This window comes from Microtetraspora sp. NBRC 16547, from assembly GCF_030268965.1.
Lineage (GTDB): Bacteria > Actinomycetota > Actinomycetes > Streptosporangiales > Streptosporangiaceae > Microtetraspora.
In genome coordinates, this window is sequence record NZ_BSSE01000011.1 from 1 (window position 1) to 115343 (window position 115343).

General features: G+C 69.8%; 78 protein-coding genes and 4 pseudogenes (1 of these 82 running past the window's edge). 39 read left to right on the forward strand and 43 right to left on the reverse strand.

Features of this window, described 5'->3' with window-relative positions:
• The first annotated feature begins 22 nt into the window (after nt 1–22).
• The 10 genes from QSK17_RS16665 (at nt 23) to QSK17_RS16710 (ending at nt 38386) form a co-directional block, all read left to right on the forward strand.
• Complete coding sequence (locus QSK17_RS16665; RefSeq protein WP_285705703.1) at nt 23–7189, forward strand: type I polyketide synthase; 7167 nt, start codon at nt 23–25, stop codon at nt 7187–7189.
• A 25-nt stretch (nt 7190–7214) separates the two neighbouring features.
• Nucleotides 7215–12635 (forward strand): type I polyketide synthase, encoded by a 5421-nt coding sequence (locus tag QSK17_RS16670; protein WP_285705704.1) that lies wholly within the window; start codon nt 7215–7217, stop codon nt 12633–12635.
• 32 nt (nt 12636–12667) lie between these two features.
• Nucleotides 12668–21100: a type I polyketide synthase gene (locus tag QSK17_RS16675; protein ID WP_285705706.1), complete on the forward strand. Its 8433-nt coding sequence runs from the start codon at nt 12668–12670 to the stop codon at nt 21098–21100.
• Nucleotides 21101–21151: 51 nt separating this feature from the next.
• Entirely contained in the window at nt 21152–32365 is an 11214-nt protein-coding gene (locus QSK17_RS16680) for a type I polyketide synthase (protein ID WP_285705707.1), read from the forward strand.
• Between the two features lie 31 nt (nt 32366–32396).
• The gene (locus QSK17_RS16685) at nt 32397–33620 is read left to right on the forward strand and encodes a cytochrome P450 (RefSeq protein WP_285705708.1); all 1224 of its coding nucleotides are present in this window, start codon (nt 32397–32399) and stop codon (nt 33618–33620) included.
• The gene (locus tag QSK17_RS16690) at nt 33617–34852 is read left to right on the forward strand and encodes a cytochrome P450 (RefSeq protein WP_285705709.1); all 1236 of its coding nucleotides are present in this window, start codon (nt 33617–33619) and stop codon (nt 34850–34852) included. Before QSK17_RS16685 ends, QSK17_RS16690 begins: the two co-directional genes overlap by 4 nt.
• A gap of 5 nt (nt 34853–34857) precedes the next feature.
• A complete protein-coding gene (locus QSK17_RS16695; RefSeq protein WP_285705711.1) occupies nt 34858–36093 on the forward strand; it encodes a cytochrome P450 in 1236 nt (411 codons plus the stop codon).
• A gap of 68 nt (nt 36094–36161) precedes the next feature.
• Nucleotides 36162–36926 carry a thioesterase II family protein gene (locus tag QSK17_RS16700; RefSeq protein ID WP_285705712.1) on the forward strand — a complete coding sequence of 255 codons (765 nt, stop codon included), beginning with the start codon at nt 36162–36164 and terminating at the stop codon, nt 36924–36926.
• Nucleotides 36916–37752, forward strand: a complete 837-nt coding sequence (locus QSK17_RS16705) for a metallophosphoesterase family protein (RefSeq protein WP_285705714.1) — start codon at nt 36916–36918, stop codon at nt 37750–37752. The genes QSK17_RS16700 and QSK17_RS16705 overlap by 11 nt, the downstream gene beginning before the upstream one ends.
• Nucleotides 37745–38386: a 4'-phosphopantetheinyl transferase family protein gene (locus QSK17_RS16710; RefSeq protein ID WP_285705715.1), complete on the forward strand. Its 642-nt coding sequence runs from the start codon at nt 37745–37747 to the stop codon at nt 38384–38386. Before QSK17_RS16705 ends, QSK17_RS16710 begins: the two co-directional genes overlap by 8 nt.
• Here QSK17_RS16710 and QSK17_RS16715 read toward each other — a convergent pair.
• The gene (locus QSK17_RS16715; protein WP_285705716.1) at nt 38380–41547 is read right to left on the reverse strand and encodes an AfsR/SARP family transcriptional regulator; all 3168 of its coding nucleotides are present in this window, start codon (nt 41545–41547) and stop codon (nt 38380–38382) included. The two genes, QSK17_RS16710 and QSK17_RS16715, sit on opposite strands and share 7 nt — an antisense overlap.
• Nucleotides 41548–41922: 375 nt before the next feature.
• A pseudogene (tnpA, locus tag QSK17_RS16720) lies at nt 41923–42338 on the reverse strand (IS200/IS605 family transposase).
• A gap of 55 nt (nt 42339–42393) precedes the next feature.
• Between tnpA and QSK17_RS16725 the strand changes: the two are divergent.
• Nucleotides 42394–43545: an RNA-guided endonuclease InsQ/TnpB family protein gene (locus tag QSK17_RS16725; RefSeq protein WP_285705718.1), complete on the forward strand. Its 1152-nt coding sequence runs from the start codon at nt 42394–42396 to the stop codon at nt 43543–43545.
• A gap of 43 nt (nt 43546–43588) precedes the next feature.
• Here the strand turns inward: QSK17_RS16725 and QSK17_RS16730 are convergent, their stop codons facing one another.
• From QSK17_RS16730 to QSK17_RS16755, 6 genes are all read right to left on the reverse strand, one after another.
• A complete protein-coding gene (locus QSK17_RS16730; RefSeq protein WP_285705720.1) occupies nt 43589–44665 on the reverse strand; it encodes a LacI family DNA-binding transcriptional regulator in 1077 nt (358 codons plus the stop codon).
• Nucleotides 44666–44733: 68 nt separating this feature from the next.
• Nucleotides 44734–44976 carry a hypothetical protein gene (locus tag QSK17_RS16735; RefSeq protein ID WP_285705721.1) on the reverse strand — a complete coding sequence of 81 codons (243 nt, stop codon included), beginning with the start codon at nt 44974–44976 and terminating at the stop codon, nt 44734–44736.
• On the reverse strand, nt 44976–45857 hold the full coding sequence (locus QSK17_RS16740; protein WP_285705722.1) for a sugar phosphate isomerase/epimerase family protein: 882 nt from the start codon (nt 45855–45857) through the stop codon (nt 44976–44978). Before QSK17_RS16740 ends, QSK17_RS16735 begins: the two co-directional genes overlap by 1 nt.
• Complete coding sequence (locus QSK17_RS16745; RefSeq protein WP_285705723.1) at nt 45854–47017, reverse strand: dihydrodipicolinate synthase family protein; 1164 nt, start codon at nt 47015–47017, stop codon at nt 45854–45856. The genes QSK17_RS16740 and QSK17_RS16745 overlap by 4 nt, the downstream gene beginning before the upstream one ends.
• Nucleotides 47014–48117, reverse strand: a complete 1104-nt coding sequence (locus QSK17_RS16750; RefSeq protein WP_285705891.1) for a Gfo/Idh/MocA family protein — start codon at nt 48115–48117, stop codon at nt 47014–47016. Before QSK17_RS16750 ends, QSK17_RS16745 begins: the two co-directional genes overlap by 4 nt.
• 291 nt (nt 48118–48408) lie before the next feature.
• Nucleotides 48409–50148 carry a DUF2264 domain-containing protein gene (locus QSK17_RS16755; RefSeq protein WP_285705724.1) on the reverse strand — a complete coding sequence of 580 codons (1740 nt, stop codon included), beginning with the start codon at nt 50146–50148 and terminating at the stop codon, nt 48409–48411.
• A 154-nt stretch (nt 50149–50302) separates the two neighbouring features.
• Between QSK17_RS16755 and QSK17_RS16760 the strand changes: the two genes are divergently transcribed.
• The 6 genes from QSK17_RS16760 (at nt 50303) to QSK17_RS16785 (ending at nt 56468) form a co-directional block, all read left to right on the forward strand.
• A complete protein-coding gene (locus tag QSK17_RS16760) occupies nt 50303–51358 on the forward strand; it encodes a substrate-binding domain-containing protein (RefSeq protein ID WP_285705725.1) in 1056 nt (351 codons plus the stop codon).
• Between the two features lie 106 nt (nt 51359–51464).
• Entirely contained in the window at nt 51465–52766 is a 1302-nt protein-coding gene (locus QSK17_RS16765; protein WP_285705726.1) for an ABC transporter substrate-binding protein, read from the forward strand.
• A 55-nt stretch (nt 52767–52821) separates the two neighbouring features.
• Nucleotides 52822–53760 (forward strand): carbohydrate ABC transporter permease, encoded by a 939-nt coding sequence (locus QSK17_RS16770; RefSeq protein WP_285705727.1) that lies wholly within the window; start codon nt 52822–52824, stop codon nt 53758–53760.
• Nucleotides 53757–54596, forward strand: a complete 840-nt coding sequence (locus QSK17_RS16775; protein WP_285705728.1) for a carbohydrate ABC transporter permease — start codon at nt 53757–53759, stop codon at nt 54594–54596. The genes QSK17_RS16770 and QSK17_RS16775 overlap by 4 nt, the downstream gene beginning before the upstream one ends.
• A 23-nt stretch (nt 54597–54619) precedes the next feature.
• Complete coding sequence (locus QSK17_RS16780) at nt 54620–55621, forward strand: hydroxyacid dehydrogenase (RefSeq protein WP_285705729.1); 1002 nt, start codon at nt 54620–54622, stop codon at nt 55619–55621.
• Nucleotides 55622–55679: 58 nt separating this feature from the next.
• Nucleotides 55680–56468: a sugar phosphate isomerase/epimerase family protein gene (locus QSK17_RS16785; RefSeq protein ID WP_285705730.1), complete on the forward strand. Its 789-nt coding sequence runs from the start codon at nt 55680–55682 to the stop codon at nt 56466–56468.
• Here QSK17_RS16785 and QSK17_RS16790 read toward each other — a convergent pair.
• Entirely contained in the window at nt 56465–57367 is a 903-nt protein-coding gene (locus QSK17_RS16790) for an NmrA family NAD(P)-binding protein (RefSeq protein WP_285705731.1), read from the reverse strand. The two genes, QSK17_RS16785 and QSK17_RS16790, sit on opposite strands and share 4 nt — an antisense overlap.
• An 80-nt stretch (nt 57368–57447) precedes the next feature.
• On the opposite strand from QSK17_RS16790, the gene QSK17_RS16795 reads away from it, so the two are divergent.
• The gene (locus QSK17_RS16795; protein WP_352231808.1) at nt 57448–57855 is read left to right on the forward strand and encodes a winged helix-turn-helix transcriptional regulator; all 408 of its coding nucleotides are present in this window, start codon (nt 57448–57450) and stop codon (nt 57853–57855) included.
• Between the two features lie 893 nt (nt 57856–58748).
• On the opposite strand, the gene QSK17_RS16800 is transcribed toward QSK17_RS16795, so the two are convergent.
• The 11 genes from QSK17_RS16800 to QSK17_RS16850 all read right to left on the reverse strand — a co-directional run bounded on the left by QSK17_RS16800 (nt 58749) and on the right by QSK17_RS16850 (nt 73961).
• A complete protein-coding gene (locus QSK17_RS16800) occupies nt 58749–59588 on the reverse strand; it encodes a hypothetical protein (RefSeq protein ID WP_285705732.1) in 840 nt (279 codons plus the stop codon).
• 2 nt (nt 59589–59590) lie between these two features.
• Nucleotides 59591–60877 (reverse strand): VWA domain-containing protein, encoded by a 1287-nt coding sequence (locus tag QSK17_RS16805; RefSeq protein ID WP_285705733.1) that lies wholly within the window; start codon nt 60875–60877, stop codon nt 59591–59593.
• Between the two features lie 908 nt (nt 60878–61785).
• On the reverse strand, nt 61786–62505 hold the full coding sequence (locus QSK17_RS16810; RefSeq protein ID WP_285705735.1) for a YcnI family copper-binding membrane protein: 720 nt from the start codon (nt 62503–62505) through the stop codon (nt 61786–61788).
• 103 nt (nt 62506–62608) lie between these two features.
• The gene (locus tag QSK17_RS16815; protein ID WP_285705736.1) at nt 62609–63352 is read right to left on the reverse strand and encodes a hypothetical protein; all 744 of its coding nucleotides are present in this window, start codon (nt 63350–63352) and stop codon (nt 62609–62611) included.
• A gap of 45 nt (nt 63353–63397) precedes the next feature.
• On the reverse strand, nt 63398–64606 hold the full coding sequence (locus tag QSK17_RS16820; RefSeq protein ID WP_285705737.1) for a branched-chain amino acid ABC transporter substrate-binding protein: 1209 nt from the start codon (nt 64604–64606) through the stop codon (nt 63398–63400).
• Nucleotides 64607–64786: 180 nt separating this feature from the next.
• Complete coding sequence (locus QSK17_RS16825) at nt 64787–66601, reverse strand: LVIVD repeat-containing protein (RefSeq protein WP_285705739.1); 1815 nt, start codon at nt 66599–66601, stop codon at nt 64787–64789.
• Nucleotides 66602–66701: 100 nt separating this feature from the next.
• Nucleotides 66702–67466: a hypothetical protein gene (locus tag QSK17_RS16830; protein WP_285705740.1), complete on the reverse strand. Its 765-nt coding sequence runs from the start codon at nt 67464–67466 to the stop codon at nt 66702–66704.
• Between the two features lie 16 nt (nt 67467–67482).
• Nucleotides 67483–69318 carry a copper resistance CopC/CopD family protein gene (locus QSK17_RS16835; protein ID WP_285705741.1) on the reverse strand — a complete coding sequence of 612 codons (1836 nt, stop codon included), beginning with the start codon at nt 69316–69318 and terminating at the stop codon, nt 67483–67485.
• A gap of 8 nt (nt 69319–69326) precedes the next feature.
• A complete protein-coding gene (locus QSK17_RS16840; protein WP_285705742.1) occupies nt 69327–70502 on the reverse strand; it encodes a branched-chain amino acid ABC transporter substrate-binding protein in 1176 nt (391 codons plus the stop codon).
• Nucleotides 70503–70586: 84 nt separating this feature from the next.
• On the reverse strand, nt 70587–72065 hold the full coding sequence (locus QSK17_RS16845; RefSeq protein ID WP_285705743.1) for an LVIVD repeat-containing protein: 1479 nt from the start codon (nt 72063–72065) through the stop codon (nt 70587–70589).
• Nucleotides 72066–72728: 663 nt separating this feature from the next.
• A complete protein-coding gene (locus QSK17_RS16850) occupies nt 72729–73961 on the reverse strand; it encodes a cytochrome P450 (RefSeq protein ID WP_285705744.1) in 1233 nt (410 codons plus the stop codon).
• 227 nt (nt 73962–74188) lie between these two features.
• Between QSK17_RS16850 and QSK17_RS16855 the strand changes: the two genes are divergently transcribed.
• The 3 genes from QSK17_RS16855 to meaB all read left to right on the forward strand — a co-directional run bounded on the left by QSK17_RS16855 (nt 74189) and on the right by meaB (nt 77409).
• On the forward strand, nt 74189–75916 hold the full coding sequence (locus tag QSK17_RS16855; RefSeq protein ID WP_285705745.1) for an acyl-CoA mutase large subunit family protein: 1728 nt from the start codon (nt 74189–74191) through the stop codon (nt 75914–75916).
• A 55-nt stretch (nt 75917–75971) separates the two neighbouring features.
• Entirely contained in the window at nt 75972–76385 is a 414-nt protein-coding gene (locus tag QSK17_RS16860) for a cobalamin-dependent protein (protein WP_285705747.1), read from the forward strand.
• Nucleotides 76386–76455: 70 nt separating this feature from the next.
• On the forward strand, nt 76456–77409 hold the full coding sequence (meaB, locus tag QSK17_RS16865) for a methylmalonyl Co-A mutase-associated GTPase MeaB (RefSeq protein WP_285705748.1): 954 nt from the start codon (nt 76456–76458) through the stop codon (nt 77407–77409).
• Nucleotides 77410–77632: 223 nt separating this feature from the next.
• Here the strand turns inward: meaB and QSK17_RS16870 are convergent, their stop codons facing one another.
• The gene (locus tag QSK17_RS16870) at nt 77633–78115 is read right to left on the reverse strand and encodes a MerR family transcriptional regulator (protein WP_285705749.1); all 483 of its coding nucleotides are present in this window, start codon (nt 78113–78115) and stop codon (nt 77633–77635) included.
• 102 nt (nt 78116–78217) lie between these two features.
• Nucleotides 78218–79075, reverse strand: coding sequence for an alpha/beta hydrolase (locus QSK17_RS16875; protein WP_285705750.1), 858 nt, complete (start codon nt 79073–79075; stop codon nt 78218–78220).
• Nucleotides 79076–79242: 167 nt separating this feature from the next.
• On the opposite strand from QSK17_RS16875, the gene QSK17_RS16880 reads away from it, so the two are divergent.
• From QSK17_RS16880 to QSK17_RS16895, 4 genes are all read left to right on the forward strand, one after another.
• Nucleotides 79243–80778: a class I adenylate-forming enzyme family protein gene (locus tag QSK17_RS16880; protein WP_285705751.1), complete on the forward strand. Its 1536-nt coding sequence runs from the start codon at nt 79243–79245 to the stop codon at nt 80776–80778.
• A gap of 130 nt (nt 80779–80908) precedes the next feature.
• Nucleotides 80909–81715, forward strand: a complete 807-nt coding sequence (locus tag QSK17_RS16885; protein ID WP_285705752.1) for an enoyl-CoA hydratase-related protein — start codon at nt 80909–80911, stop codon at nt 81713–81715.
• Nucleotides 81716–81717: 2 nt separating this feature from the next.
• Nucleotides 81718–82380, forward strand: a complete 663-nt coding sequence (locus tag QSK17_RS16890; RefSeq protein WP_285705893.1) for an FAS1-like dehydratase domain-containing protein — start codon at nt 81718–81720, stop codon at nt 82378–82380.
• Complete coding sequence (locus QSK17_RS16895) at nt 82377–82814, forward strand: MaoC/PaaZ C-terminal domain-containing protein (protein ID WP_285705754.1); 438 nt, start codon at nt 82377–82379, stop codon at nt 82812–82814. The genes QSK17_RS16890 and QSK17_RS16895 overlap by 4 nt, the downstream gene beginning before the upstream one ends.
• Nucleotides 82815–82908: 94 nt before the next feature.
• Here QSK17_RS16895 and QSK17_RS16900 read toward each other — a convergent pair whose 3' ends face one another.
• A complete protein-coding gene (locus tag QSK17_RS16900; protein ID WP_285705755.1) occupies nt 82909–84057 on the reverse strand; it encodes an acyl-CoA dehydrogenase family protein in 1149 nt (382 codons plus the stop codon).
• Between the two features lie 42 nt (nt 84058–84099).
• Entirely contained in the window at nt 84100–84855 is a 756-nt protein-coding gene (locus QSK17_RS16905) for an SDR family NAD(P)-dependent oxidoreductase (RefSeq protein WP_285705756.1), read from the reverse strand.
• Nucleotides 84856–84962: 107 nt separating this feature from the next.
• On the opposite strand from QSK17_RS16905, the gene QSK17_RS16910 reads away from it, so the two are divergent.
• The 5 genes from QSK17_RS16910 (at nt 84963) to QSK17_RS16935 (ending at nt 89592) form a co-directional block, all read left to right on the forward strand.
• Entirely contained in the window at nt 84963–85727 is a 765-nt protein-coding gene (locus QSK17_RS16910; RefSeq protein WP_285705757.1) for an enoyl-CoA hydratase/isomerase family protein, read from the forward strand.
• Entirely contained in the window at nt 85724–86722 is a 999-nt protein-coding gene (locus QSK17_RS16915) for an SDR family NAD(P)-dependent oxidoreductase (protein ID WP_285705758.1), read from the forward strand. Before QSK17_RS16910 ends, QSK17_RS16915 begins: the two co-directional genes overlap by 4 nt.
• A gap of 34 nt (nt 86723–86756) precedes the next feature.
• Complete coding sequence (locus QSK17_RS16920; RefSeq protein ID WP_285705760.1) at nt 86757–87995, forward strand: lipid-transfer protein; 1239 nt, start codon at nt 86757–86759, stop codon at nt 87993–87995.
• Nucleotides 87995–89134 (forward strand): acyl-CoA dehydrogenase family protein, encoded by a 1140-nt coding sequence (locus QSK17_RS16925; protein WP_285705761.1) that lies wholly within the window; start codon nt 87995–87997, stop codon nt 89132–89134. The genes QSK17_RS16920 and QSK17_RS16925 overlap by 1 nt, the downstream gene beginning before the upstream one ends.
• 170 nt (nt 89135–89304) lie before the next feature.
• Nucleotides 89305–89592, forward strand: coding sequence for a P-loop NTPase family protein (locus QSK17_RS16935; RefSeq protein WP_285705898.1), 288 nt, complete (start codon nt 89305–89307; stop codon nt 89590–89592).
• Here the strand turns inward: QSK17_RS16935 and QSK17_RS16940 are convergent.
• Together QSK17_RS16940 and QSK17_RS16945 are read right to left on the reverse strand one after the other, a co-directional pair.
• Nucleotides 89532–90531 (reverse strand): annotated as a pseudogene (locus tag QSK17_RS16940) (IS701 family transposase); the annotation flags it as partial. The gene QSK17_RS16935 and the pseudogene QSK17_RS16940 sit on opposite strands and share 61 nt — an antisense overlap.
• A gap of 251 nt (nt 90532–90782) precedes the next feature.
• Nucleotides 90783–91460: a peroxiredoxin-like family protein gene (locus QSK17_RS16945; protein WP_285705762.1), complete on the reverse strand. Its 678-nt coding sequence runs from the start codon at nt 91458–91460 to the stop codon at nt 90783–90785.
• Nucleotides 91461–91806: 346 nt separating this feature from the next.
• Here QSK17_RS16945 and QSK17_RS16950 point away from each other — a divergent pair, with 346 nt between their 5' ends.
• From QSK17_RS16950 to QSK17_RS16955, 3 genes and pseudogenes are all read left to right on the forward strand, one after another.
• The gene (locus tag QSK17_RS16950) at nt 91807–93459 is read left to right on the forward strand and encodes an FAD-dependent monooxygenase (RefSeq protein ID WP_285705763.1); all 1653 of its coding nucleotides are present in this window, start codon (nt 91807–91809) and stop codon (nt 93457–93459) included.
• A 283-nt stretch (nt 93460–93742) separates the two neighbouring features.
• Nucleotides 93743–93949, forward strand: a pseudogene (locus tag QSK17_RS36165) (GntR family transcriptional regulator); the annotation flags it as partial.
• Nucleotides 93950–93961: 12 nt separating this feature from the next.
• A complete protein-coding gene (locus QSK17_RS16955; RefSeq protein ID WP_285705764.1) occupies nt 93962–94414 on the forward strand; it encodes a GntR family transcriptional regulator in 453 nt (150 codons plus the stop codon).
• Nucleotides 94415–94632: 218 nt separating this feature from the next.
• Here QSK17_RS16955 and QSK17_RS16960 read toward each other — a convergent pair whose 3' ends face one another.
• On the reverse strand, nt 94633–95154 hold the full coding sequence (locus QSK17_RS16960; RefSeq protein ID WP_285705766.1) for a VOC family protein: 522 nt from the start codon (nt 95152–95154) through the stop codon (nt 94633–94635).
• A 72-nt stretch (nt 95155–95226) separates the two neighbouring features.
• Between QSK17_RS16960 and QSK17_RS16965 the strand changes: the two genes are divergently transcribed.
• The gene (locus QSK17_RS16965) at nt 95227–95946 is read left to right on the forward strand and encodes a polysaccharide deacetylase family protein (protein WP_285705894.1); all 720 of its coding nucleotides are present in this window, start codon (nt 95227–95229) and stop codon (nt 95944–95946) included.
• Here QSK17_RS16965 and QSK17_RS16970 read toward each other — a convergent pair.
• Genes QSK17_RS16970 through QSK17_RS16995 form a run of 6 tightly spaced genes read right to left on the reverse strand, consistent with a single transcriptional unit; the run spans nt 95922 to nt 101353 of the window.
• Nucleotides 95922–96791 (reverse strand): fumarylacetoacetate hydrolase family protein, encoded by an 870-nt coding sequence (locus tag QSK17_RS16970; RefSeq protein WP_285705767.1) that lies wholly within the window; start codon nt 96789–96791, stop codon nt 95922–95924. The two genes, QSK17_RS16965 and QSK17_RS16970, sit on opposite strands and share 25 nt — an antisense overlap.
• Nucleotides 96791–97519, reverse strand: coding sequence for an ABC transporter ATP-binding protein (locus tag QSK17_RS16975; protein ID WP_285705768.1), 729 nt, complete (start codon nt 97517–97519; stop codon nt 96791–96793). Before QSK17_RS16975 ends, QSK17_RS16970 begins: the two co-directional genes overlap by 1 nt.
• A complete protein-coding gene (locus QSK17_RS16980) occupies nt 97516–98271 on the reverse strand; it encodes an ABC transporter ATP-binding protein (protein ID WP_285705769.1) in 756 nt (251 codons plus the stop codon). The genes QSK17_RS16975 and QSK17_RS16980 overlap by 4 nt, the downstream gene beginning before the upstream one ends.
• A complete protein-coding gene (locus tag QSK17_RS16985; RefSeq protein WP_285705771.1) occupies nt 98264–99241 on the reverse strand; it encodes a branched-chain amino acid ABC transporter permease in 978 nt (325 codons plus the stop codon). Before QSK17_RS16985 ends, QSK17_RS16980 begins: the two co-directional genes overlap by 8 nt.
• Nucleotides 99238–100101 (reverse strand): branched-chain amino acid ABC transporter permease, encoded by an 864-nt coding sequence (locus tag QSK17_RS16990; protein WP_285705772.1) that lies wholly within the window; start codon nt 100099–100101, stop codon nt 99238–99240. The genes QSK17_RS16985 and QSK17_RS16990 overlap by 4 nt, the downstream gene beginning before the upstream one ends.
• 22 nt (nt 100102–100123) lie before the next feature.
• Nucleotides 100124–101353 (reverse strand): ABC transporter substrate-binding protein, encoded by a 1230-nt coding sequence (locus tag QSK17_RS16995; protein ID WP_285705773.1) that lies wholly within the window; start codon nt 101351–101353, stop codon nt 100124–100126.
• Between the two features lie 41 nt (nt 101354–101394).
• Here QSK17_RS16995 and QSK17_RS17000 point away from each other — a divergent pair, with 41 nt between their 5' ends.
• The 3 genes from QSK17_RS17000 (at nt 101395) to QSK17_RS17010 (ending at nt 104853) form a co-directional block, all read left to right on the forward strand.
• The gene (locus QSK17_RS17000; RefSeq protein ID WP_285705775.1) at nt 101395–101991 is read left to right on the forward strand and encodes a carboxymuconolactone decarboxylase family protein; all 597 of its coding nucleotides are present in this window, start codon (nt 101395–101397) and stop codon (nt 101989–101991) included.
• Entirely contained in the window at nt 101988–103550 is a 1563-nt protein-coding gene (locus QSK17_RS17005; protein WP_285705776.1) for an AMP-binding protein, read from the forward strand. The genes QSK17_RS17000 and QSK17_RS17005 overlap by 4 nt, the downstream gene beginning before the upstream one ends.
• A gap of 154 nt (nt 103551–103704) precedes the next feature.
• Nucleotides 103705–104853 carry a thiolase family protein gene (locus QSK17_RS17010; RefSeq protein ID WP_285705777.1) on the forward strand — a complete coding sequence of 383 codons (1149 nt, stop codon included), beginning with the start codon at nt 103705–103707 and terminating at the stop codon, nt 104851–104853.
• Nucleotides 104854–104989: 136 nt separating this feature from the next.
• Here QSK17_RS17010 and QSK17_RS36170 read toward each other — a convergent pair.
• The 10 genes and pseudogenes from QSK17_RS36170 to QSK17_RS36175 form a co-directional block, all read right to left on the reverse strand.
• Nucleotides 104990–105103, reverse strand: a pseudogene (locus tag QSK17_RS36170) (hypothetical protein); the annotation flags it as partial.
• The gene (locus QSK17_RS17020; RefSeq protein WP_285705779.1) at nt 105100–105222 is read right to left on the reverse strand and encodes a hypothetical protein; all 123 of its coding nucleotides are present in this window, start codon (nt 105220–105222) and stop codon (nt 105100–105102) included. The pseudogene QSK17_RS36170 and the gene QSK17_RS17020, both read right to left, overlap by 4 nt.
• Nucleotides 105223–105776: 554 nt before the next feature.
• Nucleotides 105777–107333 (reverse strand): amidohydrolase, encoded by a 1557-nt coding sequence (locus tag QSK17_RS17025; protein WP_285705780.1) that lies wholly within the window; start codon nt 107331–107333, stop codon nt 105777–105779.
• Nucleotides 107330–108379 (reverse strand): ABC transporter ATP-binding protein, encoded by a 1050-nt coding sequence (locus QSK17_RS17030; RefSeq protein WP_285705781.1) that lies wholly within the window; start codon nt 108377–108379, stop codon nt 107330–107332. Before QSK17_RS17030 ends, QSK17_RS17025 begins: the two co-directional genes overlap by 4 nt.
• A 35-nt stretch (nt 108380–108414) precedes the next feature.
• Entirely contained in the window at nt 108415–109128 is a 714-nt protein-coding gene (locus QSK17_RS17035; protein ID WP_285705783.1) for an ABC transporter permease, read from the reverse strand.
• 79 nt (nt 109129–109207) lie between these two features.
• The gene (locus QSK17_RS17040) at nt 109208–110080 is read right to left on the reverse strand and encodes an ABC transporter permease (RefSeq protein WP_285705784.1); all 873 of its coding nucleotides are present in this window, start codon (nt 110078–110080) and stop codon (nt 109208–109210) included.
• Nucleotides 110056–111528: an amidohydrolase gene (locus QSK17_RS17045; protein ID WP_285705786.1), complete on the reverse strand. Its 1473-nt coding sequence runs from the start codon at nt 111526–111528 to the stop codon at nt 110056–110058. The genes QSK17_RS17040 and QSK17_RS17045 overlap by 25 nt, the downstream gene beginning before the upstream one ends.
• Before the next feature lie 196 nt (nt 111529–111724).
• On the reverse strand, nt 111725–112780 hold the full coding sequence (locus tag QSK17_RS17050) for a polyamine ABC transporter substrate-binding protein (protein ID WP_285705787.1): 1056 nt from the start codon (nt 112778–112780) through the stop codon (nt 111725–111727).
• Between the two features lie 75 nt (nt 112781–112855).
• On the reverse strand, nt 112856–114247 hold the full coding sequence (locus QSK17_RS17055; protein ID WP_285705788.1) for a histone deacetylase-like amidohydrolase: 1392 nt from the start codon (nt 114245–114247) through the stop codon (nt 112856–112858).
• Nucleotides 114248–114411: 164 nt separating this feature from the next.
• Nucleotides 114412–114594 (reverse strand): transposase, encoded by a 183-nt coding sequence (locus QSK17_RS36175; RefSeq protein WP_502889229.1) that lies wholly within the window; start codon nt 114592–114594, stop codon nt 114412–114414.
• Here QSK17_RS36175 and QSK17_RS36425 point away from each other — a divergent pair.
• Nucleotides 114506–114808, forward strand: a complete 303-nt coding sequence (locus QSK17_RS36425) for a hypothetical protein (RefSeq protein WP_285705789.1) — start codon at nt 114506–114508, stop codon at nt 114806–114808. The two genes, QSK17_RS36175 and QSK17_RS36425, sit on opposite strands and share 89 nt — an antisense overlap.
• Nucleotides 114809–114864: 56 nt before the next feature.
• Nucleotides 114865–115343, forward strand: partial view of a TetR/AcrR family transcriptional regulator gene (locus tag QSK17_RS17065; protein ID WP_285705790.1) — the 5' portion only. It continues 145 nt past the right edge of the window; the window shows 479 of its 624 coding nt (coding positions 1–479); its start codon is at nt 114865–114867; the stop codon falls past the right edge of the window.

The following is a 115343-nucleotide window of genomic DNA, read 5'->3' on the forward strand; positions in this document are numbered from 1 at the left end:
GGGGCGGGGGTCGGTTCCGTTCGTGTCGTCGGTCACCGGTGGGGTGGTGGATGGCGCGGGGTTGGATGCGGGGTATTGGTGGCGGAATCTGCGGGAGCCGGTGCGTTTTGATCGGGCGGTGGCGGGGTTGCTGGCCGAGGGTCATTCGGTGTTTGTGGAGTGTAGTGCGCATCCGGTGCTGGCTGTCGGGGTGGAGGAGGCGGTTGAGCAGGCGGCTGTGGTGGTGGGGACGTTGCGGCGGGGTGAGGGTGGCCGGGATCGGTTGACGCGGTCGCTGGCTGAGGTGTTCGTGGCGGGTGTGCCGGTGGATTGGCGGGTGGTGTTCGCGGGTGGTGGGGCGGCGCGGGTGGATCTGCCGACGTATCCCTTCCAACGCCGGCGATACTGGCCCAGCGACCGGGAGCCGGCACAGCCGCGCTCCGCCGAACCGGTGGACGACCGGTTTTGGACCGCCGTCGAACGCGACGATCTGACCGCTCTCGCCGAGGACCTGGACGCCGACGCCGAACAGCGGGCCGCGCTCGGCTCGGTGCTGCCGGTGCTGTCGTCGTGGCGCAGACGGCAGCGGGAGCGGTCCGCCGTGGACGGCTGGCGCTACCGCGTCACCTGGCGGCCCCTGCCGCCCGCGGCCGCCGCCCGGCCCACCGGCCGATGGCTCCTGCTGGAGCCCGCGGACGGCTCCGGCGACGCATGGGCCGCCGCCCTTGAGGCGTCGCTGACCGCTCAGGGCGCCGAGGTCGGACGGCTCCCCGTCGATCCGGCCACGGACCGGGACACGCTGGCGGCGTACCTCACCGGCCAGATCGCGACCGGCCAGGCTGTGGGTGGTCAGGCTGCGGACGGCCAGACCGCGACCGGCCAGGCCGCGGCGGTCGGAGTAGTGTCGCTGCTCGCGTTGGCCAAGGGACGCCATCCCCGTCACCCGGCCGTACCGCTTGCGCACGCCGGAACGCTCACGCTCGTTCAGGCGCTCGGCGACGCGGGGATCGAGGCGCCCCTGTGGGTCTGCACCAGCGGCGCGGTCACGACCGGGCCCGCCGATCCGCCGGACGACCCGGAGCAGGCCCTCGTCTGGGGCCTCGGGCCGGTCGTCGGCCAGGAGCACCCCAACCGCTGGGGCGGCCTGATCGACCTCCCGGCGACGGCGGACCGCCGCGCCGCCGACCGCGTGAGCGCGGTGCTCGCCGCCCCCGGCGCCGAGGACCAGCTCGCCGTCCGGTCGTCCGGGGTCATGGCCAGAAGGCTCGCCCACGTGGCGGACGGCGGGACCGTCCAGAAGCGTGACTGGCGACCGGCCGGAACGGTTCTGGTCACCGGCGGCACCGGCGCACTCGGCGGGCACGTGGCGCGGTGGCTCGCCCGCAACGGCGCCGAGCATCTGATCCTCACCGGCCGCCGCGGCCTCGACGCCCCAGGCGCGGCCGAACTCGTCGCGGAACTGACCGCTCTCGGCCCCGAGGTCACGGTGTCCACTGTGGACCTCGCCGACCGCGCCGCCCTCGCCGGGCTTCTCGACGGCATCCCGGCGGAGCGGCCGCTGACCGCCGTCGTGCACACCGCGGCCGCGCTCGACGACGCGCTGCTGGAGTCGCTGCGGCTTGACCAGGTCGAGCACGTCCTGAGAGTGAAGGCCGAGTCGGCGGTGAACCTGCACGAGCTCACCCGCGACCTGGACCTTTCCGCGTTCGTGCTGTTCTCCTCCTTCGGCGGCATGTTCGGCGCGGCAGGGCAGGGCAACTACGCCCCGGGCAACGCCTTCGTGGACGCGCTGGCCCGGCGGCGTCGGGCCGAGGGGATGCCCGCGACCGCCGTCGTCTGGGGGCACTGGGCCGCCGGCGGGATGGCGACGGGCGCGGTCGAGGACCGGATGTTGTCCCGCGGCGTCCCGGCGATGGACCCGGACCTGGCGATCGCCGCGCTGCAGCGGGTACTCGACCACGACGAGACCAGCGCGGTCGTGGTGGACATCGACTGGGCCCGCGTGGTCGCGGTGTCCGGCACCCCGAGCCCGCTGTTCCGCGAGATCCCCGAGGTCCGGCGGCTGGTCGCCGTCCCTGCTCCCGTCCCCGCCTCCGGTACGGAGACCGCGGTGACGGCGGAGGCGCTGCTGGGCGTCGTCAGAGCGCACGTGGCGGCCGTGCTCGGATACGACTCCGGCGACCAGGTCGATGCCGACCGGGCCTTCCAGGACCTCGGTTTCGACTCGGTCACGGCGATCGAGCTGCGTAACCGGCTCGGCGCGGCCACCGGTCTCCGGCTGCCCGCGACCCTCGTGTTCGACTACCCCAGCCCGGAGGCGCTGGCCCGGCACCTCGCCGCCGAGCTGGGCGGCGGACCGGCGGTCGCCCAACCGGCCCCCGCCATCCAAACGGTGACGGACGAGCCGATCGCGATCGTCGCGATGAGCTGCCGGCTTCCCGGAGGGATCACCTCTCCGGACGACCTGTGGCGGATGCTGGCCGAGGGTGGGGAAGGGATCACCGGATTCCCGGCCGACCGCGGCTGGGACACGGAGGGTCTCTTCGCCGCCGATCCGGACGCTCCGGGCAAGACCTACGTACGGGTGGGCGGCTTCGTCGAGGGGGCGGGCGACTTCGATCCCGGGTTCTTCGGGATCAGCCCTCGCGAGGCCCTGGCCATGGATCCGCAGCAGCGGCTCCTCCTGGAGACCTCGTGGGAGGCGTTCGAGGCCGCCGGGATCACCCCCGGCTCCATGCGAGGAAGCAGGACCGGCGTCTTCGTCGGCGCGGGGTCGTCGATGTACGGGGCGGGACTGGCCGAGCCGCCGGAGGGCACCGAGGGGCATCTGCTCACCGGCACCGCGATGAGCGTGATCGCCGGAAGACTGGCCTACACCTTCGGCACCGAGGGGCCGGCGGTCACGGTCGACACGGCGTGCTCGTCCTCGCTGGTGGCGCTGCACCTGGCGACCCAGTCACTGCGGACGGGGGAATGCTCGCTCGCCCTGGCGGGCGGGGTGACGGTGATGGCGTCCCCGGCGCCGTTCGTGCTCTTCAGCCGCCAGCGCGGCCTGGCCCAGGACGGCCGCTGCAAGGCTTTCTCGGCCCGCGCGGACGGTATGGGCATGGCCGAGGGCGTGGGCCTGGTCCTGCTGGAACGGCTGTCGGACGCGGTCCGCAACGGGCATCCGGTGCTCGCCGTGGTCCGCGGCTCCGCGGTCAACTCCGACGGCGCGTCCAACGGCCTGACCGCACCCAACGGCCCCTCGCAGCAGCGGGTGATTCGTCAGGCGCTGGCCACCGCAGGGCTCGCGACGTCCGACGTGGACGCGGTCGAGGCGCACGGCACAGGCACCGCCCTCGGCGACCCGATCGAGGCGCAGGCGCTGCTGGCCACCTACGGGCAGGACCGGGAGGAGCCGTTGTGGCTCGGCTCGGTGAAGTCGAACGTCGGCCACACGCAGGCCGCGTCCGGCGTGGCCGGGGTGATGAAGATGGTCCTGGCCCTGCGCCACGGCACGCTCCCGCGTACTCTGCACGTCAAGGAGCCGTCGCCGCACATCGACTGGACAGCGGGCGCGGTCGATCTGCTCACAGAAGCGCGACCCTGGCCGCGCGGGGACCGGCCGCGCAGAGCCGGAGTGTCCTCGTTCGGGATCAGCGGCACGAACGCACACCTGATCCTGGAAGAGGCGCCCGAGCCGGAACCCATGGCGACCGAGGCTGCCGGGCTCCCCGCCGTTCCGTGGGTGCTCTCCGCCAGGACCGCTGGCGCGCTGCGTGCCCAGGCCGGGAACCTGCGGACCTCCGCGGACGCCGCGAGCCCGGCCGATCTCGGCTTCTCGCTCGTCACGACCAGGACGGAGTTCGAGCACCGTGCCGTCGTCGTCGGCCGTGACGCCGCCGACCTGCGTGACCACCTCGCCGCGCTGGCGCAGGGCGGCGAAGACGCCAGGACGGTCCGGGGCGTCGCGGGAAACCCGGGAAAGGTGGTGTTCGTCTTCCCTGGTCAGGGGTCGCAGTGGACCGGTATGGCCGCGGACCTGCTGAACGACTCGCCGGTCTTCGCCGCACGGATGGCCGAGTGCGCGGCGGCGCTCGAACCGTACGTGGAGTTCTCGATGCTCGACGTCGTCCGCGAGCGCGCGGGGCTGGAGCGGGTCGACATGGTGCAGCCGGTGCTGTGGGCGATCCTGGTCTCCCTCGCCGCGGTGTGGGAGTCGCTCGGCGTCCGGCCGGACGCGGTGCTCGGGCACAGCCAGGGCGAGATCGCCGCGGCCTGCGTCGCGGGCGCGCTGTCCTTGGGCGACGGCGCCCGCGTCGTCGCGCTGCGGAGCCGGGCGATCCTCGACCTGGCGGGCGAGGGCGGGATGCTCTCGGTCGCACTCGGCGCCGAGGCGGCGCGCCGGCGGCTGGACGGCTACGCCGGCCTGTCCGTCGCCGCGGTCAACGGCCCGTCCTCGGTCGTCGTCGCCGGCGGCGCGGACGAGCTGGCCCGATTCGACAAGGACTGCCGCGCCCAGGGCGTCCGCACCAGGCTCGTCCCGGTCGACTACGCGTCACACTCCGCGCACGTCGCCCGGATCGAGGACCGCCTGCGCGATTTGCTCGCCCCGATCGCGCCGCGGCCGGGCAGCGTGCCGTTCTACTCCACCGTGACGGGTGGGCTCCTGGAGACCTCCGGGCTCGACGCCGGCTACTGGTACAGGAACCTGCGCCAGACCGTCGAGTTCGAGGACACCACGGCCGCGCTCCTGGAGACGGGGCATGGCGTGTTCGTGGAGTGCAGCCCGCACCCGGTGCTCACCATGGCGATCGGCGAGACAGCCGAACGGATGGAGCGTCCTGTCGTCACCGCCGGCACCCTGCGCCGCGACAACGGGGGCATGGACCGGGTCCTGCTCTCGGCGGCCGAGGTGTACGTCGCGGGCGTCGCCGTGGACTGGCCCGCCGTGTTCGCGGGCACCGGGGCCCGGGCCACGGCCCTGCCCTCCTACCCGTTCCAGCACCAGCGGTTCTGGCTCGACTTCCAGTCGCCGTCGCACGGCGACCGCCCGATGGACACCGAGTTCTGGACGGCGGTCGAGCACGCCGACGCGGACGCCCTCGCGGGCGTGCTCGACGCCGACAGCGAGGCGGTGGCGTCCGTGCTTCCCGCGCTCGCCCGCTGGCACGCGGACCGCCGGGACGAGTCCGCCGTCGATTCCCTGCGCTACCACGTCGAGTGGGCGCCCATCCCCGACCCCGTGCCCGCCGTCCAGTCGGGCCGGTGGCTGTTCGTCGTGCCGGAGTCCGCCGCCACGGACCCGGTCGTCGCCGGGCTGATCGCCGAGTTCTCGGGACCCGGCGGTGAGGCGCCGCAGGTGGTGGTGGCCGGCCCGGACGTGGACCGGGCCGCGTGGTCCTCCCTGCTGCGGGCGGAGGCGTCGCAGGCCGACGCGTTGCGGGCCGACGCGTTGCGCGCCGAGGCCGGGGAGGTCGAGGTGGAACTCGCAGGAGTGCTGTCCCTGCTCGCCCTCGACCGCGGCGAACTCGGGACCCTGCCGGGCGTCTCGCGCGGGCTCGTGTCGGGCCTGGTGCTGTCGCAGGCTCTCGCCGACGCGGACATCGGCGCGCCCCTGTGGTGCGTGACGCGAGGAGCGGTCAGCGCCGGCGCGGCGGACGCGCCGCCGGACCCGGTGCAGGCGCAGACCTGGGGCATGGGTCGGGTCATCGGGCTGGAGCAGCCGCGACGCTGGGGCGGCCTGGTCGATCTGCCGCCCGACCCCGGTCAGGACGTGCTGCGACGCTGTCACGCCGCGGTCACCGCGGGCGCCGAGGACCAGGTGGCGCTGCGTGAGCACGGCTCGTACGGCAGGCGCTTGGTGCGGGCTGCCCGGCCCGCGGTCCTCCCTGCGCGCCGGCGGCCGCGTGGCACCGTTCTGGTCACCGGGGCGACCGGCGCGCTCGGCGCGCCGATCGCCCGATGGCTCGCCGAGGGCGGCGCCGACCACCTCGTCCTGACCAGCCGCCGCGGCGCCGCCGCCCCGGGGATGGCCGAGCTGTCCGAGGAACTGACCATGGCCGGGGTCAAGGTGACCATGGCGGCCTGCGACGTCGCCGATCGCGACGCCCTCGCCGCGCTGGTCGAGAAGGTCGAGGCCGAGGGCGGGCCGATCCGGTCGGTGGTGCACGCGGCGGCGCTGATCAGGCTCACCGCGCTCGCGGAGTCGTCGGTCGAGGAGTTCTCCGACGTCCTCAGCGCGAAGGTCGCGGGAGCGGCCCACCTCGACGAGATCTTCGCCGACCGCGACCTCGACGCGTTCGTCCTGTTCTCCTCCATCGCGGGCGTCTGGGGGAGCGGCGACCACGGCGCCTACGCGGCGGGCTCGGCCTACCTCGACGCGCTCGCGCAGCGGCGCCGGGCGCGCGGACGCACGGCCACCTCGATCGCCTGGGGCGTCTGGGACGCCCGGCACGTGCTGGACGACGGCGTCGTGGTCGAGGACCTCATGGATCTCAACCCCGAATGGCACGGGCTGTCGCCGATGAGCCCGGCCGTCGGCCTGCGCGGCATGCAGCGGGCGCTGGACCTCGACGAGACCTGCGTCGCGGTGGCCGATGTCGACTGGGAACGCTTCACCGCCGCGTTCACCTCGGCGCGGCCGAGCCCGCTGCTCGCCGGGATCGACGAGGTACGGCGGATCCTCGCCGCTGAGGCCGAGGCCGCCGCGACCCCGGCTTCGCAGGAACTGCGGGAACGGTTGTCCGCGATGGGCGCCGCCGAGCGGCAGCGGACCGTGCTGGAGCTGGTTCGCGGGATCGCGGCCGCCGTGCTCGGGCACGCGACGCCCGCCGCGCTCGACCCGTCCCAGGCGTTCCAGGAGCTCGGGTTCGATTCGCTTCTCGCGGTCGACCTGCGCAACCGGCTCGCCACCGCGACCGGGCTGCGGCTGCCCGCCACGCTCGTCTTCGACCATCCGAGCGCGCAGGCCCTGGCCGCGCACGTACTCACCGAACTGTCCCCCGAGGACGGCGGGACAACCGGCCTGGCCGAACTGGGCCGGTTGGAGGCGGCGCTGGCCGGCGGCGTCGCGGACGGCGCGGCCCGCGCAGAACTCGCCATGCGGCTCAAGACCCTCCTGACCCACCTCACCGCCGGGCCCGGCGACGGCCCGGCCGAGCGCGATCTGAGCTCGGCGACCGACGACGAGCTGTTCGCCGCCCTCGACGAGCTGCGTTCTTCCTGACTCTCCCGCGTTTTGGAGCACCACTATGGACATCACCGAACCCGAGAACGCCGAAAAGATGCGGGAGTACCTCCGCTGGGCCACCGCCGAACTGCGCGACACCCGGCAGAGCCTCACCGAACTGCAGGAGCGGGCGTACGAGCCGATCGCCGTCGTCGGCACCGGCTGCCGCTACCCCGGCGACGTCCGCTCGGCCGAGGACCTGTGGCGGCTGGTACGGGCGGGCGGCGACGCGGTCGGCGAGTTCCCCGCCGAGCGCGGATGGGACGTCGAGGCGCTCTACGACCCCGACCCGGACAGCCAGGGCACCACCTACGCCACCGGCGGCGGCTTCTACCGTGACGCCGGCAGGTTCGATGCCGGCTTCTTCTCGATCAGCCCGCGCGAGGCCCTGGCGATGGATCCGCAGCAGCGGCTGCTGCTGGAGGTCGGCTGGGAGGCGATCGAGAGCGCCGGCATCGACCCCGCGTCGCTGCGCGGCACGCCCGCCGGCGTGTTCGTCGGCGGTGGGTTCTCCGACTACGGCGGGGCCCTGCAGAGCGCACCGGATGGTCTGGAAGGACACTTGGTCACCGGCAAGGCCGGCAGCGTGCTGTCCGGCCGGATCGCCTACACCCTCGGCCTTGAGGGGCCGGCGATCACCGTGGACACGGCGTGCTCGTCGTCGCTGGTGGCGCTGCATCTGGCATGCCGGTCGCTGCGGGCGGGGGAGTGCTCGCTCGCGCTGGCGGGCGGCGTGACGGTCATGTCGACCCCGGCCGTGCTGATCGAGTTCAGCCGCCAGCGCGGGGTCGCCCCGGACGGCCGCTGCAAGGCGTTCGCCGCTGCGGCGGACGGGATGGGCCTGGCCGAGGGCGCGGGAGTGGTCGTGCTCGAGCGCCTGACGGACGCGCTCGCCGCGGGACGCACCGTGCTCGCGGTGATCCGCGGCTCGGCGATCAACCAGGACGGCGCCTCCAACGGGCTGTCGGCGCCCAGCGGCCCCGCCCAGCGCCGGGTGATTCGCCAGGCGCTGGCCGACGCGCGGCTCACCCCGTCCGAGGTGGACGCCGTCGAGGCCCACGGCACCGGTACCGAGCTGGGCGACCCGATCGAGGCGCACGCGCTCCTGGCCACCTACGGTCAGGCGCGCGCGGCGGCCGAGCCGCTCTGGCTGGGCAGCGTCAAGTCGAACATCGGCCACGCCCAGGCCGCCTCCGGCGTGGCCGGGGTGATCAAGATGGTGCAGGCCCTGCGCCACGGCGAACTGCCGAAGACGCTGCACGTGGACGCGCCGTCACCGCACATCGACTGGGACTCGGGCGCCGTCGAGCTGGTGACCGAGACGCGGCCGTGGCCGGAGACCGGACGGCCGCGCCGGGCCGCGGTGTCCTCCTTCGGCGTCAGCGGCACCAACGCCCACATGATCCTGGAGCAGGCGCCGGAGACCCGGCTCCCCGAACGGGACGGCACCCCGCCGCCGGTGGTGCCGTGGGTGCTGTCCGCCAGGACCGCCACCGCGCTGCGGGCCCAGGCCGCCCGGTTACGCGACATCGACGCCGACCCGATCCACGCCCACCCGATCCACGCCGATCCGGTGGACGTCGGGTTCTCCCTCGCCCGTACCCGCTCCGTGCTGGAGCACCGGGCGGTGGTCATCGGCGCCGACCGCGATGAGCTGCTGCGTGGCCTCGCCGCGCTCGCCGTGGGCGAGCCGGACCGCACGCTCACCCAGGCCACGCGCGCCGACGGGGGCGGGGTGGTGTTCGTGTTCCCTGGCCAAGGGTCGCAGTGGGCGGGGATGGGGCTGGAGCTGCTGGAGTCCTCGCCGGTGTTCGCGGCGCGGATGCGGGAGTGCGCGGACGCGCTGGCCGCCTACGTGGACTGGGACCTGTTCGAGGCGCTGGCCGAGCCTGACCTGCTGGAGCGCGTGGACGTCGTGCAACCGGCGTTGTGGGCGGTGATGGTGTCGCTGGCCGCGGTGTGGCGATCGTATGGTGTGGAGCCGGCGGCGGTGGCCGGCCACAGCCAGGGCGAGATCGCGGCGGCCTGCGTCGCAGGAGTGCTTTCGCTGGACGACGCCGCCAAGGTGGTCGCCCTGCGCAGCCGGGAGCTGGCGAGCCTGGCCGGGACCGGCGGCATGGTCTCGGTCGCGCAGCCGGTCGCGGCGGTGACCGAGCGGATCGCGAACCTGGGCGGACCGGTCGAGGTGGCCGCCGTCAACGGCGCCGCGTCGGTGGTCGTCTCAGGGCCGCCCGGCCCGCTGGCGGAGTTCGTCGCGGCCTGCGAGGCGGACGGCGTGCGGGTCCGCAGGATCCCGGTCGACTACGCCTCCCACTCCCAGCAGATGGAGGCGATCGAGGAGCGCTTCATGAAAGCGCTCGGGCCGGTACGGACCAAGGCTGGCGAGGTGTCCTTCTACTCGACGGTCACCGGCCGCCCCGCCGAGGGCGCGAGTCTCGACGCCGGGTACTGGTACCGCAACCTGCGCCAGACCGTCGAGTTCGAGCGGGCGACGCGGGCGCTGCTCGCCGACGGTCACCGCGTCTTCGTCGAGTGCAGCCCGCACCCGGTGCTGGCCACCGCCGTGCAGGAGACCGCGGAGGACGCCGGGCAGGAGGTCGTCGCCACCGGATCGCTGCGCCGCGGCGAGGGCGGCCCCGCGCGGATGCTGCGGTCGGTGGCGGAGGCGTTCACGCGCGGGGTCCCGGCCGACTGGGCGAAGGCGTTCGACGGCAGTGGCGCCCGCGCCGTGCCGCTGCCGGTGTACCCGTTCGAGGGGGACCGCTACTGGCTCCCGTCCGCGCCTCCGGCCGCCGACCTCGGCGCGGCGGGCCTCACCGCCGCCGCGCACCCGCTGCTGAGCGCCGCGGTGGACCTGCCCGAGGACGGCGGGCTCGTGTTCACCGGGCGGCTCTCCTCACGTACGCACCCCTGGCTGGCCGACCACGCGGTCCACGGCACGGTGCTCCTGGCGGGCACCGCGTTCGTCGAGCTCGCGCTGCGCGCGGCGGCCGAGGCCGGCTGCGGGGAGCTGGAGGAACTGGCGCTGGAGGCGCCGCTGGCGCTGCCGGACGACGGCGCGGTGCGGATCCGGCTGACCGTGGGACCCGCCGACGAGACCGGCCGCCGCGCCCTCATGCTGCACTCCCGGCCGGACGACGAGCCGCCGCTGGACGACCAGTGGACCCGGCACGCCGCCGGGTTCGCCGTGCCAGGCGACGCGGCCCCGCCGTCAGGACTCGTGTTGTGGCCGCCGACCGGCGCCGAGCCGGTCCCGATCGACGGCGTGTACGAGCGCGCCGCGGAGCGCGGTTTCGCCTACGGGCCGGTGTTCCAGGGCCTGCGTGCGGTGTGGCGGCGCGGGGACGAGGTGTTCGCCGAGGTCGCGCTGCCGCGCGAGCACCAGGGCGAGGCGGCCCGCTTCGGGGTGCACCCGGCTCTGCTCGACGCGGCCCTGCACGCCGTCGCCCTCGGCGCGCTCAACGAGGAAGGCACCGGCCGGTTGCCCTTCTCGTGGTCCGGCGTCCGGCTGCATGCCGCCGGGGCGAGCGCGCTGCGGGTGCGGCTCGCGCCGTCAGGTCCTGAGACCCTCGCCGTCGAGGTCGCCGACGAGTCCGGGGCGCCGGTCGCCGCGATCGACGCGCTGACCTCCCGCCCTGTCGTGCCCGGCCAGGTGCGCGGCGCCGGGCGCCGGTCCGGGTCGTTGTTCCGGGTCGACTGGACGCCTCTGCCCGCGTTCCCGCCCGCCGGGCTTCAGGAAACGGTGTTCACACCGGTCGCCGGGGACGGCGACGTCGGCGAGGTGCTGCGTACCGTGCTCGGGACGGTTCAGTCGTGGCTGGCCGAGGAGCACCGGGACGGGGCCCGGCTCGCCATCGTGACCTCGGCCGCGGTGGCCACGGACGTGGCGGCGGACGTGCCGGACCTCGCGGCCGCCGCGGCCTGGGGGCTGATGCGCACGGTCCAGGCCGAGCACCCGGACCGGTTCGTCCTGCTCGACGTCGAGGACCCGGCCGACGAACAGGGCCGCGATCACGCCGTCGCCATGGCGCTGGCGGCGGGAGAGGACCAGATCGCCGTCCGCGCCGGCCGGCCGCTGGTGCCCCGGCTGGTTCCGCTGCCTACGGCGCCCCAGGTTGAGGCCGGGCCCTGGGACTTCGGGAACGGCACGGTGCTGATCACCGGTGGCACCGGGACGCTGGGCTCGCTCGTCGCCCGCCATCTTGCCGCGCATGGCGCCAGGCGGATCGTCCTGCTCAGCCGCCGCGGCGGCACCGCACCCGGCGCCGCCGAGCTCCTGGCGGACCTCGCCGCCCTGGGCACCGAGGCGACCGCGATCGCGTGCGACGCCACCGATCGTGATCGCCTCGCCGAAGTGATCGCCGGCGTGCCCGCCGAGCATCCGCTCACCGCCGTCGTGCACGCCGCGGGCGCGCTCGACGACGGCGTGGTGGAGGCGCTCACCCCGGACAGGATCGACACCGTCCTGCGGGCGAAGGCCGGCGTGGCCTGGCACCTGCACGAGCTGACCCGCGAGCTGGACCTATCGGCGTTCGTGCTCTTCTCCTCGGCGGCGGGCACGTTCGGCACGCCGGGACAGGCCAACTACGCCGCGGCCAACGCCTACCTCGACGCGCTGGCCCGGCACCGCCGCGCGGCCGGCCTTCCCGCGCAGTCGCTGGCCTGGGGCCTGTGGGCGGACACCAGCGAGCTGACGGGAACGCTCGGCGCCACGGGACGCGACCGCCTGCGCCGCACCGGATCCCAGGCGTTCACCGCCGAGGAGGGACTGGCCGCGCTCGACCTGGCTGTCGCCACCGGCGAGCCGGTGCTGGTCCCGGTGCGGCTGGCCCCGTCCGCCCTGCGCCCGCGCGCGGACGCCGCCGTACCCCCGCTCCTGCGCGGCCTGGTCCGGGCCCCGCTGCGCAGGAGCGCGGCAGGGACGCAGGACGCGGGCGAGGCGTTGCGGCGGCAGCTGGCCGAGCTGGAGCCGGCCCACCGGACCCAGGTGCTGCTCGGCCTCGTCAGGGCCCAGGCGGCAAGCGTTCTCGGCCACGCGGGACCGAACGCCGTCGAGCCCGGCCGCGGCTTCCTCGACCTGGGCCTGGACTCGCTCACCGCGGTCGAGCTGCGCAACCGCCTCCAGACGGCCACCGGCCTGCGGCTGCCGGCAACGCTGGTGTTCGACCACCCCACGGCGAACGCGGTGGCCGGGTTCCTCACCGAGCGGCTCGGCACCGGCGAGGGCGCGGCGCTCGCCCCCGCCCTCGCGGAGCTGAACCGCCTGGAGGCCGCGCTGGCGCCGTTCACCGGCGACGAGGAGGCCCGCGCCGCGATCGCGCTGAGGTTGAAGGACCTGCTGTCGCGATGGGGCGCCGGGCCCGGCGAGAGAAGGGACGACGACATCGACGCGGCGACCGACGACGAACTGTTCGGCGTGCTCGACGAGCTGCGGCCCCTGTGAACGCCCCCGACCGCGAGCCAAGGAGTGATCGAATGCCGAACGAGACCAAGCTGCGCGAGTACCTCAAGCAGGCCGCCAAGGACCTGCGCGACGCCCGGGGCCGGGTCGACGAGCTGGAGGCACGCGACCGGGAGCCGATCGCGATCGTCGGCATGAGCTGCCGCTACCCCGGCGGCGTTACCTCGCCCGACGAGCTGTGGCGGCTCGTGGCGGACGGCGGCGACGCCATCGCGGAGTTCCCGTCCGACCGGGGGTGGACCGCCGACGACGTCTACGACCCGGACCCGTCGGTGCCAGGCAAGTCGTACGTGCGCGAGGGCGGCTTCATCGGGGATGCTGCGGAGTTCGATCCGGGGTTCTTCGGCATCAGTCCGCGTGAGGCGCTCGCCATGGATCCCCAGCACCGGCTGCTGCTGGAGACGTCCTGGGAGGCGTTCGAACGCGCCGGCATCGACCCCGGCACCGTCCGCGGTGAGCGGATCGGCGTGTTCGCCGGGGTGATGTACCAGGACTACGCGGCGCGGCTGACGTCGGTGCCGGAGATCGTGGAGGGCTACCTCGGCAGCGGCAACGCGGGCAGCGTCGCCTCCGGTCGGGTGGCGTACACGTTCGGGTTCGAGGGGCCGGCGATCACCGTCGACACGGCGTGCTCGTCGTCGCTGGTCGCCCTGCACCTGGCGTGCCAGTCGCTGCGACGCGGCGAGACGACGATGGCGCTGGCCGGCGGCGTGACAGTGATCATGACGCCCACCGGGTTCATCGAGTTCAGCCGCCAGCGCGGGCTGGCGCCCGACGCGCGCTGCAAGTCCTTCGCGTCCGCGGCGGACGGCACGGCGTGGGCGGAGGGCGCCGGGATGCTGCTGGTGGAGCGGCTCTCCGACGCGCGGCGGCTCGGGCATCCCGTGCTCGCCGTCATCCGGGGCACGGCGGTGAACCAGGACGGCGCCAGCAGCGCCCTGTCCGCTCCGAACGGCCCGGCCCAGCAACGGGTGATCCGGCAGGCGCTGGCCGACGCGGGCCTGACCTCGGACCAGGTGGACGCCGTCGAGGCGCACGGCACCGGCACCGTGCTCGGCGACCCGATCGAGGCGCAGGCCCTGCTGGCCACCTACGGCGCGGAGCGGCCGGCGGACCGGCCGCTGCTGCTCGGCTCGTTCAAGTCGAACGTGGGCCACACGCAGGCCGCCGCCGGCGTCGGCGGCGTGATCAAGATGGTGGAGGCGATCCGCCACGCCATGCTGCCCAAGACGCTGCACGTGGACGCGCCGAGCCCGCACGTCGACTGGGCGTCGGGCGCGGTGGAGCTGCTGACCGAGGCCCGGCCGTGGCCGGAGGTCGGCCGCCCGCGCCGCGCCGGCGTCTCCTCGTTCGGCATCAGCGGCACCAACACGCACGTGATCCTGGAGCAGGCGCCGCCGCAGGAGGAGGAGAGCGGCGGGTCCGGCACCGTCCCCGCGGTGCTGCCGTGGGTGCTCTCGGCCCACACCGAGGCCGCGCTGCGCTCGCAGGCGGCCCGCCTGCTGCCCGTCGCCGAGGGCGACGCCGACCCGGTCTCGGTCGCCGTCGCACTGGCCACCACCCGCGCCGCCCTGACCGAGCGCGCCGTGGTGCTCGGGGAGAGCCGCGCGGACCTGCTGGCCGGGCTGAGGACGATCGCCGCGGGGGAGCAGGCGCCGTCGGTCGTGCGGGACGCGGCCGCCTCCGGGGAGGTCGCGTTCCTGCTCTCGGGACAGGGTTCGCAGCGCGCCGGGATGGGACGCGAACTGTACGAGGCGTTCCCTGCGTACGCGAGCGCGTTCGACGAGGTCTGTGCGGGCTTCGACCCGCGCGTACGCGAGCTGGTGCTCGGCGGCGGGCCGGACCTCGATCTCACCGGGTTCGCCCAGGCCGGGTTGTTCGCGGTCGAGGTCGCCCTGTTCCGCCTGGTCGAGTCGTGGGGCCTGCGCCCGGCGTACCTGCTCGGGCACTCCATCGGCGAGATCGCCGCCGCGCACGTCGCGGGGGTGTTCTCCCTGGCGGACGCCTGCTCGCTGGTGGCGGCGCGCGGACGCCTGATGCAGGCGCTGCCCGCCGGCGGCGCCATGGTCGCCGTCCGGGCAGGGGAGGACGAGGTCAGGGCGGTGCTGCGCGACGGCGTGTCGATCGCCGCGGTCAACGGCCCCGCCTCGGTGGTGCTGTCCGGCGACGCGGACGCCGTCGCCGAGGTCGCCTCCCACTGGGAGAAGGGGAAACGGCTCAACACCAGTCACGCGTTCCACTCGGCGCTGATGGAGCCGATGCTGGCCGAGTTCCGCGAGGCGATCTCCGGGCTGGCCTTCGCCGAGCCGCGCGTCCCGCTGGTGTCCAACGTGACCGGCGCCCTCGCGGGACCCGGCCTCGTGACCGATCCGGACTACTGGGTGCGGCACGTGCGGGAGACCGTCAGGTTCGCCGACGGTGTCACGGCGCTGCACGATCAAGGCGTCCGTACCTTCCTGGAACTGGGCCCCGACGGTGTGCTGAGCGCGCTGGCGCAGGACTTCCTGCCGCCGGGCACGGCCGCGATCGCGTCCCTGCGCGCCGACCGGCCGGAGGCCCCGTCGCTGATGGCCGCGCTGGCCAGGGTCCACGCGCGCGGCGGCACACCCGACTGGGCCGCCTACTTCGCCGGCGTGCGCGCCCAGCGGGTGGACCTGCCGACCTACGCCTTCCAGCGGCGCCGCTACTGGCTGGAGTCCACCGCGTCCGGCACGTTCGTCGAACCCGCGCGGGAGCCCGCGCAAGCGGCGGCACCCGCCGCGAGCGCTCTCGCGGCCCGCCTGGCGGGGGCGCCGCCCGCAGAACGCCTCCGTGTCCTGACCGACCTCGTACGTGCCAGTGCCGCGGCGGTGCTCGGCCACGGGTCGGCCGACGAGGTGCGCCCCGACCGCCCGTTCCAGGAACTCGGCTTCGACTCGCTGACCGCCGTCGAGCTGCGTACGCAACTGGCCGCGGCGGTCGGCCGCGAGCTGCCCGCGACGCTGGTCTTCGACCACCCGAGCCCGGCGGCGCTGGCGGCCCGCCTCGACGCGGAACTGACCGGCGAGTACGGCGTGACGGGCACGCAGCAGCTCGCGGTCGCGAGCCACGAGCCCATCGCCATCGTCGGCATGAGCTGCCGCTACCCGGGCGGGGCCGGCTCGCCCGATGCCCTGTGGCGGCTGGTCGCCACCGGTACGGACGCCATCTCCCCGTTCCCTGATGACCGCGGCTGGGACATCGACGCGCTGTACGACCCGGACGCGACGCGGCCCGGCACGACGTACTCGATCCAGGGGGGATTCGTCAGCGGCGCCACGGAGTTCGACGCCGGCTTCTTCGGCATCTCGCCCCGCGAGGCGCTGGCCATGGACCCGCAGCAGCGGCTGTTGCTGGAGGCGTCCTGGGAGGCGTTCGAGGGCGCGGGGATCGACCCGACCGCGCTGCGCAGAGCCAGGGTCGGCGTGTTCGCGGGGACGTCGGCGCACGACTACGGCTCGCTGCTCGCCACCGTGTCGGAGGAGGTCGAGGGGTACGTCGGCACGGGCACGGCCGCCAGCGTCGTCTCGGGCAGGATCGCCTACACCTACGGCTTCGAGGGTCCGGCGATCACCGTGGACACCGCGTGCTCGTCCTCACTGGTCGCCCTGCACCTGGCCGTGCAGGCGCTCCGCAACGGCGAGTGCGCGATGGCGCTGGCGGGCGGTGTCACGGTGATGTCCACTCCGGCGGGGTTCGTGGAGTTCAGCCGCCAGCGCGGGCTCGCCCCCGACGGCAGGTGCAAGTCGTTCGCCGCCGCGGCCGACGGCGTCGGCTGGGCGGAGGGCGTCGGCGTGCTGCTGGTCGAGCGCCTGTCGGACGCTCTGCGGAACGGCCACGAGGTCATGGCCGTCGTACGGGGTTCCGCGGTGAACCAGGACGGCGCGTCCAACGGGCTGACCGCGCCCAACGGCCCGTCCCAGCAGCGCGTCATCCGGCAGGCGCTGGCCGACGCGGGGCTGTCGGCGTCCGAGGTGGACGTCGTGGAGGCGCACGGCACGGGGACGACACTCGGCGACCCGATCGAGGCGCAGGCGGTGCTGGCCACCTATGGGCAGGACCGGGAGAGGCCCGTGTGGCTCGGCTCCCTCAAGTCGAACATCGGTCACACCCAGGCGGCCGCGGGCGTCGCGGGCGTGATCAAGATGGTGCTCGCCATGCGGCACAGGGAACTGCCGAAGACCCTCCACGTCGATGAGCCGTCGCCGCACGTGAACTGGACGGCCGGGGCGGTCGAGCTGCTGACCGAGGCACAGCCGTGGGAACCGGGGGAGCGGCCGCGCCGGGCCGGGGTGTCGTCGTTCGGCGTGAGCGGGACCAACGCGCACGTCATCCTCGAAGAGCCGCCCGCCGAGGTATCCGTCGAGGCGCCCGCCGTCGCGCCCGCCATCGGGGACGGGTCGCTGCCGGTGCTGCCCTTCGTGGTGTCGGCGCGCGACGCGGAGGGCCTGCGTGCCCAGGCAGCGGTGCTGCGTGCGGCGGTCGCCGCCGGGCCGGACCTGGAGCTGCCCGACGTCGCGTGGACTCTCGCGAGCGCCCGCGCCGCCCTGGACCACCGGGCCGCTGTGGTCGCCGCCGACCGGGACGAGCTGCTGGACGGGCTCGGCGCACTCGCCGACGGCCACCCGTCCCGCCTGGTGAGCCAGGGCCCCGCGCTGGGCGACGGGATCGCGTTCCTGTTCACCGGCCAGGGTTCGCAACGGCCAGGGATGGGGCGCGAGCTGTACGAGGCGTTCCCGGCCTTCGCGGAGGCGTTCGACGCGGCCGCGGGGCTTCTGGACCCGCGGTTGCGCGAGGTCGTGTTCGAGGGCGGTGCGGACCTCGACCGTACGGAGTTCGCCCAGCAGGGCATCTTCGCCCTCGAAGTGGCGTTGTTCCGGCTCCTGGAGTCGTGGGGCGTCCGGCCCGACGCGGTGGTGGGGCATTCGGTGGGGGAGATCGCCGCCGCCCACGCCGCAGGCATCCTGAGCCTGGAGGACGCCTGCGCGCTGGTGACGGCGCGGGCGCGGCTGATGCAGGCGTTGCCCGCGGGCGGCGCGATGATCGCGATCGAGGCGTCCGAGGCCGAACTCGGGGCGTCGCTGCCTCCCACCGTGTCGGTCGCCGCGGTGAACGGCCCGGCCTCGGTCGTGCTGTCCGGCGAGGCGGACGCGGTCGCCGAGGTGGCCACCGCGTGGGCCGCGAAGGGGCGCAAGACCACGCGGCTCAACACCAGCCACGCGTTCCACTCCGTGCTGATGGAGCCGATGCTGGATGACTTCCTGGCAGCGATCGACGGCCTCGCCCCCGGCGAGCCCGCCGTGCCGTTCCTGCCCACCGCGGACGGCGGAGCCCCCGGCTCGGTGGACTACTGGGTGCGCCAGGTCCGCGGGACCGTCCGGTTCGCCGACGCCGTGCGCGCGGCGCGTTCCCAGGGCGTGCGCACCTTCGTGGAGCTGGGTCCCGACGCGGTCCTCTCCGGGCTTGTCGATGACGCCGCACCGATGCTGCGCGGCGGCCACGACGAGGTGCGTACGGCGCTGGGCGCGCTGGCCCGCCTGCACGTTCGCGGAGCGGCACCGGACTGGGCCGCCCTGTTCGCCGGTACCGGGGCGCGCAGGGTCGCGCTGCCCACTCGGGCGTTCCGTCGCGAGCGGTTCTGGGTCGAACCCTCATGGAAGGCGGGAGACGTGGCGTCGGCCGGGCTGTGGACGGCGCAGCACCCGTTACTCGCCGCGACCGCCGAACTGCCGGGCACCGGCGGCCACCTCCTGACCGGCTCGCTCTCGCTCAGGACACATCCCTGGCTGGCCGACCACGCCGTGCAGGACACCGTACTGCTGCCAGGGACCGCGTTCGTCGAGCTGGCCCTGCACGCCGCCGAGGAGGTCGGATGTGCGGCGATCGAGGAGCTCACCCTCGCCGCCCCGCTCGTCATCCCCCCGCGAGGCGCCGTCCGGATCCAGGTGGCCGTAGGCGCGCCGGACGAGGACGGCAGGCGCACCCTCACCCTCCACTCCGCCCACAACGAAACCGAGGACGAGAGGTGGAGCCTGCACGCCACCGGCGTCCTCGTACCTGAGGCCGCGGCCCTTGCCGCTGACCTGGCGGTCTGGCCGCCGGAGGGTGCGACGGCCATCGACGTCACCGGCCTGTACGACGGCCTCCAGGACAACGGGTTCGGCTACGGCCCCGCGTTCCAGGGGATGCGCGCGGCCTGGACGCTCGACGGCGCGATCTTCGCCGAGGTCGCGCTGCCGGAGGACCAGCGGGCGGCGGCCGCGGCGTTCGGCCTGCACCCCGCGCTGCTGGACGCCGCGCTGCACGCCGTCGGGCTCGGCGACTTCGTCACCGCCAAAGGCCAGGGGCACCTGCCGTTCTCCTGGAGCGGCGTCTCGCTCCGGGCCTCGGGCGCGGAGAGCCTGCGCGTCCGGCTCGCCCCTGCGGGGCCGGACACGATCTCGCTGACCGCCGCCGACGCCGAGGGCCGCCCGGTCGTCTCGGCGCAGTCCCTGCTGCTGAGGGCGATCTCCGCCGCGGGCGTCGGAACGCGGCGCGCCGAATACCACCGGTCGCTGTTCCGCGTGGACTGGTCCCCAGCCGAGACCGGTGCCGCGCCCGCCGTCACCTGCGCCGTCCTCGGCGATCCCGAGCTGGCCGGGGCCCTGCGCGAGGCCGGCGCCGTGGCCGAGACCCACGCCGGCCTCGACGGGCTACGGGCCGCCCGGCGGATGCCTGACCTGGTGCTCCTGCCGGTGGCGGGTACGGACGACCTGCCCGCCGACGTCCACCGGATCACCGCGGAGGTGCTCGGAGTGGTGCGCGCGTGGCTGGACGAGGACGCCTTCGCCGGTTCCCGTCTGGTCATCGTGACCAGGAACGCGGCGATGGAGATCGGCGATCTCGCGGGCGCGTCGGTGTGGGGCCTCGTCCGCACGGCCCAGGCCGAGCACCCCGGCCGCTTCGTCCTGCTCGACCTCGACGGCCCCCCGGACGGTGCCGCGATTCTCGCCGCGCTCGCCGGGACCGAACCACAGCTGGCCCTGTACGGCGGCGAGATTCTCGCGCCCCGGCTGGTCCGAGTGCCCGCCCCGGCGGAACCCGGGCCCGTGCCCAGGTTCGATCCGGACGGCACCGTGCTCATCACCGGCGGCACCGGCACGCTGGGTGGGCTGCTCGCCCGGCACCTGGCCATGAGCGGCGTGCGCCATCTGGTCCTCGCCGGCAGGCGCGGCCGGGACACGCCGGGAGCCGCCGAGCTGGTGTCCGAGCTGGAAGCACTCGGCGCGCGGGCGGCCGTCGTGGCGTGCGACGCCGCCGACCGCGACGCGCTAGCCGCGGTCCTGGCGGGCATCCCGGCCGATCACCCGCTGACCGCGGTCGTGCACACCGCAGGCGTCCTCGACGACGGCGTCCTGGAGTCGATGACCCCGGACCGCTTCGCCACCGTGCTGCGCCCCAAGGCGGACGCCGCCTGGAACCTGCACGACCTGACCCAGGACCTCGACCTGGCCGCGTTCGTGCTGTACTCCTCGGCGGCGAGCACTCTCGGCAACGCCGGGCAGGCAAACTACGCCGCGGCCAACGCGTTCCTGGACGGACTGGCCCGTCACCGCCGCTCTCTCGGCCTGCCCGCCACTTCTCTGGCCTGGGGTCTGTGGGAGCAGTCCAGCGGCCTGCTCGGCGACCTCACCGACGTCGATCGGCGCAGGATGAGCCGCGGCGGCTTCGGCGCGCTGTCCACCACGGACGCCCTCACGCTGTTCGACACCGCCCGTACCCTGCCCGACCCGGTGCTCGTACCGATGGACGTGGACGTCCCTGCGCTGCGGGCCCAGCTCGGCACCGGTCCGGTGCCGCCGCTCTTCCGCGCACTGATCCGCCAGGCCAGGCGGCGCGCCGCGAATCCGGGGGAGGGCGGCGCGGCGGCGGCGCTGGCCGCGCGCCTCGCAGAAGCCGGTGCGGCCGATCAGGACGCGATCCTTCTCGGTCTGGTGCGGGCGCAGATCGCGGCCGTACTCGGGCACTCCTCGGCCGACGCCGTCGATAGCGAGCGACCGTTCAGCGAGGTCGGATTCGACTCGCTCAGCGCGGTCGAGTTGCGCAACGGCCTGGCCACCGCGACGGGTCTGCGGCTTCCCGCGACCCTGATCTTCGACTACCCGAGCCCGCTGGTTCTCGCCGGCTTCCTTCGAGCGGAACTGGTGGACACGGACGGAGTGGCGACGGACCCGATCCTGGACGCGTTGGCGCGGGTCGAAGCAGGTCTGGCGGCGGCTGATCCGGATGAGGCGGCCCGTACGGCGCTTAGAACCCGTTTGGAAGTGCTTCTTGCCAGCCTGTACCCGCAGCCCGGTGACCCGGGCGGCGTCATGACCGGTGAACGCCTCGCCTCGGCCACGGACGAGGAGTTGTTCGCGCTGATCGACCAGGACACCGAGGTTTCCTGAGCCGGCCATGACGCCCGCTCAGCGCCACCGATCGAGGAGGAGACGCCCACAATGGCGAACGAGAACGAGCTCCGCGACTACCTGAAGCGGGCCACCGCCGACCTTCAGCAGACGCGGCAGCGGCTCGGCGCGGCCCGGTCACAGCTGCGCGAACTCGAATCCCAGGCCAGGGAGCCGATCGCCATCATCGGGATGAGCTGCCGCTACCCCGGCGGCGTCGAGACCCCCGACGGGCTCTGGGACCTGGTGGACCGGGGCGCCGACGGCATCAGCGCCTTCCCCGACGACCGCGGCTGGGACCTCGGGAAGCTGTACGACCCCGACCCGGACCACGCCGGCACGTACTACGTCAAGGAGAGCGGCTTCCTGCACGGGGCCGCCGACTTCGACCCGTCCTTCTTCGGGATCTCGCCGCGGGACGCCCTGGCGATGGACCCGCAGCAGCGGCTGCTGCTGGAGGTCTCCTGGGAGGCGATCGAAGGGGCGGGCCTGTCGCCCTCGGCGCTGCGCGGCACCCGCACCGGGGTGTTCGCGGGAGTGATGTACAACGACTACGCCGCCCGGCTGCAGCCGGTGCCCGACGGCTTCGAGGGCTTCATCGGCAACGGCAGCGCGGGCAGCATCGCCTCGGGCCGGATCGCCTACACCTTTGGGCTGGAGGGCCCGGCGCTCACCATCGACACGGCGTGCTCGTCGTCCCTGGTGGCGCTGCACCTGGCCGTGCACGCACTGCGCCGCGGCGAGTGCGCGATGGCGCTGGCGGGCGGGGTGACCGTGATGTCCACCCCGACCGCGTTCATCGAGTTCAGCCGGGCCAGGGGGCTCGCCCCCGACGGCCGCTGCAAGTCCTTCGCCGCGTCCGCGGACGGGACGAGCTGGGGCGAGGGAGCCGGGATGCTGCTGGTGGAGCGGCTGTCGGACGCGCGGCGGCTCGGCCACCCGGTGCTGGCCGTGGTGCGCGGCACAGCGGTCAACCAGGACGGGGCGTCCAACGGCCTCACCGCGCCGAACGGCCCCGCCCAGCAGCGGGTCATCCTCGACGCGCTGGCGGCGGCCGGTCTGGCGCCGTCGGAGGTGGACGCCGTGGAGGCGCACGGCACCGGCACGGTGCTGGGTGACCCGATCGAGGCGCAGGCGGTGCTGGCCACCTACGGGCAGGACCGCGAGCGGCCCCTGTACCTGGGCTCGCTGAAGTCCAACATCGGGCACAGCCAGGCCGCCGCCGGGGTGGGCGGCGTGATCAAAATGGTCCAGGCCATGCGCCACGGCGTGCTGCCGCGCACGCTGCACGTCGATGAGCCGAACCCGCGGGTCGACTGGACCAGCGGGAACGTCGAGCTGCTGACCGAGGCGCGGCCGTGGCCCGAGACCGGCCGCCCGCGCCGCGCCGGCGTCTCCTCGTTCGGAGTCAGTGGCACGAACACCCACGTCGTGCTGGAACTGCAGGAGGAGAGCGTGGAGCCGGCGGACCACACACCGCCGCCGGTGCTCGCGCTGCTGGTCTCCGCGCGTGCTCGCGAGGCCGTCGCCGCGCAGGCGGAGGCCCTGCTGAACCGGCTCGACGCCGATCCCGGCCTGCCCCTCGTGGACGTCGCGTACACCACCACGACGCGAGCCAGGCACGCGCACCGGGCGGTCGTGCTGGGCAGGGACCGCGACGAGCTCCTCGCCGGGCTCGCCGACCTGGCGGCCGGCCGGCCCGGCGCCGTCGAGGACACCGCTCGCCCTGACCGCACCGCGTTCCTGTTCTCCGGGCAAGGCGCCCAGTACGCCGGGATGGCGACCCAGCTGTACGCCGCCTACCCGGCGTTCTCCGAGGCGCTCGACGCCGCTCTGGCCGAACTGGACCCAGGGGTGCGTCAGGCGATCTTCGACGGCGTGCGCCTGGACGAGACGGAGTTCACCCAGCCCGCGCTCTTCGCCGTCGAGGTCGCGCTGTTCCGCCTGCTGGAGTCGTGGGGGGTCCTGCCGGACCAGCTGCTCGGCCACTCGATCGGCGAGATCGCCGCCGCGCACGTCTCCGGGGTGCTGTCGCTGGCCGACGCCGCGACGATGGTCACCGCCCGCGGCCGGCTGATGCAGGCGCTGCCCCCCGGCGGCGTCATGGTCGCGGTCGAGGCGGCGGCCGAGGAGATCACCCCCGGTTTGCCGGACGGAGTGGCGATCGCGGCGGTGAACGGCCCGTCGGCGGTGGTGCTCTCCGGCCCGGCCGAGGCCGTCACGGCGATCGCCGAGCTGTGGGCGGGCAAGGGCCGCAGAACGCGGAGGCTCAGCACCGGCCACGCCTTCCACTCGCCCCTGATGGAGCCGATGACGGCCGAGTTCCGGGCCGCGATCGCCGGGCTCGCCTTCGGCACGCCGCGGATCCCGATCGTCTCCACGGTGACCGGCGAGGCCGTCGGTGAGGAGTTCTCCGACCCGGAGTACTGGGTCACCCACGTGCTCGGCACCGTCCGGTTCGCCGAGGGCGTCGCCGCCCTGCACGAGGCAGGCGTGACCACCTTTCTCGAGGTCGGTCCGGGTGGGCGGCTGGCGGCCCTCGTACCGGACTGTCTTCCCGGCGATGCCGCCGCCGTCGCGGTGGCCATGCTGCGGCAGGAACGGTCGGAGCCGCTCACCGTCGCCGCCGCCGTCGCGCGGCTGTACACCCGCGGCCGCGAACCCGACTGGGGTGCGATGTTCGCGGGTACCGGGGCGCGCCGGGTGCCGTTGCCGACGTACGCCTTCCAGCGCCGCCGGTACTGGCTGGAGGCCAAGGACTCCGGCGGCGACGCGGCCTCCCTCGGCCTGGGGCCCACCGAGCACCCGCTGCTCGGCGCCCTCGTCTCCCTCGCCGACGGCGACGGCTTCCTGCTCAGCGGCGTGCTCTCCCTGAGGTCACACCCGTGGCTGGCCGACCACACCGTGCTCGGCACCGTGCTGCTGCCCGGCACCGCGATGCTGGAACTGGCCCTGCGAGCGGGGGAGTGGGCCGGCTGCGAACGGGTCGAGGAGCTGACCCTGGAGGCGCCGCTGGTGCTGCCTCCCGACGACGGCGTCCAGGTCCAGCTGCTGGTCGGCCCGCCGGACGGCGCCGGCCGCCGCACCGTCGGCCTGTACTCGCGCTCCGGCGGGGCCGCGTTCGACGAGCCCTGGGTCCGGCACGCCACCGGCATCCTCGCCCCCGCTCCGGTGGAGGCCGGGCCCGACCTGGCCGCGTGGCCGCCACCGGGCGCCGAACCCGTTCCCGTGGAAGGGCTCTATGACGCCGCCACCGCGTCCGGCTTCCACTACGGGCCCGCGTTCCGCGGCCTGCGCGCGGCCTGGAGGCGTGGTGGGGAGGTCTTCGCCGAGGTGACACTCGACCCCGGCCACGCGGACGAGGCGGCGCGCTTCGGCGTACACCCGGCGCTACTGGACGCGGCCCTGCACGCCGCCGGCCTGACGGCCCCTGACGCGGTCGCGGACCCGGCCGCGGCCGTGTCGCGGGGGCGGCTGCCGTTCGTGTGGAACGACGTGTCGTTGTTCGCCGCGGGCGCGTCGAGCCTTCGGGTCCGGCTGGTCGCGGCTGGCACTGACGCCGTGTCGCTGGACATCGCCGACCCCACGGGCAGGCCACTCGCCTCGATCGGCTCGCTGGTGTCGCGGCCGGTGTCCGCGGAGGGCCTGAACGGAGCCCGCAGCCTGCGCGACGCCCTGTTCACCCTCGACTGGCAGCCGGTGCCCCAGGCGGACACCGCGGTCGAGTACGCCGAGCTGTCCGCGCTGACGCCCGGCGAGACACCCCCGGTGGTGGTGACCCGGCTTCCCCAGGCCGCCGCAGGACCGGAACCCGCGCGAGCCCGCGAGACGGCCGTGGCCACGCTGGCCGTGCTCCAGGAGTGGCTGGCCGATGACCGGTACGCCGACGTGCGGCTCATGCTCGTCACCTGGGGCGCGGTCGCGGTGGACGCGGGCGAGGACGTGTCCGACCTCGCCGCAGCTGCCGCGTGGGGCCTCGTGCGCGCCGCGCAGTCGGAGAACCCCGGCCGGTTCACCCTCCTCGACATCGACACGCCCGAGCCCTCCGAACAGGTGCTCGCGGCCGCAGCGGCCAGCGGCGAACCGCAGCTCGCCGCCCGCCGCGGAGAACTGAGGATGGCGCGCCTGGCGCGGTCCACGCCCTCCGACGAGGGTGCTCCGGTGCTCGACCCCGACGGCACCATCCTGATCACCGGCGGTCTGGGCGATCTCGGCGCCCGCATCGCGCGGCACCTGGCCAGGGGCGGCGCCCGGCGCCTCGTGCTCACCGGCCGGCGCGGCTCCGCGACGCCCGGCGCCGCCGAGCTCGTCGCGGAGCTGGCCGAGCTGGGCGCGGAGGCGTCGGTGGCGGCGTGCGACGCCGCGGACCGCGACGCGATGGCCGCCGTGCTCGACGGCATCCCGTCGCTCACGGCGGTGGTGCACGCGGCGGGCGTCCTGGACGACGGCGTCGTGGAGTCGCTGACGCCCGAGCGGTTCCACATGGTGTTCCTGCCCAAGGTGGACGCCGCCTGGACGCTGCACGAACTGACCCGCGACCGCGACCTCGCCGCGTTCGTGGTGTTCTCCTCCGCCGCTGGGGTGCTCGGCGGCGCCGGCCAGGGCAACTACGCGGCCGCCAACGCGTTCCTGGACGCGCTGATGACCCGGCGGCGCTCCTCGGGGCTGCCGGGCACCGCGATGGCGTGGGGCGTCTGGGCCCAGGGCGGCGGCATGGCCGGCACGCTTACTGACGCCGACCTGCGCCGGATGAGCCGCGGTGGCATGATCCCGCTGTCCACCGAGGACGGCCTGGCGCTGTTCGACGCCGCGCTGGCGGCCTCGGCCCCTGTCAACGTCCTCAGCCGGCTCGACCTGGCGGTCCTCACCGCCCAGGCCGCGGCCGGGATGCTGCCCTGGCTGCTGAGCGGCCTCGTCCGTACGCCGCTGCGCCGCGCGGGAACGGCGCCCGACGCCGGGCTCGCGGCCCGGCTGTCCGGCCTGACGGAGGCGGCCAGGCGTGAGGCACTCACCGAGCTGGTGAGCACGCACGTCGCGCTCGTGCTCGGCCACGGCTCGGCGGCCGGCGTGGACCTCGACAGCGCCTTCACCGACCTCGGCTTCGACTCGCTGACGGCGGTGGAGCTACGCAACCGTCTCGGCGCGGCGACCGGCCTCCGCCTGCCCGCGACGCTGATCTTCGACTACCCGAGCCCGGCGGCGCTGATCGTGCACCTGGTCGCCGAGCTGGGCGGCGCCGGGCAGCCGGCCGCGCTCCCGGCGGTGGTCCCGACCGGCGCGGTGACCGACGAGCCGATCGCGATCATCGGGATGAGCTGCCGCTACCCCGGCGGCGTCAGCACGCCGGAGGAGTTCTGGGAGCTGCTCGCCGCGCGCGGTGACGGCATCTCGGGCTTCCCGAGGGACCGGGGCTGGGACCTCGACCTCCTGGAGGGTGGCGGATTCGTCCCTGAGGGCGGTTTCCTCTACGACGCCGACCGCTTCGATCCGGAGTTCTTCGGCATCTCGCCGCGCGAGGCCATGGCCATCGACCCGCAGCACCGCCTGCTGCTGGAGACGGCCTGGGAGTCCTTCGAACGGGCCGGGATCGACCCCGCCACGCTGCGCGGCAGCCGCACCGGCGTGTTCGCCGGGCTCATGTACCACGATTACGTCTCCCGCCTGTCCGCCGTGCCCGACGACCTCGCGGGCTACCTCGGCAACGGCAGCGCGGGCAGTGTCGCCTCCGGGCGCGTGGCCTACACCTTCGGGCTGGAGGGCCCCGCGGTCACCATCGACACAGCCTGCTCGTCGTCCCTGGTGGCCCTGCACCTGGCCGCGCAGTCGCTGCGTTCGGGCGAGTGCACCATGGCGCTGGTCGGCGGCGTGACCCTGATGTTCACCCCGACCGCGTTCCTGGAGTTCAGCCGGCAGGGCGGGCTCGCGGGGAACGGGCGCTGCAAGTCGTTCGCCGCCGCCGCGGACGGCACCGGCTGGGCGGAGGGAGCCGGGATGCTGCTGGTGGAGCGGCTGTCGGACGCGCGGCGGCTCGGTCACCGCGTGCTGGCCGTGGTACGCGGCACCGCGGTCAACCAGGACGGGGCGTCCAACGGGCTCACCGCGCCGAACGGCCCCTCCCAGCAGCGGGTGATCCGCGCGGCGCTGGCCTCCGCCGGGCTGCGCCCGGTGGACGTGGACGCCGTCGAGGCGCACGGCACCGGCACGGCGCTCGGCGACCCGATCGAGGCGCAGGCCCTGCTGACGACCTACGGCCAGGATCGCGAGACGCCGCTCTGGCTCGGCTCGGTCAAGTCCAACATCGGGCACAGCCAGGCGGCGGCCGGCGTCGCGGGCGTCATCAAGATGGTCCTCGCGATGCGGCACGGCCGGCTGCCGGCCACGCTGCACGTGGACGAGCCGTCGCCGCACGTGGACTGGTCGGCGGGCGCGGTGGAGCTGCTGACCGAGGCGCGGCCGTGGCCCGAGACCGGCCGCCCGCGCCGCGCCGGAGTGTCCTCGTTCGGGGTGAGCGGCACCAACGCCCACGTCATCCTCGAACAGGCGCAGGACGAGGAGGTCCCCGAGGAGGAACGTCCCGGGGCGGTCGTCCCGTGGGTCCTTTCCGCCCGCACCGACGCCGCCCTGCGTGAGCAGGCCGCGCGGCTGGCGTCCGCGCCGGCCGCGGAGCCCGCCGACACCGGCTGGTCGCTGGCCGTGTCCCGGGCGACGTTCGACCACCGTGCCGTGGTGGTCGGCGGCGACCGCGCCGGCCTGGTCGCGGGCCTGGAAGCGCTTGCCGCGGGGGAGCCGGATGCCCGGGTGGTACGCGGCACGGCGGGACGGCGCGGCAAGATCGCGTTCGTCTTCCCCGGTCAGGGCTCGCAGTGGCCGGGGATGGCCGCGGAGCTGCTGGACTCCTCCCCGGTGTTCGCCGGGCGGATGGCCGAGTGCGCGGCGGCGCTGTCGCCCTATCTCGACGCCCCGCTGCTCGACGTGCTGCGGGAGGGCGGCGACCTGGACCGCGTCGACGTCGTCCAGCCGCTGCTGTTCGCCGTCCAGGTCTCGCTGGCCGAGGTCTGGCGATCCCACGGGGTCGAGCCCGCCGCGGTCGTCGGGCACAGCCAGGGTGAGATCGCCGCGGCCTGCGTCGCCGGAGCACTGTCCCTGGAGGACGCCGCCCGCGTCGTCGCCCTGCGCAGCAAGGAGATCCTGACGCTGGCCGGCGAGGGCGGGATGGCCTCGGTGGCGCTGCCCGCGAGCGCGGTCCGTGAGCGGCTGGCCGCCTGGGGCGACGCGCTGTCGCTGGCGGTGGTGAACGGGCCGTCCTCGGTCGTGGTCTCGGGAGACGCCGGCCCGCTCGGCGAGTTCGTCGCCGACTGCGCCGCCCAGGGCGTCCGCGTCAGGACGATGCCGGTCGACTACGCCTCGCACTCCCCGCACGTCGATCGGATCCACGAACGGCTCCTGGAGGTGCTGGCGCCGATCACGCCACGTGCGGCCGCCGTCCCGTACTGCTCGACGGTCACCGGGGACTTCCTCGACACCGCCGGGCTGGACGCCGCGTACTGGAGCACGAACCTGCGCCAGGCCGTCGAGTTCCAGGCCGCCACGGAGAGGCTCGTCGAGCAGGGCTACGACGTGTTCGTCGAATGCAGCCCGCACCCCGTGCTGACCATGGCCGTCGAGGAGACGGCGGGCCCCGGCGCCGTCGCCGTCGGAACGCTGCGCCGCGGGGACGGCGGCGCCGCCCGCCTGCTGACTTCGCTGGCCGAGGCACACGTGAACGGCGTGCGGATCGACTGGGCGGCGGCGTTCGACGGCCTCGGGGCGCGGACCGTGGATCTGCCCACCTACGCCTTCCAGCGGGAGCGATACTGGCTGCAGTCGCCCGCCTCCGCCGGAGACGTCGGCTCCGCCGGGCTGTCGGCCGCCGACCATCCGCTGCTCGGCGCGGTCGTGGTCCTGCCGGACTCCGAGGGGCTGGTGTGCACCGGCGCGCTGTCGCTGCGCACCCACCCGTGGCTGGCCGACCACGCCGTGCTGGACACCGTCCTGCTGCCCGGGACCGCGCTGGTCGAACTGGCGCTGCACGCCGGCGCCCGGCTCGGCTGCCCGGTCCTGGAGGAGCTGACCCTGGAGGCGCCCGCCGTGGTGCCCGAGAGCGGCGCGCTCCAGGTGCAGGTCGTCCTCGGCCCGGCGCGCGACGGCGACCGCCGCGCGGTGACCGTGCACTCGCGTCTCGCGGGCTCCGACGACCCGTGGACCCGCAACGCGGCCGGCGTCGTCTGCGGGGCCGCGGCTCCTGGCACCGCCGGCGTGGCACTGACCGAGTGGCCCCCTCCCGGTGCCACCGCCATCGACCTGGACGGCGCCTACGCCGCGCTCGCCGGGCGCGGGTTCGGCTACGGCCCCGCGTTCCAGGGGCTGCGCGCGGCCTGGCGCCGCGGCGAGGAGATCTTCGCCGAGATCGCCGTCGAGGCGGCCGACGCCGACCGGTTCGGGCTGCACCCGGCGCTGCTCGACGCGGCGTTCCACGCGGGAATGATCGCCGCGGAAGACGCGGAAGACGAGGGCGGCGGCCCCCGGCTGCCGTTCGCCTGGACCAGTGTCACCCTGCACGCGGTCGGCGCGTCGGTGGCCCGCGCCCGGATCACCCGGTCCGGGGATGCCCTGACGCTGGACGTCGCCGACCCCACCGGGGCGCCGGTCGCGACGGTCGGCTCCCTGGTGACCCGGCCGCTGTCGGCCGACCGGCTCGCCACGGGCCGCGATCCGCTGTTCTGTGTACGGTGGACGCCGGCGTCCCCCGAGTCCGAGGCGGCTCAGCGCTGCGTGCTGCTGGGCGAGGACGCCGGGCTCGTGGCGGCGCTGAAGGCTGACGGGATCGCGGTCGACGTCGTGGCCCGGCTCGCCGACCTGGCCGACCCGTCGCTCCCGGTCTTCGTCCCCCTGTCGTCCGGCGACCCGCACGCCACCACCGCGCGCGCTCTGACCCTGGTACGGGAGTTCCTGGCCGACGACAGGTTCGCCGCGACGCGCCTGGTGGTGGTGACCCGGGGCGCGGTCGCGGCGCTGCCGGGCGAGGGCGTTCCCGACCTCGGCGCGGCAGCGGTCTGGGGCCTGCTCCGGTCCGCCCAGACCGAGCATCCTGGACGGTTCTTCATCGTGGACGCCGAGCCAGGGGCGGCCGGAGCGGCGCTCGCGCGGTTCGCCGCCGGAGCCGAACCCCAGGCGGCCCTGCGCGACGGCCGGGTCCTGGTGCCGCGGCTGGCCCGCGCCGCCGCGCCGGACGGGGAGACCGACCTCGGGTTCGATCCGCGCGGGACCGTGCTGATCACCGGAGGCACCGGCCTGCTCGGCGGTCTCGTCGCCCGGCACGCGGCCCGGCGCGGCGCCGGGCACGTGCTGCTCGTCAGCCGCGGCGGCGACGCCGCCGACGGGGCGGCGGGTCTGGTCGAGGACCTGACCGTGGCCGGCGCCCGGGTCACCGTCGCCGCGTGCGACGTGTCCGACCGCGCCGCGCTGGCCGCCGTGCTGGCCGCGATCCCCGAGGAGTACCCGCTGCGCGCGGTCGTGCACGCCGCCGGCGCCCTGGACGACGGGATGCTCGACGGTCTGACCGCCGAGCGGCTCGCCACCGTTCTGCGGCCCAAGGCCGACGCCGCCCTGCACCTGCACGAGCTGACCCGAGACCTGCCGCTCACCGAGTTCGTGCTGTTCTCCTCCGCGGCCGGGATCCTCGGCAACGCCGGCCAAGGCGGCTACGCGGCCGCCAACGCCTACCTGGACGCTCTGGCCGCGCACCGCCGGGCCGCCGGCCTGCCCGCCCGGTCCCTCGCGTGGGGACTCTGGGAGGAGGCGAGCGCGCTCACCGGGAAAATGGGGGCGTCCGGCCGGGCCAAGGGCGACCGCGCCGGGCTGCGGGCGCTGTCGTCGGAGGAGGGCCTGCGGCTGTTCGACACCGCGCGGGCCGTGGACGAGCCGCTGCTGGTGCCGATGCGCCTCGACGTCGCCGCGTTGCGTGCGCAGTTCGCCACCGGCATCGCGCCGCCGCTGCTGCGGGGGCTCGTTCCCCCCGCCGCGCGCCGGGCCGCGGGGGAGCAGGACGCCGCGTCGCTGACGCAGCGCATCGCCGGGCTGTCACGGAGCGAGCGCGAGGCGGTGCTGCGGGAACTGGTGCTCACCCACGTCGCCGCGGTGCTCGGGTTCGCCGGGCCGGACGCGGTACCGGCCGGGACGGGATTCCCGGAGATGGGCTTCGACTCGCTGACCGCGGTCGAGCTCCGCAACCGGCTGATCGGGCTCACGGGGCAGCGGCTGCCCGCGACCCTGGTGTTCGACCACCCGACGCCCGACGCGCTCGTCGCCCACCTGCTCGAGGAACTGGCGCCGGCCGCCGCCGGCACGGAGACCCAGGTCAGTACGGCGGCCGAGCCGGTCACCGGCGTCGCCGACGGGTCGATCCAGGTGCTGTACCAGCGGGCGTGCGACGAAGGGAAGATCGCCGAGGCGGTGGAGTTCATCAAGGCAGCGTCCCGGCTGCGCCCGTCCTTCGACGGCGTCGCGGACCTGGACAGGCTGCCCGAGCCGGTGCGGCTCGGCCGCGGCGACGCCACCCTCGGGATCCTGTGCTTCGCCGCGCCCGTCGCCATCACCGGCGCGCAGCAGTACGCCCGCTTCGCCGCCGGATTCCGCGGTGAACGCGACGTGACCATGGTGCCCGCACCGGGCTTCCGCCCGGGTGAGCCCCTGCCCGCGTCGGTCGAGGCGACCGTCGAGACGCAGGCCGAGATGGTCTGGACCGCGCGGGGCGGCACGCCGTTCGTCCTGCTGGGGCACTCCTCCGGCGGGTGGCTGGCGCACGCCGTGGCCACCTATCTCGAACGGCTCGGCACGCCGCCGGAGGGAATCGTCCTGATGGACACGTACGTGCCGCGCAGCGGGCTCATCGACCGGTTCAAGAACACCTTCGTCGCCAGCGCCCGGGACCGCGAGCAGGCCGTCGGCGGCATCGACGACCTGCGGCTCACCGGAATGGGCTGCTACTTCAGGGTCTTCGCCGACTGGGAGCCGGAGGAGACGTCGGTGCCGACCCTCTTCGTACGCGCGACCGAGTCGCTCCAGTCGGTGCACGGCGGCACCGAGGGCGCGGCGGACGAGGCGTGGCGGCCCGCCTGGGACCTGGCCCATTCCGCGGTCGACGTCCCGGGAAACCACTGGTCAATGATGGAAGATCACGCGGCGACCACCGGTGACGCCGTGCGCCGCTGGCTGCAGGACCTCTGAACTCACGAGCATCATCAACCAAGGAGTGAACATGACAGAGTTCTCCATGCCGGGGATCGACCCGGCGTTGCTGCCCCCGTCCACCCGCACGGGACTGTCGGAGCTGCTGCCGTGGCTCGCCAGGATGCGGTCCGAGCACCCCGTGTTCCTCGACCCGTTCGGCATCCACCACGTCTTCGGCTACGCCGAGGTGCAGCAGGCGCTGTCCGAGCCCGGCGTGTTCTCCAGCGACCCGTCGTACGTGATGCCCATGGCAGCGGCGGAGCTGTCGTCCGGGATGCTCGCGGTGATGGACCCGCCGACGCACACCAAGGTGCGCCGGATCGCCAGCGCGGCCTTCACCCCGCGCCGCGTCAAGGACCTCACCGAGCGCATCGGCCAGATCGCCGAGGACCTGCTGGACGCGGCGCCGGGTGATGAGTTCGACTTCGTCACGACGTTCTCGCAGTACCTGCCGCTGGTCGTGGTCTCCGAGCTGCTCGGCGTCCCGAAGGCCGACCTGCCGCGGTTCCTGGAGTGGACGGAGCAGCTGCTGGCCCTGAGCGTGCCGAACCCGAACGACGCCGAGGAGATGGACAGCGCCATCGCGGCCGCCCAGTTCGGTCCCCTCGTCCAGATGCAGCAGTACATGGCGGGCCTGTGCGCGCAGGTGCGCGCGAACGCGGACAGCGACGGATTCATCGCCGACCTGCTGCGGGCCGAGGTGGACGGCGAACGGCTCGCCGACCACGAGGCAGTCAACCTCGCCATCCAGCTCCTGCAGGCCGGGCACATCACCTCGGCGTCGCTGCTGGCCAACTCCGTGCTGACGCTCGCGGGCGACCCGGAGCTGGAGGCGCGGCTGCGGGCCGACCCGCAGCTGATCCCGGCCGCGGTGGACGAGATGCTGCGTTACTACCCGGCGGTGCCGCGGCTGCAGCGGTTCACCACGGCCGAGACAGAGCTCGGCGGGGTGACCATCCCGCCCAAAAGCATGGTCTTCCTCTGGCTGCTCTCGGCGAACCACGACGAGAAGGCGTTCGCCGACCCCGACGTCTTCGACATCGACCGGGGTACGTTCCGCGGCCTAACTTTCGGCCACGGCATCCACTACTGCTTCGGCGCCGCGCTGGCGAAGACCGAGGCGAAGGTCGGGCTGGAGGCGCTGCTGCGGCGTTACAGCTCCATCGAGGTCGTCGCCGACGGGCCGATCGAGTTCTACGAGAGCGAGCTGTTCACGCCCAAGAGCGTTCCGGTGCGGGTGCGGCGGGCGTGACCGGACCGTCCCTCACCGAGGACGCAATCCCCTCGGCCCGGTACGGCCTCGGCGACCAGCTCGCCTGGCTGCGGCGGATGCGGCAGGCGGGCGGCGTGCACGTCGACGCGTCCGGCAACCACCACGTCTTCTCCTACGCCGATGTCGAGCGCGTCACCAAGGATCCGGCGACGTTCTCCAGCAATCCGTCACGGGTGCTGCCCCCTGACGTGCCCAACATGACCGAGGGCATGATGCTCGTCGCCGACCCGCCACGGCACGGCAAGCTGCGGCGGCTGGCGGCGCAGGCGTTCACGCCGAAGAAGATGCGCGACCTGGCCCCGCGGGTGGCCGAGATCGCCGGGGCTCTGCTGGACCGGGCCCCGGCGGGCCGGTTCGACCTGGTGGAGCACTTCTCGGTCGAGGTGCCCGCCACCATGATCGCCGAGCTGTTCGGCATCCCGGCCGACGAGGCTGGCGCGTTCCGGGCGCTGGTCGAGCAGATCATGGCGATCGACCCCCCGGACCTCACCGACGAGGCGGCCGTGCGGGAGGCGGCGGCGAGCGGGCTGGGCGGCCCCTTCCTGGAGCTGATCGGTTACCTGCTGCAGCTCTGCGCGAGGCGGCGGGCCGAGCCCGCCCCCGGGCTGATCTCCGACCTGCTGCACGCGGAGCTGGACGGGCAGAGCCTGACCGAGCCGGAGGTGGCGAGCCTGGCCGTGCAGATCCTGCAGGCCGGGCACCTCACCACCGCGGCGGTGCTCGGCCACGCCGTCCTGCTGCTGGCCGAGCACCCGGAGGTGGCCGCGGAAGTGCGGGCGGACCGCGCGCTCCTCCCCGGCGCGATCGAGGAGGTGCTGCGCTGCCGCCCGCCCTCCACCCGGCTCCAGCGCTACACCACGACCGACACCGAGATCGCCGGGCATCCGATCCCCGCGGGCAGCGTCGTCGTGCCGTGGATGCTCTCGGCGAATTACGACGAGAAGGTGTTCACCGAGCCGGACGTCTTCGACATCCGCCGCACCCCGAACCGCCACCTGACGTTCGGGCACGGCATCCACTTCTGCCTGGGCGCGATGCTCGCGCGCGTCGAACTCGCCGGCGCACTCACCGTCCTGCTCGACCGGCTGCCGGATTGGCGGATCGAGCCGGGCCAGGTCGTGGAGTACCAGGAATCCCATCTGCTCTTCACCCCCGAACGGGTCCCGCTGGTCGTCAGCGCCCCGGAGCACACCACCGAGAATCGGAGATAACCGGCATGACCGAAACTGTCGAGACCCCGACGGACAGTGAGCTGCCCGCATTCCCGCTGGCGCGCGGCGCCTGCCCGTACCAGCCGCCTGCCGGGTATGCCGAGTTGCACCGCCAGTCGCCGCTGTCACGGGTGAAGCTCGTGGACGGCAAGCGCGCCTGGGTCGTCACTGGGTACGCCGAGGCCCGCGCCCTGCTGGCGGATCCGCGGCTGTCGGCCGACCGGGCCCACCCGGACTTCCCGAACAGCGCCAAGATCATGCCGGGCACGGGGATGCCGCAGCCCGTGCCCGAGGGCGACGCGCTGACGTTCGCGCAGCTGGACGACCCGGAGCACAACGCGCAGCGGCGCCTGGTGATCCCGAGCTTCACCAGGGGCCGGGCGCAGGCCATGCGGCCGAAGTTCCAACGCATCGTCGATGAGCTGATCGACGGGATGCTGTCCGACGGGTCTGGCGCCGATCTGGTGTCGGCGTTCGCCGTGCCGTTCCCCTCCCTGATGATGGCGGAGCTGTTCGGTATCTCGGCCGAGGACCGCCCGGTCTACACCGAGCACGTCCAGTACCTGGCCACCCGCCCCGACATGATGATCCCGGCGATCTACACGCTGAGCGGCTTCTACACCGAGCTGTTCGAGCGCAAGCGGGCCGAGCCGGGGGACGACCTGGCCACCCACATGGTGACCAGCGCCGACGAGCGTCCGGACGAGATCAGCCTCCAGCAGATGCTCAACACGGCCATGCTCGTCACGGTCTCGGGCAACGAGTCGACCATGACGATGATCTCCCTCGGCATGTTCGCGGTCCTCTCAGAACCGGGGCAGGCCGACCTCCTGCGCGACGACCCGCAAGGCGCGGCGCCGCGCGCGGTGGAGGAGCTGCTGCGCTACATCTCGGCGGGCGACATCATCTCCCGGATCGCCGCCGAGGACATCGAGGTCGGCGGCGAGACGATCCGGGCGGGCGAGGGAGTCATCCTGGCTACCCCCGCGGTGAACCGCGACCCGGCCGCCTTCCCTGAGCCGCACGTGCTGGACCTGCGGCGCGAGCACAAGACGCACCTCACGTTCGGCCACGGCGCCCACCAGTGTGTCGCGATGAACCTCGCGACGACCGCCCTGGAAGTGGTGTTCTCCACGCTGTTCACACGCCTGCCCAAGCTGCGGCTGGCCGTTCCCGCGGAGGAGGTCCCGCCCGGCGGCCTGGGCGTCTACCGCGTCGCGGAGTTGCCGGTCACCTGGTGACGGCCGGCCTCCTGCAGGGGTCCCGGCGGCGCCGCCGGGACCCGGCGAACCGATCGAAAGGATGCGATGTGACTGCGAACACCGACGGCACGGGGCTGTGGGTCCGCAGATTCCAGCCGGCCGCCGACGCGGCCTACCGGCTCGTCTGCCTGCCCCACGCGGGCGGGTCCGCGAGCTTCTACCTCCCGGTCTCCCGGGCGCTCTCCCCTGAGTCGGACGTGCTCGCCGTGCAGTACCCCGGACGTCAGGATCGCCGCAAGGAAACGCCGATCGACAACATCCCCGGCCTGGCCGACGCGGTGTACGAGGCGTTGCTCCCCTGGCTGGACCGGCCGTTCGCGCTGTTCGGCCACAGCATGGGCGCCACGCTGGCCTACGAGGTCGCCCGCCGCGCAGAAGAGCGCGGGCAGGCGGTCACCGCGCTGTTCGTGTCCGGCAGGCGCGCCCCATCCCGGCACCGCGACGAATCCGTCCACCAACTGGGCAAGGCCGGGCTGCTCGCCGAACTGAAGAGACTGGCGGGAACCGACGCCCAGATACTCGGTGACGACGAGATGCTCCAGATGATCCTTCCCGCGATCCGCAGTGACTACAAGGCCATCGAGACCTACCGGTACCAGCCAGGACCCGCGCTGCGGGCGCCCATTCACGCGCACGTCGGCCTGGCGGACCCGAGGGTCACCCTGGAGGAGGCCGAAGCGTGGAGGGAGCACACCTCTGCCGCCTTCACCCTCTCCACCTACCCCGGCGGCCACTTCTACCTGAATGACCAGGCGCCCAAGCTCATCGACGCCATCCGGCAGGTGATGTCCGGAGCCTCCCTTGCCGGGTAGAGCTCTCCTCGCGATCAGTGACCTGCATGTGAGCCACAGCAGGAACAAAGAGGTCGTCGAGGGCCTGCGACCCTCCTCACCCGGCGACTGGCTACTCGTCGCGGGCGACGTCGCCGAGCTCCTCGACGATTTCGCCTGGGCGATGCGCCTGCTCAGCGGCCGCTTCTCCACGGTCGTGTGGGCGCCGGGGAACCACGAACTGTGGACGCATCCCACGGACAACGCGACGCACCGGGGCGTGGCACGCTATGAGGCGCTCGTGGAGATCTGCCGTTCGCTCGGAGTGCTGACGCCCGAAGACCCCTATCCGGTCTGGGACGGCCCGGGCGGTCCCGTCGCCGTCGCGCCGCTCTTCCTCCTGTACGACTACACCTTCCTTCCCGAGGGTGTGCCGAGCTCGGCGGAGGCACTCGCGCTGGCGTACGAGACCGGAGTGGTGTGCACCGACGAGATGCTCCTGCACCCGGACCCGTATCCGACCCGTGAGGCCTGGTGCCACGCCCGGTTGAAGGAGACCGAGAAGCGGCTGGAGGACCGGCCGGACGGCCTGCCGACCGTGCTGGTCAACCACTACCCGCTGGTACGCGAGCCGACGCGGATCCTGCGCTATCCCGGGTTCGCCCTGTGGTGCGGCACCGAGAGCACCGCCGACTGGCACCTGCGGTTCCAGGCCGCCGCGGTCGTCTACGGCCATCTCCACATTCCGCGCACCACCTGGCACGACGGTGTCCGCTTCGAAGAGGTCTCGCTGGGCTACCCGCGTGAGTGGGAGAGGCGTGGCACCACGCCCGGCCGACTACGAAGGATTCTGCCCAGCCATGATTGACACGATTCTGCCTGACCGGGTCGTCTTCAGGGAGGCCTTCGGCGACGAGCCCGAGGCCGTGCTCTTCGCCGAGGAGACGGCGCTCGTCACCCACGCCGTGGACAAGCGCCGCCGCGAGTTCACCACAGGCCGGCACTGCGCCCGCGCCGCCCTCGCCCTTCTCGGCTTCCCGCCCGCCCCCATCCTGAAGGGCGAGCGCGGTGCCCCGGTCTGGCCGCCCGGCGTCGTGGGATCCATCACCCACTGCGCGGGGTACCGGGCGGCGGCCGTATCGGTGGACGTGCTGAGCATCGGCATCGACGCGGAACCGGCCCTACCCTTGCCCGACGGCATCCTCGAGACGATCTCCCTGCCCGGGGAACGCGACATGCTGACGCGTCTCGGTGGCGGACAGCCGTGGGACCGCCTGCTGTTCAGCGCCAAGGAGAGCGTCTACAAGGCGTGGTTCCCGCTGGCCCGGCGCCGGCTCGACTTCGCCGACGCGCGCATCGGCATCGACCCCGACGGAGGGTTCACCGCGCGTCTGCTCGTGCCGGGGCCGCACGTTGGCGAGGCCGAGTTGCGCGGCTTCACCGGCCGCTGGCTCGTCGCCGACGGGCTGCTGATGACCGCCGTCACGGTCCCCGGTCACTGATTCACGATGTCGTCGAGCAACGCGCGAGCCCTTGTCTCGACGCCGCGGAATCCGTGCTCCTGGGCCAGGACGAGTGCGTGGCCGATCTGTTCCTTGGCTTGGCCGGCATCGCCCGTCGCGAGGTGGGCCAGTCCCAGTTCGAGCGACGAACGCGCTTCCAGCGGGCGCAGCCCGTTCGTCCGTGCCATGGACAGAGCCTCCGCTCCTGCGGCGATCGCCGCGTCGAAGGCGCCGGTGCTGCCGTGCAGGGCGCACAACCCGGCCATCGCCTCGGCCAGCCCCCAGGGCGACTTGACCCGGCGGGCGATGGCGACGGCCTCCTCCAGGTGATCCCGTGCCTGGTCGGCGAGACCGAGCCCGGTCTCCGCCCGGCCCAGGGCGTTGAGCGCGGCCATTTCGGTCTCGCTGTGCTGGGCGCGGCGGGCGAGTTCCAGAGAGGCCAGTGCGTCGTCCCGGCCCTGCCGATACTCGCCCAGATCACTGAGGACGAGGCTCATCCCGCTCAATGCGAACGACTCACCATAGAGCGCGTACTGCTCACGGGAGATGTCGCGTGCCCGGGAGAGGCATTCGAGTGCCGTGGACGTCCTGCCCTGCAGCTGCCGGGCGAACCCGAGGGTGACCAGGGCCGCCACCATGCCGGAGCGCGAGTCCTCCGCCGTCGCCAGCGCGAGGGAGCTCTCCAGCACCTCGATCGCCTCGCCCAGCCGCCCGACCTGGCGGTAGGCGTAGCCCAGGTTCCCCAGTGCCATCATCTCGCCGATCCGGTTGCCCAGCGTCCGGTGGAGAAGGACCGCCGACCGGTAGTGCTCGATCGCTTCGTTGACCCGTCCCGCCCCCTGCAACGCGACCCCCAGCGCGTTGACCGCGGCGGCCAGCGCGGCCGTCCAGCCGGAGCCGCTGTGGGCGTCGACCGCGGCCCGGAGGCTGCTGATCGCCTGATCGCTCGTCCCCACATAGACGTTCGCCACGCCGATGCTCTGCATGATCAGAGCGGCGAGTCTCGGCTCGGCGCTTCTCCGCGCCGCTTCGAGAATGTCGTCGGCGATGTTCAGCCATGGCGCCCACATCCCCGCGGCATGAGTGAGGATGCGGACGGCGTCCGCCAGGTACCAGGCTTCGGGGAAGGGACCCTGCGCGATGGCGAGGCGCAACGTCGCGACGAGGTTGCCGTACTCGCCGCCCAGCCACGCGACGGCCGAACGCACGTCCGTGAACCGCGTTCCCGGCCCCGCGACCTGTCTCTCCCGGGGCAGCCGCAGCGGCATGGGCCCGAACTGCTCCGCGGCCGCCTCGCAGGTGGCGATGAAGAACTCGACCACGCGGAGCCAGGCTTCGTCGCGTGCTGCCCCGGTCTCCTCCGCGAGCGCTCTCCCGTACGCGTACTCCCGGACGAGGTCATGGAAACGGAACCGGCCAGGAGCGTGCCGCTCCAGCAGGTTCACCGCGGTCAGCGCGGCGAGCGCCCGCGCCGCGGCCTCCCCGGCCAGACCGGTGGCCGCCGCCGCGGCGTCCGGCGTGAAGTCGGCACCGGGAAGGAGCGCCAGCAGCCGGAAGATCCGCCGCGACTGCGGCGGCAGCGCTCGGTAGGAGGCGTCGAACGCGCGAGTCACGGCGCCGAGCTCGGCACCGTCGATGGTCAGCTCCTCCAACCGGCTTCCCGTGCTCAGGGTCGCGACGAGGTCGGCGATCTTCGGCGCCGGCTGGGACAGGAGGTTCGCCGCCGCGATCCTGAGGGCGATCGGAAGATGGCCGCACAGCCGGGCGAGCTCATGAGCCGCGTCCCGCTCCGCGGACACCTGGTCGGAGCCCAGTGTCGCGGTCAGCAGCGCCAGGGAGTCCTCCGGGGCCAAGGGGGCGAGGGAGAGCGAGCGCGCGCCGACCCTGACGACGAGCTCGGTGAGCCGGTGCCGGCTGGTCACCAGCACCATCCCGGTCGGCGGCAGCAGGGGAAGCACCTGAGCGGAGTCGCGCACGTTGTCGAGCACCAGCAGGGCCCGCCGGTCGGCGAGCAGTGATCGAAAGAGTCCCGCCTGGGCGTTGACCGCCGTGGGGATGCGCTGCGGATCCGTGCCCAGCGAACGCAGTAACCGGCCGAGCGCCAGGCTCGGCGTCAGCGGTTCGTTGTCGTGGTCGAAGCCCCGCAGGTCCAGGTACAACTGGCCGTCGGGGAACCGGTGGCGGACCCGCCAGGCCCAGTGCACGACCATCGCCGTCTTGCCCACTCCGGCGGTGCCGTGGACGACCCAGATCTCCGGCGCCGTCCCGTTCGCCCGCTCGTCCGGCAGGCTCGCGTCGAGCAGCTTGAGCTCGCTGAGCCGGCCCGCGAACCTCGGCACGGCGTACGGGAGCTCGGCGGGCCGCGCGACCGCCGCGGTGTGCATCGGTTCGGCGGGGTCGGTGCCCTCCTCCTGGTCGGTGACGAGGTCGAGGTAGACCTGCTGCAGCTCAGGCCCCGGCTCGATGCCCAGCTCGGAGTCCAGACGGCGGCGGATCTCCTCGTAGACGGCGAGTGCTTCGGGGAGCCGGTTGGCTTGCCGGAGCGCGCGCATGTTGACGGCCTGCAGTCGTTCGCGGAACGGATATTCGCGGCACAGCTCACTCAGCTCATGGAGCACCTCGAAGTGGCGGTCCAGGCTCAGCTCCGCCGCGTACAACTCCTCCAGCGTCGTCATGCGCAGTTCGTCCAGCGCCAGGCGGGCACGGCCGAGCGCGTCGGTCACCCCGCCGAGCGGCGCCCCATGCCACAGCTCCAAGGCCGCCCGGAGACCGTCGACGCCTTCGGCGGCCCTGCCGGCAGTGAGCTCTCGCCTGGCTTCGGTGACCATGTTGTCGAAGACCTCTAGGTCGAGCTCGCCTGGCTGGACCTCGATGAGATATCCGGGCGACTTGCGGACGATGACCGCACGGCCCAGCAGCTTGCGTAATTCCCAGATGCGCACTTGCAGCTGCCCTCGTGCGCTGGAGGGAGGGACGTCACCCCATAGCACGTCGATCAAGTAGTCATCGGAGACCACGTGGTTGGCGTCGAGCAGGAGCGCGGCCAGCACTGTGCGCCGATGCTTGCCTTTGAGTCGACTCCCGTCGCACAGGGCGACCGAACCGAGCAGCCGATACCGAAGATTTCCGGTTTTCAAGGAGTTGGAGGAGCTCGTCCACATGATCCCCATGATGCCAATGGGGCTTCGCTGACGGCGGTGGCCGGTATGTACTAACGGCGTATGCCCGGCAAGGCTTGGGCGAGGCCCGTGACCGGGATCACTCAGCGGGACAGGACTCTGCGCCTGCCGATAATGTCATCCGCGCAGGTCATGCGGCTTGCGGCCAGCGTCCCGAGCAAGGCCGCGGCCGGGCGTCGTATGATGATCACTCGGCGATCCTAGTGATCATTAAGATCACACGGATCACCGTTCTTGCCCGGCCTTGTGGCCGCTCTCGATCTGAGTGAGCTGCTCCCATCGGGTTCAGCGTGATTTAGCGAGGAACCCCGGGCGTTCACGCCCGGGAGGAATCGCTTCCCTCTCCCCGCCAGGACGCTAGTCCGGGCGTTTCTGGTTCTCGATGTACTTCCTGATGATCGACAGCGGCAGCCGACTGAGTCTGCCGTCTCGGCGGGAACGCCGGCGAAGTAGGACGGAGACCAGAAGTGCTCGCCCCACAGATACTTGCGGACGTGGCTGGGGAACTCCTTGCTCAGCAGGCGTGCCGAGACGCCCTTGAGGGAGTTGACCAGGGCGGACAGAGCCACCTTGGGCGGATAGTGGACCAGCAGATGCACGTGGTCGCTGTCGCCGTTGAACTCGACCAGTTCCGCTCCGAAACTGTCGCACACCTCGATCATGATCTCCTCGCAGCGTGACAGGAGTTCGCCCGTGAACGCACCACGCCGGTACGTGGTGGGGAAGACCGAATGCGCGTGGAGGCTGTAGACCACACTGCGACGTCTGCGGATATCTGGATTCGGGTTTCCATCACGGCGACATGAGCCAGCCGATAATGTGTTCGATGTGAAGCTGGTGGTGCAGGTGAGGCTGCGGCCGACGCCTGAGCAGGCGGCGGCTCTGGAGGCGACCTTGCGCGCCTGCAACGATGCGGCGAACTTCGCCTCGGTGACGGCGTTCACGACCGGGGACCGGCGTGAGTACGCGTTGCGCAAGCACGCCTATCGCGAGGTGAAAGCACGGGGGTTGGGGGCGCAGGCCGCCCAGCATGTGATCAAGAAGGTCGCCGACGCCTACACCACGCTGAAGGCCAACATCCGGGCCGGGAACCTGGGATCGGAAGGCTCTGCGCGCCGTGCGCGGGCCGGGAGTAAACCGATCGTCTTCCGCGCTGATGCGGCGCAGCCGTTCGATGACCGCTGCCTGTCCTGGGATCACACCGCCCACACGGTGTCGATCTGGACCACGGCTGGCCGGGTGAAGAATGTCGCGTTCACGGGGTCGGCCGACCAGCTCAAGATGCTCGCCTTGTGCCGGAAGGGCGAGTCCGACCTGGTCTGCCGGGATGGCATGTGGTTTCTGTATGCGACCTGTGAGATCCCTGATGTTCCGGTCGCCGAACCGGACGGGTTTGTGGGGGTGGATCTGGGCATTGCCAACATTGCCACCACCAGTGACGGCGCCCGCCACTGCGGTAAGGGTCTGAACGCGGTGCGCCACCGCAATCGGGAGTTGCGCCGCCGTTTGCAGGCCAAGGCCACCAGGTCCGCCAAACGGCTGCTGAAGAAGCGCCGCCGCAAGGAGGCGCGGTTCGCCGCCGACACCAATCACCGCATCGCCAAACGCATCGTGACCGAGGCAGAACGCACCGGACGCGGCATCGCTCTGGAAGACCTGGGCGGGATCCGTGACCGGGTACGGCTCCGCAAGCCCCAGCGGGTCACGTTGCACTCCTGGAGTTTCCACCAGTTGGGGAGCTTCATCGTCTACAAGGCGGCCCGGCGCGGGGTCGCCGTGATCCACGTGGATCCGGCCTACACCTCCCAGACCTGCTCGGCCTGCGGGCATGTGGACAAGGCCAACCGGCCGGGCCAGGCAACCTTCTCCTGTACGTCGTGCGGCTTCGCTGAGCACGCCGACGTCAACGCGGCCCGCAACATCGCCTCGCGCGGTGTCACGGGCTGGGCAGTGAGTCACGCTGCCGACGACGCGGCCTGACCCGTACCTGCCAGGTACGGCGAGGAGCTGCAAGCTTGGCCCTTCAGGGCCGAGAAGCTGACAGTCGTGGAGCGGGGCCCGACGAGTCGCGCACTACCAGCGTGTGGCCCGTCGAACGACGCCGGGGACGCGTCGACGGGGGCCTGAGCGCGAGCGTGAGAGCCATACGGCCCATGTCGGTCATCGGCAGGCGGATGGTGGTGAGGCTGGGTGCGAGGTCGGCGGCCACGGACACATCGTCGAAGCCGACGACCGACATCCGCTCGGGCACCGGAATGCGGTGGGCTCGTAGCACCGACAGCACACCGATCGCCATCGCATCGTTCAGCGCGATGATCGCGGTCGTCTCCGGGTGGTCGCCAAGGATCTGTTCGGCCGTCACCCGACCGCCGTCACGGGTGAAGTCGGAGTGGACGACGGGGAGGTCGTCGAGCGAGAGCCCGTGCTGGCGTAGAGCAGACGACACGCCAGCGAGCCGGTCGGTCACCGTGGTGAGTCCCGGGGTGCCCGCGGCGACCGCGATCCGTCGATGTCCGAGTTCCAGCAGATGCGCGGTGACCGCGCGACCACCGGCCTCGTTGTCGGGCAGGACCGCGTCGACGCCGAGTGTGTGACGCCCGATGACGGCGACCCGGCCGCCGAGGCTCTGGAACGCCGAAAGCTCGGTCCGCGCCTCTGCCTCCACGCGCGGATCGTCGTAGCCGGACCCGGCGATCAAGATGATCCCCACCCGCTGCGCGATGAGGTGCCGAAGTTGACGGAGCTCGTAGTCGGGGTCGCGGCCGGAGTGGGAGATCTGCACGAGCAGCCCCTTCTCAGCGGCGACCTCGATGACGCCACCGGCGATCTCCGAGAAGTAGGGGTCGTCCACCTGGTGAACGATCAGCCCCACCGTGGGACTCGTCCCACCGGCGAGCGTGCGCGCGTACGGGTTCGCGACGTACCCGAGCTCATGCGACACCTGCCGCACCCGGCCGGCCAACTCTTCACTGACGCCACCGCGACCGGAAAGGACGCGAGAGGCGGTCGCAAGCGAGACGCCGGCGCGTTCGGCAACGTCGGCCAGGCGCAGCCGCGGGCCGGGCTTGGGCATCCGTAACTCCTCGGGGACATCGATCATTCGCGCACTATTGTCAGTGACGCAAGCCATGCATAGGGTATGGAAACGTTTTCCTGAGCGCTCCCATTTCACCGGCGGGCCAGTCGCTGCGCCATGACGCCGCCGGCCTCGATCAGCCACGTCGTCGGGTCGTTCAGCGCGCCCGTGACCGACCCGGCGAGGTCGACGAGGAAGACCGCCTCCGACACCGGCGGCGGGGGAAGCAGGTCGTCGGTGTCGATGTGGGCCAGATCGACCAGCGCCGCGCCGCGGGCGGCGTCACCGGCCGCCAGGCTGCCCTTGAACGAGTTGGGCGCGACGACGACCCGCATCAGCCCTCCAGTACCAACCGGATGTACCGCTCCTTCATGGTGGCCAGCACCTGGCCGGGGTCGGTCGCCCACACCTGCGCGTTGAAAATCTCGACCTCGGTATCGCCGGTGTACCCGGCCTGAGCGACCGCTCGCCGAAACGGCGGGAACTCGATGTGGCCATCGCCCATCATGCCGCGGCCGAGCAGCACGTCGGCCGGGAGCGGAGTGAGGAAGTCGCAGACCTGGAAGCTCGCGATACGGGCGCCAGCCCGCGCGATCTGCGTCCACACGTCGGGGTCCCACCAGACATGGAACGTGTCGACGACGACCCCGACCTGCTCGACCGGGAACTGCTCGGCGAGGTCGAGCGCCTGACCCAGGGTCGACAGGACGGCCCTGTCCGCGCAGTACATCGGGTGCAACGGCTCCAGGGCCAGGCGCACCCCGCGTTCGCCGGCGTACGGGGCCAGCTCGGCCACCGCCTCGGCCATGCGTCGCCGCGCGCCGCGCAGGTCACGGGAGCCGGGGGGCAGGCCACCTACGACCATGACCAGGCAGTCCGTGCCGAGGCCGGCCGCCTCGTCGATGGCACGCCGGTTGTCGTCCAGCGCGGCGCGGCCTTCGTCACCGGCGGTGGTGAGGAAGCCGCCGCGACACAGCGACGACACGCGCATTCCAGCGTCGGTGACGATCTTCGCGGCGGCCGCCACCCCGATCTCGGCCACCGGCTCGCGCCACAGCCCGATCGCCGAGATACCGGCACGTACGCAGCCCTCGACGGCCTCCCGCACCGACCACGATTTGGTGGTCCGCTGGTTGAGCGACAGCTTCGCCAGGCGTGGGTCGCCAGCCGGCACGCCGGCGCCGTTCACCGGCTGCGCCGGCTGCCGGGCCGTCACGCGATCACCCCGGCGACCGACAGGTACCCCGTCATGCGCGCGGCAGCCAGGTCGGGGTCGAGCAGCAGCCCGGCGGCGTCGGCGAGGCGGAACAGCTGCACCAGGTGGGGCACACCCCGCCCGCTGTGCAGGCCGCCGACCATCGTGAACCCGGGCTGGAGACCGTTGAGCCAGGACAGGAACGCGATGCCGGTCTTGTAGTACTGAGTCGGCGGGGCGAAGACGTGCCGCGACAGCGGGACTGTGGGATCCAGGATCTCCAGAAATCCCGCCTCGTCACCGGCGTCGAGGCGGTGCAGCGCCGCCGACGCCGCCGGGGCGATGGTCGCGAAGGCGCCGAGCAGCGCGTGGCTGTAGTGCCGCCCGTCGCCCTGGATGAGCTGCGGGTAGTTGTAGTCGTCGCCGGTGTAGACGCGTACCGTCGCCGGCAGCGACTCGCGCAGTCCGATTTCTCGGTCCGCGTCGAGCAGCGACACCTTCACGCCGTCGATGACGTCGGCGTGGGCATGCACCAACGACACGAATGTCTTCGTCGCCGTGTCGAGTTCCTGCGAGCCCCAGTAGCCGGCGAGCGCCGGGTCGAACATGTCGCCGAGCCAGTGCAACAGGACCGGCGCGCCGGTCTGCGAGAGGACCCGGTCGTAGACGTGCAGGTAGTCGTCGGGGCCGGTGGCCAGGGCCACGAGCTGCCGGCTGGCCATGACGACCGCGGTGGCTCCGCAGGACTGGACGTATGCGACCTGCTCGGTGTACGCGGCGATGACCTCGTCCAGGCTGTTCAGCACGGCGGGCGCCTGGTCGGTCGCCGCACCGGCGACGATGCGCCCGCCGCAGGCGGCTGCCTCGGCGGCGCTGCGCCGGATCAGCTCACGGGTGGCGGCCCAGTCGAGCCCCATCCCGCGCTGAGCGGTGTCCATCGCCTCGGCGACACCGAGTCCCCAGGACCAGAGGTTGCGCCGCACCGCCATGGTGGCGTCCCAGTCCAGGGTCGCGGGCCGGCCAGGGGCGTTGTCAGCGTACGGGTCGGCGACCACGTGCGCGGCTGCGTACGCGATCCGGCTGGTCGCCGGCGCGGCCGGGCGCTGCCAGCCCACCGGCTCCCGCAGCGTCAGCCGCTCGGTCGTGCCGTCCGCACCCGGCAGAAGGATCCTCGCGGTCACAGCACGATCTCCTCGATTTCGATCCGCCGTCCCTCACGCGCCGACTGCAGGCCGGCCTCGGCCAGCTGCACACCGCGCGCGCCGGCCAGGAAATCCCACGGGAACGGTTCGTCGTCGACGACGTGCCGCAGAAACGCCTCCCACTGGACCTTGAAGCCGTTGTCGAAGAGCTCGTTGTCCGGGACCGTCTGCCACTGCGACCGGAAGTCCTCGGTAACCGGCAGGTCGGGGTTCCACACCGGCATCGGCGTCGCGCCGCGGTGCTGGATGCGGCAGTTGCGCAAACCCGCGACGGCACTGCCGTGCGTGCCGTCGACCTGGAACTCGACCAGCTCGTCGCGGTACACCCGCACCGCCCAGGAGGAGTTGATCTGGGCGCTGATGCCGCCGGCGAGCTCGAAGATCCCGTACGCGGCGTCGTCGGCGGTCGCCCGGTAGGTCTGACCGTTCTCGTCGACGCGCTCAGGGATGTGGGTGGCGACGTGCGCGGTCACGGCCGTCACCGGAGCGAAGATCTGTTCCAGCACGTAGTGCCAGTGCGGGAACATGTCGATGACGATCCCGCCTCCGTCCTCGGCGCGGTAGTTCCAGCTCGGCCGTTGGGCGGGCTGCCAGTCGCCCTCGAACACCCAGTAGCCGAACTCGCCGCGCACCGACAGGATCCGGCCGAAGAACCCGCTGTCGACCAGCCGCTTGAGTTTGCGCAGGCCGGGGAGGAACAGCTTGTCCTGCACCACGCCGTTCTTCACCCCCTTGGCGGCGGCGAGCCGGGCGAGTTCCAGAGAACCGGCCAGACCCTCGGCGAGGGGCTTTTCGGTGTAAACGTGCTTGCCGGCCCCGATCGCCGCCCGGATGGCCTTCTCGCGCTCGGAGGTCACCTGGGCGTCGAAATAGATCTGGTTGGACTCGTCGGCGAGCGCGGCCTCCAGATCCGTCGTGTACGACGTCAGCCCGTGACGGGCGGCGATCTCGGCGAGCTTGGACTCGTTGCGGCCGACCAGGGTCAGCTCGGGCCAGATGCGGCTGCCGTCGCGGGCGGGCAGGCCGCCCTGCTCGCGGATGGCGAGCAGGGAACGGACGAGGTGCTGCCGGTACCCCATGCGTCCGGTCACGCCGTTGAGGACGATCCCGATTGACGTGCGCTGCACAGTATGTCCTTCCAGGTCTGCAGGTTAAAGATCGCCCGAGTACGGCCGCCGTGCGCCAGGCTTTCTGGACGAAGCTGACCGCGCCGCCGGACCCGGGCCGGGCGGCGTGCGCTCGCCGCGGGGGCCCTGATGGAACTCGTCGCTCACGTTGACGATCAGCTCTGAATGCGCTTTCAGTAAGCGCTTTCAGACTAACCACGCCGAAATGGCCGGGTCAAGCACTTGCGCGGGGAGAGGGGGCCTTCAGATGGCGGGGCCCTGAGCGGTCAGTGTGAGTTGAGTGCGATCGGGCCACCTGAGGGTTATCTGCTCGCCCACCTCCACTGAGGGAACAGTGCCGTCGCCTTCCCCCAGAACGGCCAGCGCCACCGCCCAGCCGTCCTCGGTGACCCCGTCCAGGACGGGCACGAGGGCGGGGTGGCCGAAGGCCGTGCCCGAAGTAGTCTCGGGCGCCGACGCGGTGCCGTAGCCATGCAGGCCGACCAGCCGCGAGGGGGGCGCGTCGGCCGAGGTCAGCGAGACCGACAGGCCGTCGATGGCAGCGGTGGCGCGGGGCAGCGCCCACCCGCTCTGGCGGACGCTAGAGCCCGGCGCGACCCGGTGCACGCGCACCTCGGCCCTGCCCCGCAGCACGGTCACGCTCTCCACTCCGCCGGCCGAGGAGGCGGTCCAGGCGATCTTACCCACTGACCCCGCCCCGCGCGGCTCCATGAGGCCACGCGCCGTAACCGTCCCGTCGCCGAGAACCAGGCCGAAGTGGTTGTCGGGTATCTCGCCCGGCGCGGTCGGCCCCGTGTGGGAGGAGTAGGCACAGCGGTCATACAGGGGGTCGCCGGGCTGGTCCTGGCTGCCGTGGTTGACCAAGCGAGCGACCCCGCCGGAGTTCAGCACCAGCAGCCCCGGCCCGGGCAGGACGGCCAGGCCCTCGGGGCCGGGCTCCTCCACGGCCGTCCACAGCGGGTGGTCGGCCGGCGCCAACAGTCCGGCGAACGCCTTGGCGGCCCAGTAGGGGGACGCGGAGCCGGAGTACGGCTGCAGGCTGGCCTCGTGCGGCCCGTACCAGCCGAGCGTCAGCAGGTTCTCGTCTGACAGCGCCCCATGCTCCAGGGCGTGGCGGAGCGATCCCGAGGCCAGCCGCCGGGTGGCGCCGGGCGACAGCGGCGTGCTGCCGGTCACCCCGCCCAGCATCAGCGATGCCGCCGCCGCGAACCGGTAGGTCATCGACCGCCCCTGGTAGAGAGGCCGCCCATCGCCCCCGAACGTCAGCGCGAAGCTGCCGAGGAACTCCCGCAGCCGCTCCTCATGCACGGGCATCGGCACGCCGGACAGCAGCCCGTACAGGATCGGGTAGAAGTGCAGCGCCCAGCCGTTGTAGTGGTCGAAGGCGCGGCCGGGACCGTCGGAATACCAGCCGGAGCCCGCGTGCCAGGGCTCGATCCGGGCCAGGCCGCGTGCGATCGCAGCGCGCGAGGCGTCCACGTGCAGGCCGGCTGAGGCGAGGAATCCGCCGACGGTGACCGGGAAGAGCCACCAGTTGTTGTCTGCGGGCTCGTGGTCGAACACCGTGGCCAGATATGCCGCGAGCCGCTCGCGCTCGCCCGCGCCGAGGCCGTCCCACAGATGCCGACGAGTCAGCCACAGCCCCAGCGCGAGCGAGGCGCATTCCACCATCGGCTGGAAGTGGTCGGCCACCGCGGGCCACACGCCGGGGCCGTTGACGAAGCCGCTGCGGTAGGGGGCGAGGAGCTCGACGGGCCCGCCGCCGGCCACGCGGAAAGCTGCGATCAGGAATGTGCGGGCGAAGCCCTCCATTCCCTCGCAGTTCGACCAGCTCGCCCGGCCGGGCAGCCGGATCGTCGCGCCGTCCGCCGAACGGTATGGCTCCACCGCGGCGAGCAGCCCGTCGGCCACCGTCTCCCAATGTCGGCGCGTCCAGCCGGTGTACGGGCTGAGCGAGCGATCCTCTTCGGGCAGGTCGAACACGACGGCTCCATGGGGGTGGCGAAACGTTCGCGCGGACTTTAGCGGCCTCCGCCGCGGACTCACAAGACGGGTTGATCGAATGAAAGCCAAGCGTTCATAACGAAAGTGGTGTCGGTTAGGATCTAGCCACCTATGTCCGGCCGAAGGAGCCCCCTTGTCTGTCGAACACCGCCACAGTCTGATTCTCCGCCAGGTCCGGGCGCGGGGGTCGGTGCGGCTCACCGACCTGGCCGAGGAACTCGGGGTCTCCGCCGTCACCCTACGCAGAGATGTCGAGCACCTTGCCGCGCAGGGCCTGCTGATGCGGGTGCACGGCGGCGTGACCCTGCCGCCCTCCTACGCCGCCGACCCGATCTCGGGCCCGGCGACCTCCACGGCAAAGCTGACCATCGGCATGCTGGTGCCCTCGGCCCACTACTACTATCCCGACGTGATCAAGGGCGCCCAGGAGCAGGCGGCCAGGGCCGGAGCCCGCCTGGTGCTGGGAATCTCCCGCTACGAGGATGACGAGGACCGCGCGCAAGTGCGTCAGCTGATCAAGGACGGCATCGACGGCCTGCTCCTCACCCCCAGCCGGCAGCCGGACGAATCACATGTCGAGTGGCTGGCCGGCCTGCACGTGCCGACGGTGCTCGTCGAGCGGCGCGCGGAGCTGGCCGGACCCGCCTCGATGTTCGACGCCGTCGCCTCCGACCACGCCCACGGGGCCTACCTGGGCGTGCGCCACCTGGCCGAGCTGGGCCATCGCAGGCTCGCGCTCGTCGCCTACGCCAGCCCGACCACGCCCAGGATCAGGGCCGGCGTGCTGGCCGGCGCCCAGGCCCTGGGCATGGACCGGCCCGCGGAGATCGTCATCGACCGCGAGCGTCCTCTGGACCTTTTCATCGCCGACGTGCTGCGACTGGTGCGCAAGGACGGTGTGACCGGCCTGATCGTGCACAACGACGAGGACGCCCTCTCGCTGGTCAGGAACCTGGGCGCGGCCGGAGTGGACATCCCGGCCGAGGTGTCCCTGGTCGCCTACGACGACGAGGTGGCCAGTTTCTGCTCGCCCTCGCTGACCGCCGTGGCGCCGCCCAAAGTGGAGGTCGGACGCTGCGCGGTAAATATGCTGGTCAGACGATTGACTCAGGGCTCTTCGACCTCGGGGCGACACCTGGCGCTGCTGCCAGAGCTCCGGGTGCGGGAGTCCTCGGCCGCGCCGCGCTGACCGAAGTTTCGGATCCATTTCGTTATGATCGAATCGATCGATGCCCCTAGACACTCCGCCACATTTGAGCGAATGATGCTCTAACGATCGAGGTGGAGGTTTCGTGATGAAACGAAAGCACATCGCGGGTCTGGCGAGCCTGCTTTCTGTCGGTGCCCTGCTGTCGGCCTGCGCAAGCAGCAGTCAGGGCGAGGCTTCCGGCGGCAATGGCGTCGAGCAGGTCGTCCTCTGGGGCTGGGCGAAGGGCACCAAGGACGTCGTCGACGCCTTCAACAAGAGCCACAAGGACATCCAGGTCAAGTTCGAGGAGATCCCGTCGGGGAACGCGGGCGGCTACGCCAAGTTCGCCAACGCCGTGAAGGCGGGCAACGCGCCCGATCTGATGTCCGTGGAGTACCCGCAGGTGCCCGACTTCGTCATCCAGGGCGCGCTGCGTGACATCACCGCCGAGACCGCCGATATCAAGGCGAAGTACCCGGCCAGCATCTTCGGCCTGGTCGAGTTGGGTGGCAAGACCTGGTCGATCCCACTCGACGCGGCGCCGCAGGTCTTCTTCTACCGCAAGGACCTGTTCGAGAAGAACAAGATCGAGGTGCCGAAGACCTGGGACGACTTCAGGAAGGCCGCCGAGAAGGTGAAGAAGGCCGACCCCCAGGCGCGCATCGGCAGCTTCCACCCCGACGACCCCAACCTGTTGGTCGCCTACGCCTGGCAGGCGGGCGGCAAGTGGTTCAACTCCGAGGGCGGCTCGTGGAAGGTCAACATCGACGACGAGCCCACCAAGAAGGTCGCGGTCTACTGGAACGACCTGATCAAGGAAGACCTGGTCAAGGTCCAGCCAACCTTGAGCCAGGAGTGGATCGCCTCGCTCGCCGAGGACCAGGTGTGGGGTTACCTCGGCGCCAACTGGGCGGGCGGAATGATCAAGGGTAACAACGCCCCGCAGAGCGGCAAGTGGGCCGTCGCCCCCGCCCCGAACTGGGGCACGCCGGCCAGCGGCATGTTCGGCGGCACCACCTATGCCGTCAGCAAGGACAGCAAGCACGTCAAGGCCGCCGTCGAGGTGGCCAAATGGTTCACCGGCACGCCCGAGGCGTGGACCGCTCGTCTCAACTCGGGAACCTCCAGCGCCTTCCCGGCCATCGCCGACCTGGTGCCGGTCGCCGCCAAGACGTTCGACACCGGCTTCTACGGCGGTCAGGACATCTACGGTGTGTTCTCGGAGTCGTACAACACCATTCAGCCCGGCTGGACCTGGGGGCCGAGCATGGTGCAGGTGCTGACCTCGTTCAAGGATCGGCTCGGCCAGGTCTCCGCGGGCTCGACAACCGTGCCGGACGTACTGACGGCCGTGCAAACCGACACCGTGAACGAGATCAAGCGTCGCGGACTCGCCGTCACCCACTAACGCCGGCCCCTGCCCGCCGCGCGCAGCGGCGGGCACGCGCACGGGAGGAAACACGATGACCGCCACCTACGTCGACGGTGCCGCCAGGCAACGCGTCCCGGCCCGAGGCGGGCCTCTGCGCGGCCACCGGGCAAGGCGCTGGGCGATCGTGCTGTTCACTGCCCCGTTCTTCGTGCTCTTCGCCGCCGTCGTCATCGCCCCGCTCGGGTACGCCCTGTGGCTCAGCCTGTTCAAAGAGCAGTCATCCGGGCTCGGCTTCGGCGGCGCGCAGAGCGTCTTCAACGGGCTGGAAAACTACCTGAACACAGTGGCCGACCAGGCGTTCCGAGACGGGTTTCTGGTCCTGGCCGGCTACTCCGCGCTGTACATCCCGCTGATGCTCGGCGGCGCGCTCGTGCTGGCCCTGCTGCTCGACTCCGGCGCGGCTCTGCTGCGCAGGTTCTTCCAGCTCGCCCTGTTCATGCCGCACGTCGTGCCCGGTGTGATCGCCGGGCTGATCTGGCTCTACCTGTACCTGCCCGGGATCAGCCCTATCGTGGCGGCGCTCCGCGACGGGGGGATCCACTGGGACTTCCTCGGCGACCGAGTGGTCAGCTCGGTGGTCAACGTCGCCGTGTGGGAGTGGACCGGCTACAACATGATCATCTACTTCGCCGCACTCCAGGCCATCCCGCGCGAGGTGCTGGAGGCCGCCACCATGGACGGCGCTCGAGGGATCGACGTCGCGCTCCGCATCAAGGTACCCATGATCAGGGGCGCGGTGATCACGACGCTGATCTTCACGATCATCGGCTCGCTGCAGCTGTTCAACGAGCCCGTGGTCATGGATGGCGTCAGCGACGGCATCATCAGCACCTGGACGCCCAACATGTACGCCTACTTCGAGGCCTTCGGCAAAAACAACTACGGCCAGGCCGCTGCCGCGTCGATCATGCTCGCCGCGCTCGCCAGCGTGCTGTCCTACTTCGTCACCAAGTGGGGGAACAAGAAGTGACGTCACGCCTGATGTCCAGGGGAGCCGTCAACACCTTCCTGCTCGTCGCCACCGCGTACATGCTGCTGCCGCTGACCTGGCTGCTCTTCGCGGCCACCAAGTCGCTGCCCGACCTGTACGCCACGCCCGGCTTCGCCTTCGCCGACCTCAATCTCGGCGCGAACCTGTCGGCCGTGGCCGCCGAGAACGACAGCGTCTTCTTCCGCTGGTACCTCAACAGCCTGCTGTACGCAGGGCTCGGCGCCGGCCTCGGTGGACTGATCAGCGTGGCTTGCGGGTACGCCTTCGACAAGTACGACTGGCCGGGCAAGGAGAAGCTGTTCGGTCTCGTGCTGCTCGGCGTGCTCGTGCCGACCACCGCCACTGCTCTGCCGCTCTACCTGCTGGCCTCCAAGATCGGCGTGGTCAACTCGTTCTGGGCGGTGTTCATCCCCTCGCTGGTGCACCCGTTCGGCGTCTATCTGGCCAGGGTCCTGTCGGCGGGGTACGTGCCCGGCGAGGTGCTGGAGGCCGCCCGGTCCGACGGTGCCGACGAAGTGCGCACGTTCAGGTCCGTGGCGCTGCCCATGCTGCTGCCCGCATACGTGACGATCTTCCTGTTCCAATTCACCGGGATCTGGAACAACTTCTTCCTGCCCCTGGTCATGCTGTCGGACCAGCGGCTGTTCCCCCTCAGCTTGGGCCTGTACTCCTGGAACACCCAGGTGACCGCGTTCCCCGAGTACAGCACGCTGGTGATCACCGGCTCGCTGCTGTCGGTGGTGCCGCTGCTGGTGGTGTTCGTGTTGCTGCAGCGGTTCTGGCGGGCCGGGATGACGGCGGGCAGCGTCAAGTGACTGTCAACTCGGGGAAGAACACAATGGTCGACGAACGGCCGACGACCTTGCTGGCCATGGGCCGCAGGGTCGCAGAAAGGCTGATTACCGGCTCGGTACGCGACCGGCTGGCCCACATCGCCGACACCGATCCCGGCTTGGTGGCCGATGATTTCGGCGACCCGCGTGTGGCCGAGGCGCTCGCGCACGCCGAGGTACTCCTCACAAGCTGGGAGTGCCCGCCGATCACAGCGGATGTCCTGGCCAGGGCGCCCAGGCTGAAGGCCGTGGTGCACGCGGCCGGGACGGTCAAGCATCACGTCACCGAGGCGTGCTGGCAGCGCGGCATCCTCGTGTCCTCGGCGGCGGCGGCCAACGCCGAGCCCGTCGCCGAATACACGCTCGCCGCGATCCTGTTCGCCAACAAGCGGGTGCTCGACATCGCGCGGCTCTACCGCGAACAGCGCGCGGCGCTCGACTGGGATCGCCTCTTCCCCGGCTTCGGCAACTACCGTCGCACGGTCGGCATCGTCGGCGCCTCCATGATCGGCCGCCGGGTGATCGAGCTGCTGCGCCCCTTCGACCTCGACGTGCTCATCGCCGACCCGTACCTGACCGAGGACCTCGGCGTGCCGCACGTGGAGTTGGACGAGCTACTCGAACGCTGCGACGTGGTCAGCCTGCACGCACCCTTGCTGCCCGAGACCAGACACCTCATAGATGCCGCCCGGCTGGCGCGGATGCGCGACGGCGCGACGCTCATCAACACCGCGCGCGGAGCGCTGGTCGACCAGGAGGCGCTCACCGCCGAACTGGTCAGCGGACGGCTGTTCGCGGTGATCGACGTGACCGAGCCCGAGGTACTGCCGGCTGATTCGCCCCTGTACGACTTGTCACAGGTCCTGCTCACCCCGCACATCGCCGGCTCGCTCGGCGGGGAACTGGCCAGAATGGCCGATCTCGCGCTAGACGAGCTGTCGCGCTACGCGCGCGGCCTGCCCTTCGCGTACGGCGTCGAGGCGGAAGCGCTGGCCCGCAGCGCCTAGATGAGCTCAGCCCTTCGTTCCAGTGCAGCATGTGGCTCCGCCGCACAAGGAGGATCTGATGACGACATGGCCGCTCGCAATGAGCACCCTCGGCCTGCCGGGAACTGGACTGGCCGAGGCCTGCCGTATCGCCGTGGCCGCCGGCTGCGCCGGGCTGGAGCTGCGGGCTCATCCCGACACCGGTGTACACGTGGCCATGGACGCTCGGGAACGCGCGCAGGCCGTCAACCTGCTCGCTGAGGCGGGCCTAGCCCCGCTCGCCGTCGCCGGATACACCCGGATCGCCGATGCGAAACCCGACGACGAAGTGCTGGAGAGGTTGCGAGCCGAGATCGTGCTGGCCGGCGATCTGGGCGCGCCGTACCTGCGGGTCTTCCCCGGCGGCGACCGCGACGAGGGCGACGACAAGCGTGCGGTGCGGCGGCTCCGTGCCGTCGCCGCGCAGGCGATGGCGGCAGGGGTTCGGCTGCTGATCGAGACGCACGACTCCCACCCGACCGGCCGGGACATACGACGCCTGCTGGCGGCGGTGGGCGCCCCCGAGGTGACCGGAGCCGTCTGGGACGCACTGCACCCGTGGCGGCACGGTGAGAAGCCGGCCGACACGCTGGCCGCGCTCGCCGACCACCTCGGCTACGTCCAAATCAAGGACGCCGTCTCCGCCGAGGACACCACGCCGGTGCCGCTCGGCGCCGGAGGGGTGCCGTTGCCGGAGATCCGGCGGCTGCTGCTGGACCAGGGTTACGACGGCTGGGTGTCCCTGGAATGGGAACGGACCTGGTACCCGCGGGTGGCGCCCGTCGAGACCGTGCTCCCCGCCGCCCTCGCCTGGACCCGGGGCACCTAGGAGCTCACCGACCGGGACTGGTATCCGCCTTCTTTTACAGCCTGGACGATCTGGTCTCGTACGGGGCGGGGCTCGGCCGGCAGGAGGGCGGTCAGATCGGTGTCGTGGGCCTGGAGGTATCCGGCGCTGATGTTGGAGAAGATTGAGAGCGTGTGCGTGATCTGGTACGGTTCCAGGCCGCTGTCGGCCAGCGCCTTCCGTGTGGTGGACAGAGAGATCGGCTGATAATGGACTGGACGGTCCAGCGCGTCGCTCAGCACCTCGGCGATGTCCTGACCTCCGATCGCCTCGACACCCTCCAGTTCGTAGGTCTTGCCCGCGTGATGACTACGGCGACTCGCGGAGAGGTCGCGCTGGATCTCCGCCGCGACCCGCACGGCGACGTCGGCCAGATCCTCCTTCGCCACGACTGACACCTGCCCCGCACCGAACGCGGCGGCGAAGACTCCGGTCTCGGCGGCCAACGCAGCGGAGGTCGTGGCCAGCCCGACCGGAACCTCGGCGTAGAGGCCGTTGCGCAGGATCGTCACATCGAATGAGGCCTCGGCGAGGCGCGCTTCGGTCCAACGGTGCGGCAGCGCGATCGTCAACATGTCGCCCGACCTCGCCAGGCTGGTGTACACAACGTGCCGGACGCCCGCGGCCTCGGCCGCGTCCACCACCGCGCCATGGCGGGCCAGCACCACGTCGTCCTCCGCGTATCCGGCCGAGACGAATACCAGGACGTCCACGCCTCGCAAGCCGTCGGCAAGTGAGGCTGGGTCGTCGAAGTCGATCCGGCGCGCGGTCACCCCGTCACCCGAGCGGGTGCCGCCGACCACATCAATGCCGTCCTGATCGGACAGACGACGGAAGATCAGGCCGCCGATCCCGCCGGAGATGCCGGTGACGAGAATCATTTGATGCTCCTCGATGTTGGTGCAGTTGGAACGAAACCGATCATCCGCGCCGGACTGCGGCACCGTAAGGAGGCACTTTCGTGTCAGTCACGAACACGGCGGTAATCCCACAGGTCAACGGCCCTATTCCCGCCGGACCGTGCGGTGACGACGACTGCGGGATACGCGATGTGCTCGACCGGCTCGGTGATCGATGGACCGTGCTGGTCCTGGTTGAGCTGTCCAAGGGAACGCGCCGCTTCCGGGAGCTGGAGCGGGCGATTCCCGGTATCTCGCAGCGGATGCTCACGCTGACGACCAAACGGCTGTGCCGTGACGGGCTGGTCGAACGGACCGTCTATCCGACTATTCCGCCGCAAACTGACTATCGGCTCACCCCGATGGGCAAGAGCCTGGCAGATATGGTGTTCGCCCTGGCCGACTGGTCCCGCGACCACAAGGAGGCCGTCGCCGCCGCCCGCAGCCGCTGGGACCAAGAGCACCTGTAAAGACCTGCCGCTTACGGCCTCTGAGTTGTTCAGAATCTCGTCTCCTGGCTCGGAGCCGCTTCTGAGGAATGGCTCTATGAGGGATCTCTGAGCCGCCTGCTTCCCTGGTCATGTGCCTCGGACCGCCCAGCGGGCCGACGGGGCACGCATCCGGAGAAACGTGTCCCGGCTACGCGATGGAAAGCAGGAATGCGAAGCAGACAGTCGCCAACGAGCGCGAGGGCCTGAACAGTCCGGAGCGTCTGGAGAATCGTCGGCTGGTGATTGCACCAGCGGCAATCCACACCGCGCGGGCATTGTCGTCTGGACCCGGAACGACCTTGCTCCGCCAGCCGGTGCCGCGTGCCCAACGGGTACTGCCGGCCGACTTCCCCGGCACGTGGTTGGAGTCGCCTACGGCCTTGTCACGATTGCGCAGGCGCCGCGCGCTGGTCCGGTGGTGACTGGCTGGTCGCCGCCTGGGTGACGGGCGTGGGTGCCGCCCCAGCCCACCCAGCCGCAGATGATCATCATCCCCGTGCCCCAGCAGCTCGACGCGGCGCAGAAGCCCGGCGGACGCCCAGAACACGCCTGCCGAGTTCAGGTTCACGATCCCTGAGTCCTGGGGTCGCTACATCGGCTGGGGAATCGCCGTCGCCGCCGTCGTGGCGCTGCTGCTGCTCGGGGTCGACCCCGGACCGCTCCTCAAGCACGTCGCGTCCTGGCGGGGAAGCACGGGGCGTCACAAGGCCGGGCGGCCGCGCATGTTTGCGGCCGCCCAGCTGGCGTCACCACGATCGGCAGCCCGCGGACACCGAGGAAGGCTCGACGAGGTGACACCGACGATATTTTCACGTAGGTACTGGACGACATCTTCGCGGAGGTGGCCTCCGCGCTGATGTGGCTGCGGGGGATCAGAGGCGGTTGAAGCCGTCGGGCTCCGGTCTGCGCCGACGCGGATGCCGGGTGAGGCTGTAGCCGCCGACGCCGGTGACGGCCGCGATGGCACCGCCGACGGCGGTCCAGGCCCAGCGGGCCGACAGGTCGGGGAGCCAGTCCCAGCTCCAGCCGGTGTCCTTCTCCTCCTCGGCCGCGACCGGCGGCGCCGAGGTCAGCACCGTTCCGGCGGCGACCGGCTGGGTCAGCGGGGTCTTGAGCTCGCCGCCCTCCGGCTGGATGTCGTCGCTGTCATGGGCGGTGATCCGCATCGCCACCTGCATCGGCAGGCCCAGATCCTGCTCGGGCAGTTCGGTGACGGCCAGTCGGACGTAGTAGGTGCCGGGCAGCGGGTCGCCGGACCACGGCTCGGCCCAGGCGCGGACCTGCCGCAGGGTGCAGCCCAGGGTGACCGATGCGGCGCGGGCCGCCGCGGTCGGGGTCTGGGCGCCCGCCGTACAGGCCTGGCGGCGGCGGAGCCCGTCGAAGACGTCCACCGCCCAGCTGGATCTGCCGTGCCGGGAGGCTGCGGGCGGCAGGGTGACGGTGATCGCGATCTTGTTGGTCTGTCCGGCTTCGGAGGTGAACGACCAGTAGAGGTAGTCGCCGGTGGAGCCGGCCAGCTGCACCGGCTGTCCGGGCTGGACGGCGGTCCCGGTGAGGAAGGAGGATCCGGCAGTGGTCACCGGCGCCAGGCTCTCCGACGGGGACGGCGACGGCAAGGCGGTGTCGGCGGCGGCCGGACCGGCAGAGAGCAGCAGGGCGGCCGCGGCGGCGGACAGCGCCCCAGCACAGCAGCGGAGGGAAGTCGTACGCATCGTCAGTTCTCCATCCAGATCGCGACGCGCCAGCGCGCCAGCCAGCCGAAGACCAGGCCACTCACCAGACCGGCGAGGGCCAGCAGGCCGAGCAGCCCCCAGCCGCGGCCCAGGTCCGGGCCGTTGGGGGCGGGGGAGGAGTCCACCACGTCGACGGTCAGCTCCAGCGGCATACCGGGCGTCGCGGCGGTGGTGGCGGTGGGCGAGGAGAAGGAGTTGCTGACCACCAGGCAGACGGTCTGGTCGGGAGCCTTCCTCTCGGCGGACCAGCGCAGGCCGGTGGAGAGCACATCGGTGCGGCCGCTGCCCGCGTCGGTGCCGCGAACCAGCTCCCGGCCGTCCTGGGAGACGGCCCGCAGCAGCACGCCGTAGTCGCGGTTGAGCGCGCGGTCCAGGGAGACGCTGACGGAGGCCCGCAGCTCCTGCCCGTCGCGGACCTGGACCCGGTACCAGCGGTGCTCCTGGAACTGCTCCCGGTCGGTGTAGGCGCCGGGGCTGAGCAGCGGGGCGCGGGTGCAGTTGTCGGTGCCGTCCACCTGAGCCGGGGTCTGGGTGTAGGTGGTCGCGGCGCGGTCCACCAGCTGGTTGATCCGGTTCGTCAGCTGGGTCTTGCTGGTGACGGCGGTGTAGGTGCCGCCGGTGGCGGAGGCGATGCAGGTGAGCTGCCTGCGCACCTTGTCATTGAGGGTCAGGCCGAGGGTGTCCACTACCAGGTGGGTGCCCTGCGCGGCGAGCTCCCGGGCGACCTCGCACGGGTCGGGCGGGGCGCAGGTGTCCTCGCCGTCGGTGATCAGGACGATCCTGCGGGTGGTCTCGCCGGTTCCGAGGTCCCGAGCGGCGGCGCGCAGCGCCAGGCCCACCGGGGTGAAGCCGGTGGGGCGCAGGGTGGCGACGGCGGTCTTGGCCTCCAGCTTGTCGATCGGGCCGATCGGCACCAGCAGCTGGGTGTCCCTGCAGCCCACGGCCTTGACGTTGCCGGGGTAGGTGGCGCCGAGGACGCGGATGCCGACCTGGGCCTCGGCGGGCAGCGCGTCCAGCACCTCGTTGAAGGCCTGCTGGAGCACCGAGATCCGGCTGTGGCCCTCGATGTCGCGCGCGCGCATCGAGCCGCTGATGTCGAGGACCAGCTCGACCTTGGGCGGTTCCTTCGGGGTGGTCTCATCGACCAGCTCGACGTTGGGCGGTTCCTGCGGGGTGGTCTCGTCGGCGTGAGCGGGGGGCGCACCGAATATGGAGAGGGCGGCCAGCGTCCCGAGCAAGGCCGCGGCCGGGCGTCGTCTAATGATCACTCGGCGATCCTAGTGATCATTAAGATTACACGGATCACCGTCCTTGCCCGGCTTTGTGGCCGCTCTCGATCTGAGTGACTATTTGAGTGACAACGGCGACGGACGCCCGCAGTTCAGAGGTCGGACCCCGAGATCGGGGATCCGGGCTTTCGCTTCCTGGACCGTGGTTGGACCGCGGGATCAGACGTCACGCCCCGTCTCGGACCGTCACGGAGCCGCCTTTCTTGGCACTGGTGACGGTGATCGGGTATGAGGAGGGCGGCACGACCCCGTCGGCCCAGCCCGCCACCGTGGGTGATCGAGTGTCCGCCGAGTCTCGCGGGATCCACGACGATCAACTCGTCGAGTTCGACGGCTACCCCTTCCGGGGCCGCGTGTGCGGCGGGGTATGTCGGGGGCTCCTCTCGTCTCCCGCGACGAACGGGTTCTCGGCATGGTCTTCGCCGCGGATACGGATCAGGAGGGCAAGGGGTACGCGTTGACCGCCCGGCAGCTCACGGTTGCCGCTGAATGCTTGACGCACTGGTCAGGTGTCCTCGCCGCCGCCCAGGCTGTCTTGGATCTCGCCCTGCTTCTGCTCCACCACGGTTTTGATCAGGGTGGCCAGGCCCAGCGCCACTCCGGCGATGATACCGTGATGATCACCCACTCGACGGCTGAGGCGCCACGTGTAGGGGCGGTACGGGCACGGTGAACCCGAACGGCCAAGCAGGCCTGTAGGTAACCGCCGGGTCCAACCCCGTCGTCTTCTCCTGGTTCTCGGTCAGGCCCACGATTGGCAGGTGGGACCTGCCTACACGCGAGGCGGCGGCGCCGGAAGACGGGGACGCTGGTCTCGCCTTCGGCCCCGTCCCGGGCAGGACGGGGCCGAAGGCGTGCGGTAGAGACGGTCCGCGTAACCGTTGCGGCTATCGCGTCCGGCGTGTCCGCACGACCATCGTCGCAGCGCACGCGAGGGAGATCACCAGCGAGGCCGCGGACAGCCCGACCGCCCACGAACTCCCCACACCCGACCCGGTCGCGGGCGCGCTGTCCGCGGCCAGAGACACCCGGTCGGTTCCCGTCGACGAGGACGACGCCGCGTCGCCCTTGGGCACGAGCCGGAGTACCGGCGCGGGCCGCTCCGGCTCGTCGCCGCCGGCGGACGGATCCTGGATCCAGCGCACGATCTCGCCGTTGCTGTAGTGCTGGAGCGCCTTGAACACCAACCGGTCGGTATTGGGCAGCGGTCCGGCGCTCACGGAGAACTCCTCGTACTCACCCGGCTGGATGCCTGACTTCGAATCCGTCGCAGTCCAGGTGATCTGGCCGACGACCTCGCTGATCTGCGCGCCGTGCGCCTCGATCGGCGCGGCCAGCTTGGTCTTGGTGATCTCGTACGACCAACCTGGGTGTGGCTTCACCGAGACCGAGGCGAGCGGGGTGTCGGTCGGGAGCTGAACCTCGATTTTGGTCGTGCTCGCGTTGTCGCGCTCGTTGGGGACGCGGAACGTCAAGGCGGCGTAGCCACCCTGGGTGGCCGTGTCCGAGGTCACTTTCACGTGTGCGAACGCCACCGCCGGCATGATGCCGATCAGGCAGGCCGCCATCCCCACGGTTACGAGGCCACGTATCGTGCGGCGCAGCATATGCATTCTCCTTGTTGTGCTGGCGATCAGGAATCGCGACTGTGCTATTCGGTTACATAGAGCTCGCGTGCGGCGGGCTGCGGTCCAGCCCGCGGGTCTCGGTTCAGCCCAGCCTTCGCAGCACCTTCTCCATGGCGTCCCTGGCCTTGTCCGCGGAGTCGGCGCGGTCTCCGACGATCTTCTTCTGGGTGAGGTCGAGATAGAGGATGAGATTCGCCCGACGGAGCACCACGATGGCGATGTCCTCGTAGTAGACGTCGTCCATCCCCGGAGGGAATGTGTGGGCGAGTTGCTGCACGTACCCCTTCCACCCGAACACCTCGAGCGGACGGCTCGTCACGCTGTAGGTGCCGAGGATGATCGGCGGTCCCCCGTTCACCGCATACGATCCGGGGCACTTGGCCAGCCCGGAGTCGACCTCGTCCATCGCGCCGTCGGCGATGGCGCTCGAGCCGAAGACAAGGGCGTTCTGGGTCACGTACGGGACGCGCGAGTCGGTCGCTCGAGCGGGCTCCACGGCGAACTGCCCCACGGGCTCGCCGCCGACCGGCTGCACCACGTTGGACGGCGCATTGGCCGCATCCGAACGCTGGACGTACGGGCAGGTCTGTATGGCGCTCGGCGGCACGTAGTTGGTATGCGAGTGGAAGTTCCGGTCGTACCAGTAGTCGCGCGCGCCTTCGCCGGCGTCCTTGGCGGTGTAGTACGCGGCCTTGACATCGTCGGCCGTGTAGTGCGGCTTGGTCGCTGTGGCGTCCGCGGAGGCGGAGCAGCCGGAGCAGCCGGTGAGGGCGGCGCAGATGGCGGCCAGCGCGAGGGCCGACGCGGCACGGGGGCGCAAGGTCACGGATGGCTCACTTCGTCGGGGGAGGCTGCGATCGACCACGGGCCGTCAGGTGTCGTTGTCCGGACGCAGCGTGCTGGCGAGGGTGAAGGCACCGCTTTTGACGGTCAGCACGAGATGGTTGTCGTACTTGACCGTGTGGTCGGGGGCGAACCGAAGCGCACCCATGAACGTGGTGAAGGTGTCCTCGAGCTTGGTCAGCTGCTCGCTGTTCAGTGCGCGCTCCACCTTTCCCGTCTGCGTCACGGCCTGCCCCAGGGCGCGCAGCGCGTCGTAGGCCTGCAGCGCGTCCCGCCCCGGCGCGCGGCCGAAGGCCTTGGTGAAACGCTTGGTCCACGCCTCAGCGGCGGGGAGGTTCTGCGGGCTGGCCGTGGCGATCACGTATGCGCCCTCGGCGCCGTCAGTGCCGGCGGCTGACAGGAACTCGGAGCTCTCCGACTGCGCGGAGGCGATGTACATGCCCTTGTACCCGGCCTTCCGTAGCGCTGCGGCGAGCCGGCCGGATTCCCGGGCCGAGCCGGCCCAGTACACGACGTCGGGGTCGGCGGCCAGCGCGGTGGCGGCGGCTGCGGCCATGTCCTGCCGTCCGGCCGTCAGGGTCTGCTTGCTGACCACCTTGGGAACGGGTGAGGCCACCGAGATCACCTGTTTGACCAGGTAAGCGGACTGCGGGGTGTCATCAGCGATCACCGCGAGCCGCTGGGCGGTGTTGTAGGCCATCCAGTGCACCGTCGCCAGCGCTTCCTGGTACGGCGTGGCGTTGGTGAGATAGGCCGTAGGAGTGTCCTCCGCGCTGACCAGTGTGGGTGAGTTGGCGGAGGTGATGAGGAACGGCAGTCCGTTGCCGCCGAGGACCCGCGCGGCGGCCCCGGCGGCGTCGTCGCAGACGCCTCCGATCGCGCCGGCGACGCTCTCGGTGAGATGGAGCCGCTTCGCGGCCTCCTTGCCGCTGTCGTCGAGGCACTCGTCGTCGACGGTGACCAGGGAGATGTGCAGCCCGATGACCCCGCCCCGGACGTTGAGGTCGTTCGCGGCCATCCGCGCTCCATCCACCAGGTCCTGCCCGCGCGTGCTTTCCGGCCCGGACAGCGGGGCGATCACACCGAAGGCGATCTCCTCCCTGGGTGCGGCCGGCGTGGCGCCGCCCGAGCTGCACCCGCCCGCGGCCGGGAGCGCGAGGACGGTGAGAGCCAACGGCACGAGCCAGTGGGTGTGGCGGGTCCGGCCACGGCGGTCGAGGTTCGTCGGAAGCTGCATGGGTGCTTCTCTCGGCTCCGGTACGTGTTGAAAGGGGGACGAGGCCCACGGCGTCGGGGCCCAGGGAATGGGAAGGGGACCCCCGGGTGCCCGCTCACGGGCTCGCGCCGTGGTGACGCGAGCCCGCGAGCGCTCCGGCGCCGCGGAGGCCTTCCGCGGGTGAGGTATCTGCCGGGAGGCCTACTTCTCGCAGGAGTTCCAGCAGACCTTCTTCTCCTGCTTGCCGGGGATGTCGCCGGTGAACTTCAGGATGTCGACGCCACGGCCGTAGTCGGGGACGTAGACGTACCCGTTATGCCAGTAGGCCGAGGAGGCGTTGCTCCCGATGATCGCCGGGCTGTCGGGGCCGCCGGCGCGGTCGGGCACCCGGAACCAGCCGACCTGCTGCGGGTTCCTCGGGTCAGAGATGTCCAGGAACCGGACGCCCTGCTCGTAGTAGCCGCCGACGACGATGTTGCCGTTCACCGTGAACCAGTGCGCGGAGCAGTCGCCGGTCTTGCCCGTTGGGTCGACGTAGTGGCCGGGCTTGTCCCCGGGGTTGTACGTGGCGAGCCGCGTCATCTTGACCGGGTTCTCCGGCGTGGAGGTGATCCCGTCGGCGTCGTGTGTCCCCTCCAGCGACGCCAGGATGAACACGCCGGCCTTCGAGCAGTTCTGGTTGTTGTTCTCGTTGGTGATGAGCATCACGTCGCCCTTGGGACGGTCTCCCAGGGCGTTCGGGAAGCGGTAGGCGTTGTGCAGGAAGGCGCCCTCCGAGCTGCTGACGCTGCCGCCCGCGTACGGGATCGGGTCATAGGCCGTCGCGTAGCGCTTGGTCTGCGTGGCCGGGTCGAAGTGCTTCCCGTCCGTCCAGTAGCCGCGGACACCGCCGCTGCCCGAGACCCAGACGACACCGTCGAAGTCGACGTCGATGCTGTGCGTGGAGCCGCTCGTCGCACCGGTGCGCCGGACGTCGGAGACGACGGCCTGGCTGTAGGTGAACGGGTGGTTGACGTCACGTACGTCGGTCACGTAGACGGGGGAGCTCACGCCGCGCACACCCGACCCCACCGACCAGATGAAACGGCAGTCGTTGATGCACGTCGCGGTGTGGCCGAGCGGAACCGGGTGGAAGCCCAGCAGCACCGGGTGCCACGGGTCCTTGATGTCGATGATGAACAGGCCCTTCTTGCCCGAGTCGCGGGTCAAGAAGACGAGCTTGCGCTTGCTGTCGACCGTGAGGTTCTCGCCCTCCCAGAACTGGGTCATGGTCTCGCCCGGCTGCCTCAGCTGGTCGACGGTGACCGCGGAGATGTACGTCGGGTGCTCAGGATCCTTCAGCGACCAGACGGCCAGGCCGCCGGTGCCGTTGGCGACCATGACGTCGTAGCCGAGCTTCTCGTAGTGCACGAAGTTCAGCGACGAGAACGCGGGGCACTTCGACGGCTTGAAGGCGGGGCAGCTCGAGTTGCCGGACAGCACCCCGCGCACGTGGCCGACGACCTCGACGTTGTCGCTGTGCGCGGCGTTGTCGGGGAACACCCCGGTGTCCGGGAGGGTCTGCGTCCCCTCGGTGCCGGTGCCGTCGGTGACACCGGCCAGCGACGCGGCCTCACGCTCGGCGTTGTTCGCCGCCTCTGCCGCGGCCGCTGCCGCTGCCGCCGACGCGGCGGCCTTCTCGTTGTACTCCAGCTGCGCCTGCGCCGCGTTGGCGGATGCTTCCGCAGCCTTCGCGGCGGCAGCCTCCGCCTTGTTCTTGTCGGAGATCTTGCCCGACTCCTCAGCCGTGGCGGCGGCGTCGGCGGCCTTCTGCGCCTCCTCCTCAGCCTTGGCCTTGGCCTCGTCCAGACGAGCGGCTGCCCTGGCGGCGTCCTTCGCGGCCGCGTCCGCCCGGTTCTGCAGGCTGGTCGCCTCGGCATTGGCGGACCCGACCGTGCCGGGGTTGACCGGACCGGACGGATCCGCGTATGCCGGGCCGAGGCTCGCCGTCTGCAGCACGACCGCCGTGACGAGCACGGCCGCGCCCGTCAGAAGGGCTCTGCCCTTCGACGCTCCTCCAACAGGTAAGAATCTCACCGTTCCTCAAACCTCCAATATGATCTTCGTGGATGCGGCCCTAGCCGAGGCGGGCCAGGGTTGTCTTCATCAACGCCTTGACCTTCTCGTCGGAGTCGGCGCGCTGGCCCACCGCCTTGATCTGCGCATAGCCGACGTAGATGATGGCGTTGGCCTTGTGCACGACGACGGTGACCAGATCGTCGTAGGTGTCCGGGTTCACCTCCGGGGGCGAGGTGTGCACGAGATGCTGGGCGAACCCCTTCCAGCCCTCCATCTCGATCTGCCGGCTGCCGACCTTGTAATCGCCCACGACGGACGGCGGTCCACCGAGTACGCCGAACGTCTCCGGACACTTGGCGGACTCGGCCACGACGGTGTCCATCGTGTTGTCGGCGAGCGAGGAGCTCTGGAAGACCGCCGCGCCCTGTGTGACGACCGGAAGCGACGACGTCCCCGCGAGCTGCGGGCCGATGATGAACCGCCCGGTCGGCTGCCCACCCACCGGCTCGACCGCCGGCTGCACATCGACCTCGACATCCTCGGAGCGCTGGACGTACGGACAGGTCGGGATGCTGTTCGGGGGCGTGTAGACGACGTGCGAGGCGTGGCCGTTGTCCTTGAACTCGGTCGCGCCTTCGCCCAGGTCGCCGGGGCTGACGAGGCCGGACCGGATGGAGTCCAGGGTGTAGGGCGGCTTGGTCAACGGCTGCGGAGCCCCGCTGGAGCAGCCCGCCAGGACGCCGAGGGCGAGCACGCCGGCGGCGGCCCTGCTCACCCGGCGGGTCACCCGGCGCCGGGACGCTTTCCGGTCAGCGCCTCGCATGTGTGTCACCAGCCTTTCAGCGTGCCGTGAACGGGACACGCACGGGTGTCTCATCGAAGTCGGAGACTCGAATGTCCAGTCGCAGCACCCACGCCCCCGGGTAGGGGATGGACATCAAGTTCGCCACGTAGTGGCCGGGTTCGGCCGCGGAGATCTTGACGGGCAGCGCTGGGACCGTGCGGTCGCTCGACTCGAGCTCACCGGAGACCTCGGGCACCGCGACCAGCGAGCCGTCCCGCCCGGTGAGGTAGATGTCGGCCACGTTGCTTCCCGACCTCGCCGGCTCGATCTTCACCTCGACGGAGCCGCCCCGCAGCCCGGTGGCCGGGTCGGCCCCGTCCGCGGCGCCGGGAACAGGGACCTTGGTGTGCACCGGCGGCGCGTAGCTGGTGCGGGCCGGGGCGGTGTCGACCAGGACGGCCGTGATCGACACGACGGCGACCCCGAGCACGACCTCACCCACGACCGAACGGCGCAGCCGACGCACCGCGGCGGAAGGTGCGGCGTCGAGGCCGAGGGGCTCGCGGCTGTGTTCGCGGCCGTGTTCGCGGCTGCGCCGCCGCACGAACCGCCGCGCTCCGGCGGCAAGACTCACCACGGCGAGGACGGCGGCGAGCTTGCCGAGAAGCAGCCGCCCGAAGTCGGTCCCGCCGAGCGCACCCCACGTCCCCACCTGCCGCCAGGACAGATAGACGCCGGTCACCGCGATCATCGCGAAGCAGATCTCCGCGAGCCGGGAGAACCTCGGGAGCGCGGGATCCAGAGAGACGGCGCGGGCGGGCTCCCGCCTCCCCGCCGGGATGAGCACGCGGGCCGCGAGCAGAATCAAGCCGCCCAGCCACAGGGACATGGTGAGCAGGTGCAGGCTCGTCACCGGCACGGCCAGCCAGGTCTGCACGCCGGTCTGTGCGTGATCCGCCAGCGTCCAGGTCAACGTCAAGGCGACGGCGCCGACCGCGGCGACCGCGGGTAGAACGATCCGGCGGGTGGCGCCGGCCGCACCGGCACCGCCCGTACCGGCACCGCCCGTACCGGCACCGGCAGGGAGCGGGGAGGGGCGCACGGCGACCCCGAAGGCCACGCCGAGGGCGAGCACGATCACCAGCCGCACCAGCAGCGCGTGGCCCAACCGCGTGGACAGCGTCGCGCTGAGCAGTTCAGGGTCGAACACCCCTGTCAGCGACATGCCGGCGGCGTACGGCCCCTGTACGAGCAGGACCACCACAGTGCCGGCGGTCAGCGCGGCGAAGCCGGACCACACGATGCGCCGGCCGCGGCGGTCGTCTCGGCCTGCGGGCCAGAGTACGGCTACGAACAGCGCACCACCGAGGGCGAGGGCCATACCGAGAAAGGCCAGGCCGCGGCCGACCGTGTCGACGACGGGGACGGCGGGGTCGGTGTCCTGCTCCACCGGGGTGGCCAGCGCGCTCGGGTGGCCGATGCTGAAGCTGAACGCACCCGACACGACGTGCGAGTCAGCGGACGTGACTCGCCAGGCCAGGACATAGGTTCCCTCGGCCAGATCCGTGGGCAGGCTCACCCGCGCCGTGTTGGCCTTCCCGTCCACGTGCCCCGGGGTACCGATCGCCAGCTTCTTCGCGGTCACGTCGAGCAGCTGAATCGACCGCTGGTTGAAGTTCACCGCCTCGTTGAAGCGGAGCCGTACCTCGGCCGGGGGCGAGGCCAGCACCTCGCCATCGACGGGCGAGGTCTCCAGCAGATAGGCGTGCGCGTACGCCGGATGCGTGGCCACGACGGAGACGAGGTCCGCGACCAGACCGCCCGCCACGAGGAGCGCGACCACCGCCAGCCGCGCGATCAGCCGGGCCCGACGATGTCCCGGGGGGCGCATACCGCGCGTCATTCGGCCGGGTCCGTACGCAGCTTGCTGGCCAGGGTGAACGTGCCGCCCCGGACCTGGGCGATGACGTAGTTGTCGTACGCCAGCGAGTGATCGGCGGCGAAGCGGAGCGTCCCGGTGAAGGTGGTGAAGTCCTCGAGCTGCGGGAGGTTGTCGACGACCTTCGAGCGAGCCGTGTCCCCCGCCTGGCGCACCGCCTGCGCCAGCGCGCGGAGCGCGTCGTAGGCCTGCATCGCGTCACGGCCCGGGTCCCGCCGGTAGCGGTCCTTGAAGCGCGCAGCCCAGTCTGCCGCCGTCGGGAGAAGCCGTGGGCCCGCAGACGTGGTGAGGAACGCGTCCTCGGCCGCCCCGCCCGCCGCCTGCAGGAACTCGGGGCTGTCCGACTCCGAGGAGGCCATGAAGTAGCCGGTGTAGCCGACCTGACGTAGTGCGCTCACGAGCCGTCCACCCGGTTCCGCCGCCCCGGTCCAGTAGACGAAGTCAGCCTTGAAACCGGTGACGGTGCGGGCGAGCTCCGCGAGATCAGGCCCCTTCGCTGCGGCGCTCCGTCTGCTCACCTTCAGGCCGTCGACCTTGACCCGGTCGGTCACCAAGCTGGACAGCCGCTGCGAGGCCGGCGAGCCGTCACCGAGCACCGCCACCCGCTGCGGGCTCCGGTAGCCCATCCAGTGCACCGCGGCCAGCGCCTCCTGGTAGACCGTGCCCTCCATCGGGAACACCGACGGCAACCCGGCCCCGACCAGCCGGTCGGGGCGGGCGGAGGAGACCAGGAACGGCGTGCCATCCGCGGCCACGGCCTTCGCCGCCGTCACCGCCGCGTCCTCGCACAGCCCGCCGACCACCCCCACGACGCTCGTGGCGGCCAGCCGCGTCGCCGCCTGCTCGCCGGTTGCCGACGCGCAGCCGCCGTCCTCGACGGCCAGCCTCACCTGCCGCCCCAGAACCCCGCCCTGGTCGTTGATCTCAGCGGCAGCCAGCTGTGCCCCGTCGACGAGGTCTTGCCCACGCTCGGCCATCTCGCCCGAGAGCGGGGCCAGTACCCCGAACGTCATCTCGCCCTGCGGCCTCGGGGCACCCCTGCCCTCATCGGAGGCAGAGCACGCACCGAGGAGACCGCTCACCACCAGCGCGGTCGCACCCAGCGCGACCGCTCGCACGGCACCTCTGCGTCGCACCGTCTACCTCCATGCCCGTCACCGTCGAAAGCCGGCTCGAGCGCAGCGGTCGCCACGCTCGAGCCGGTGCTTTCGCTCAAACGGTTACTTGTCGCACGAGTTCCAACAGATCTTCTTGTCCGGCTCGCCGGCCAGCTTGCCGTCGAACCGCAGGACGTCGACGCCCCGGTTGTAGTCAGCGACGTAGACCAGCCCGTCGTGCCAGTAGACGGCCGATGCCGAGCCGCCGGTCACGCCCTGCCCCGAGGGCACGCGGAAGTAGCCGACCTGGGTCGGGTTCCTCGGGTCCGACACGTCGATGAAGCGGGTGCCCTGCCCGTACCACGCCTGCGCCACGATGTTGCCGTTCACCGTGAACCAGTGCGCGGAGCAGCTACCGCTGGTGGCCGACCCCTCCTTGCCCCACGGCGACCAGTGGCTGATCAGTTCCAGCCGGAACGGGTTCTCCGGCGTGGAACGCCAGCCCTCACCGTCGTAACTGCCCTTCAGCGAGGCGATCTTGAACTCGCCCGCCTTTGAGCAGGTCGTGATGTTCTCGTTGGTGATGTAGAGCAGCTCGCCCTTGTCGAAGGAGCCGAGCTTCTCGGTGTTGCGGTAGGCGTTGTGGTCGAAGTAGTCGAAGAAGTCGGTGCCCGCCGGGTTGGTGGCGACGACGGTCCCGCCCGCGTACGGCACCGGGTCGTACGCCGTCGCGACGCGGTTGCGCTTCTGCACCGGGTCGTAGTGGTTGCCCTCGGTCCAGTAGCCTCGTACGCCACCCTCACCGGAGGCCCAGGCGATGCCGTTCTTGTCGACGTCGACGCTGTGCACGTAGTCCGTGACCCCGTCGTGCCGGCCGAGATCGACCGCCCGGTCGAAGGTGTACGGGTGCTTGATGTCGTGGATGTCGGTCACCCGCACCGGCACGCCGTTCCAGGAGGGGTCCTGGCCTGGCGTACCCGTGTTGGCCGGACCGACCGACCACAGGTACTTGCAGTCGTTGATGCAGGTGGCCGTGTGTCCGGCCGGGACCGGGTGGAAGATGACCGTCTCCGGCTTCCACGGATTCTTGACGTCGACGATGTAGACGCCGGACTGACCGGTTTTGACGGTGCCGCCGAAGCCGCGCGGGTCCCGGGTGAGGAAGACCAGTTTGCGCTTCGGGTCGACGGTCATGTTCTCGCCTTCCCAGAACCTGTCCTGGGTGTCCCCCGGCAGGCGCAGCTCGGCCGCCGTGATCTTCGAGATCAGGGCCGGGTGCTCGGGGTCCTTCAGCGACCAGACGGCGAGCCCGCCGGTGCCGTTGGCGAACATGAAGTCGTAGCCGTACTTGTCGTAGTGGATGAAGTTCAGCGCCGAGTAGCCGCTGACCCCCCTGACGTTGTCGATGAACGTGACGTTGCCCGCGACAGCGGTCGTCGGGGCGTTGTGGACGTCATCGAGGATCGGACCGCCATGGGCGGAGTTGTCCGACGGGCTCGAGTCGGACGGCGTGTCGGCGAATGCTGCGCCGGCTCCAGACAGCTGTAATAAGACAGCCGTAGCAAGAGCGGCCGCACCCGCCATGAGGGATTTCGTTTTCACCACACCCTCCCTTAAGGGGCCCTCAGTGCAGGTTGCTAACCGTGCGCCCGAAAAGCCGCACATGGCACATGACTCTAGAAGCGGCATTAGCGGTCGTCATGGTGCAAATGTCGAAAATGCTGCCCCCTCTGCTTCCGTCATTCGTCGTGATCGCGCCCTGACATGCCCTTGCGGCCCTGGTCGTCGCCAGTTGGCCGGCCTGCCGGACCGCTGGAGCCGGACGTCGAAGAAGTCGCGGAGGTCCTGTCCGAAACCCAGTGCGCGATGGCGATCAAGTCACCGGCGTCGGCGAGGCCCTGACGCGCGATCCCGCAGGACCTGCGCTGGCAGCTGATGCTGCTCACCACCTCGTGCCGGTGACATCACCCTGATCGGCGCGGAGGCGCACCCGCCGTACAACCGTCCGTCGCACTCGAAGAGCGTGTTGGGCGACGACGACGTGACCCTTCCTGGTGCCGAGGAGCTCGAAGGGGAGTGGCTTCGGAACAGGCGAGCCGTACGGCCGCGCGTCGCAGCATCCCCGCAGAGGCGCTGCGAACTCGTCATCGACGCCGATGAACTACTGGTGGGAGGTCGACGGAATCCGTGTCTCGGTCATCGGGGCGTGAGGACGGACGCGTCAGGGATTCGGGCGGTGCGGACATCGTGGCGTGGTCAGCTCGCTCAGCCGGCCGGGTCGGCTGCGCCTGCTGTCAGCATCAGCCGGCGGAGCGAGCGCCCGAGCACGACCGGGGCGTAGTCGAAGTCCTGTGGTGCAAGGCACAGATCGCCGAACCGCTCGAAGAGGCGTTCAATCGCGATCTTGGTCTCCAGTCGGGCGAGCGGAGCACCGAGACAGAAGTGGCGACCCTGGCCGAATCCCAGGTGAGGGTTCGGGTCGCGCAGCAGGTCGACGCGTTCGGGCCCGTCGAACATGGCCGGATCGTGGTTGGCGCTGGAGATCGCGAGGAAGACGTGGTCGCCGGGCGCCAGCTCGCGTCCGCCGAGCTCCATGGGTTCCGCCACCCGGCGTTCCATGATCTTCGCCGGACCGTCGTAGCGGAGGAACTCCTCGACGGCGGTCCGGGGGACCTCGCCCAGCGTGCGGATCAGATCGAGCTGGTCGGGGTTCCGCAGCAGCGTCAACGTACTGTTCACGATCAGGTTCGCCGTGGTCTCGTGCCCGCCAAAGAGCAGGAGCGTGCACGCGCCGACCATCTCGGTGTCGCTCAGCACGAACCCCTCGGCTCGGGCGGCGATCAGTGCGCTGATCAGGTTGTCGGCGGGCTCCTTCTCGTACCGACGGATCAGCTCGGTGAAGTACTCCGTGAACTCGTCGCCCGCGTCGCGGGACCGCTCGAACATATCGGGGCGGTCGAGCGTGCCCAGGACCAGGGTGGCGAGTTTGTTGCTCCACCACTTGAACTCGTTGCGGTCCTCGGGGGGTACGCCCAGTAGCTCGGCGATGACGATGGCCGGCAGCGGGAACGCCAAGTCGCGCACGAGATCGAACGGTTGGGAGGTGTCGATGTCGTCGATGAGCTCGCACACGATGCGGTCGATCCACTCGTGCATCGATGTGACCCGACGTGGGGTGAACGTGCGGCGAAGCGGTGCGCGCAGGCGAGCGTGCTCCGGTTCGTCGCGAAAGGCCATCCACCCCTCGAGGATGGTGAGCGTGGTCGAAAGGCCGGCCAGCTGGTCGGGTGTCAGAGACTTCTCCGACGGTCCCACGCGTTCCGAGGACAGACGGCTGTCACGGAATCCGGCGAGCACGTCGTCGTAGCGGGTCACGAGCCAGGCGGCGTCGGGCTCGCTCCAGTGGACGGGGTCGTGCTCTCGGAGACCGGCGAAGTACGTGTAGGGATCGGCGAGCGCGGCGGGGTCGAGCACCCCTTTGGTTTCCGGTGTCGGCATGGCTCCTCCTTCGAGACCACGAAAGCACTATTTGACGTTCAATGTCAAATTCTTAGATCTGGTTGGGCCCTTGACACCTCTGGGGGCCGCCCGTACCGTCGAATATGCCGTTGTACGTAAAGTACTAGCCAGAGGAAGGCTTGATAGGCACAGGTCGACCAGAACGACTGGGACACCGAGGTGACGGCCGCAGGTAGGTCATGCGACACGACGACAACAGGAGTGCAATGTTCTCTGAAGAGACCCTCGTGTCTTCGCGCCGGCTGGCAGCAGAGTGGGAACGCAACTACCAGAAGATGGTCGATCGCTTCGGTGAGAACGCCCCGACCCGAGCGAGGGCGCCGGAGACGCACTCCGGGTTGCCCATCAAGAACGCCTACTTCCCCCACGACATCGAGGACCTGGACCTCGGTGTGATGGGGGCACCCGGGTCCTATCCCTTCACGAGAGGCAACCTCGCCGCACAGCACCAGCTGATGTCGTGGGCGAACCAGCCGGTCATCGGTTACGGCCTACCCGAGCACACCCGTGCCCGCATGGACTTCCTCGAGTCGCAGGGCATGGCCGGCTACTTCGGGCAGACCTTCTACAACCTCGTCTACGACCTCGTCTCCCATGAGGGCCTGGACCCCGATCACCCGGGAGCTCGGGGCCGCTCCGGCCAGTGCGGCATGGCGGTCTACAACGTGCGTGACATGGATCGGCTCTTCAAAGGTCTCGATCTGCGGCGCATCAACGCTATCCACATCACGTACTACCAGGTGATCCCGGCGCTCGCGCAGTACATCGTGCTGGGCGAGCAGCGTGGGCTCCGCCCCGACGAGCTGCGCGGCAACTCGATGAACTGGTACCACCAGGCGGCCTACGTCGGCATGTCGGCATTCCCAGCCGACCAGGGGCTGAAGCTATCGGCCGAGCTCATCTCCTACTGCTCCAAGCACATGCCCCGGTGGAACACCACCAACATCGTTGGCTACTGCCTTGAGGAGGCGGGCGGCACGGCCGTGCAGGAGATCGGGGTGATGCTCGCGGTGGGGCGCGATCTCGCTCGGGCCTGCATCGCCGCCGGGGTGAAACCCGACGACTTCCTGCCGAGGATCGGATTCCAGTTCGCGCAGGCCAACGACTTCTTCGAGGAGATCGCCAAGATTCGGGCCATGCGCCGCATCTGGGCGACGACGATGCACGAGGAGTTCGGTGCCCGGGATCCGAAGTCGATGAACGTTCGGATCCACACCCACACCTCTGGTGCGGTCCTCACCGCCCAGCAGCCGCTCGTGAACCTGATTCGAACGTCGATCCACGCGCTCGGCGCCGCGCTGTCGGGAACCCAAGCGATGGAGGTGTCGGCCTACGACGAGGCGCTCGCCATCCCCTCCGAGGAGGCGGCCACCCTCTCGCTCCGGGTCCAGCAGGTGATCGAGGAGGAGACTAACGTCTGTGCCGTCTCCGACCCGCTCGCCGGCTCGTACTACGTCGAGTCGCTCACCGATCGTGTTGCGAAGGCCGCGATGAAGGTCGCGGACGAGATCGAGCAGATGGGCGGGTTCGTCGAGGCGCAGAAGGCGGGCTGGATTAGGGCCGAAGTCGAACGCTCGTCCGAGCGCTGGCGGGAGATGGTCAACAGCGGCGAGCGCCGCATCGTCGGCCTCAACTGCCACGTGGTCGAGGAGCCCGAGCAGCCCGAGATCTTCAAGGTCGACCCCGAGGTGCAGCGGATCGCGATCGAGCGGATCCAGGAGCTCCGCGAGACCCGTGACCAGACCCGTCACGCCGCCGCGATGGAGCGATTCGAAGAGGAGGTTGCTCGGTTCGCCAAGGCCGAGCTGCAGGATCTCGGGAACGACCGCTTGATGGAGGCGGCCATCGATGCTGCTCGGGCAGAGGCATCGACTGGCGAGATGATGGCCGTCATGAAGGCGCACCTCGGTTGGGGCGCCCCGCACGAGTTCTGAGCCACCGAGCAGCCACCGTCATCCGCTTCCGACCGCCCAACCCGAGAGCGAGACCATGGACGCACCGATCCGAATCCTTCTGACCAAGCCGACACACGACTGCCACGACCGAGGCGTGCGCTACCTGATGCGGGTGCTCCGCGATGCGGGCTTCGAGGTGGTGTTCACCAACTTCCTCGTCTCCGACGACGTGTTGAGCGCAGCGCTTCAAGAAGACGTCGACGTCATCGGCATCTCGAGTTCGGCCGGCGGCCACATGCCGGTCTTCGAGGAGCTCATGGACGGACTCCGGGAGCGTGAGATGACCGACGTGCTGGTGATCGGTGGTGGGATCATCGCCGACTCCGACGCCGTCCGCCTCCGGGAGATGGGAGTGGGGGAGATCTTCGGTCCGGGAGGTTCGCCCGCCGACATCGAGGCCTTCATCCGCCAGCATGTCAGGCGCCAGCCCGGTGTCGCGGTCCGATGAGGGTTCGGATGAGGCGTCCTCATGCCGGATCGGCGGCCGCGACGTGACCGAATCACTACACGAACGCGTGGTGCGGGGGGATCAGCGAGCCGTGGCCCGCCTCATCACCCTGCTTGAGTCGGGCCATCCCGACGCGCAGCGGGAGGGGGCCGAGCTCTTCCCCCACACTGGGCGTGCACTGGTCATCGGGATCACCGGCCCGCCCGGCGCGGGTAAGTCGACCCTGGTCGACCAACTGATCGCCGAGTACCGGCGCAGGGATCTGTCCGTGGGTGTGCTGGCCGTCGACCCGTCGAGCCCCTTCACTCGCGGTGCGCTCCTTGGTGACCGCGTCCGGCTCCGCTCCTTCGTCGATGACGACCACGTCTTCGTCCGATCAATGGCGAACCGCGGTCACATGGGCGGCATGTCGCTGGCCACGCCGGCGGCGATCCGGGTACTCGATGCAATGGGCATGGACCGCGTGATCGTCGAGACCGTGGGGGTCGGCCAGAGCGAGGTCGAGATCATGAATGCGGTCGACTGCACCGTGGTCGTCGAGGTGCCGGGCATGGGCGACTCCATCCAGACCATGAAGGCCGGCGTGATGGAGATCGCCGACCAGTTCGTCGTCAACAAGGCGGACCGGGACGGTGCATCACGGATCGCACAGGAGATCCGACGGCTGCTGCGGGAACGAGGCGTCGGCCGTCGGGACAACTTGGTCGTCTCGACGGTGGCCAGCACCGGAGTCGGCGTCGACGAACTCGTGACCGCGATCGAGACGTTCCTGGCGGCCCAGCGCGCCTCCGGTGAGCTCGAGCGCCGGCGGGTGCGCCAACTGCACACCGAGCTCGAGCGGCACGTCTCCCAGAAGGCGCAGCACCGGGTGATGGCGGGGCTCCATTCGAAGGTCACCGAAGACATCCTCAACGCGCTCCAGCACCGGACGCGGGACCCGGAGTCGATCGCCGCCGCGCTCATCGACGAGAGCCTGAACGTCGACGCCAACTCGCCGGTGGGTGCGCGACGAGCGGGCCGGTGAAGGTCTACATCAACCAACGCGGTGACGACGGAATAACGTCGCTGTTCCGGGGCGGGCGCGTCCACGAGGACGACCTCGGGACGAGAGCTACGGCACCGTCGATGAGCTGTGCAGCGCGCTCGGCCGCGCTGCCCGGCGCACTCGCCGAGCAGATCCTCGTGATCCAGCGTGAGCTGTTCGTTCTCGGGGCCCAGCTCGCGATAGCCGGCGACCGGTGGGACGATCACGCTCGCAACTGCAACGTGTCGCCCGGTTCCGGATCGAGCGGCCACGACCGGGTGCCGCCCGTCTCGACGGAACGGCCCTCGTCGGCCCCTTCGGGCAGTTCGAAGAGATGCTGGATCCGCTCGAGGACCCGGAGACGTCGCCGGAGGGTCTCGGACTTGCGTCGGATGGCAGCCCGGGTCTCCTCGCGCTCGGCCTCGGTCATCGGCTGCTCACCGGTGCCGAGGTAGAGCCGAGACATGAGCACGAGCTCGCTCAGGTCGAAGCCGACGTCTTTGAGCGCCACGATGCCTTCGAGGTAGAAGCGGTACTCGGGCGGGAACTGGCGGGTGTTGCCCGGCGATCGCGGAGGGGTCGGCAGGATCCCGAGCTCCTCGTAGTAACGGATCGTGCGGGTCGACACGCCGGCATGCTCGGCCAACTTCCCGATGCTGATCCAGTCGCGTCCGGATCGTCCTGGGTTGGCTGCAGCGTCTGTCATTGCGATCAACTCCTCTCCGGCCGGTCGACACCGTCCGAGCTCACGGGGCTGTTGGGGGCGGGTCGCTGACGAGCTGTCCGAGAGTGTGGCGCATTCTCGATGTCAATCCCACAGCCGATTGGTCTCCGCCCAGCCGAGCACCGTTCGTGTCAACGTGTCGCGGTTACGGCGATAGAAGTGGTTGTCCTCCACGACGAGCAACTGTCCCTGCGGTGCCAGGTCCGCAGTCCGTTGGGCGGCGTCCTGGAACGCCGAGGACTCCCTGCTACCCACCACCACGAGACACGGGACATCGATGGCCTCGATGTGCGGCTCGCAGTACGCCTCGGTGCCCGGCGCCCACACCGACACGATCGTACCGGCGCTCGCGAGCAACGGGACGGGGCCCTGCTGGTGCATCAGGATCAGCCGATGCGGATCGCCTTCGGACACCGCCGAGCGCGCCGCCTCGAAGTGCGGCTCGACATCGAAGCCCTCGATCGGGGCCCACGCCTCCTTGGCAGGAGGGGGTGGGCTCAAGAGCACCATGCCGACGCAGCGGCTGTCGGGCTCTCGACTCAGCCAGTAGGTCGTGCGGGCGCAGCCGTAGCTGTGCGCGACCACGATGTACCGGGACGTGCCGACGCCCACGAGCACGTCTCGAGCGGCGCCGAGGTCGATCGGTGCGAGATCGAGGCGCTCCCGCAGCAGTCCGATGGAGGGAGCGCCGTTGTCGAGACCTCCCATGTCGTGGCCGCGGCCGTTCATCGAGAGCACTGACAACCCGAGCTCGGGGGCGGACTCGAGGAGCGAGGCGGGTGGGTTCGCGTAGAAGTTCCCCCACGCGCCGTGGACCGCCAGGATCCCGCCGCGGACGGGCGTGCCGGCGAGGGCGCCGTGCAGCACGATCCCGTCGCTTGTTGTGGTGGTGACGAGTCGCACGTCGGTGCTCGTGAATCGGGCCTTGTCAAGGTTCAGCATCCGGCTCCCTCTTTCGTCCGGCACTTGGGCGATTCGTCGGAGTGACCGTTGACACCCCACTCAGCTCACACTAGCGTAACATTACGTTGAACGATAAATCTGCATGGTCGAGAACTCCGGGACGGAGTGGGGGCACGAGACCTCGACGAGTTGGAGGTATCCAACCGATGACCAGCGAAGGCACCACGATCATCGACGCGCTCGACGTGATCACCGCGCAACAACCCGATGCGGTGGCGCTCGATTACCACAGTGAGCGGTGGACGTACCGAGAGCTCAGCGAGGCCGCGGCACGAACCGCGACGGGGCTGGCCTCCCTCGGGGTCGGCCGCGGCGACCGCGTCACCTTGTTCTCCCAGAACGTGCCCGAGCATGTGCTGGTGTTCCTCGCGCTCGCCCGGCTCGGGGGGATCAACGTGTCGATCAACCCGCAGTGGACCGCCTCGGAAGCGCGCTATCTGATCGAGGACGCCGGCTCCAAGGTGGTGATCGCCTCGGCCGACACGCTGAAGGCCGCCCAGGAGAGCATCAAGGGACTCGGTGCCAAGTTGTTCCTCGTCCGCCGGTCGACGAGCGAGCCGGGCCTCCACGACGTCGAGGTCCCCGACGGCGTCGGTGACTTCGAGGAGGTCACCTCGGCGCCGCCCATGTCCGAGGTGTTCGGGTCGCCCAGCGATCCGGTCACGGTCTGGTACACGTCCGGGACGACCGGCCGACCGAAGGGTGCCATCTGGAGCCAGGAGGTGTTCCTGAACAACGCGCTGGTCACGGCCAAGGACACCTACGGCGTTTCCCCCGGCGACGTGGCGTTATGCCCGATCCCGATCGCCCACAACGGCCTCTCGGTGGCGGCTCTCGGGCCGATGCTGGCCGGCGGGACGTTCTATCTGCATCGCCGGGTCAACCCCGCGGACATGCTGCGCTGCATGCTCGACGCCGGAGTGACCTACATGGCCACCGCCCCTGCGGTGATGAACATCCTCATGATCCACGCGGCCGAGGCAGGGGTCGAGACGCTCCCCGCGATGAAGACGATCGCGATGGGCGGCGCCGTCATCACGACCGACATGCTCGCCCGCCTCCAGAAGTTCATGCCCAACTGCGAGTGCGGGGTGATCTACGCCGGTTCGGAGGGCTACTACGGGACCTGGCTCCCCTCGGAGGCACCGGAGAAGCTGGGTTCGATCGGGCGGCCCTACCTGGGGATGGAGTGGAAGGTCGTCGACGACCTGTGGAATGACGTGGGTGTTGGCGAGGTCGGCAACATCGCGTCACGCGGCTCCGGTTGCATGCTCGGCTACTGGAACCGTCCCGATGTCGACAAGCAGGTCTTCCACGACGGTTGGATGGCCATCGGTGACCTCGGCCGGATGGACGAGGATGGCTACCTGTGGTTCGTCGGCCGGGACCGGGACGTGATCGACAGCGGCGGCTTCAACGTCTACGCCAGCGAGGTCGAGAGCGTGCTCGCCACGGTCGGATCGGTTGGCACGGTTGGGGTCGTCGGCATCCCGGACGCTGTCCTCGGCGAACGGGTCGTTGCCTACGTCTCACCGAACCCGGGTGCCGAGATCGACGTCGCCGAGCTCGAGGAGCGCGCGAAGGATCACCTCGCGAGGTACAAGCAACCCAGCGAGTACCGGGTGCGTGAGGCGCTCCCTATCAACTCGCTCGGCAAGGTGATGAAGCACCTCCTCGACTGAGGACACCCCACCCGACCCGCGTCCCGCGCACGGCGAGCTCGCCCGCGAGGCCCCTACCGCAGCGGCTCGTCGCGCGCGACTGCGCCGTCGAACACACCTGAACGGAAGTGACCCAGGAGATGAAGAACTGATGAGCGAACAACGGTTCGAGGGGTACCGCGGACTTCGGGTCGAACGCGACGGATACGTCCTGCGGGTGACTATCTCGAATCCGAGATCAGAGCTCAACGCGATCGACGAGCACCTCCACGAGGAGCTCGGCCGCCTGTTCGCCGAGCTCAAGACCGAGCGAGATGCCCGGGTGGTGCTGCTGCGGTCCGAGGGGCGCGTCTTCTCCGCCGGCGGCGACTTCTCGTGGTTCGAGAAGCTGCGGGCGGACGGAACCGCGCTGGAAACGCTGCGCCACGACGCCAAGCAGCTGATCTGGGACCTGCTCGACATCGAGGTGCCGATCGTGGTCGCGCTGCACGGCCACACGATGGGCCTAGCGGCGACGATCGCCCTCATGTGCGACTGGGTGGTCATGGCGGAGGACGCGCTGATCGGAGATCCTCACGTCCGGATCGGCGTGGCGGCAGGCGACGGCGGCGCGGCCATCTGGCCGCTCATCCTCGGGCCGCTGCGGGCCAAGCAGTACCTGCTCACAGGGAACACGATCGGTGCCGCCGAGGCCGAGCGAATCGGGCTCGTCAACGAGATGGTCACCCTGGACCGGTTCGAAGCACGCGTTGAGGAGGTCGTCAGCCAGCTCGGCGAACAGGCTCCCCTCGCGGTCCGCTACACCAAGATCAGTGTCAACAAGCTCATCAAGGAGTCGTTGAACATCGCCTTCGACACGTCGCTGGCGCTCGAACTGGTGACGATCCGGAGCGATGACCAGGGCGAGGCGATGGCCGCGAAGGCCGAACGTCGGGCCCCGAAGTTCGCGGGTCGTTGACGATGACCGACCAGTATGGGCGTCCGCAGCGCCTTGTCGTCGATCGTGAGCTCTGCGAAAGCTACGGGGTATGCGCGAGCGCCGCTCCGGCCGTCTTCGCGATCGGCGACGACGACGTGATGCGAACCCTGCAGGACCCGATCGAAACGTCGGAGCAGGGTCGGGTCGCCCAGGCCGTGCAGCTCTGTCCGCGCCAAGCGCTCCGGCTGGAGCCCGTGGACCAGCCGCTCGAAGCCGACGTGGAGAACAACGTGTACGACATCCCGATCGAACGCGGCAAGATCCGCGAGTTCGCCCGAGCGACGGGCTCGAGCAACCCGGCCTACCTGACGGAGCAGCCGGTTGTCCCGCCCACGTTCCTGACCACCGCACGGCTGGCGTGGGAACCACCCGACCAGGACACCATGGCGTTGGTCGGCTTCGACCTGCAACGGCTTCTCCACGGTGCCGAGGACTACGAGTTCCTCCGGCTACCGCGTGCAGGTGAAACGCTTCAGGTCACGAGCGAGGTGACCGAGCGCTTCGAGAAGACGGGCAAGCGGGGCGGAGCGATGAAGTTCGCCATCGTCGTCACCGAGTTCCGCAGCGAATCGGGCCAACTCGTGGCCCGTCAGCGTTCGACGTTGATCGAGACCGGCGCCGCGCCGAGCGGGGAGGGGTCATGACGGTGCTCACCATTCGTCCCGGGGAGCCGCTGCCGACCCGAACCTTCGGTCCGGTCACCCGTACCGACATCGTGCGCTACGCGGGGGCATCGGGAGACTTCAACCCCATCCACCACGACGAGGGCTTCGCCACGGCCGCGGGCTTTCCGACCGTGTTCTCGATCGGGATGTACCAAGCAGGCCTACTCGCCACCTACGTGACAGATCTGCTCGGACCCGAGAACGTGCGACGGTTCTCGGTGCAGTTCCGGGAGCAGGTCTGGCCCGGTGACGAGCTGAGCTGCTCGGGGACGATCACGGAGGCCGATGACGGCGGTGCGGGTCGGTGGCGGGTCGCGCTCGACATCGAGTGCCGGCGCTCGGGCGGCGGCGTGGCGATCCGGGGATCGGCGGAGTTCGTGATCCCGAGCGCTGGCGAGGGCGCCGGTCGCTGAGCCGGCTGCGATGCGCCGGGGCGTCACCCCCGGCGCGGTCGCGCGAGCGGCCCCGGTGAGGTGATCCCTTCCCGGGTCCGCCACCCCGGCAGCGCTACAGGCCCATCGATTTCGAGATGATGGTCTTCATGATCTCGGTCGTCCCGCCGTAGATCGTCGTCACCCTCGCGTCGAGGTAGGCCCGGGCGATCGGGTACTCCATCATGTAGCCGTAACCGCCGAACAGCTGCAGGCATCGGTCCGTGGCGCGTCTCTGCAACTCGGTGCACCACCACTTGGCCGCCGCTGCCTCGTCGCCGGTGAGCTCGCCGCTGTTGAGCGCCACCACGCACTGGTCGAGGTAGGCCTGGGCGACATCGATCTCAGTCTTGACCTCGGCGAGGACGAACTTGGTGTTCTGGAAGTCGGCGATCCGCTTGCCGAAAGCCCGCCGCGTGGTGACGTACTCGACGGTCAGGCGAAGGGCAGCACGGGCCGAGGCCACGCCGGCGACGGCGATCGAGAGCCGCTCCTGGGCAAGGCTCGAGGTGAGGTAGCCGAACGCTGCGCCCTCCTCGCCGAGCCGGTTGCTCGCCGGGACTCGGACGTCGTTGAAGAACAGCTCGGCCGTGTCCTGGGCGTGCAGGCCGATCTTGTCGAGCTTGCGGCCACGATCGAAGCCCTGCATCCCACGCTCGACCACGAGCAGGGTCATCCCGGACCGCCCGGCATCCGGGTCGGTCACGGTGGCGACGATGACGAGATCGGCGTTGATTCCGTTCGTGATGAAGGTCTTGGAACCGTTCACGATGTACTCAGAAACGTCACGCCTCGCGGTGGTCGACATCCCCGCCAGGTCGGACCCTGCCCCGGGCTCGGTCATCGCGATGGCCGTGATCAGCTTGCCCGATGCGATGCCCGGCAACCAGCGCGCCTTCTGCTCGTCGGAGCTGTACTTGATGAAGTACGGCATCGTGACGTCGTTGTGAAGCGTCAACCCGAGGCCGCTGCCGCCCAGCCCCGCGTCGAAGAGCTCCTCGGACAGGATTTGGTTGAAGCGGAAGTCACGCACGCCGCCACCGCCGTACTCGAGCGGCACCGCGGTTCCGATGAACCCGCCGCGGCCGGCGTCGGTGAAGACGGATCGGGGAACGATCCGCTGCTCTTCCCACTCGAGGTGATGCGGGGCGAGCCGCTCGCGGGCGAACGCCCGCACCGAACGGCGGAATTCCTCGTGCTCTGGCTCGAAATGGGGACGCTTCATCACTGGTCCTCAGACAGTTGATCCGATCGGTCGGCGGCGGGGTCAGCCACCGGGGTACATCCCGCCGTTGACGTGGATCGTCTGGCCCGTCGTGTGACCGCCACCCTCCGAGAGCAGGTACCGCACGGTTGCGGCGACGTGGCGCGGATCCCCGAACTCACCTTGGGGGATCCGCTCACGCAGCTGCTGCCAGTGTTCGTCGGGCAGCGCGCCGCTGAGCCGTTCGTGCCACACCACCGCGGGCGCCACGGCGTTGATCGTGACGCCGTCGACGGCGGCGTCGAGAGCGACGGATCGGGTGAAGCCGATGACCCCGGCCTTGGCGGCGGCATAGGCCGCCTGCCCGAAGGTCGGCTGGTACGCGTACACCGAGGCGAAGGTGACGATGCGACCCCACTTCGCCTCCCGCATGGGTGTGATGAACGCCCGGGTGAGGAAGAACGTGCTGTCGAGGTTCACGCTCAGCACCCGCCGCCAGTACTTGGTCTTGAGCTCCGCGACGTCGGAGATGTGCTGCATGCCGACGGTGTTCACCACGGCGTCGACGTGGACGCCCTCGGCCCGCAGCTCGTCGGCGAAGGCGGTCACGGCGTCCTCGTCGGTGGCGTCGACCTGGTGGAACCGGAGTCGGTCAGCGGCTGACCCAGCCACCGAACGTGTCCAGTCGCCGGAGGGAGCGTCGAGTCGATCACAGGCGACGACGGAGTGGCCTTCCTCGATCACCTCGGTGACCACCTGGCTGGCGAGCCCTCCGAGGGCTCCTGCCACGAGCACGGTTCTTCTCGGATCACTGGTCATTCGTGTGGTCTCCTTGGCACGCGGTCGGGTTGAGGTTATCTTACGTTCAACGTCCACAATAGAACAGGGCGTCTTGGCGCCGGAAGCACCGGAAGCAGGGGATGGCGATGTCGTGTCGTGTTGAGAGGCAGGGGGATCAGGCGGTCGTCGTCCTGGATCGCCCAGAGCGGAAGAACGCGATGAGAGATGACGACTGGCGTGAGGTGGCGGGACTGCTGCGCGGGCTCGCCGACGACGGCGATGTGCGGGTGGTTGTCGTCACGGGGGCGGGCGGCGACTTCTGCGCCGGCGCCGACCTCGTGGTCGGCTCCGACGAGATCAGCCCGCTGCGCCGGGTCCGGCTGGCCACCGAGGTGGCCGAGGCCCTGCACACGCTCCCCCAGCCGACCATTGCGAAGGTCCAGGGCGTGGCCGTGGGAGCCGGCTGCAACCTGGCCCTCGGCTGCGACTTCGTCGTGGCCTCGGAGGAGGCGCGCTTCGCCCAGATCTTCGTTCGCCGCGGGCTCGGGCTCGACGCGGGAGGATCGTGGCTGCTGCCCCGACTCGTCGGGTTGCGCCGGGCCAAGGAGCTTGCACTGCTGGGCGAGATGATCTCGGCGACGGAGGCACAGGAGTACGGGCTCATCAACCGGGTCGTCGGCGCCGACGACCTCGACGCCGCCGTCGACGACCTGGCCGCGCGGCTCGCAGCTGGACCGCCGATCGCCATGGCGGCGATCAAGAGAACCCTCAATGAGAGCGTCGGACCGCCGATCGGCACGTCGCTTGCGCTGGAGGAGTACTCCCAGAGCGTCAACCTGGTGACCGAGGACTTCAGCGAAGCCGTGGCGGCCTTCGTCGACCGTCGGCAGCCGACTTTTCGGGGGCGATGATGGTCGGTGCACACAGCAACCGCCGCGCCCCCGGCTCGATCGACCTGACTGGACGCGTCGCGATCGTCACCGGGGCCGGCAACGGCCTCGGGAAGGCCCACGCCAAGCTCCTCGCCCACCACGGGGCACGGGTGCTCGTCAACGACGTCGGTGGAGGTACCGACGGAGCAGGACACGACGGCGGGCCCGCCGCACGAACCGTGACCGAGATCATCGAGGCCGGTGGCGAGGCCATGGCCAACACGTCGTCGGTGGCGAGCGAGGAGGGAGCCCAGCAACTCGTCGACGACGCCCTCGCAGCGTTCGGCCGAATCGACATTGTCGTCAACAACGCCGGCATCCTGCGCGACGCCACGCTGCACAAGCTCGCGTCCGACGACCTACGAGCGGTGATCGGGGTCCACCTGCTCGGCACCATGTTCGTGAGCCGGGCCGCGCTCCCGCACATGCGGACTGCGTACTACGGCCGGTTCGTGCACACGACCAGCGTTGCCGGCATCTTCGGCAACTTCGGACAGAGCAACTACGCCGCCGCCAAGGCCGGCATCGTGGGGTTCTCCCGGGTCCTCGCCGAGGAGGGCGCCCGCTACGGCATCACCTCGAACGTGATCGCGCCCCTGGCGCGCACCCGGCTCACCGAGTCGATCCTGGGCGCGCAGGGACAACTGCTCGACCCCGAGTGGGTCTCGCCGCTCGTGGTCTACCTGGCCAGTGAACCGTGCACCCTGACCCGGGAGACGTTCTCGGTCGGGGGAGGCCGGGTCGCTCGCGTCGTCACCAGCGAGGCGCTCGGCTGGGTTGCCCCGGAGGGTGCCGGCCTGACCGCTGAGTTGGTCGCCCAACACCTCGACGAGATCATGGACATGTCGGGTGCCATCGTCCCCGATCGGGCCGACGACGAGATCGCGTTCGCGCTCCGGGCGCTCGGCGCATCCGATGTTGAGACATCCCTCGGAGCGAAGGCCGAACGATCGCCGACGCAGGCGAGCTCATGAACGAACGGCGACACGAGGACAAGGAGGTTGTGCGGTGAGCGAGAAGGTGTTCGTAGTCGGCGTCGGGATGACGAAGTTCGAACGCCCAGGCCGGCCCGTTGCCCACGACGTCGGCTGGGACTATCCGGACATGGTGCGGGAGGCCGGCACGGCCGCGCTCGCCGACGCGGGGATCTCGATCGATCAGGTCGAGGCCGGGGTCGCCAGCTACGTGTACGGCGACTCGTGTTCGGGCCAACGGGCGATCTACGAGCTGGGCGAGACCGGCATGCCCATCTACAACGTGAACAACAACTGCTCGTCGGGCTCGACGGCGCTGATGCTCGGGCGTCAGCTCATCGAGGGCGGACTGGCCGAGATCGTCCTCGCCGTGGGCTTCGAGCGGATGCAGCCGGGCTCGATCAAGGAGCACTGGGCCGATCGCGCCCAACCCCTGGCGCGGCACTCGGCGGCCATCCACCAGCGCTATCCGTCGCAAGGCGCCCCGGTTGCGCTCGAGCAGTTCGGCAACGCCGGTCGTGAGCACATGGAGCGCTATGGCACGACGCCGGAGCACTTCGCCATGGTCGCGGTGAAGAACCACCGCCACAGCGTCAACAACGAGCGGGCCCAGTTCCGTGACGAGTACTCCCTCGAAGAGGTCCTCGCCGCGACCCCGGTGTTCCCCCCGCTGACGAAGCTGCAGTGCTCACCTACCTCCGACGGCGGGGCCGCGGTGGTCCTGATGGGGGAGCGGGCGGCCCGTCGGCTCGGCCTGGAGCGGCGCGCGGTGCGCATCGCCGCGCAAGCGATGGTCACCGACTTGCCGTCGTCGTTCGACGGCAGGTCGGCGATCGCGTCGGTGGGCGCCGACATGACCGCGCGTGCCGCGGCGCAGGTGTACGAGCAGTCGGGCTTCGGGCCCGAAGACGTCGATGTGATCGAGCTGCACGACTGCTTCGCTACCAACGAGATCATCTCCTACGAGGGACTGGGACTCTGCGAGGTCGGTAAGGGCGGCCAGCTGATCGCGGCCGGGGCTACCACCTACGGTGGCCAATGGGTCGTCAACCCATCAGGCGGGCTGATCAGCAAGGGACATCCGCTCGGTGCGACGGGTCTTGCCCAGTGCGCCGAGCTGACCTGGCAGCTGCGCGACGAGGCCGGTCCCCGTCAGGTGGTCGGGGCCCGCCGTGGACTCCAGCACAACATCGGCATCGGTGGGGCCGCCGTGGTGACGATGTACGAGTCGCCGTCGTTGAGCAACGATCGCGACAGCGAAGGAGCGTCCTGATGGCGCTGTACGACGACGAACACGATCAGTTCCGCTCGATGGTCAAGGCGTTCATCGAACGCTCCGTCGAACCGAAGATGGAACGCTGGAACGAGGCGGGCATCGTTGATCGATCGTTCTTCACCGAGGCCGGATCCGTCGGCCTGCTGGGCCACCGCGTGCCAACCAGGTGGGGTGGGCCCGGCATCGACGACTACCGCTTCTCGGCCGTGCTGCTCGAGGAGCTGTGCCGGCCGGGTCATGCGTCGCTCGGCTGTTCGCTCACCCTCCAGAACGACGTGGTGCTGGGCTACCTGCTAAGTCTGGCCGATGACGCCCAGTGCGAACGGTGGCTCCCGGGCGTCGTGACAGGGGACAAGGTGCTGGCCGTCGCCATGACCGAACCCAATACCGGAAGTGATCTGGGCGGGATCGCGACCAAGGCCCGCCGGGAAGGCGACACCTACGTCGTCAATGGAGCCAAGACGTTCATCTCGAACGGTCACAACGCCGACATCTTCGTGGTTGTCGTGCGCACCTCCGAGGACCGCCACCGAGGCCTGTCGCTCCTGGTCGTCGAGCGCGACACTCCCGGCTTCACCGTCGGCCGCAACCTGTCCAAGCTCGGGCTGCACGCCCAGGACACGAGCGAGCTGGCCTTCGACGACGCGGTGGTTCCGGCCGAGAACCTGCTCGGCGAGGAGGGCGGTGGGTTCGCCGCCTTGATGTCGAACCTGCCGGAGGAACGACTCGACGTCGCCGTGATGGCGGTCGCAGCGGCCGAGGGCGCGTTCGAACGCACCCTCAACTACGTGAAGAACCGCAAGGCATTCGGGCAGCCGATCGGGAGCTTCCAGAACTCCCGGTTCGTCATGGCGGAGATCGCCACCGAGCTGACCGTCGCCCGGACCTACATTGACCACTGCGTCCAGCTTCACGTGGACGGGAAGCTGACTCCCGAGGAGGCGGCGAAGGCGAAGTGGTGGACGACTGAGCTGCAGTTCAGCGTCGCCCACCGGTGTCTCCAGCTGCACGGGGGCTACGGGTTCATGACCGAATACTCCATCTCCCGGGACTTCGCCGATGCCCGAGTGCAGACGATCTACGGCGGCACCACCGAGATCATGAAGGAGGTCATCGGGCGATCGCTCGGTCTGTGATCCCCGCGCTGGCTGCGCCGCCGCCGGCCCGTCACCGACTGCGTCACCCACGACCAGGTCGAGGCCATGACGACGGGTGACCACGTCGCAGTGATGAACAAGGGTGAGACCCAGCAGGTCGACACGCCGCTGAACCTCTACACCAAGCCGGCCAACCTCTTCGTGGCGGGATGAACCTCATCGAGGCCAAGCCCGACGACGGCAACGCTAACGTCGGCGGGTACATCATTCCGGTAACACCTGCGAGCGCATTGCCTGAGCGGCTGACGATCGGCGTCCGACCTGAGGCTTGGCGGATCGTCTCGGCCCACGAGGGCGGGCTGCCGATCGACATCAACGTCATCGAAGCGCTCGGGTCTGACTCCTTCGTCTACGGATCGTGCGCGGCCGAGGGCGTCTCGTCAACCGTCATCCGTCGTCCTGCCCGGAGATGTACTGGGGTCCGGCACGGTCGGTAACGGGGCCTGCGCCTGGAGGCACCGGTCATTGACTGACGACGCCGGGCCAAGCACGCGGTCGAGGTGGCGGGGGTGACCAACAACCAGCGACGGCCCGGTCGGTCTGAGTCGATCTCGACGAACGCCCAGTCGTAGAAGCGGTGCCCCTTGGCACCCGAGCCGGCCGATAACCGCTGCCAGGGGGGTTTGCGCCACCGACCAGATCACCTGATCGGCCCGGCAGAGCCCGCACCAGTGGTGATCTGGTGGCTGGAGGCGACCGCGAGCACGTAACCGACCTGGCGCCTCTCCAGCTTCGCACGCAGGTGCGGGCTCTGCCCGTACACCTCATCGCCGGTCACCCACCCCTGCGCCGACCCCGGCGTCCAACACACGAATGATCATTCGTGTCGCCAGCTCGCTCTTGGTGGCGAACGCCCGTCCCTGCGGTACCCCCGCGGCCCGGCACCGCTCGACATCGGCCGTCCACACCTCGGGCAGGTACAACTCCCGATCGATGAACGCGTGCCCGGCGCCGCTGGAGTAAGCGAGGAAGACCGCGACCTGGCTGTTTTCGATCCGCCCGGCCGTACCGGTGTACTGGCGCTGCACTGCGACGGTGCTCGTGCCCTTCTTCAGGGCGCCGGTCTCATCCACCACCAGCGCTGCCCCGGACTGCCCCACGTGCTCCACCACGTAGTCACGCAGGTCATCCCGTACGGCGTCCGCATCCCAGACCGCCCGCGACAGCAGGTGCTGCATCTCGCCGGGAGTACGGTCTCCGGCATGTTCGGCAAGGGTCCAGCAGTCCTTTCGCGGCAACTCCGCCAGCAGCCCGAGCAGCATGGCCCGGGCCCGCCGCCGCGGCTCTACGCGAGAGAATCGCCCGGCGATCCGGCCCGTGAGCTCATCGAACGTCGACTGCCATCGCGAGGCCGCTACGCTGTCGCCTACGGCCACCGCACGATCTTACGGAGCCGTTGTCCATGGAGCGCGCGTCGTCATCCCGATGGCATCGACCCCGCGCACTGCCCGTGCGTGCAGCGCGTAGTGGCCCAGAAGGTCAGGGGAGCGGTGCACGACGACGGCTGCGTCCGCCAACCTTCCTGCGGTCGCATGTACACGCGTGCTCCACCGCCATGCGCGCCACACCGGAGTACACCTATTCTGCCGCTGCTGCGCTGCGCATCGGGATCGTGAGCAGCTCACGATCACTGATCGCTGTGGTGCTCCTCCTCGGCTGAGATGATCTGTTCCACAGCCCGCAAGGCGTCAGCCGGTTCCATTCGAGTCCGGTAGTTCATCGAGACGTGGCGTGCCCGGACGACCCGTTCGCGGTCAAGGACGTAGGTGGCCGGCACCGGAAGGCTCCACCGTCCATCCGGTTGCTGTTTGGCCAGCGCGACGACGGTCCCGTCGAGCAGGTGCGGTTTGACGGATTCTGGAAGCTCGAACCTGATGCGGTAGGCAGCGATGACCTCCTGCGCCAGGTCGCTGAGCACGTCGAACTCCAGGCCATGCTTCTGCTTGATCGACAGGGAATCGTCCGGCCTCTCGGGGCTGACCGCGATCAGCCGGGCACCCCGAGCACTGAGTTCCGGCAGTATCTGCTGATATGCCCGGAGCTCAAGGTTGCAGTAAGGGCACCACGCACCGCGGTAGAAGGTCAGCACCACTGGACCGTCAGCCACCCGGGAGTCGAGCGAGACGTCCTGGCCGGTCCCATCGGGGAGCGTAAACGGAGGTGCGACGTCGCCGACCTCGAGGCCCGGGACTAAACCCGCCTCCGCGATGCCGTTGAATGCCGCATTGATAGCGTCGATGACGTGCTGCGGGCGCGTGGCGGTGCGGGCAGTGGCCGCGAACTGTTCCTTGAGTGAGGCAGTCATGTCTTCCTATCAATGGGATGAGTCAGGCTGATTCCGCGGCAACGCCGCGGATGTCGCAGGCTCCGTTGCGCTATTTCATCGCCATCCTCGCCGAGCGCCAGGATCGACCCAAGACCGATCAAGGCGGGGGCTGAAATCCTCCTTCGAGGCATATCGATGTGCCCCCTCCTGATGTGCCGGTGTGGTCGCGGATCACCACGGCCAGGCTGGGGTACCCCGCCGCGGTGGGTCGCGAGATCGAGTCTTGAGTTTCCTCTGGAACATATTATAACTTATAACCAACCCGTCCGGGGGGTATACCCAATAGACGATCGGCAAGACCGACAATCGGTTGAAAGGGGGCATCGTGGGCTCACGCGCTTGTGTTAACCACCATCCGGTGCTCATTGCAGGTGCAGGACCCGTGGGCATGGCCAGCGCGCTGTTGCTGGCCCAACAGGGAATCCCCTCAACCGTCCTGGAGCGGCGGACAACCCCTAGCTGCGGCCAGTCCCGAGCCCTGGCGATTCAGCGGGACATCCTGGCGATGTTCGATCGCCTCGGTGTCGCAGACGAGATGCTCCGTGACGGTGCCAGCTGGTCAGTGGGGCGGACATACCTAGAAGACCGCGAGATCTTGCATCTGGAGTGGCCCGCCTGCGGCGACGAGATCTATCCGGCCTTCGTGAACTTTCCGCAGTTCCGCACCGAGGAGTTACTGTACGCCGCTGCGCGTGAGACCGGACTTGTCGACTTCCGTCATGGCCGACAGGTTCGTCGAGTGGACCAGGACCGGACAGCTGTCGTCGTTGAGGCGGAAGGGCCCGACGGTTCCGAGCGCTACTCGGGAGAACACCTGATCGCTGCCGACGGCATCGGCAGCACCGTCCGGAAGGCGCTGGGAATCTCCTTCGACGGGTGGCAGACCGAGGGCCGCTTCCTGGTCGCGGACTTCGAGGTCGACCTTCCACTTACCGTCGAACGCCGCTTGTGGTTCAACCCGCCGTTCTATCCCGACGGGATCGTACTCATGCACTGCATGGGCGGCGGGAAGTGGCGGATCGACTGGCAGATCGATAGCAACTTCGACGAGGAGAGCGAGCTACGGCTAGAGCGCATGACGGGGCGGGTCCGAAAGGTCATCGGTGACCTGCCGTTCACCGTGCTCCGCGCCAACACGTACATCTTTCAGCAGCGCCGTGCCCGCAAGTTCAGGGACGGGTCGATATTCCTGGTCGGGGACGCAGCCCACGTCGTATCTCCGTTCGGAGGCCGTGGCATGAACAGCGGGCTCGAAGACGCGGAAAACCTCGCATGGAAACTCGGCATGGTGATCAAGGGACAGGCCAGCCCGGCGCTGCTCGACACCTACGAGCAGGAGCGGATGGCCACTTCCGCACACCACGACGAGGTTACCGGCAACTCGGTGAAGTTCATGATCCCGTTCACCGCCGAGGGGCTCGTGGCGCGAGACGAGGTGCTGCATGCCGCTGCCGCAGACCCTTCCCAGGCAGCGCGCATCGACAGCGGGCAACTGTACAGTCCCTGCCCCTACACGGACTCGCCACTTTCGGTAGAGCTGGACGACGGGGGCGTTGCGTCGGCGGTGGACGCCACCGCTGATGATCCGGTTTCCCCCGGTCGGCTCGCGCCGGACGGATGGTGCCGACGCGGCGAAGCAGAGGAGCGGACGACCCTGCGCAAGGTGCTGGGCGGTCAGGTCAGCCTGCTGGTAGTGCCGGGCGCCGGCACCGACGCGCAAACGCTCGCCAAACGACTGACTGAAGCGTTGCCGGCGAACACGCGCGCCTATCTCCTCACCTCTGCCGAGAACCCCGTGCTGAGCCACGACGCAGAGTGTCTCTTTGACGAATCGGGAGCGCTGACCGGGCTCTACTCCGGCGAACCCGACCGCGCCTACCTCGTGCGGCCTGACTGCTACCTCGCGGTTCGGATGCACTTGCCACCCGCCGGCGACCTCGCTCCCATTCTGGCCCGGGCCCGTGCAGTCGTAGTATGAACGGCCAGAGTGAACCGGCCGGCGATCCCCTCGAACCGGCTGACGGACAGGGTTAGCGATCTTCCGATTCTATGATCTTGAGGGTGCCCCGAAGCTTCTGGAACGCCCCGGGATCGGCCCCAACACGGTAGTGGCCCTCCTCATCACCTGCGGTGATGAGGAGGGCCACTACCCAGTGAGGTCACCTTCGCGGCGAGGGCCGGGTTGCGGCGGCAGACCAGCCACTCGCGAGCCTACGAGCGCACCCCCCGGGGGCCCGCACGCCGGGAGTTATAATGTTTGCGTGGTTAATCGGGTCCCAGTCCCTTTGCCGAACAGTTTGGCCGAGGGCCTAACGGATAACATTAGGATGATGATCGTTCGGGGTGAGTTGCCCCCGGGGAGTCCGGTCAGGGCTCGCGACCTCAAGGAGATTTTCGGGGTTTCTCACATTCCCATTCGGGAGGCGCTCCGGACCCTCGAGGGTGAAGGTCTCATCAAGTATCAGTCCCACCGGGGCGCCGTGCCCACCGAGATCTCGCTCTCGGAGCTCGAGGAAGTTTACGCACTTCGACGCATGATCGAATGTGACGCTGCCCGTCGGTCCGCACCGAACTACACCGACGAGCACCTCTCCCAACTCGAGGCCAGCCTTGTCGCGCTTGAGACCACCCATGCGCAGGATCGGCACGGAGAAGAATTCTTCGCGGCCCACGGAGAATTCCACTGGCTGTTGCTCCAGCCTTACGCCGGCGTCTATACCGAACGCCTGCTTCGCCAACTGTGGGCGGCTTCGCGGCGCTACATCCACATGTCCATCGCGACCCGCCCCTTTCCCACCGTGGGGCACCACCGGGAGATTTTCGAGGCGGCACTGGCTCGAGACGCGGACCTGGTCACCACACGACTTGACGACCACCTGCGCATCACCGAAGACTCCTTGAAGGACGCCTGGGTGACGCGCTCCCCAGCCTGAAGGCTGGGGATTCGGCCCGTACCGCGTCATGCGGCACCTCTGAGGCTTCCTGTTTCTTCGGGCCGTGCCAAGCGGCTTTTCCTGCCCCGCTACGCGGGAGAATCCGCTTCGCTCCGGCCTGAACTGAAGGCCGGAGCTCTGCGGACGATCCCGTAGCGGCGTCATGACCAGGCGAGCCCGCGGGCGGCCATCCCGGCTTGACCGCTCGACAAGCTGCGTCACACCGCGTCGGCGGCGTGCTCCTCGAGCCACCGCTGGAGCGCGTGCTCAGCTTCGGCAGCGTCCTGTTCACCGAGATCCCTGACCTGATGGGTGAGCTCGACCCTGACCCCGTTTGGGTCCCAGACGTAGATCGACTCCCAGATCCCGTCATGGTCGATGGTCGGCGAGACCTCGATGCCCTCGGCCGACAGCCGGTCCCGCCACTGCTCCAGCTCGGCCGTGCTGCGCACGCCCAGTGCGATGTGGCGGGTGAAAGCCGGCAGGCCATCGTCCTTCTTCTCGTACTCTCCCTCCAACGCGAAGAACGCCAGGCAGTCGCCCCTGTCCGTGGCGTAGAAGACGTGGAGGAAGGGCGGAGAGGTTTCACCACTGGTCGAGGTGATGCCATCGCTGCGAATCGCGCCGGCAAAGCGGCACTTGAGCACGCGGGTATAGAAGTCGTGTGTGGCAGGAAGGTCCAGCGTCTGGTAGGCGACGTGGTTGACCCCAATGAGAGACGGGGGGTGGGTCTCAGACATTGTAATCCTCACTAGGTTATAATTTATAATGTTGCCATGAGTAGGCGAATGGTAGCCATCACGTTCGACAACATGGGCAACGCTGCGGATGTCGGACGTGGTACCGCCACGGGGCCAGACGAGTCCGAGCCCGGACTGCGCGTCGGATATCCACGTATCCTCCGGATGCTGGCGGACCTTGACTTGACTGCCACATTCTTCGTCGAGGGCTGGAACGCCGTCCATCACCCGGAGCGAGTCCGGGAACTGGCCGCAGCCGGCCACGAGGTCGGTCTGCATGGGTGGGTCCACGAGCCTTGGAGCACGTTGGACCCACTTTCTGAGCGGGCCATCCTGGCCGCGGGCAAGGCCGCCCTCGCGAGCATCGACGTCGAAATCAACGGGTTCCGGTCCCCTGGTGGCGGGCGGACCTCTCACACCCTCGCGATCTTGTCCGACCTCGGCTTCTCCTACGACGCCAGCCTCGGGTCGGGCTTCCAGCTGGATCAGACTGGAATCGCGCTGCTTCCGTTCATCTGGCCGGGAGTCGACTGGTGGTGGTACAACCAGCGGTCCCCGGTCGCGGACACCGCAACCTGGCGGCACGGATGGGAGCAGCTGCTCGACGACGCCGACGGCGGACACCCTCTGGTCCTCATCGCCCATGCGCGCGTGTCGGCCGTCGACGACGAACGCGCCGCGGCGCTGGCCGGCATCCTCCGCCGAATCGCCGAGGATGCCACCTTCGACGCGGTCCCGATGAGCGAGCTCGCCCAGCGCGTACGCGATCAAGGGCGGGGCCCGGTCGGATAGGTGGAATCAGCGACACAGGTGTTGACCAGTCGACCCAGGCCCGCGATCTCGGTCTCTATGACGTCGCCGGGGCGAAGGAACCGGGGAGGGTTACGGGTCGACCCGATCCCTTCGGGCGTTCCGGTGAACACCAGGTCCCCAGGACCCAGCGGAAGACGGGCGCTCAGCATGGACAACAGTTCGCAGACGTCAACCATCATCTGTGCGGTGCTCCCATCCTGCATGACCTCGCCATTGATCCGGCATCGGATCTCGAGGTCATGCGGGTCCGCCAACTCCTCGAGGGTCACCAGTGCCGGGCCGGTCGGTCCGAAGGTCCTGTAGGACTTCCCGATCGTGTGCTGGCCACCCGGAGCCTGGTGTTGCACCCGGCGATCGCTGAGGTCCTGGCCCACCATGAAGCCTGCGATGGCGGCCGCCGCCTCTTGGCGGGAACCGCGGTCGAGCGGCCCCCCGAGCGCGACGACGAGCTCGGCCTCCCAGTCGACGGACTCAGAGGGGAGAAGGACATCGTCGTTCGGCCCACAGAGGCTTCCGGGAAGCTTGGCGAAGACCAGCGGGAAGTCCGGCAGGTCCAGTCCGCTCTCCTGCACGTGGCCCGCATAGTTGAGCCCGATCCCGATCGACTGTCGTGGGTCAGGCACTGGCGCACCCAGGCGTGCTCCGGCCAGAGGCTGCCAGTCCTGTTCCGAGCCGAGGTCGGTCACGGCCTGCTGGGTCTGACGCCAAGACTGAAGGAACGCGCCGGGGGTGGCTGGCACCACGCCGGAGGTGGCGCGGGCGAGGTCGAGGTAACGATCGCCATCAAGCAGGGCAGCGCGTCCGTTGACGGTAGCGATGCGCATCAGGTCTTCTCCAGGTTGTTCAGGCCGCCGTGCGGCATCTCGTCACCCAAGTACGCCGCGGAGAGCGCTTCCTCGTCGGCGAAGTCGTCGGGTATTCCTCGGGCGATGACTCGGCCGCCTCTCATGACCAGCACGTAGTCGGCCAGGGCCAGCGCCCGGCTGGTGTGCTGCTGAACCAGCACCAGGGTCGAGCCCATGGCGCTGACGTCCCGGATCCGATCGAAGATCTCGTCGCACAGCACCGGGGCGAGTCCGAGCGTGGGTTCGTCCAGCAAGAGCAGATCGGGCTCGCCCATGAGCGCTCGCCCGATGGCCAGCATCTGCTGCTCACCACCGGAAAGAGTCCCGGCGAGCTGTCGTCGTCGCTCGGCCAGCCGAGGGAACAGCTGGTATATCTCCGATGACCGGTCCCGGCGCTTCCCCCAGCCGCCGAGCCGCAGGTTGTCGGCGACGGTGAGGCCACCGAAGACGTGCCGTCCCTCCGGCACATGGCCGACACCCGCCGCCCGAACCCGAGCCGCGTTCTGGGGCAGGCTCCGACCGCGGAAACGGATGCTGCCGCGGTAGGGCGCCGCTCCACAGATCGCCTTGATCGTGGAGGTCTTGCCGGCACCGTTGGCGCCGAGCAGGGACACCACCGCCCCCTCCTCGACCGTGAAATCAACCTCGTGCACGGCCTGTACGGCGCCGTAGTGCACGGAGAGGCCACGAACTTCAAGCAGTGTCATGCCGCGCCACCCAGGTAGGCCTGGACGACGCGAGGGTCCCGGCGTACATCAGCGGGTGACCCGGAGCTGATCACCGAGCCGAAGTCCAGCACGACCAGGTGCGAGCACAGGGACATGACCATGTCGATGTCGTGCTCGATCAGCAGGACCGTGGCCCCGTCGTCGGCCATCTGCCGAATGACGTGGGCCAGGGCACGGCGCTCACGGTCGTCGAGACCGGCTGCTGGTTCGTCCAGAAGCAGGAGCTGCGGCATGGCCGCCCAGGCGCGCGCCATCTCCACCTGCTTACGCTGCCCGTAGGACAGCTCTCCAGCGGGCACGTCCAGGAGAGTCGTGATGCCCAGACGTTCGGCGGCGCCGGTCACTGTGTCACGCTGGCGGCGTTCCTGAGCACGTACGGCAGAGCCCCGCACGATCGCGGCCAGCAACCCGGCCGAAGCGGTTCGCCGTGTGCCCAGCGCGATGTTCTCTGCCACGGAGGACTCCTCCAGCAGCTCTAGGTTCTGGAAGGTGCGGATCACGCCGCGGGCGGCCAGGTCCGTCGGCGCTTGGCCGAGCAGTTGATCGCCGTTGAACGTGGCCGCGCCAAGGTCTGGCTTGACCCACCCGCTCAGGCAGGACAAGAGGGTCGACTTCCCAGCGCCGTTCGGTCCTATGACGCCGGTCACCTCCCCGGGCTGCGCCCGGAAGGAGACTTCTTGGAGGGCGCGCACTCCGCCGAAGGAGTGCGCCAGCCCGGATACCTCAAGCATGTTCGGCCTCATCCCGGTGCCGCAGGCGCCGGAGTCGGGCCTGGACCATCCCGACTACACCGCCCCGCAAGAACATGACCGCCAACAGGAGCGCCACGCCGTACCAGAGCTGGAGGTTGGACGTCTGGCCGGTCAACCACTCCTGCAAGGCGACGACGGCCACCGCCCCGACGACTGCGCCGGCGACCGACTCCACGCCACCGATCACGACCATCATCAAGAAGGTGATGGACAGTGTCAGGGAGAAGCTGCTGGTGCCGACCGCCCCCAAGTGGTGCGCCAGCAGGGCTCCGCACAGGCCGGCATACCCTCCGGCCACGGCGAAGCTCCATACGCGGACGCGACGTGTGCGGACGCCGTACGCGCTGGCGGCAGGCGGCGACTGCCGGTAGGCGCGCAGGTCTTGGCCCCACCGCGAGGACAGGATCCGGCGGGCCAGCAGCACCGCGACGACCAAGACCGCCAGGCAGACGTACCAGAAGCGCAGCGAGGTGTTGATGATGAGGCTGCCGATGGCTGGTGATGGTGGGTTCAGACCGAGCGCACCCCCGAACAGCGCCGGGTCGCCGACGCCGAAGGCGGACCATCGGTTGATCACCTCGGGTAGGGCCACGGCGAATCCGAAAGTGGCGATCGCCAGGTACGGTCCGTCCAGCTTCAGGAACGGGTATCCCAGGGCCAGCCCGACGAGCATCCCGATAGCCGTCGCCAGCGGGAGTGCCAGCCAGAAGGAGACGTCCGCGCGAATCATCAACAGGGATGCCCCATAGGCGCCGACGCACACCAGCCCCGCGTGACCCAGCGAGATCATCCCGCCATGGCCGACCAGGACGGTGAGCCCGATCGACCCGATGGCATAGATCGCCATCAGGCACAGCACGTAGGTCCGGTACTCGCCCAGCGCCGGAGGCACCAGGACTGCGAGGGCCAGGACGACCAGGCCCGCCGCGTTCCGCCGCGTCGCGGTCATAGCTTGACCTTCGGCGCGCTACCGAAGAGCCCCTGCGGGCGGACCACCAGCGCCAGAACCAGGACAAGGAAGACGAACGGCGTGGCGAGCTGGGTAGAGACGTACCCCGCGACCAGGCTCTCTCCCACTCCGAGCAGCAGACCAGCGGTGATGGCGCCGCTCACCGAGGTGAGCCCCCCGACCACGGCGCCGGCAAGGGCCTTGGTGAGTACGTCGATCATCATGTTCACGTTGAGGTAGACGATCGGGGCGATCAGCACTCCGGCCAACACGCCTGCCATCCCGGCGACCGCCCACACGCTCCACACGATTCTGCGGACCGGAAGACCGGCGAGCTCCGCGGACTCCCGGCTCTCCGACACGGCCCGCATGGCGGCCCCCAGTCGGGTGAACCGGAACATCGCGGCCATGATCAGCGTGAGGCCGGCGACGACCACCAGGACGAGGATCGACTGCCGGCTCATGACAAGCCCGAACGCCTCGATCGGCGGTCCGGTGACCAACGCCGGGAACTCGTGGGTTTCCTCACCGAAGACCGCCAGGGTCAGTCCGTTGAGGGCCAGGAACAGCGCCACGGTCGCCATCACTTCGGTGAGATGCGTCCGGCGCCTCAGCCCCGAGAGAACGAAGGCTTCGATGCAGGGGCTGGCCACCGCTCCCACCAGCAGCCCGATCAGGAGCGCCAGCGGCAGCGGCAACCCTGCGGACCAGCAGGCGAAGACAACGAACGTCCCGAACGTCGCCAACTCCCCATGGGCGAAGTTGATGACTCCTGAGGCCCGGTAGATCAGCACGATACCGATGGCCATGGTGGCGTAGATACCGCCGGAGACGAGCCCCGACGCGACGTACTGCATCATGTGCCGCTCCCAGCCCTCGAACTCATTTGCCGACCGGCTTTCCCTGCGGGTCGAGGAAGTCGGAGATCGACTTGAAGGACCCGCTCTGGACTTCGACGATCTCCTGAGCGTTGACGGCTTGGTGGTCGGTCGCCGACATTGTGATCGGAGGCGTCAGCCCGGTGTCGAAGCCGCTCAGGGACTCCATCGCCTTGAGGAACGACTCGCAGGTCAACGACTGCCCTGCCTTGTTCAGGCTCTCCACGATGGTGGTGGCCGAGGCCCATCCGAGCATGGTGTAGGCGTCGATCTTGACCCCCGGCTGGTACTTCTCCATGGCGGCCTGGTGCTGCTGCAGAGCCGGACCCTCGGAGTCGGCCGACGGGTAGTAGTTCGCGAAGAGCGTTCCCTCGGCGAGTTTGGGGTCCACCAGATCGAAGAGCTGGACACTGAAACCGATGTTCGAGACCAGCAGGGTCGGGTCGTAGCCGATCTTGCTGCCTTCCTGCAACACCTTGGCCACCACGTCCGTGCGACCGAACATCACGACCGTGTCAGCGCCCGAACGCCGCAGGTTCAGTACCTGGCTGCCCACACTCTGTGCGGCGACGTCGAAACGCTCCACGGCCACCGGCTCGATCCCGATGGACTTCGCCTCCGCGAGGAAGGGGTCCACCCACTCGGTGCCGGCGTCGTCCGCCTGGGCGAGCACCGCGACCGATTTGCCCTTGCCCTTGTCGGCGAGGTAATGGGCGAACATGCGAGCCTCGTCCGGGTAGACGGGCTGGAATCCGAAGACCAGCGGCTTGAGCGGTTCGGCCCACGTTCCAGACCCGGACACCGGGAACAGGAACGGCACCTTGGCACTCTTGACATAGTCGACGACGCCGTGGCCCGCAACGGTCCCGACGACGCCGGTGAGGGCGAAGACCTTGTCCTGCTCGACCAGCCGACGAGCGTTCGCGGCCGTCCGGTCCGGCGCTCCCTGGTCGTCGTAGCTCTTGTAGTCGATCTTGCGACCGTTGACGCCGCCGTTGTCATTGATCGACTGGAAGTAGGCTGACCGGCCCGCGTCGATCGGCTTGGTGACCGCCAGCGGACCCGAGAACGGAAGCGAAGCCCCGATCGAGATCGACTTATCTGTGATCCCTTGTGTCACGCAGGCGGCGGTGGCGCCGTTTCCGGGAGATGCCGCGTCACCGTCGCCCGCGTTTCCGCAGGCCGTAACGGTGAGCAGGGTGACTACTGCTGCGGCCCCAAGTTTCATGTTCATCTGAGCTTCCTTCCAACTGTTATAACTTATAACATGGCCCTGTGGTCAAAGGAAGAGCGCTGTTTCCGCGCATGGCACCGCCGGATCCAGAGGGGTTGCCGACCGAAACGAGGGAGTTGCTCGAGGCCTGCCGAGCACGTTCTGGGTTACCGCAGACACCGTTCATCTACGGTGTGCTCGCGGTTCACCCAGCACTGCTTTCCCGGCTGGTCGGAGCGGGACTCGGTCGGATGCCAGACGCCTTGCTGGCGCCGGCTGATCGTGAACTGCTGGTGCTGCGTACTCTTCGCAACTGCGGCGGCGAGTACGAGTGGACTCATCACGTACGTCAGGCGCCCGGTCGCGGGTTGGATACGGATGGCGTACGTCTGGCCCGGGACGGCGCGCACGACGACGGCAGCCGCGAGGCTTTGTTGGTGCTCGCCGCGGACGACCTCCACAGCGAACACACCTTGTCCGCGCAGACTTGGCAGCGGCTCGAGAAGCACCTGAGCCACGCCGAGATTCTCGAACTAGTGGTCCTGGTGGGCTTCATTCGCGTCTTCGCCCTGGTGGGGAACGCGTTGTGCCTGCCGCTGGAGCCGTGCATGCAGGAACGTGTCGACCGGCCCTGGCCGGTGGAGGTGAAGCCCGAATGAGTACAGAAACGACGTACCAGGGACTCGTGGTCCGCGGGCTCGCCACGTTTTCTGACCGGCCGGCTCTCGTCGACGGGGACGTCAGGTTGAGCGGTCGGCAGCTTGACGCCCGGGTCGCCCAGATGGTGCAGGCTTACCGGGATAACGGCCTGCGGACGGGTGACCGCGTGGCACTGCTGGGCGCGAACTGTGCGGACTATGTGGTGGCGCAACTGGCCGCGGTGGCGCTGGGGGTGACGTACACGGGTCTGCACCCGTTGGCCTCCGTCCCTGAGCTCGCCTCGGTGTTGCGCACCCTCGCACCCGAAGCGCTGGTCTTCGTTCCCGACAGCTCTGCCACAGTCGCAAAGGTGCGCGACCATCTGGGCCGGCATGAATGCCGGTTCTTGTCCCTGGGCCCCGGTGAGATCGGCGTCGACCTCTGCGAGCGTCGCGACGAACAGGACACGACGTCCTCGACGTCATCCCTGTGGGTTCCGGTTTCTGCCGATCATGTGCCATCGATCTCTTTCACGGGCGGCACGACTGGGCGCTCGAAAGGGGTACTGCGTTCACAGCGGTCGTTGGCGTGCTCGGTGACCACCATGATGGCCGAATGGGACTGGCCCGCGGAGCTGCGGTTCCTGGCGGCCGCGCCGCTCAGCCATGCCACGGGGTCGATGGTTCCCGCGGTCCTTCTACGTGGCGGGTGCGTGCACATTCGCGCCGGCTTCGACCCGATGGCTGTGGTGAAGCAGATTCGCCGCGAGAAGATTACCTCGACCTTCCTGGTCCCCACCATGCTGTACCGCCTGATCGATCTCCCATCGTCCGTCGACGCCGACCTGGCCAGCCTCCGCCACGTCATGTACGGTGCGGCCCCGATGTCTCCCGGCCGTCTGGCCGAGGCGATTCGAAGATGGGGGACGATCTTCAATCAGCTCTACGGGCAGGTCGAGGCTCCGAACACCATCGCCACCCTGCATGTCGCCGACCACCGTCTCGATGTCCCAGGGCGACTGGCCAGTTGCGGCCGGCCCACATTGGCCAACGAGGTCCGACTGATGGACGAGAACGGCTACCCGGTTCCTTCGGGCATGCCGGGGGAGATCTGCGTGCGTGGCCCATTGGTGATGGACGGGTACCTCGACGACCCAGACGCCACCCGCGACGCGTTCCGTGACGGGTGGCTGCGCACCGGGGACATGGCCACCAGCGACGCTGACGGATTTCTCACGATCGTTGACCGCCGCAAGGACGTGATCGTCTCGGGGGGATTCAACATCTTCGCCGGGGATGTCGAACGCTCACTCGCGATGCATCCCGCGGTGTCGGAGGCCGCGGTCATCGGCACCCCCGACGACCTGTGGGGAGAAGCCGTGACCGCCTACGTCGTGCTCCGCGAACCCGCGCTGGACCCGCGCGAGCTCGTCGCACACGTGCGTGCCGACCGCGGCTCGGCATGGGCTCCCAAGCACATTCACATCGTGGACGCGCTGCCCCTGACCCCGCTCGGGAAGCCCGACAAGCCCGCCCTCCGTCGCCGCCACTGGCCGGTCGACGGCAGGGCGGTCAACTGAGGACCGGCTCGGAGGTGTTGGAGATGAAACTTTTGGACATCGGTTCCGGCTTCCTTTCCATCGCGGGGGCAACAGTGCTCGCGGTGCTCGTAATAGCCAGGGCGCAGGCTGCCGGTCGCGGCATGGCCACTCCGAGCGGACAGGGGACACAACAATGAAGAGGGACGCCGTAATCGCGGCAGCTGTGCGCACACCGATCGGACGTCGAAACGGCAGCCTGAGTGCCATTCATCCGGCCGACCTGACCGCGCACGTCCTCAATGCGGTGCTTCATGAGACCGGCCTAGAGCCAGACGTCGTGGAAGACGTGATGTGGGGATGTGTCACCCAGATCGGCGACCAGTCCAGCAACGTCGGGCGCATGGGGCTACTCGCCGCCGGTTGGCCTGTGCGGATCCCCGCCATGACCGTCGACCGTGCCTGCGGCTCCAGCCAGCAGGCGCTACACCTCGCGGTCGCGACCGTCCTGTCGGGTATGCAAGACCTAGTCGTCGCCGGCGGTGTCGAGTCGATGAGCCGGGTTCCCCTGGGTTCTGCCCGGGCTGTCGGGGAGCCCTATGGCAAGACCGCCCTGGACCGCTTCGGGGTCCCTGAGTTCAGCCAAGGGACAGGAGCCGAACTCATGGCCGAGCGCTGGCAGCTCTCGCGCTCTGAGCTCGACGAGTTCGCGGCTCGGTCCCACGAGCTGTCGACCCGTGCCTGGGATGCCGGCGCATTCACGGCCCAAACCGTGCCCGTGCCGACCCCAGGGGGGTCCGTCACCCGCGACGAAGGGATCCGCCCTGGCACGACGGTCGAGACCCTGGCCGGTCTACGCCCGGTCTTCCGTCCCGATGGCGTCATCCACGCCGGGAACGCCTCCCAGATATCCGACGGCGCGGCGGCGTTGATCGTGACCACCTCGGAGCGAGCGCATCAACTGGGGCTCACCCCGCTGGCGCGTTTCCATACGGGAGTGGTGGTCGGGGATGACCCAGTCATGATGTTGGGCGCGCCCATACCGGCCACCGAATTGGCCCTGCGACGTTCTGGACTCAGCATCGACGACCTGGGCGCGTACGAGGTCAACGAGGCCTTCGCCCCGGTGCCGTTGGCTTGGCTGCGCGAAACCGGCGCGGATATGTCACGACTGAACCCTCTCGGTGGGGCGATCGCGGTGGGGCACCCGCTTGGCGCTTCGGGCGCCATCCTTGTGACTCGCCTTGTTCACCATCTCCGCGATCAAGGGCTCCGTTTCGGGTTGGTGACAATGTGCGAAGCCGGCGGTATGGCCAATGCGACGGTGCTGGAGTGCCTTCGCTGAGGCAAAGAACCCGCTGACCCCAGCCGTGGCCACGATGTCCTTGCGCCGTACACCGATCGGCAGACGCCGCGGTCAGGGTGTCCTTGATGAGCCGGTTCGTTCCTTCGGCACGGGCGTTGGTGATGCCCGTGGTGATGAACGCGAGCGTCTCGGGCCACCACTCGGAGATGGTCTCAGCGATCCTGGCCAGCTTGGGGATGTCGGCGTTCCCGCACCAGGAGTAGAAGCGGAACAGCCGGCGAGAGATCACCGAGCGTGGGCCTGGTCGCGGGCGCAGGCCAGCAGCGAGCGGAGTTCCTCCTTGGTGATCCAGGCGGTGAGGATCTGTCCGGTCGGCTCGTGGTCGATCAGGTCGTTCCACATCCGCACGAAGGCGTGGTCGGACAGGCGTTCGCGGGCGCGGAGCAGCCGTCGGCGGTTGGCCCATTCGGGGTCGGTGGCGCTTCCGCGCCTGCCGCTCCTGGGAGCGTTCGATATGCACCAGCCGTCCCGGTCCGGTCCCTGCTTCGGCGACGCGCTCCACCTTCACGACCGCGATTTCCGGCCTGCCGAAAAGGATCGAAGTACTGTCGTCCACAGCCCGTGGCCCCCATCCACTGAAACTGTCGTGATCAACAGCCAGTGTCGTGGGGTCACGGGCTTCTGCCTGTCAGGCCACGCCCACATATCTCCCCGTCAAGATCGAAGAGCCCCTTATCCTGCGCCTGGTCCGGGAGAACCCGTCCTGGGGTATCGGCGGGTGCACGGCGAGTAGACCACGCTCGGCATCAAGGTGGCTGCGTCCACGGTTTGGGAGATCCTCAAGCAGGAAGGTCCTTGATCCGGCTCCCGAGCGGACGTCCACGTCGAAGAGCCTCTTTTTGGGGCTCCTGGCATTCATCCGCACGTCTGCACGAGCGTGCCTGTTCCTGTCCGGGAAAGCTCTAATGTCCGAGTCGATCTCGGTGAGAAAACGTTACTGCGCGCCCGCCTACGATGGTGCGATCAACCGTGATCGACGCAACCTCCTCGGGGCGTACTGAGAACGGGTCGGCATCGAGGACGACCAGGTCGGCGAGCCGTCCCGGAGCGATGGTTCCTTTCTCGTTCTCTTCACTGACGCCGCGCGCGGCCCAACTGGTGAACATGCGTACTCCTTCCAGTATCGAGGTCCTGTGTGGCGATGGTCGGCCGTCCGGCGTCAAACGCGCTGCGGCTGCAGAGATGTTGTTGAGGGGGGCGACGCCCTCGGGGACCGTCCCCGTCGAGTCACTCGCGCCGATGATTCGATGGCCGGCATCGATCAGACTGCGCAGTGGCTGGAAGTACGGTCGGTGCGTCTCGGCCGACATCGCGAAATGCGGAGTGGCCACCAGCCCGACCGAGGCGCGAGCGGCCAGCCCGGCATCGGCGACGTCCATGTAGTCAGCACCGTGTTCGATGCGATGCCGCACTCTCGACGGCCGGGTGGCGTCCTGGCGTGCTCCGATCACCGAGTTGCACGCCATCCGCACTGCTTCTGGCGTGACCGCATGCATCATCACCTGAATGCCGGCCGCATCCGCCTTGCGGATGAACTCCGTCAGTTGCGCCAGCTCCCATTTCGAGTCGTCCCGCTCCACCCCGTAGGCATCAGCGCCTTCGCCGTCGACGAAGATCTTGACACCGCCGAAACGCAACCGGTCGTCTCCGAAGCCGGACTCCGGACCCCATGAGATGACGTCGTCGAGTGTCGCCGTCCGCGGGACGTGCACGTAGAACCGGACGCGAAACGGCAGCTCGCCCGATCGCGCCAGCCGATGGAGGGCTCTGACGTCCTCGCTCGAGGTCGGAATGGTGCTCAGGCTGGTCGTGCCAGCTCGCGAAAACAGCGGGATCGAGTGAGCGCGGAGCGAGGCGACGACGTCTTCCGCGCTGGCTGTCGGCAAGCGATCCCAGACCTCGGTGAAAACCCCGGTCATGCCGTTCGCGTCTGTGTCGACACTGATCCACCCCGGCAGCCGAGACGGATCATCGAGTCCGAGCGCGTGAATCGCGGCGGAGTTCAAGCAGGCGACATGCAGCCCGGCTAGGACGACAAGTGGCTGGCCGGGGCTCACCCTGTCGAGTTCGTCCTTATGCGGAAGTCGTCCATCGACGACTTTGCGCTGCAGCCCGAACGAACTGCGAGCGATGATCCAGCCATCCGGCTTGTCGTGGCGGGCACGTTCGAGGAACGCATAGATGTCGCCGAGGCTTCGATACGGTGGCGTATGCACCGCCAGATGATTGTCGAGGGACGCGACAGTCAGTTCCAGGTGGCAATGGCCGTCGATGAAGCCGGGAAGGACATACTTCCCGTCCAGGTCGACGGCATCATCCACCTGCTCGTCGTCGAAGCTGTGCGGATCGCCGACGTCGGCGATCCGATGACCCGCTACGATCAGATCCGCGAGTCGCGGAGCCTGGTCCTCGCCGACGAGCACACTCGCGCCCCTCAGGAGAATTCGTGGATCGGTCATGCCGCCGCCTCTCCGTCATCGACCAGGACGGCCCGACCCGGATCCCAACAGACGGAAACGTTGTCCCCCCGAGAGAAACGGGCCTCCGAACTCGCACTTTCGCGGAGTTGCCCACTCGATCCGTCCAGGTAAGAAACCATGATGCTTCGGAAGGATCCGAAGTAGGAGATGTTCGTGATCAGCGCCGAGACCTGGTTCTCGTCCGGTCGCGCCTCGTCCGCCTGGCGAACGAGGAGATTTTCCGGACGGACAACGATTGCGGCGGACTTGGTTGCCGGCGCCCCACCGTTGAACCGCAGTGGGACTCCGGCGAATTCGAGAGTCTGCGCGGATGTCACACGGCCGCGGAAGACATTCGATTCACCGAGGAACTGCGCGGCGAAGAGCGACCTTGGCTGCTCGTAGAGCTCGGACGGCGTGCCGACCTGCAGGATGCGCCCCTCGTTGAACAGCACGATTCTGTCGGAGAGTCCGAGCGCCTCGTTCTGATCGTGGGTGACAAAAAGGAATGTCGTTCCGACTTCGCGGTGGATGCGACCGATCTCCACCTGCATCTGGTCGCGAAGCGCCTTGTCAAGGGCACTGAGCGGTTCGTCCATCAGAAGCACCGGCGGCTGATAGACCAGCGCCCTGGCTAGCGCTACGCGTTGTTGCTGGCCTCCGGAGAGCTGTTTAGGCCTTCGATCTTCGAGCCCGCCCAGCCGGACCATCGTGAGCACATCGTTGATCCGCTTCGAGACCTCGTGCTTCGAAAGACCTCTGCCATGAAGTCCGAACGCCACGTTGTCCCGTACGCTCATATGAGGAAAGAGCGCGTAGTTCTGAAAGACGATGCCGAGGTTCCGTTTGCTCGGGGGGACCTTGGTCACGTCACGGCCGCCGATCTCGATGCTTCCAGAGGTCGGACGGACGAAACCTGCGATCGTGTTCAGAGTTGTCGTCTTCCCCGACCCAGAGGGGCCGAGGAAAGTCACGAACTCTCCGCCCTCGATCGTCAGCGACGCGTTGTCGATGCCGATCGTCCCGGATCGGAACCGTTTGGTCACGGACCGGAGCCTGACTCCGCTGCTGTTCGTCGACATCAGGAAGAAGCCCCCTTGGGTCTGCGGTTTCGGACGATCACGGGGAGAAGGACGACCATGGTGGTCAGGGCGAGAATCACGGTCGACACGGCTGCGATGGTCGGGTCGACTTGATTCGTCACGCTCACGAACATCTCGATCGGCAACGTACGGATGACTGGCGACTGCAGGAAGCTCGCGGCGACGACCTCGTCGAACGAGGTCACAAAGGAGAAGAGCGCACCGGCGCCGACACTGGGAGCGATCGCGGGAAGCGTCACACGCGCGAAGGTTCTCCAGGCGCCGGCGCCAAGGCTGGCCGCCGCGCGCTCAAGCGCCGGATCCGTGGAACTGAGACTCGACAAGACGGTCACGACCACGAACGGAAGCGCCAGGACCGTGTGAGCGAGGAGGAACCCCTGCAGGTTGCCCGTCAGGTGCCAGCGAAGGTAGGACGCATAGATGGCGACGGCGGAGACAATGCCAGGAATGATCATCGGAGCCACCAGAATTCCGGTCACGACCGCTCCGACGCGGCCGGGATACCGATGGATGCCGAGCGCTGCGGCGGTGCCGAGCAGGGTGCAGATCACCATCACGAGAACGCCGAGAAGAATCGACGTACCGATCGCCGACCACCAGCGCGGGCTGGAGACGATGTTCTCGTACCACTTCAGCGACAGGCTGGACGGTGGAAACGTGAAGCTCTGCTTCGCCGAGAACGAGATCGGCACGACCGCGAGCAGCGGAGCGACCAGCAGGACGGCGACGAGGGCGGCCCAGATCCAGAGCCCCCAGCCACCACGAGTGTTCTCACTCATCGTTGCGGCCTCCGGAATCAGGCGAACCCAGCAGCAACCGTGCGCCGGCGCCCGCGACGAGCAGCAGAACAGCCGTGATGACGAGGAGCAGGACCGAGATGGCACCCGCGCCGGCGAAATCGAGCAGGGTTCCCACCTTCGTCTCGATGAGCTGTCCGATCAGCGACTGCTGAGGTGAACCGATGAGCCGGGGAGTCACCCAGAACCCGATACTGAGGACGAACACGATCACGCATCCGGCCGCGACCCCCGGCATCGACAACGGCACGAAAACTCGGACCAACGCGCGGAACTTCGAGGCGCCCATCGAATGCGCCGCGCTGAGCAGCCGGCGATCGATCCGCACCATCGTGTTGAACAGCGGAAGCACCATAAACGGGAGCAGCACCTGGGTCATGGCGATGGTCACGCCCACCTGCGAACCGAGAAGCGGAACGCCTCCGAGACCGATCGACGACAGGAGAGTCGCGACGATTCCGCGTGGCTGAAGGAGCACGATCCAGGCGAAGGTCCTCGCCATGAGGCTCGACCAGAACGGCAGGAGCACGAGAAAGAGCAGAAGAGCTCGCACGCCAGGACCGGACAGGCTCATCAGATACGCGTACGGGTAGGCAAGAACCAAGGTCACCGCGGTGACCAGGGCCGCGACCACCAACGTGCGCACGAGGATCGTACGTGTGGTGCCGTCGGCGAAGAGGGAGACGTACTGCGAGACTCCCGGCTCCGGTTCGAGGAAGCTGCGCGCGGAGAGCGCGATCACCGGGTAGACGAAGAAGACGAGGACGACCGCGAGCGCGGGCAGCATCAAGAGCAAAGCAGAGGTTCGTCTACTTCGTCCGCTCAGGCGGCGGGCGGTAGCGGCCATCGTGGCTCCTCCCTTCTCCAGACGACGCGCCCTCCGACGATGGTGAGCTCCGCCTCGAGATTTCGCAGAGCCGCCGGCTCGAGGCGTCGCGGGTCGTCGGCGTAGACCGCGCAGTCGCCGAGCATGCCCACTCCGAGCGCTCCGAGACGGTCCTCTCTGAAGCCGGCTATCGCCCCGAACTCGGTGTAGGTCCGAATGGCCTCGTCGATCCCCACCGCCTGTCCGGGCGCCACGAGGTGTCCGTTCCGATTCGTGCGTTCCAGCATCGCGGCCACGCCGAACCACGGGTTCGTCGCGAAGGGCTGGGTGCCTCCGGTGTCCGAGTTGCCCGGTGGCCGCAGTCCGGCGTCGAGCAGTGTCCGGTACGCGTAGACGCCCCGCCCGCCGTCCGCGTGGATGAAGCCGGCGGTGGGAACCGGCACAACGCCGAGCTCGCGGAGCCGACGGACCAGATCCTCGTCGATCCACCGGTTGGCGACATGCTCCAGGCGAGTCCTGCGGTCACCGGGGCCCGCCACACGTCCCGCCTCCTCGATGGCGTCCAGGGCCAGGCGCTGGGCGAGGTCCCCGATCGCATGGATCCATACCTGAACGCCGGAGCGGTGCGCGACGGACAGAGCATGGAGGGTGTCGGTGTAGCGCCAGGTGCTGATCCCCCACCGGCTCGGCGTCTTCGAGAGATGCGACGAGTCGAATGACGCGGTGTCGTCACCATCCATGAAGAGTTTGAAGCCGCCGAACCAGAGATCGTCGTTCCCGAACCCGCTCATGAGGCCGATGTCGGCCAGTTGCTCGACCGACCCGAGGATCGCGTTCAGTCCCGGAGCGACGGTGAGCGTCATGCTGATCCGAGTGGGAAGCGCGCGAGCGGCGCTCAGGTCCTGGTAGGAACGCACGCCGTCCGCGGTGGCCGGCAACTCGTAGACGCACGTCACGCCATGTCGCGCGAAGGAGAGGCGGAGCTCTTCCCTGAGCATCTCGCGTAGCCTCGCGCGATCAGGGGAGGGCACGGGAAAGAGGTGGTAGCCCTCCTCCACGAGTCCCGTGGGAAGCCCGTCGGCGCCGAGCTCCACGAGGGTGCCCGTCGGGGACGTGTAGCCGCGGCCCATCCCGGCCCGGGACAGCGCCGCCGAGTTGGCGCTGAGCCGGTGCATGCTTTCGCGGACCAGGATCGGGATCTCGCTGGAGATGCCGTCGAGTTCTGAGCGATTCGGCAGTTTCTGCCCGAATGTTCCTTGGGCGATGATCCATCCTCCGGAACCGGCTCCTCCGGTCTCGAGGTGGTGCCGTACTCGCACCAGAGTTTCGTCGGGCGAGAGACCGCGCACATCCAGCCAATCGCGGCTGAGTGCGCAGAATTCGACATGGGTGTGCGCATCGATCAGACCGGGCAGCACCACCGCCCCGTCGAGGTCCACGATCTCTGTGCCGGGCGGAGTGCGCTGCAAGATTTCGGCCGTGGTTCCGACAGCGCGTACGACGCCGTCTTCGATGAGGATGGCTTCCCCGTCGGGAGTGGTGGAGTGAAGAGTGATGACAGAGCCGTTAACGAGAGCGATCGTGTTCAAGGGGTCATTTCTCCAGGCGTGTTTGAGAACGGGATCCGCCGACGGGAAATCTGTCCGTCGGCGGACGTCTATTCCGTCAGCCGGCGGTCCACGCGATCCAGCGCTTCATGACCTCGTCCTGGTTTTTCCCCCACCAGGCGTTGTCGATCTGCCATGACAGGTCTCGATGCTCAGCCCGCGACGAATCCCAATCCGATCGCGCCTCGTCGAGCTTCGGCGTCGCGGTCAGGTTGGCGGCGCCGTACGCGATCGATTCGGCCCATCGCGTCTGCGGCTCCTTGGAGACCACGTAGTCGATGAACTTCTGGGCGGCAGCCTTGTTCGGTGAGCCCTTGACGATGGCGAGAGACGCCCAGTGATAGGCGTTGTCCTGCCAGACAGGCGCGTACGGAGCGCCGTTCTTCACTGCCTCGTACCCGCGGCCGGACCAGACGAGGATCATGTCGGCGCGCTGCTGCTCCATGATCTGGACCTGTTCGGCGCCCGACGACCAGAAGATCGCCCCGTTCTTGACGCGGTCGAGGACCTTGAAGGCTCGGTCGTAGTCGAGGGGATAGAGACTCTTCCGGTCGACGCCGTCCGCGATGAGTGCCAGCTCCAGGTTTCCTTCGCCGGGATTGTTGTCCATCGCCCGGACGCCTGGGAAGTTCGTCGTGTCGAAGAAATCCTTGATGGAGGTCGGAGGGTTGTTTCCGTACTTGTTCCGGTTGTAGGCGATCACGTACGAGTACGTGTCGATGGGAACGCCGCATTCCTCGACGGTTCCCGGGGCGAATTCATTCTTGTCGATGTTGCTCAGGTCGAGCTTCTCGAAGTACTTGCCGCAATAGGCGGGAACTTCCTGTTGGCCCGCCAGGTAGACGTCCCATGTGGGGTCGCCGGATTCGACCATGACCTTGAGTTTCGCCGGATCGACGGGACTCTCCACGGTGACCTTGATCCCGCTCTCCTTCTCGAAGGGCTTGATCATGGACGACTCCTGCGCGTCCTGGAACGCGCTTCCGTACGTGACGAAGGTGAGTCGGCCCGCTCCGCTCGAACTGTCGGAGGGCTCCGTGGTGCTGCATCCGGCAAGCAGCGCCGCCACCGCAGAGGCGGCGAACACCGTCTTCCTGACCTGGTGCTCCTTCATACGATCTCCTGGGGGTGAGATTGCGGATTCGAATGTGACGTGCTCATCTCTGAAACCGAGATGCGAATCGGCGTTTCAGCTGGAAATGACGACCGCGGCATCGCGCAGGCCGGCGGCATCCAGGGCCCGATCGACCGCCTCGCGCTGGTGGGCGAGGAGTTCTTGCTCAGGGGTCGAGCCGTGAATTCCGTACGGATCTGTGATGGCGACCTGCGAATCAAGCAGAGTCGCCACGACGTACGCGCCGCAGATCGGCGCGTAGAGAGGGGAATATCCGCCCTCCTGAGCGAAGACGAGACGGCCCGAGCAAAGGTCATCCGCTGCATGCATGAGCATCGCTGTCATCTCGCTGAACGAGCCGGCAGTGAGCGCCATCTGGCTGCTCGGGTCGAGAAACGCTGCGTCGTAGCCGCAGGCGACGATGATGAGCTCTGGTCTGAAACGCGTCAGCGCGGGAACGACGAGCCTTTCGAAGGCGTAGCGATACGCTCCCGCGCCGCTCCCGGCAGGTAACGGAATATTGATGGTGGCGCCCTGCCCTCGACCTTCTCCGGTCTCGGCGATGCTTCCGGAATCGACCGGATAGAGACGATCCTGGTGCAGACTGATGGCGAGCACGTCGGCGTCGTCGTAGTAGATCGACTGCGTGCCGTTCCCGTGATGCACATCCCAGTCCACGACCGCTACACGCCGAACTCCGAAATCGGCTCGAGCCTGTTCGATCGCCAGCGGAATATTCGCCAGAAGGCAGTAACCGCGAGCCCGGTGGCGTTCCGCGTGGTGGCCAGGTGGGCGCACCAGAGCGTAGGCTCTTGTGACTTCGCCGCTCAGGACCGCCCCCACTGCCGATGAGACGCCGCCTGCACTCGCTTTCGCGATCTCGAAGGCTCCGCGTCCGAAGCCCGCGAAGTCGCCCAATTCGCCGCCGCGTTCGCAGGAGAGCGTGCGGAAGGCTTCGATGTAGTCGCTGGTGTGCACCCGCTCGAGCTCGACATCATCGATATGGTTGGGCTCGAGCGGACGCATGGCGTCACGAAGCCCTGTCCGGGTGAGAAGGTTGAGGAGTCGACGACGCGGCTCGGGCGTCTCGAGTTGAGCACCTGGTTCCACGTCAGGTCCGAAGTCGACGATCGATTCGTGCCAGAAGTAGCTCTCGTGAGTTACGAATCCGACTCGCGAGTCGGCGCCCGACGAAGTAGTGCCCATTGCGTTGCCCCTCTCTGGTGGCTCCGAAGCCATAAGATGCAGCTCGACCCGCCGAGCGACGAACTGGTTCCGGTTGATGAGCAGATAAGACGGCGTCTCGTTTAGTGAGTCATGTGTAATGGGTGAGGCGGCGAGGAAAGCGCAGAACAGGCGGCCGCGGCGCTCGTTTCGGATGGTCAGGCGGCGGTAGCGATCAGCCGGGCCACCGTGCGCTTGATAAGCCGTCGGTGTTGGCCGAGCTTTTCGGGGATTCGATCCCATTGCCGGCGATGCGGGGGACGATCCAGCCCGCCTGCCCGGTCGGACAGCGCTTGGAACTTGGTGCCGGATTTGCCGCGGTCGACCGGGTTGGGCCCGGCGGGCAGCCCCCCTTACGGCCCGGACGGATGCTCCGTCGAGGACCGCGTGGGATCAGTTGTTCATTTCTAGGCTGCACAGTTCGGCGGCACAGCGGGATGGAGCCGACGCCACAGCCCGGACTGGCTCCGCTCGGTGAATCGGTGACGCACGGTGGGCACCGTGGCCCCGAACCAGGGCGGTAGATGCCGCCAGGCGCACCCGCTGGTCAACACGAACACGATGGCGGTGAACACTGCCCGATCGTCCACTCGGGACGTCCCGCAGCCATGCGGATGCGGCTTCGCCAGTGGGATCAGCGGCTCGACCAACATGCGCAACCCGTCCGGCACGGACCATGATCTTGCCCGCGCGGTCAAGGAGGATCCAATTGAGACACGCTCCAAAACAGCGTTTTACAACAACGTTTTAGAAAAGGTAGCGTCGAGGTATCGGGGCGTCAAGGAGTTCGTGACGGCGACGTGATCGGGCTTCGTGGAGCACTAGGGTGGCGCTGCGCGCGATGAAGAGAGGGGGCATGGATGCCCGTAGAAGTTGATCAAGACCAGCGGCTTGCCGAGATCGCCAGGGCGACAATCGAGGTCGCCAGAGAGCGCGGCCCGCGCGGAGTGACACTGCGGTCGGTGGCGGATCGGCTGGGGCGCTCCACGGCCTTCATCACGAACTACGTCCCATCCAGAGCGCAACTCATGGTCAATGCACTCGAGCGCGCACAAAGGAACTGGAGCACGGAACGCGCCGAATGGCTGGAAGGGCGCTCGGGCCTGCAAAGGCTGGCGGAACTCGCCCGGTGGATGTGCACCTCATCTGCCGACGATCAGACCCTTCGGGCCCTCTGGATCGAAGCGATCGCCGACGTCAAAGGAGCGGCTCGGGACGCATACGAGGTCGTCCGTTCCACGACAGACTCGACCTACGACGAGTTCTTACGCTCAGCCGAGGCGACGGCGCACGAGCGCGCGAAGGCTATCGCGGACATTTTGTATCTCTACTGTCGAGG

Bases quoted from the DNA above. Each gene is read 5' to 3' on its own strand.
- QSK17_RS16670 (WP_285705704.1), top strand. From the start codon at position 7,215: ATGGACATCACCGAACCCGAGAACGCCGAAAAGATGCGGGAGTACCTC.
- QSK17_RS16675 (WP_285705706.1), top strand. From the start codon at position 12,668: ATGCCGAACGAGACCAAGCTGCGCGAGTACCTCAAGCAGGCCGCCAAG.
- QSK17_RS16680 (WP_285705707.1), top strand. From the start codon at position 21,152: ATGGCGAACGAGAACGAGCTCCGCGACTACCTGAAGCGGGCCACCGCC.
- QSK17_RS16685 (WP_285705708.1), top strand. From the start codon at position 32,397: ATGACAGAGTTCTCCATGCCGGGGATCGACCCGGCGTTGCTGCCCCCG.
- QSK17_RS16695 (WP_285705711.1), top strand. From the start codon at position 34,858: ATGACCGAAACTGTCGAGACCCCGACGGACAGTGAGCTGCCCGCATTC.
- QSK17_RS16710 (WP_285705715.1), top strand. From the start codon at position 37,745: ATGATTGACACGATTCTGCCTGACCGGGTCGTCTTCAGGGAGGCCTTC.
- QSK17_RS16715 (WP_285705716.1), bottom strand. From the start codon at position 41,547: ATGTGGACGAGCTCCTCCAACTCCTTGAAAACCGGAAATCTTCGGTAT.
- QSK17_RS16730 (WP_285705720.1), bottom strand. From the start codon at position 44,665: ATGATCGATGTCCCCGAGGAGTTACGGATGCCCAAGCCCGGCCCGCGG.
- QSK17_RS16735 (WP_285705721.1), bottom strand. From the start codon at position 44,976: ATGCGGGTCGTCGTCGCGCCCAACTCGTTCAAGGGCAGCCTGGCGGCC.
- QSK17_RS16750 (WP_285705891.1), bottom strand. From the start codon at position 48,117: ATGGGGTACCGGCAGCACCTCGTCCGTTCCCTGCTCGCCATCCGCGAG.
- QSK17_RS16765 (WP_285705726.1), top strand. From the start codon at position 51,465: ATGAAACGAAAGCACATCGCGGGTCTGGCGAGCCTGCTTTCTGTCGGT.
- QSK17_RS16770 (WP_285705727.1), top strand. From the start codon at position 52,822: ATGACCGCCACCTACGTCGACGGTGCCGCCAGGCAACGCGTCCCGGCC.
- QSK17_RS16780 (WP_285705729.1), top strand. From the start codon at position 54,620: ATGGTCGACGAACGGCCGACGACCTTGCTGGCCATGGGCCGCAGGGTC.
- QSK17_RS16785 (WP_285705730.1), top strand. From the start codon at position 55,680: ATGACGACATGGCCGCTCGCAATGAGCACCCTCGGCCTGCCGGGAACT.
- QSK17_RS16790 (WP_285705731.1), bottom strand. From the start codon at position 57,367: ATGATTCTCGTCACCGGCATCTCCGGCGGGATCGGCGGCCTGATCTTC.
- QSK17_RS16800 (WP_285705732.1), bottom strand. From the start codon at position 59,588: ATGCGTACGACTTCCCTCCGCTGCTGTGCTGGGGCGCTGTCCGCCGCC.
- QSK17_RS16810 (WP_285705735.1), bottom strand. From the start codon at position 62,505: ATGCTGCGCCGCACGATACGTGGCCTCGTAACCGTGGGGATGGCGGCC.
- QSK17_RS16820 (WP_285705737.1), bottom strand. From the start codon at position 64,606: ATGCAGCTTCCGACGAACCTCGACCGCCGTGGCCGGACCCGCCACACC.
- QSK17_RS16830 (WP_285705740.1), bottom strand. From the start codon at position 67,466: ATGCGAGGCGCTGACCGGAAAGCGTCCCGGCGCCGGGTGACCCGCCGG.
- QSK17_RS16835 (WP_285705741.1), bottom strand. From the start codon at position 69,318: ATGCGCCCCCCGGGACATCGTCGGGCCCGGCTGATCGCGCGGCTGGCG.
- QSK17_RS16850 (WP_285705744.1), bottom strand. From the start codon at position 73,961: ATGCCGACACCGGAAACCAAAGGGGTGCTCGACCCCGCCGCGCTCGCC.
- QSK17_RS16855 (WP_285705745.1), top strand. From the start codon at position 74,189: ATGTTCTCTGAAGAGACCCTCGTGTCTTCGCGCCGGCTGGCAGCAGAG.
- QSK17_RS16860 (WP_285705747.1), top strand. From the start codon at position 75,972: ATGGACGCACCGATCCGAATCCTTCTGACCAAGCCGACACACGACTGC.
- QSK17_RS16870 (WP_285705749.1), bottom strand. From the start codon at position 78,115: ATGACAGACGCTGCAGCCAACCCAGGACGATCCGGACGCGACTGGATC.
- QSK17_RS16875 (WP_285705750.1), bottom strand. From the start codon at position 79,075: ATGCTGAACCTTGACAAGGCCCGATTCACGAGCACCGACGTGCGACTC.
- QSK17_RS16880 (WP_285705751.1), top strand. From the start codon at position 79,243: ATGACCAGCGAAGGCACCACGATCATCGACGCGCTCGACGTGATCACC.
- QSK17_RS16885 (WP_285705752.1), top strand. From the start codon at position 80,909: ATGAGCGAACAACGGTTCGAGGGGTACCGCGGACTTCGGGTCGAACGC.
- QSK17_RS16890 (WP_285705893.1), top strand. From the start codon at position 81,718: ATGACCGACCAGTATGGGCGTCCGCAGCGCCTTGTCGTCGATCGTGAG.
- QSK17_RS16895 (WP_285705754.1), top strand. From the start codon at position 82,377: ATGACGGTGCTCACCATTCGTCCCGGGGAGCCGCTGCCGACCCGAACC.
- QSK17_RS16900 (WP_285705755.1), bottom strand. From the start codon at position 84,057: ATGAAGCGTCCCCATTTCGAGCCAGAGCACGAGGAATTCCGCCGTTCG.
- QSK17_RS16905 (WP_285705756.1), bottom strand. From the start codon at position 84,855: ATGACCAGTGATCCGAGAAGAACCGTGCTCGTGGCAGGAGCCCTCGGA.
- QSK17_RS16910 (WP_285705757.1), top strand. From the start codon at position 84,963: ATGTCGTGTCGTGTTGAGAGGCAGGGGGATCAGGCGGTCGTCGTCCTG.
- QSK17_RS16915 (WP_285705758.1), top strand. From the start codon at position 85,724: ATGATGGTCGGTGCACACAGCAACCGCCGCGCCCCCGGCTCGATCGAC.
- QSK17_RS16925 (WP_285705761.1), top strand. From the start codon at position 87,995: ATGGCGCTGTACGACGACGAACACGATCAGTTCCGCTCGATGGTCAAG.
- QSK17_RS16935 (WP_285705898.1), top strand. From the start codon at position 89,305: ATGAACCTCATCGAGGCCAAGCCCGACGACGGCAACGCTAACGTCGGC.
- QSK17_RS16945 (WP_285705762.1), bottom strand. From the start codon at position 91,460: ATGACTGCCTCACTCAAGGAACAGTTCGCGGCCACTGCCCGCACCGCC.
- QSK17_RS16960 (WP_285705766.1), bottom strand. From the start codon at position 95,154: ATGTCTGAGACCCACCCCCCGTCTCTCATTGGGGTCAACCACGTCGCC.
- QSK17_RS16965 (WP_285705894.1), top strand. From the start codon at position 95,227: ATGGGCAACGCTGCGGATGTCGGACGTGGTACCGCCACGGGGCCAGAC.
- QSK17_RS16970 (WP_285705767.1), bottom strand. From the start codon at position 96,791: ATGCGCATCGCTACCGTCAACGGACGCGCTGCCCTGCTTGATGGCGAT.
- QSK17_RS16975 (WP_285705768.1), bottom strand. From the start codon at position 97,519: ATGACACTGCTTGAAGTTCGTGGCCTCTCCGTGCACTACGGCGCCGTA.
- QSK17_RS16980 (WP_285705769.1), bottom strand. From the start codon at position 98,271: ATGCTTGAGGTATCCGGGCTGGCGCACTCCTTCGGCGGAGTGCGCGCC.
- QSK17_RS16985 (WP_285705771.1), bottom strand. From the start codon at position 99,241: ATGACCGCGACGCGGCGGAACGCGGCGGGCCTGGTCGTCCTGGCCCTC.
- QSK17_RS16990 (WP_285705772.1), bottom strand. From the start codon at position 100,101: ATGATGCAGTACGTCGCGTCGGGGCTCGTCTCCGGCGGTATCTACGCC.
- QSK17_RS16995 (WP_285705773.1), bottom strand. From the start codon at position 101,353: ATGAACATGAAACTTGGGGCCGCAGCAGTAGTCACCCTGCTCACCGTT.
- QSK17_RS17005 (WP_285705776.1), top strand. From the start codon at position 101,988: ATGAGTACAGAAACGACGTACCAGGGACTCGTGGTCCGCGGGCTCGCC.
- QSK17_RS17010 (WP_285705777.1), top strand. From the start codon at position 103,705: ATGAAGAGGGACGCCGTAATCGCGGCAGCTGTGCGCACACCGATCGGA.
- QSK17_RS17025 (WP_285705780.1), bottom strand. From the start codon at position 107,333: ATGACCGATCCACGAATTCTCCTGAGGGGCGCGAGTGTGCTCGTCGGC.
- QSK17_RS17040 (WP_285705784.1), bottom strand. From the start codon at position 110,080: ATGGCCGCTACCGCCCGCCGCCTGAGCGGACGAAGTAGACGAACCTCT.
- QSK17_RS17050 (WP_285705787.1), bottom strand. From the start codon at position 112,780: ATGAAGGAGCACCAGGTCAGGAAGACGGTGTTCGCCGCCTCTGCGGTG.
- QSK17_RS17055 (WP_285705788.1), bottom strand. From the start codon at position 114,247: ATGGGATCGAATCCCCGAAAAGCTCGGCCAACACCGACGGCTTATCAA.